Raw genomic sequence first — 109,343 nt, forward strand, 5'->3', positions numbered from 1 at the left:
TTTCTCTGGAGTCAATGACCTCGTGCAGGGCAGCGATGGCCGCCTCCTCCGTCGCACCGGTCGCTTCGGCGATCATGCCGCGCACCTTTGTTGGTGGTTTCGGAAAAGCGCGTGCGACAAATGTTCCCGCAAGCCAGCCCGACTTGATCTGGTACCGGCTGTGTTCTCCCAGCAGGATGGTCGGTGGCCTGGTTGGCTCCGGCTTCCTTTTCTTTGTCGTGCTCTTGAGCAGATTTTGACCCGCTTGCAAGCGGCCTGCCGAACTGGACTGTGCCATCGGAAATCCTCTTCTGATTTGTGACTTCATGTCTGTTGAAGCCCGGATTGAGGTGCGAGACGCCGAGCCGCGGCGAAGGAAACGAGCCTTCGGTTCCTTTCGTCCCAGAGTGCGAGGCGGGCACAACGTAGACTTTCCCGAAATGTCACGCGTGCCGCATCTGCCGCGCTTTTGTGATCGCGCAGGACCTCGGGCAAACGGTAGAACGGGATCCGGCTGGCCAGATGATGGATGTGATGCACGCCGATATTCGCCGTGATCCACCTCAGAACCGGTGGCAGGTCGTAATGCGAAGACCCGTGAAAAGCGGCGTCCTGCACAGACCACTCGGCGTTTCTGTTCCAGGACGTCTCCTCGAACTGATGCTGCACATAGAACAGCCACATGCCGGCCGAGGCAGCCAGCAGCATCATTGGAAGGTAGACGAAAAGCAGCACTGACACGCCGCCGAGCAGATAGAGCGATGTAAGCATGGCGGCGATTGCCGCATTGGTGCCAAGCGCGCTGACCCAGGGGCGCCAGCCGGATCGCATGAGGCCCACCGGAAGGCGATTCTGGAGGAAGAATATGTAGAACGGGATCATCCCGAACAGGATCGCCGGGTTCCGGAGCAGTCGATATAACCCGCGCTGGAGAGGCGGTTTCGCGCGGTATTCGGCGACCGTCAGGGTCGGGATGTCACCGGTGCCGCGGCGGTCGAGATTCCCGGTCGTGGCGTGATGAATAGCATGTGTCCGGCGCCACACAGCGTAGGGAGTCAGCGTCAGAACGCCGATGATGCGGCCAACCCTGTCGTTCCACTTCCGGCTGGGAAAGAAAGACCCGTGACCACAGTCATGCTGGATCATGAAAAGACGTACGACGAAGGCTGCATTTGCCAATGACAGCAGGACAGAGAGCCATGGACTGAGGGACAATGCCGCCCAGGAGAGCGCAAAGAGCGCCGCAAAGGGCCAGGCCGTAACGGCGAGTTCAAAGCAGCTGCGCGTCAGGATCGGTGTACGATAGGTGACGAGTCGACGCGTCCAGCCAGCCGCTGCATCCTGAGATGCAGACGGCGGAGGCTTGGGGACCTGTTTCATGTGCGAAGGAATGCGACGGGAATTGAAGGGTCCATCGCTATATCCAAATCAGGCAAGCGCGAGATTGGTTGCGCTTTCGCGACCGTCGCGGCCTGTCTCGACATCAAAGGTAACCTTCTGGGCATCGGCAAGGCCGGTAAGGCCGGCGCGCTCGACGGCAGAGATGTGGACAAAGACGTCCTTGCCGCCCGTTTCGGTTTCGATAAAGCCGAAGCCTTTGGAATTATTGAAAAACTTCACGGTGCCATTGGCCATTTCCGTGATCTCCTGTTCAAGATGCTGCCCGCAGAATGCGGCAGCCCGGCAAAGTCAGACTGAATCGATCAACTGAGAGCCGGATGAACGGAAGCAGTGGTTCGAAGAGAACAACCTAAGCTCAACACATATGGACTGCCCGAGCGTGATGTACAAGGGGATGAGCACGAGATGCGGTGAAAGCGCTTGCTGGTGCCCGCCGATACCTCGGGCCGGGGAAGATACTCGCAGTTGTGCATGACCTAACGTCATCCTGACCAGGGCCCGGAAAGGCATCGACATCCTCTTGGAATACGCCATGCACCACCCATATACCATCTATAAAGATGGAGTATGCCATGGCAGCCAACGTTACCCGAATACGCGACCGATTGCCCGTCAATGAAAAGATTACCCTGAACCTGGGCTTTGTCGATCTGGGGCGCATCGACCTTCTGGTGCAGGAGGGGTTCTATTCCAACCGTAGCGATTTCATCCGCACAGCAATCCGCAATCAACTGGGCGTCCATGATAAAGCAGTCGCAAAGACGATTGAGCATCACACCATGGATCTGGGACTGCGGGAATATTCGCGTGACGAGCTGGAGACTGCACGCGCGGCAGGGGAGCTGCTGCATATCAAGGTTGTCGGCCTGGTCCGCATTGCAAAAGATGTGACGCCTGCGCTGGCGCTGGAGACGATCGGCTCGATCACAATACTCGGCGCGCTTCAGGCCAGCGAGGCTGTCCGCACCGCTCTTGCAGCACGTATCAGATAACAACCCACTTCATACAAGGCACATGACATGAAAGTCTTCGATGCCGACGCCCTGCGCCGGAAAATAGGCGGCGCGGGCGCGGGCCCGTCATACTCCGCAAATTTGGTACGCGATACCTTGGCAAGGCATGGCCTGATGCCAGGGCATGCTGAAGCGGCGGGCCGCATGGCGCAGCCCGGCGCAGTGCCAGCGGGCCTGCTCGCCGGGCTGAACATTCCCTTTCCTGGCGCACCTCAGGTCAGCCCAGCTCCAGCCTGCCCGGAAGGCGCAAGCTTTGACAGCCGGACCTTCGTCTGCGCCGAGGGTCGCCGCACCTATCTCACTTATGTTCCAGCGTCGCTCGCCGATCAGCCCGCCGGGATCGTGGTCATGCTTCATGGCTGTACCCAGACCGCTGCTGATTTTGCCACCGGCACTGCGATGAACATCCTGGCTGAACGCGACGGATTTATCGTGGTCTATCCCGAGCAGGAGCGTGGCGCGAATGCACAGACCTGCTGGAACTGGTTTGCGCCCGCGGATCAGCAGCGGGATCATGGCGAGCCCGCAATCCTTGCAGGTATCACGCGCCATGTGATGAAGGAACATACCGTAGGACCAGAGCGCACCTTCATCGCCGGACTCTCTGCCGGCGCCGCTATGGCCCTTATCATGGTCCAGGCTTATCCTGACATTTTCGCAGCTGCAGGCCTGCATTCGGGGCTGCCCTATGGTGCGGGCCATAACGTGCCGTCGGCATTCGCCGCAATGAGCGGCCAAGCCAATGGAGCCCGGGCGCCGCTGCCGGCAGGCGAGACAGTGCGTCTGATCGTCTTTCACGGCAATGCGGACCACACTGTCCACCCCTCGAACGGGGCGCAAATCATGCAACAAGCTCTGGCCGCGGTGCCGAAGGGGACCGCAATCATCGACACGACCGGCACGCGAGCAGGGCGGGACTTCGACTGTCAGATCGCGACAACGCCAGAAGGTCTGATCCTGCTCGAAAGCTGGGTCGTCGATGGGCTTGGCCATGCGTGGTCAGGTGGAGATAGCCGGGGCTCATATACTGATGCACAAGGACCGGCAGCCAGCGATGAAATGGTGCGGTTCTTTTTCGCGACTGGCCCGGGCTGAGCAACATTGCGGCTGTCTGCCCGCGATGTGCTCATTTCGCTCATGACCGTACTATGAATGAGCATTTAAAATGTGACACAGTCTGGCGCTCCTGTGGATGAACGATGCGAGATTTTGGGTGATGCCGGCAAAGAGGACGTTTTTCGCCGTCAGCACGGTCGCCGCTCCCCCCTTTATGGATGGCCCACCCCTCCCGCCGACACCGGTGTAGGGTGTCGGTGTTCAAAGGAGGATGGAGCGAACCATGAGCATAGTGATCCTTGGCATCGACCTGGGCAAGAACAGCTGCAGCATAGTCGGCCTCGACGCAAACGGTGTGGTGATTGTGCGGCGGCGGATGTGACGCGACGGGGTGATCGCGTTTGCCGCAAAGCTGAGGCCATGCACGATGGCGATGGAAGCGTGCTGCGGCGCCCATCACATGGGCCGGTTGCTGGCGGAAGTGGGGCACGAGGTACGGTTGATGTCGCCGGAGTATGTGCGGCCCTACATCAAGGCGCAGAAGAACGATGACCGCGATGCCGGGGCGATCGCAGAGGTGACGACCCGACCCACCATGCGCTTCGTCGAGCTCAAGAGCGAGGAGCAACTCGACTTCCAGACGCTGTATCGGGTGCGCGACCGCTTGGTCGGCGATCGCACCTCCCTGACCAACCAGATTAGGAGCCTTCTGCCGGAGCGGGGTCACATCGTGGCGCAGGGCCATGCCCGGTTGCGCGTCGCACTCGGCGAACTGCTGGATTGCGGCGCCGGCTGGCTGAGTCCGCGCATGGCGTTCCTGAAGTGGTCCCACCTTATCGGACAGTTTTGCAGCTGCACTAAGGTGTATCGGGTTTAGGATTCATGCTGCTTTGTGCTTTTCCAGATCGGCCCAATATGCTTCGTCCGGCGTTTGCCGATCAAGCGCAGAATGGGGCCGCTCGGTGTTGTAGAATGCCATCCAGTTCTTGACGACCCTCCGGGCCTGGAAGCCGTCGGTAATCTCTTCGAGATAGATCGCCTCCTGCTTTAGGCTTCGCCACAGCCGCTCGATGAAGATGTTGTCGAGGTAACGGCCCCGTCCATCCATTGAGATGCGCACGCCTGCCTCGGTCAGCGTGGTGATCCAGGCCGATCCCGTGAACTGGCTGCCTTGATCCGTATTCATGATCTCGGGCGGGCCGTATTTGGCGATGGCCTCGGTCAGCGCATCGACGCAGAAGTCGGCGTGCATCGTGTTGCTGAGCCGCCAGCTCAGGACCTTGCGCGAGGCCCAATCCATGATCGCCACGAGGTAGAGGAACCCATTGCGCACCGGTACGAAGGTGATGTCAGCGCACCAGACCTGGTTGGGCCGGTCTATTTGCATCTTTCTCAACAAATACGGGAAGACCGGATGCTGCGGGTGCGGCTGACTGGTTCTGGGACGTTTGTAGATTGCCTCCAGCCCCATCCGCGTCATCAATCGCCTGACACGATGACGGCCTACGACAACGCCCTCCCGGCGCAGATAGGCCGCGATCTGGCGGCTGCCGAAGAACGGATACTTGGTGAACACTCGGTCGATCTCTTTCATCATCGCCAACGTGTCCGCGTCGATCCCGACCGGCGCGTAGTAGAACGCGGATCGGCTGAGCCGCACCAGCTTGCACTGCTGGCTGATACTGAGCTGCGGGTGGTCCCGTTTGATCATCGCGCGTTTCTTCTCCGGGCTCACCGCTTCAGCCCTTCGGACAAAAAATCGTTCTCGACGGCCAGCCTCCCGATCTTGGCGTGCAATTCCTTGATCTCGGCCTCGGTTGGCCCGTCTGGCTTGCCGCCACGGGCAAACACATCAGCCATCCCCTCGACCGCTTGGCGTTTCCATGTGCTGACCTGGTCCGGATGTACCTGGTGCTTCGCCGCGATCTCCTGGATCGTCTTGTCGCCACGCAGCGCTTCCAGCGCCACCTTCGCCTTAAACTGGTCTGTGAACTTCCGGCGTTTCGCCATTCTCGTATCCCTTCAAAGGTTTGGGATACACCTTAGCCGGCTGTCCAGTTTTCTGGGACCACTTCAGCCTGCTGGGAAATATGCGGACGCGTGGGGAGGAACTGGATCGTTGCGTCGCCGCCTTTGACGCTGAGTTCACAGCCATGGCCCGGCCCGACGACCGGGCGCGCCGACTGACAAGCATTCCCGGTATCGGCGCGCTGAACGCCACCGCACTGGTGGCCGCAGTCAGCGCCGCGACGACTTTCGACAAGGGGCGCGACCTCGCAGCCTGGTTGGGTCTCGTGCCCCGCTAGGCTACTACCGGGGGGGGGAGGCCGAAACTCCTGGGGATCACGAAGCGTGGAAGCCGGTATCTTCGCAAGATGCTGATCCAAGGTGCGCCATCGGCCATGCCGTCGCTGGCCAAGAGCGACACGGCAGTTGGAGCCTGGCTGCGTGGACTTCTCGCCCGCGCGCACCCCAATGCCGCCGTCGTCGCTTTATGCAGTCGCCGACCAAATCATGACGAAGGCGAACCTGCCGGCTTCTTACATGACACTGCCTACGGCCGGGAGTGGCGACCTCATCACGACACGCTTTCGATGCACATCCCGCACACTTCCATATCATGGACCTGCGCGGCGCAACGATCGACCACGCGCAGCGGTCCTGCATGAACCAGCATATCTTGCGTAATCTCGACGCCGCTGTGTATCGTCGCTGGCGCCAGTCGCTTAAAAGACATGCGACGATTAATGGAAATTGCGATGCTCGGAGAGGCGGAGAGGCCACCTTGCTTAATGTTCGGGTCCGGTGATGTCCCGCCAGACAATCGCCGCATTGTGGGCTGATTTGCGGGCTGATCAGGTGCCGTTTCGCTTAAGCTCCTGAAATCACGGGGTATCCTGGAGTATAATGGTGCCCGGGGGCGGAATCGAACCACCGACACGAGGATTTTCAATCCACTGCTCTACCCCTGAGCTACCCGGGCACGGGAAGGGCCGTTCGGCCGCTTGGGTGCCGGCGTTCTAGGCGAGGGCCGGAGCGGTGTCCAGTGCGTTTTTACCGCAGGTGGCCGTCACTTGCCCGGGGCGGCGCGGGGCCCTCGTCGTCTTCGTCCGGCCGGATTTCCGCCGCCGCCTCGGCGGGCTCTCCCGCGATCGCGTAGCCGCCGCGCAGCCAGCGGTGCAGATCCAGATCGGCACAGCGGCGCGAACAGAACGGGCGCCAGCGTTCTTCTGTCGGGGCGTGGCAGATCGGGCAGGACATGGGCGGCCTTCGGTCAGGTTGGAATGTCATGGAGCGGCTGGCGGCCGCGCTTGCGCTGGAGTTCATAATGTCCAAGCGGGGTCCAGCCGACAAGAGCGGTCTGTTCGCCATCATCGCGGAATGCGGCGCGCAGGGCGTTTTCGAAAGCGGCCCGGTCGCGGCGCGGCATCGGCGCCGGGTCGATCACGATCTGCCCGCCAAGGCCGCGCAGCCGCAACGCGCGGGGAAGGGCGCGGGCGCAGGCGATATTGGCCTTGAGCCCCGCCGCGGGCGAAAAATCGCCACCGGTGTTCACGTCCACGGCCACCAGCGCCCGCGTCGGTTCGATGAAGATCGCGCCGCCGCCGGCCAGCGCCTCGCGCGGCGAGCGCAGCGCCGCGAGCGCATCGTTCACGCCGTGACGCTCGAACGCGCCGGGGCGGTCGTCGGTCTCGGCACGATCCCATTCGCGGGCTGCGAGCGCGTGGGGGCCGGGGGCCGCGACAAGGCACGCGGGCTGTGCGGGACGCGCGGTCAGCACGGCTTCGGCCAGCGCGAGCAACTCGCCGATTTCGGCGGCAATCACCCCCTCCACCGCGCCGGCGGCCGCGGAGCGCAGGATCAGCCCATGGGCCACACCCGCCATCGCCGCCGTGGCGATGTCGCGCAGGCGGGCCCGTTTATCGGCATCCGTGATCCGGCGCGACAGGCTGATGCCCGGTGCGCCGGGAGTAAGGATCGCGTGGCGCCCCTTGAACCGCAGCCGCGTCGTGACCGGAAAGGCCTTGCCCGGTTCGGCATGGGCGCTCACCTGCACGGTCAGGGCCTGGCCTGCGGTCATGCCCTTCGCATCGCGCAGATAGGCCGCCCCGTCGCTGGTGGCGAGAAAGGCTCCGTGTCCGCCCGGCCCGACCCGTTCGACCCGCGCGTGATGGATCGCCTCGGGCGCGGGGCCATCGGTGGCGATGAGGATGTCGTCAAGCTGCCCGTTGCGGATCAGCGCCGCCGCCTCGCGCCCGTTGATCCTGTCCAGCGCGATCAGCCGCCCCGTCACGATCCGGGCGCCAGCAGCGGATGGCCCGCGGCCTGCAGCAGCGCCGCCGTCTCGGCCAGCGGCAGGCCGATCACGGCGCTGCAGGAACCGCTCATCCACGGAATGAAGGCCGCCGCCCGCCCCTGGATCGCATAGCCCCCGGCCTTGCCGGCCCATTCGCCGCTGGCGAGATAGGCGCCGATCTCGGGTTCGGAGAGGCGCTTCATCCGCACGGTGCTCATGACCGTGCGCTGCCAGTTCCGCGGCCCCCGCCGCAGGGCAAGCGCGGTGATCACGCTGTGCCGCCGCCCGGAGAGCATGCGCAGGAAGCGGGCGGCCTCGTCCTGATCCGCGGGTTTGCCAAGGATGCGCCGCCCCATGGCGACGGTGGTATCGGCGCAAAGGATGATGTCATCCGGCGCCGCGGTGATCGCGGCAAGCTTTTCCGCCGCCATCCGTTCGCAATAGGGACGTGGCAATTCGCGCGGATGCGGGGCCTCGTCGATTTCGGGAGGACGGATCGCATCGGGTGTGATGCCAAGCTGCGCCAGAAGGTCGAGCCGCCGCGCGCTCCCCGATCCGAGGATCAGCGCCATCTGTCCGCTCCCGCGCCCTGACAGGGGCCGCGATCAAAAGCCGCCTGGGGAACCGTCACCGGGCGGAATTACTTGAAGCGGTAGTTGATCCGACCCTTGGTCAGATCATAGGGGGTCATTTCGACCTGCACCCGGTCGCCGGCAAGAACGCGGATCCGGTTCTTGCGCATCTTTCCTGCCGTATGTGCGATGATTTCATGGCCGTTTTCAAGCTCGACCCGAAACGTCGCATTGGGCAGGAGTTCTTTCACGACGCCGGGGAATTCGAGCGTGTCTTCCTTGGCCATGTTGTCTCCATCTCCAGCAGGGCGCCGATACCGCGCCCGCGCTTAAATGGCCATAAATCACGCAATTTTCAAGAGCCAAATGCCGCGCCGCGGAATCCGGGCCATCGGTGCGGGAATCAGGGGGCATGATCAGTGCGGGGAAGAGCGACGGGCCCGGCCGGAACCGATCGGCTCGCCCCAGCGGGCCTTGAGATGGGCGATGATCTGGTCGCGCGCCTGACGATAGTGCACGAGCTTTTCCTCGCGCGTCTCGCCCAGCCCGGTCGGGTCGAGGATCGGCCAGTAAACCACGTCGAGGTGATAAAACCGCGTCAGTTCGAGCGCATGGCGCTGGCTCGCCGGGGAGAGCGCGACAATAAGGTCGAAAGAGCCGAGGTTGTCGCCCCACTGCTCCATCAGGTCGAAGGAGCGCACCCGGTGGCGCGACAGTTCGACCCCGATCTCGGCGCAGACGGCGATGGCAAAGCCGTCGATCTCCATCTCGCTGTTGACCCCGGCCGATTGCACATAGGCGTCGCTTCCGTAGAATTTCTTCATGATGCCTTCGGCCATGGGCGAGCGCACGGCGTTGTGATCGCAACAGAACAGCACCGACTGGGGAAGCGGCTCGGCCATTCAGCCCCCGAAATGCAATACGCAGACCAGCGTGAACAGGCGGCGTGCGGTGTCGTTGTCGATCTCGACCTTGCCGCTCAGGCGCTCCTGCAGCACGCGGCTGCCCTCGTCGTGAATGCCGCGGCGCGCCATGTCGATGGTTTCGACCTGGCTCGGCGGCAGGTTCTTGACGGCCTCGAAGTAGCTTTTGCAGATCTGGAAGTAATCCTTGACCACCTGCCGGAACGGGCCGAGCGAAAGGTGGAACTCGGCCGCTTCCTCGCCGGCTTCGGTGCAGACATCGAACACCAGCCGCTTGTCCCGGATCGAAAGCTTCAGCCGATAGGGCCCCTCGGGCACCGGGCGGGCGTCGCGCGGCGGCAGGACAAAGCTGTTCTCTTCCAGCAGGTCATAGATCGCGACCTTGCGTTCCTGCTCGATTTCGGGGGTCGGCGGGGGCAGCCCCGCATCATCAAGGGCAATATCGACGATATGCGACATGGGCAGTTACCTGTTCAGATGATCGAGACGGGCGCTCACCGAGAGCCCGTGTGCCTCGAGGCTTTCGGATCGCGCGAGCACCGCCGCCGCCGGGCCGATGCGGCGCAGGGCTTCGGGCGTCATGCGGGTGAGCGTGGTGCGCTTGAGGAAATCGAGAACCGACAGACCCGAGGAAAACCGGGCGGAACGCGCGGTCGGCAGCACGTGATTGGGGCCGGCGACGTAATCCCCGATCGCCTCGGGCGTCCACTGGCCGAGAAAGATCGCCCCCGCATGGTGGCACTGCGCGGCCAGCGGCTGCGGGTCGGAAACACATAGCATCAGGTGCTCGGGCGCGATGCGGTTCGACAGCATTGCCGCCTCGTCGAGGTCACGCACAAGGATCACGGCGCCGAAATCTCGCCAGCTCGCCGCGGCGATGGCGCGCCGCTCGAGCCGCTCAAGCCGGGCCTCGACCGCGCGCGTGACGGCGGCGGCGAAATCCGCGTCATCGGTGATCAGGATCGACTGCGCGCTTTCGTCATGTTCGGCCTGCGCCAGCAGGTCGAGCGCGATCCAGTCCGGGTCGTTGTCGCGGTCGGCAATCACCAGGATTTCGGACGGGCCGGCGATCATGTCGATCCCGACCTTGCCGAAAACGCGCCGTTTCGCGGCGGCGACATAGGCGTTTCCCGGGCCGGTGATCTTGGCCACGGGACGGATGGTTTCGGTGCCGTAGGCCAGCGCGGCGATCGCCTGCGCGCCGCCCACGCGATAGATTTCATCCACCCCGGCGATCCGCGCGGCCAGCAGCACCAGAGGGTTGATCGCGCCATCCGGCGTCGGCACCGTGACCACGAGCCGCCCGACCCCGGCGACCTTGGCCGGAATTGCGTTCATCAGCACCGAGGACGGGTAGGAGGCAAGCCCCCCCGGCACATAGAGCCCGGCCGCGGGAACCGCGCTCCAGCGCCAGCCGAGCGTCGCGCCCGAATCGTCCTGCCATTCGGCATCCTCGGGCCGCTGGCGCGCGTGATAGGCGCGGATCCGCTCCGCCGCGATGTCGAGCGCCTCGCGTTCGGCCGGTGGAACCTGCGCGGTGATCCGGTCGATGTCCGCATCGGAAAAGGCAAGGCCGTCCGGCTTCAGGGTCAGGCGGTCGAACCGTTCGGTGTATTCGATCAGCGCTGCATCGCCGCGCGCGCGCACCTCGGCGATGATCGCGGCGACGGTTTCGTCCACATCGGGGCTGTCCTCGCGCTTGGCGCCGAGCAGGGTGGCGAAGCGGGGCTCGAAATCGGCGGATTTGGTGTCAAGCAGGATGGCCATGGTTCCTCCAGTCACGAAGGAAATAGCCGCCGCCGCCGGCCGTCACAAGGCCGGGTTTCCCGCCACCCGCAGGCCCGCGGGCAGCCCGCTCCGGTGCGGCCGGGCCGCGAATCCCGCGGGGGCGCCGGCAATGTCAGCCTGCGGGCGGCGGCCAAAAGCATGGTTTAACGATATATGACAACGGCCTGCGGCACGATCCTGATGCCGAACCTTGCCGGTGCGGCGCGACCGGTGCCCATCCATGGACGGCAAGGATCACTCCGGGTGCTGCGGCCTGCGGCCCGAGGGCGCCAGATAGGGGCGGGTCACGTCCCTGAGCTGCAGCTCCAGCGCCTCCACATCGAGCCGGATCGCCCCGTCGCCCGCCAGCGTCAGCAGAACCTGCCCGCCGGTCTCGTCCCGCGGGTCAAAGCTCAGCGCAAGCAACGACAGGACCAGGTCACGGTCCCGCCTCTCGAAGCCCTGGCTTGCCACGTGGCGCACGTTTTCCACCACCAGAAGGCTGCGCACCCGTTCCGGCGGGTGGCCGGCAGGCGCGGGATCCTCCCAGCGGAAGCGGTTGAGCAGCACCACGAAGCGGCGCTGCGCCGGCTGCCAGGACATGTCGGCGGCGGAAAACACGCTGTCCTGCGCCAGCGCGGAGATGATCCGCAGATCCTCCTCCTCGAACGCGCCGAGGTTGAGGGGCGACTCGCGCCCCTCCTCGAATGTGGCGTCCCTGTCTGCCTGACCGTCGTGCACCCCTGGCTACCCCTTGATCCGCTCGATCCTTGCACCCACGCCGCGCAGCTTGCGCACGACCTGCTCATAGCCGCGATCCAGATGATAGACCCGGCTCACCAGCGTTTCGCCCTCGGCGGCGAGCCCGGCAAGGATCAGCGACACGCTCGCGCGCAGATCTGTCGCCATCACCGGGGCGCCCCGCAGGCGCTCGACCCCGGTAACGGTAGCGGTGCCGCCGTGAACGTCAATCTCGGCCCCCATCCGCGCCAGTTCGGGCGCATGCATGAAGCGGTTTTCAAAGATCGTCTCTTCCAGCACGCTGACCCCTTCGGCCAACGCCAACAGCGCCATCATCTGCGCCTGCAGATCGGTCGGAAAGCCGGGGTAGGGGGCGGTGGCGACATCGACCGCGCGCAGCCGCCCGTCGCCTCGCGAAACGCGCAGGCCCCCGGGCGTCTCGGCAATGCTCACCCCGGTTTCCTCCAGCTTGTCGCAGAAGGCCCCGAGCAGGTCGCGCCGCCCGCCCAGAAGCTCGACCTCGCCGCCGCAGATCGCGGGGGCGAGCATATAGGTGCCAAGCTCGATCCGGTCGGTCACCACGGGGTGGGTGGCGCCGCCCAGCCGCTCCACCCCCTCGATGGTGATGGTGCCGCTGCCGGCGCCTTCGATGCGCGCGCCCATGCGCACGAGACATTCGGCCAGATCGACGATTTCCGGCTCGCGCGCCGCGTTCTCGATCACCGTGGTGCCGCGCGCGAGCGTCGCCGCCATCAGCGCGTTTTCCGTCGCCCCGACCGAGACGATGGGAAAGACGATGCGCCCGCCCCGCAGGCCCTTTGGCGCGCGGGCGTGCACATAGCCGTCGCGCAGGTCCATCTCGGCCCCGAGCGTCTCGAGCGCGGTCAGGTGCAGGTCGACCGGGCGCGCTCCGATCGCGCAGCCCCCGGGCAGCGACACCACCGCGTGACCCGTCCGCGCCAGCAGCGGCCCGAGCACGAGGATCGAGGCCCGCATCTTGCGCACGATCTCGTAATCGGCCTTGTGGTTGTCGAGCCCGTGGCCCGACAGCGCCAGCACCTGACCGTCACGCAGGCTGCGCACCTCGGCCCCGAGCGAGGCCAGAAGGTCGCTCATGGTGCTGATGTCGCTGAGGCGCGGCGCATTGGTCAGGGTCAGGGGCTCGTCGCTCAGAAGCGTGGCCGGCATCAGGGTGAGGCAGGCGTTCTTTGCGCCCGCAATCGGAATCTGGCCGTGCAGCGGCCCGTTGCCGGTTACCAGGATCGAATCCATACGCGCGCTGGTCCTTCGTGCTTGATGCTTGATTTCGTGTTCAGTCGTGGTCGCCCGCCTGTCCGGTGCCGTCCCCGCGGCGGGGTTCCGCGTTGCCGTCCGTCTCGCCCCCGGTTGCGGATCCGCTTTCGGCCCGGGCGCGGGCCTGCGCCTTGCGCCGCGCCATGTTCGCCTTGAGCGCGGCCCGGAGCCGCTGATCGCGGCTTTGCCCGGCGGCTTTGCCGGGGTTTCCTGCATCGTTCTCTGCCATCGCGCCCCTCTTACAGCCGCGCGCCACCCCGGTCCAGATCATCCGCGCGGACCGCGCATGATCGCTCCCGCCGGCGCCCCGGTTCGGGCGGCGGGGAGAAAAGACGCTTGCACGACCAGCCGATTGCGTCTAGTCAGCCGCTGCGCTCGGGCTGCGGTAGCTCAGTGGTAGAGCACTCCCTTGGTAAGGGAGAGGTCGAGAGTTCAATCCTCTCCCGCAGCACCACGAAAACAATGACTTACACGACAGTCATGGATTGCTTTCAGGTTCGGTGAACCCGAGGCCCCAACGCCCCGGCTGCCGATCTCAGGTCATCGGGGCTGAATTGCGCGCGGGTTCCCTTGCGGGGCCCGATGTCCTGCGCCGCCATACGGATGATTCGCCGCTCGATATCAATGCGCGATCAATGCGCGGCGGGGCGGTTGCCTGCGATGATGAAGCACACGCCTGAACAGGACAGTATTATGCGGCGCGCGGCGTTGTGAAAACAGCGCCGCGCTTTTCATGGGCAGCGAGCGCTATTCGAGACTTGCGCCCTGCAGCTCGGCATCCGAACGCCAGATGCGGTATTTCACCGTCAGATCCTCTGGAGTGTAGATCACGACCGGCAGCTTGCTGTTGTAGGGTTGCATGGCCGCGGCGCCAAGGTTGACCGGGACAAAGCGCCGTTCCTTCTGGTCGTCGGGGCAGGCCATCAGCGTGGTCACGGGTTGCGAGACATCGTCGATCACATGGTAGTCATAGCCCCATCCCTCGACTGACTCGGTCACGATCCGGCCGGACATCGCGATGCGGTTGCAATCGGCCTCAAGAACTTTCCCGGCCACGATCTCAACCCGCAAATCGGCCTCGTTCTCCTGCTCGGGCAGCACGATCACCTGGCGGACCATCCCCTCCTCGGCAGGAGGGAAGGCGTCCAGCTCGGCTTCGGCCTGCGCGAAAGCAGGAACGGTGAGGAACAAAAGGGCAGTCGTCGCAGCCCCGAACAACAGTTTGGACATGCAGAGGTCTCCTGAATTACCGCCACGCACTCTGTCGCAGCAGCCGGACCCGCGCAACGGCGGACAGGCTGGAACACACAAGAGTTACCTGAACGTAAAGGATCACGACATGACAGCGCCCGGGCGGGAAGGGGCCGGGTGATCGACTTGACGCTCGCGGTCTACGGCGGGTGATGTCTTGAGCGATGTTGAGGCAAGGCGATAGACTGGCGTGCGGATACGCGCGGCCCGCTGAGCCCCGCCGATGTGATACCGCTGAAACATGCCGGAGAATTCTACGGGTTGCTGACGTGAAACTGATGTACTTCTCCTGCAAGGAAGGTAACTTCGGCGACGATCTTAATGCATGGATCTGGGATCGTCTGATCCCCGGCTGGCGGGAATGGGATGATGACGTTACCCTGTTCGGGGTGGGGACGCTTATCAATGACCAATCCGTCGCGCGGTATGAACGCAAACGGGTGCTGGTGCTTGGAACGGGGGTCGGCTACGGTCGCGCGCCGCCGAAGCGAATTCCTGCCGGCTGGGACATTCGGGCATTGCGCGGCCCCAACAGCGCCCGCCGGCTCGGGCTGGATGAAGGCATCGGGCTGATCGATCCCGCCGTGCTGTGCGCAGGGTTTGCGGAGTTCGACAATCCGGCAAGGTCGGACCGGCCCGTTTTTGTCCCGCATCACGGCTCGGTTGGCCTGCATGACTGGGGGCGAACATGCCGCAAGTTCAATATCGACTACGTTTCACCCCGCATGGACGCCATGCAGGTCATCACGTCCGTTGCGCAGGCACCGCTCGTCATCGCCGAATCCATGCATGCCGCCATCTTTGCCGAAGCGTTCCGTATCCCCTGGATCCCGATCAGCATCGGCCGGCAGTTCAATGCGGCCAAATGGGGCGACGTCTTTGAATCGACCTGTCTTGCGCCGCGGTTTCACGCGTTTTCGCCTGGTATCGACCGACTCGAGAGGGAATTGTTCATGCCGCGGCTCCGCCGGTACCAGCGAGGATTCTGGCACCTTGTGCGGCGCCTGCGGGTCGAAAATGACCTGGCCAGAATTATCGAAGCCCAGCCGCTGTTGGGAAACGGTGCCGAACTGGAAAGACGCAAACTGGCCTATCGCCGGATCCTGAATGACGCCCGGAGGTGTTATGCCTGATGCGCCGGGACGCCAGCGTCGTGTCAGGCGTACACCTCGCCGCCGGCCGCCGGCGCGGACCAGAGCGCTTTCACCGGGTTCTCCGGTTGCGAATGTCGCTTGGGAAATGCAACGGGCACCCGGGCGCATCCGCGGCGCGATCTGCCTGTGTCACCTGTGCCGGAAAGTGCAGGCTTCTGTTGCCAGGTGCCTGCGAACCCCGCCACGGGCGGCTAGGCCCGGGGACTTCAGTTTTCGGTCTTGTTACCGCTTACGCGGCAACTGCAACCGGAGCACGATTGTCATTTGCAATTGTACTTTTCTCGCCGATAACGGTGGCAGACCGCCGGGACAAAGCAAACCCCTTTACACGTTCGTCGATCCTGTTTCGGCCCCGTGACCGCCAAATGAACGGTTTCTGGTGGAGCCGCCGGGTACCGCCCCCGGGTCCGATCCGCTTATTACGAGCGCATTTATGTCCATAGTCCCGAAGGACAAGGTGAATATAGGGCAGGGGACGTCGTCTTTGAAGGGGGTTTCGTCGCCCGTGATTGATTTTCCCTGACGGGGATGCAGGATGATGGGAGCGGGGCGCGGGCGCGCCTCGCCCTGTGGCCGGTCTTGGGTCATCCGGCGCCGGCAGGGCGTGGCGCGTGCCGTTCCGGCATGTGAAACCGCAGACAATCAGGGGGATACGGGACAATGTTCAAGGCGTTGATGGTAGAGCGCGATGCGGACGGCAAGACCTCGGCATCGGTGCGGCGGATCGCGCTTTCCGATCTGCCCGAAGCGGCGGTCACGGTTGCCGTCGAATATTCCACGCTGAATTACAAGGACGGGCTCTGCATCGGGCCGGGCGGCGGGCTTGTGCGCAATTATCCGCATGTGCCGGGAATCGATTTCGCCGGCACGGTCGAGGCGTCGGACGACCCCCGTTACAGCCCCGGCGACAAGGTGGTGCTGACCGGCTGGCGCGTGGGCGAGGCCCATTGGGGCGGCTATGCCCAGAAGGCGCGGGTGCTGGCCGACTGGCTGGTGCCGCTGCCCGAGGGGCTGACCACGCGGCAGGCCATGGCGGTCGGGACGGCGGGGCTCACCGCGATGCTCGGGGTGATCGCGCTGGAAAGACAGGGGCTTGCGCCGGGGCAGGGGCCCGTGCTCGTGACCGGGGCATCGGGCGGGGTCGGGTCGGTCGCGACCGCCATCCTTGCGTGGCTGGGGCATGAGGTTGCGGCGGTGACCGGCAGCGCGGGTGCGGGCGATTATCTGCGCTCGCTCGGTGCGGCGCGCATCGTCGCGCGCGAGGAACTGGCCGAGGTGACGCGCAAGCCGCTCGAATCCGAACTCTGGGCCGGCTGTATCGACACCGTGGCGGGCGTGATGCTCGGGCGGGTGCTCAAGCAGATGAAATACGGCGCCTCGGTCGCGGCGATCGGGCTTGCGGGCGGAGCGGCGATCGAGGGCGCGCTGATCACGCCCTTCATCCTGCGCGGGGTCAATCTGCTGGGTATCGATTCGGTGATGCAGCCCTATGAGAACCGGCTCGAGGCGTGGCGGCGCATTGCCACGGATCTGCCACTCGATCTGCTTGACTCCATGGTGATGCCGGCGACGCTTGACGATCTGCCGCGCCTCGGCGCCGAAATCCTGAAAGGTCAGGTGCGGGGCCGGGTCGTGGTGGACGTGAATGCCTGATCGCCTGACCGGCTGAAGGCGTTGCCTGCGGATGACGACGGCGCCGCAAGGTCCGGTTTGTCCGCGCATTTTAGGCGATTTGCACGGGTTCCCCGTCTTGCCGGGAAGACTGCGCCTTTCTAGCATCCCGCCATCGGCTTGCGCAGGGGTCGCGGCCGGAGCGGGAATGGAGGAAGCGCCGTCATGCCCGATGCTGCACGCCTTGTTGCCGCCCTCTCATTGGCGCTGGTCGCCCTGCTGCTCGCGCCGCAGATCGCGCGCTTCCTGCCGGCGGGCCTGTCTCCGCTCCGGTTCATGGCCGCCTCGGCGATCATCGGATTCATCTGCGGCTGGTCGTTTCTCGGCTGCCGGGCCGGGCGCGGGATCCTCGCCGCGATCGCCGGCGGTGTGACCGGAGTGGCGCTGCTGGCGCTTGGTTCGGCGGCGCTGCTGGGGTGCTTCGACATGATCGGGCAGGCCGGGCACATGCGCCTGCGGGGGCCGCTCGACGCGGTGGAGGCGCTGGTGACGCTCGGGACCGGACGGCTGCTGGATTTCGGCGATCTTCCGCTGGTCGCGCAGATGTTCGCAGGCGCCCTGTTCGCCGGGCTGGCCACCGAATATGCAAAGCGCCGCTGGCGCTGAACCGGCCGAGCGTGAAGCAGGAGCACGGGCATCGACCGGCCCCGCGACCGGCAGCTATTGAAACGGCGCGGCAGGTTCGAAACAAGGCCCGGGCGGTCGAAGGGCGGGAATCGCATGTCATGAGCACCACAATCTTCCTTTACGGCACGCTGCGCCACGTTCCGCTGCTCGAGGCGGTTCTCGGCCGGGCGGTGGACGGTCTCGAGCTTGCCATGGCGAGGCTCGATGACCACCGCCCGCACCATGTTCGCGGGCGGCCCTTCCCGGTCCTGACCGCCGCGCCGGGGCAGGGCGCCGAGGGGCTGCTGGTGCGGGGGCTCGATGCCGGGGACGTGGCGCGGCTGCGGTTCTATGAGGGCGAGGAGGATTATGAACTGCGCGAGGTCGCGGTGCGGGATGGCGGGGGGCGCCAACACCGGGCCGAGGCGTTCTTTGCCCGCGCCGGACGCTGGCAGGCGGGAGGGCCGTGGTCCCTTGAGGACTGGCTGCGGGACTGGGCCGAAGTGTCGGTCATGGTGGCCGAAGAGGCGATGGCGCATTTCGGGCGGCTTGCCTCGGCCGAGGTGGCCTTGCTCGCCCCGGCGATGGAACGCCGCGCCGCTGCCGTGCTTGCGGCGCGGGCACGCACCAGTACGGCCCCGGCGCGCGATGTCGAGATGCTCGCGCGGCGGCGGCCCTACAGCCGGTTCTTCGCGCTGGACGAGACCGACCTGCGCTTTCGCCGTTTTGATGGCGCCATGAGCCCCGTGCAGACCCGGGCGGCGCTGATCGCGGGCGAGGCGGCGGCGGTGCTGCCCTATGATCCGCGCCAGGACCGGGTACTGCTGGTGCAGCAGTTCCGCGCGCCGCTCTTCATGGCCGGCGACCCCGATCCCTGGCTCTGGGAGCCGGTCGCGGGCTATGTCGATGCGGGCGAATCCCCCGACGCCACCGCCCGGCGCGAGGCAGAGGAAGAAGCGGGACTGACGCTGGATGTGCTGGACCCCGCGGGCGGCGCCTATTCCAGTGCCGGGAACTCCACCGAGTTCGTGCATCTTTTCATCGGCATCGCCGATTTCACGACCCGTGCCGGCGGTGGCGGGCTGGACACCGAGGGCGAGGACATCCGCAGCCGCAGCCTGCCCGCGGCCGAGCTTTTCGAAGCGCTCGACCGGGGCCGGCTGCGCGATATGCCGCTCGTTGCGCTGGCGCTCTGGCTCGGGCGGCATCACGAACGCTTGCGGGCTGCGGGCAGCGCCACGGGTTGAGCCATGGTCGAGATTGTGCTTGTTGGAACGGACAGGGCTTTCGCAACATGGTCCACCGGCCCGGCCACAGCCACCAGCAGCGGGGAAACATCATGCATATCGCGAACGATCTGGCGAGCGCCATCGGCAGGACACCTCTGATCCGGCTGCGCCATGTCAGCGAACTGACCGGCTGCGAGATTCACGGCAAGGCGGAGTTCATGAATCCCGGCCAGTCGGTCAAGGACCGCGCCGCGCTCTACATCATCCGCGACGCGATCGCGCGGGGCGAGTTGCACCCCGGTGGCACCATCGTCGAGGGCACGGCGGGGAACACGGGCATCGGCCTTGCGCTGGTCGGCGCCTCCATGGGGTTTCGCACCGTCATCGTCATCCCCGAGACGCAAAGCCAGGAAAAGAAGGACATGCTGCGCCTTGCGGGGGCAGAGCTCGTGCAGGTGCCGGCCGCACCCTATCGCAATCCGAACAACTATGTCCGCTATTCCGAACGGCTGGCGCAGGAGCTTGCCCGGAGCGAGCCGAACGGGGCGATCTGGGCCAACCAGTTCGACAACCTCGCGAACCGGCGCGCCCATGCCGAGACCACCGGCCCCGAGATCCACGAACAGACCGGGGGCCGGGTGGATGGATTCGTGGCTGCGGTCGGATCGGGCGGGACGCTGGCCGGGGTCGCGGATGCGCTGCAGCCGAAGGGGGTGAAGATCGCGCTGGCCGATCCCATGGGGGCCGCGCTCTTTTCCTATTACACCACCGGAGAGCTCAAGGCCGAGGGGAGCTCGATCACCGAAGGGATCGGGCAGGGGCGCATCACCCGCAACCTTGAGGGATTCACGCCCGATTTCTCCTATCAGATCGGCGATGAAGAGGCGCTGCCCTATATTTTCGACCTGCTGCGCGAAGAGGGGCTCGTTCTGGGGGGGTCGTCCGGCATCAATGTCGCCGGCGCCGTGCGGCTTGCCCGCGACCTCGGGCCCGGGCATACCATCGTCACCGTGCTTTGCGATTACGGAACGCGCTATCAGTCCAAGCTGTTCAACCGCGATTTCCTGAGCAGCAAGGGCCTGCCGGTTCCCGAGTGGATGAGCCGCGCGCCGGCCAGCATTCCCGGCGTGTTCCAGGACGGATGAGGCCGTCCATGACGCTTTCACGTCTGCCGGCCGCGCGCCTGCTTGTCGCGCTGCTGCTGTCGGTGCTGTCCTGCACGATGGCGCTGGCGCAATCCGGCACTGTCAACGGCGGCGACGCGGAGGCGCATCAGCGCTGGCTGACCACGGCCGAGCGGGCCGAGCAGATGATCGACAGCGAGGATATCTCGAACGCCTCGCTCGAAACCATGCGCAGCAATCTCGTGCGCTACCGCGAAACCTTCGTTTCGACCCGGGACCGAAATTCCTCGCGCATCAAGACGTTGCAGTCGCAACTCGAGGCGCTTGGCCCCGAACCCGAGGAGGGCAGCGAGGAACCGCAGGACATCGCCGAGATGCGCGCCCAGCTCAACACCCAGCTCGACAGGCTGCGCGTGCCGCGGGTGGTGGCGGAAGAAGCCTATACAAGGGCCGACGGCCTTATCGCCGAAATCGACCGGATCCTGCGCGACCGTCAGACCGCGCGCCTGCTGACCCGGGGGCCGTCGCCCCTGCTGCCCGAACACTGGGCTGCGGCCTTCAGCGATCTGCGCCGCTATGTCACCGCGGTCTCGAACGAACTGCACGGCTCCTGGCATTCCAGCATGGTGCGGCAGGAGTTCCAGAACCGTCTGCCGTTCATCGTCTTTCTCGTTCTCGTCGGCGCGGTGCTGCTGGCGCGGGGCCGGGTCTGGGCCAAGCGGTTCGGCAATTACATGCGCAGCTATGGCGGGCGCAACACCGGGGTCTGGAGCTTCGTGGTCTCGGTCGCGCGCATCCTGCTGCCGCTGCTTGGCGTCATCATCATCGTGCGGGCGCTGCTTTACGGCGGGCTGTTCGGGTTCCGGGGGCAGATGCTGCTCGAACAGATCCCGATCTGGGGCGGGATCTTCCTGCTGTTCCGCTGGCTCAGCGATAAGATTTTCACGCAACACAACGACAACATGCTGCTGCCGGTCAATCCCGAGCAGCATTCGCAGACGCGTTTCCTCGTCGACCTGCTGGCGGGCACGCTGATCCTTGCCGGGATGGTGCAGCTTCTCAGCCGGGCCGAGAACATCTCGGCGGCTTCCTTCGCGGTGCTGATCTTCCCGGTGGTCGTGCTGGCCTCGCTGATCCTGCTGCGTCTGCACCGCCTGTCCGCCTATGTTCCGTCCGCGCGCGACGAAAACGATGACGGCGCCCGCGAGCTTGGCAATCTCAGCCGGCTGATGCGCCGCGCGGTGTTCGTGCTGGCGCTGGTCGCGCCGGTCCTCGCCATGGCGGGCTATGTGCAGGCGGCGATCGCGCTCATCTTTCCGGTGATGCTGACATTGACGCTGATCGGCACCATGGTGGTCGTGCACGGCTTCCTGGTCGACGTCTATGCCTGGCTCAGCCGGCGCGGAGAGGCGGTGCGGGACGGGCTCGCCTCGATCCTGTTCGCGATCGCCCTGATCCTCGCGTCGATGCCGATCCTGGCGCTGATCTGGGGCGCGCGGCTGTCCGATCTGACCGAGCTCTGGACCAAGTTCATCACCGGCTTTCAGATCGGGGACGTCCATATCTCGCCAACGAGCTTTCTGGTCTTCGTGCTGATCTTCGTCGTCGGTTATGTTCTGACGCAACTGACGAAATCCGGGCTGCGCAGCGCGCTCCTGCCGCGCACGCGGCTCGATTCGGGTGCGCAGAACGCGGTGGTTGCGGGCACCGGCTATATCGGTGTGTTCCTCGCGGCGCTGGCGGCGATCACCATGGCCGGGCTCGACCTGTCCTCGCTCGCGATCGTGGCCGGGGCGCTGTCGGTCGGGGTCGGCTTCGGGCTCCAGACCATTGTTTCCAATTTCGTCAGCGGCATCATCCTGCTGATCGAGCGGCCGATCTCCAAGGGCGACTGGATCGAGGTCGGCGGGCTCATGGGATATGTGCGCGACATCTCGGTGCGCTCGACCCGGATCGAAAGCTTTGACCGGTTCGATGTCATCGTCCCGAACTCGGACCTGATCAGCGGCACGGTCACCAATTACACGCGCGGCAACACCATCGGGCGGGCCATCGTGACGGTCGAGGTCGCCTATGGCAGCGATACCCGCAAGGTCGAGGCGATCCTGAACGACATCGCCAACAATCACCCCATGGTGCTGGCCAACCCCGCCCCATATGCGCTGTTCAAGGGCATCGGCAGCAATGCCTATGAGTTCGAGATCCGGGCGATCCTGCGCGACGTGAACTGGATTTTGAACGTGAAATCAGACATGTATCACGAAATTGTCGAGCGCTTCGCCGAAGCCGGCATCGAAACGCCGCGCCCGCAGCGCGACCTTTGGCTGCGCAACGCGGGGGAATTCGACATGGCACATGCCGGCCCCCCAGAGGTGCAGGCCGAGGGCCCGCGCACAGCCGATACGCCGGAGCAGGGAGAGGGGCAGGGGGCCGATCGCCCCTGAACCACCCCGAAAACCACCCCGGACCGGGTGAACCGGGCCCGCGAGTGTTACCTTTGCGACGCGACTGCCGAACAATTGTCGCCGTTTGATTGTCCGCATCTAGAAACAATTAACATTGCCGGATAGACCGTCCGGCGGGGAAAAGGGCTGTTTCGTCCGCGATGATCGGCATCGCCGGCGGGACGGCCATATGTGGGGATAATACCATGAAAATACGGAATATAATTTCGCCTGTTTCATTTGCCGTGCTGGCTTTCACCGCCACGGCAGCCAGCGCCGGAAGCCTCGGGGGGCAATTGTCCGATCCGCCCGTGACCCGGCCGGCACCGCAATTCAGCTGGACCGGCCCCTATGCCGGCATCAGCGCCGGGGTCACGCGCAGCAAGCACCGGCGCAACATCACCGAGACGCGGCAGGAGACGCGCCCCTATACCAAGACCGATCTTTATAACGATATCCAGGCTGCCGGGGGCTGCGCGAGCTTCGAGCCGGTGTATCAGCTGACGCATCAGGACGGCACCGAAGAGCCTTATCAGTCGGCTTGCGAAACCATCGCCGAGGGCACACCGGACGACACCTGGAACGACTGGCTGATAGATGACGCCGAGCCGGTGATCATCGACGAACAGGAGGTCGCCGGCACCGAATCCTACCGCCGCTCACAGGCGACCTGGGGCCTGTTCGCGGGCTACCGGCACCAGTTTGCAAGCAACCTCGTCCTGGGCGGAGAGCTTGCCTACAACAAGGCGGGCAGCCTCGATTCCTTCGAGGCAAAGACCCAGGTCGGCTATGCGCTCGGACGTTTCCTGCCTTACGCGGCCGCCGGGATCGACCTGACGGAAAGCCAGGCCGTGTATGGTGTCGGTCTCGACTATGCGCTGACCAACCGCTGGCTGGCCGGTGCCGAATATACCCGCGCCGACAAGACCAAAGCCGACCGCATCAATCTGAAGCTCGGCCTGCGGTTCTGACGCTTCGCTCACGGGCCCGCCATCGGTGCGGCGTGGCAACCACGTCCTGATCCTCGCGGCAGGGTCAGGACGCATCATCCCGGCACGACAGCGCGGCGCAGCGAACCGGGGCAGATGCAGATGCGTTCATCCGCACGCCTGTCCATAAATCCCATAATCGGTATTATGTTAAATATCAGGTGCCGGGAACCGGTGACGGCGGAAAATCGGCTGCAAGCTCGCGCCCGGCCGCGTGGTATTCCCGCGCGATCCGCTCGACCAGTTCGGCGACCGGAGTGATCGCCTGCACCGAACCGATACCGTGGCCGGCGCTCCAGATGTCCCGCCAGGCGCGGCTTTCACCATCAAGACCGGTATCGGGCCGATCCGCGGCCGACCGCGCCACCTGTTCGGGATCGAGTCCGGCGGCGATGATTGAATCGCGCAGGAAATTCCCGGAAATCCCGGTCACGGCATCGGTGGCCACGATGTCCTCGGCCCCGCCGGCAAGAACCATCTGCTTGTAGGCATCATGAGCCCGCGCCTCGGGAGTGGCGATGAACGGCGTGCCCATATAACCCAGATCGGCCCCGAGCGCCCGCGCGGCAAGCAGCGCACGCCCGGTCGCGATCGCGCCCGACAGCAGAAGCGGCCCGTCGAACCAGGCGCGGATCTCGGCCATCAGCGCGAATGGCGACAGCGCGCCGGCATGGCCCCCCGCGCCGGCCGCAACGGCGATCAGCCCGTCCGCGCCGCGGGCGACGGCCTTGCGTGCAAAGCGGTCGTTGACCACGTCATGCAGGACGATGCCGCCGCAGGAATGCGCCGCCTCGTTCACCTCGGGGCGCGCGCCCAGCGATGTGATCCAGATCGGAACCCGGTGACGGCGGCAGATCTCCACGTCGCGTTCAAGCCGCGTGTTGGAGCGATGCACGATCTGGTTCACCGCGAACGGTGCCGCCGGGCGTTCGGGATGGTCGCGGTCGTGGCGCGCGAGTTCCTCGGTGATCCGGGTGAGCCAGCGTTCAAGCGCGACCGGCTCGCCCTCGGCCTCGCGCGCGTTGAGGGCGGGAAACGCGCCGATGATCCCGGCCTTGCACTGCGCGATGACAAGCTCCGGCCCCGAGACCAGGAACATCGGCGCACCGACGAGCGGCAGCCGAAGGCCGCGCAGCACGGCCGGAAGGCGGGACTGGTCGCGCATGGACCCTCTCTCGACCTGTATTGGACCCGTATCAGAACCGTGGCAAAGATCGCACCCGCGCCGGTGCTTGGCAATGGCGGGCCGGGCCGAACTGGACAGCGTGGGCCGGCAAAGCCTATTCAGACAGATGACATAACGGTGAATCCCCATGCGCTCGATCCTTGTCCTGAACGGCCCGAACCTCAATCTTCTCGGCACGCGCCAGCCTGACATCTATGGCGAGACGACCCTCGCGATGATCGAGGAGACCTGCGCCCGCCACGGGGCGGCGCTCGGCCTCGCCGTGACCTTCCGGCAGTCGAATCACGAGGGCGTGCTGATCGACGCGATCCACGACGCCCGCGACACCCATGACGGGATCGTCCTCAATGCCGGCGCCTATACGCACAGTTCGATCGCGCTGCGCGACGCGATCAGTTCGGTGGATGTGCCGGTGGTGGAGCTTCATCTTTCCAATATCCATGCGCGGGAAGATTTCCGGCACCTGTCGCATATCGCGCCGGTCGCGCTCGGCCAGATCTGCGGCTTCGGCGCGCATGGCTACGCGCTCGCGCTCGAGGCGCTCAAGGCCCATCTGGAAGGCGTGGACCGTTGATGGAGCTGCGGGACTATCTGCATGCCGTCACCACTGCCCCCTCGCTCGAAGCGCTCTGGTTCGGGCATTGCGCGCAGATGACGGCCTTCGGTTTTGACCGGCTGATCTATGGACGCACCCAGTTCCGTACCGAAACCTCGCTCGGCGATCCCGAGGATTTCCTGATCCTCACCAACCACGACTCCGCCTATATGCGCCCCTTCGTCGAAGACCGGCTCTATATGCAGGCGCCGATGGTCAGATGGGCGCTGGAGAACGAGGGCGCCTGCAGCTGGGGCCATGTCAGCGAGATGCTCAGGCGCGGCGCCCTGACCGAGGGCGAGATGAAGGTGCTGGAATTCAACCAGAAGATGGCCGTGACCGCCGGCTATACGATCAGCTTCCATTCCCCGAACCCGCGCCAGAAGGATGCGATCGCCCTCACCGCCCGCGCCGGCCTGACGCAGGAAGAGGCCGATGAGATCTGGGCCGAACACGGGCATGACATCCGGCTGATGAACGACGTGGTCCACCTGCGCATCATGGCCCTGCCCTACACCCATCCCCGGCGCAGCCTCACCCCGCGCCAGCGCGAGGCGCTGCAATGGGTCGGCGACGGCAAGACCACGCAGGATATTGCGCTCCTGATGGGGCTGACCGTTGCCACGGTGGAAAAGCACCTCCGCCTCGCGCGCGAGGCGCTGGTGGTGGAAACCACGGCCCAGGCGGTGCTGAAGGCGACGCTGACGAATCAGATGTATCGCAGCGAAGGCTGACCGCCGGGCGCGGCGCCGCCCCGTGACGTGTTGGCCCGCAACCGTGCGGTATTACCCTCGAGCGCGGCGGTTCGCACCTGACGCTACGCCTGCCTTTACGCCGAAGCCATGCGTTGGATGCGCGAGCGTTATTCACCTCGTACCTTCGAACGGTGGGTTCACGGCTTCAACGGCAAGAGCGGCATGTGGATGTACGACCCCAAAGACAAGGCGTTTTGGCTGGGACGTCTCGCAGGACATCAAACCTACGTCGAAGAAATGACCTGGTATTCAGAACGCGGCGAAGAAAACTACGGCGGCGGGTTCTGGAAGTATTCCAAACGCTTCAAGGAACTTACCTTGAAGGGGCCGTACCGGGCCGAAGACCTGTTGATAAAGGTGTCTTCACGTCGCGCGTTCAGCACGTCCGGTTACAACTGGCCCGCCGCGCGCATCGCCGATCTTGTGCCCGCCTGAACCCCGTTCGGCTTGGGGTGATGGTGGGTAGAGTTGCCGTTTCTGGAATTTATCAGAAAATCAATGGGATATGGTAGCGGAGGAGGGACTTGAACCCCCGACACGCGGATTATGATTCCGCTGCTCTAACCACCTGAGCTACTCCGCCACGAACGACCCCGCACTTATGGCAGGGCGCGGGGTGCGTCAAGGCCACAAATGGCCCGCACGGCCCTGCCCTCCCCGCCGCCCGGGATCATTCGCGAATCGTGTCGATCATCCGCTGCACATTGGCCGGGTCGGCGTCGGGCGTGATGCCGTGGCCCAGGTTGAACACATGCGGCCCCCCGCTGAAGGCGTCGCGGATGCGGCGGGTTTCCTCGACCAGCGCGCTGCCGCCGGTGACCAGATGCGAGGGCGCAAGGTTGCCCTGCACGCAGCCGTCCCGCTGCACATGTTCAGCCGCCCACTCGGGCGAGACCGAATTGTCGAGCGCAACGCAGTCGATCCCGGTCGCCCGGCCGAAACCGATGTAACGCTCGCCCGCCTCGCGCGGAAAGCCGATCACCGCAATCCCGGGGTGGCGTTCCTTCAGCGCGGCGGTGATGCGGCGGCAGGGTTCAAGCGCGAACTCGTCGAAATCCGCGCCCTTCAGCGATCCGGCCCAGCTGTCGAACAGCTTGATCACCTCGGCCCCGGCCTCGACCTGCGCCGACAGGTAAAGGATCGTGGCTTCGGTCAGCCGCTCGATCAGCGCGCGGAACAGGGCGCGGTTTTCGCGCATGAGCGCATGGGCCGGTGCCTGATCCGGCGTGCCGCGCCCGGCGATCATGTAGGTCGCGACCGTCCAGGGCGCGCCGGCAAAGCCGATCAGCGTCGTTTCCGCCGGAAGCTCCTGCGTGAGATTGCGCAGCGTCTGATAGATCGGGGCAAGCGTTTCGTGGATCACCTCGGCGGGTTTCAGCGCCTCGAAATCCCGCGCGGTGGTGATGGTGGACAGGCGCGGCCCCTCCCCCGTCACGAACCAGAGCTCGGCGCCGAGCGCCTGCGGGATCAGCAGGATGTCGGCAAACAGGATCGCGGCATCGAAACCGAAGCGGCGGATCGGCTGCAGCGTGACCTCGGTCGCCAGATCGCTGTTGTAGCAGAGCGACAGGAAATCCCCGGCCTGTTCGCGCGTCGCCCGGTATTCGGGCAGGTAGCGCCCGGCCTGCCGCATCATCCAGACCGGCGGCACGGCAAGCGTCTCGCCTGCGAGTGCGCGCAGCATCTTTTTCTTTGCCATTACATGCCCTTTCATTCCGCTTCCTGTGATCGGTGCAACGGCTCGGCGCTCGGCTGCGCTTTGTCAAGCGCATGGGCGGGTTTCGCGTGGTTGTAAGGGCATTGTGACGCGGTTAAAGACAGGGCATGACACATGACCTCCCCTCTCCCGCCGCGCCGCTCAGGATCGGCACCCGTGGCTCGCCGCTGGCGCTTGCGCAGGCACATGAGACCCGCGACCGCCTCGCGGCCGCCTTCGACCTTTCGGGCGACTGTTTCGAAATCGTCCCGATCCGCACCACGGGCGACCGCATCACCGACCGGCCGCTGAAGGAACTGGGCGGCAAGGGGCTGTTCACCCGCGAGATCGAATCCGCCCTGCTCGAGGGCGCGATCGACATCGCCGTGCATTCGATGAAGGACATGCCGGTGCTCCAGCCCGGGGGGCTCGTGCTCGACACCTATCTGCCGCGCGAGGATCCGCGCGATGCCTTCATCTCGCCCGCCAGGACCGCGATCGAGGATCTCGCCCCCGGTGCCGTGGTCGGCACGTCAAGCCTGCGCCGCCGCGCCCAGATCCTGAACCGCCGGCCCGATGTCCGGGTGGTCGAATTCCGCGGCAACGTGCAGACCCGGCTGCGCAAGCTGGCCGAGGGCGTGGCGGACTGCACCTTTCTGGCCATGGCCGGGCTGAACCGCCTGGGCCAGAGCGACGTGCCGGCGACCCCGATCGAGGTGACCGCGATGCTGCCGGCCGTTGCCCAGGGCGCGATCGGGATCGAGCGGCGCATGGATGATGCGCGCGTGGCGGCGATGCTCGCCGCGATCCATGACCGCGAAACGGGTGAACGCCTCGCGGCCGAACGCGCCTTCCTGGCCGAACTCGACGGCTCCTGCGAGACGCCGATCGCCGGGCTTGCGGTGATCGAGGGCGACCGATTGCGGCTGCGCGGCGAGGTGCTGCGCCCCGATGGTTCGCAGGCGCTGCGGGACGAGCGTGTCTGCGCGATCAGCGCCGGCGCCGAGACCGGGCGCGCTATGGCGCGTGACCTGCTGGCCGAAGCCGGCCCCGGGTTTTTCGACTGGCGCGGCTGACGGACCTGCCTGACATGACGCTTTCCAACCCGGCACAGGGCCGGCCCCCGCAGGGACGATTATGATGATGGATCAGGAAAAACACCGCGCCGCCGCCTGGTTCCGCGAATTGCGCGACCGGATCGTGGCGGCCTTCGAGGATCTCGAGGACAGCCACCACCGCGGCCCGCTCTCCGACGCGGCACCGGGGCGGTTCACCGTCACCGAAACCCGCCGCGCCGCGCCTGAAGGCGAGGATGCGGGCGGCGGGCTCATGAGCGTGATGCGCGGCGGGCGCGTGTTCGAAAAGGTCGGGGTCAATGTCTCGACCGTGTTCGGCACGCTTGGGTCCCGCGCGCAGGAAGCCATGGCCGCCCGCAAGGGCCTGCCGGGGATGCGCGAGGATCCCCGGTTCTGGGCCAGCGGAATTTCTCTCGTCGCGCATATGCAGAACCCGCATGTGCCGGCGGTGCACATGAACACCCGCATGTTCTGGACCCCGCACGGCTGGTGGTTCGGCGGCGGATCCGATCTCAACCCGGCGATCGAATATGCCGAGGACACGGAGTTCTTTCACCGCGAGCAGCAGCGCTGGCTCGATCCGCACGGGACCGGGCTCTATCCCCGGTTCAAGGCCTGGGCAAACGAGTATTTCTATATCCCGCACCGTCACCGCGCGCGGGGCGTGGGCGGAATTTTCATGGATGATTACTGCACGCGGGACTGGGCAGCCGATTTCGCCCTGACCCGCGACATCGGCTGCGCCTTTCTGCCGGCCTTTCTGCCCCTGGTGGAAAAACGTCGGCCGCAGGACTGGACCGCCGCGGAAAAAGAGGCGCAGCTCGTGCATCGCGGGCTCTATGCCGAATACAATCTGGTCTATGACCGGGGCACGAAATTCGGGCTCGAGACCGGCCATGATGCCGACGCGGTGCTGATGAGCCTGCCGCCGATGGCGAAATGGATCTGAAAATCCCCCTTGAATTTCAGGGTCTCCGCGCTTTCATCACCTTCAGGTGATGTTGTGCCGCGCCCCCTGCGGCAGCGGAGAATGTTTTTATGAACACCGATCCTTATGCAGCGCTGGGCGTCGCAAAGACCGCCAGCGATGACGAGATAAGAAAAGCCTACCGCAAGATCGCCCGCTCGAGCCACCCGGATCTGAACCCGGACGACGCGGATGCCGAGGCCCGTTTCAAGGCGGCCTCGGCCGCCTATGACCTGCTGCGCGACCCCGAGACCCGGGCCCGGTTCGACCGCGGCGAGATCGACGCGAGCGGTGCCGAGACCCATGCCCATCAGCAGCGCCGCTATTACCGCGATTTCGCCGATACGGGCGACAATCCCTACGGCGAAGCCTTCGGCGGCTGGCAGCGCCATGACGCATCCGGCTTTGATGATGTTGATCCGTCGGATATCTTTGCGCAGTTCTTCCACCAGCGCGGCCGGACCGGTGGCGGAGAGCTTCGCGGGATGGATGCGCGCTATGCGCTCGAGGTGCCTTTCCTTGATGCGGTGAAGGGCGCGCGCACCCGGATCACGCTGCCCGATGGTGCCGCGCTCGAGGTGCGCATTCCCGAGGGCAGCGCCGACGGCCAGACGATCCGCCTGCGTGGCAAGGGCCATCCCGCACCGGGCGGCGGGCGGCCGGGGGACGCGCTGGTGACGCTCGCCGTCACGCCGCACCCGCTGTTCCGGCGCGAGGGTGACGATATCGTCCTGACCCTTCCCGTCACCATCGACGAGGCGATCCTCGGCGGCCGGGTCGAGACACCGACCATCGAGGGGCCGGTGATGCTGACGATCCCGAAAGGAGCCAACAGCGGCCAGACCCTGCGGCTGCGCAACCGCGGCGTGAAGAAGCGCGGCTCTGACAGCCGCGGCGACCAGCGGGTCGAACTGGCGATCACGACACCACCGAAGATCGACCCGGACCTTGCCGAATTCATGGAGAAATGGCGCCGCGATCATGGCTATGATCCCCGCAAGAGGATGAAGACATGACGGTTCTTTATTCGGAAACCCAGATCATCCAGCGCCTCGACGGGCTGAGCACCACCCGCTTGCGCGCCTATGTCCGGGCCGAGATCGTGACCCCGGTCCAGACCGAGCGCGGCCCCGCCTTCCGTGAAATCGACCTCGCGCGGCTCGAACTGCTTTGCGAGCTGAGCGATGAATTCGGCCTGAACGAGGATGCGCTCGGCATGGTCATGTCGCTGCTCGACCAGTTGCACCGGACCCGGCGCGAGTTGCGCGAACTGGTCGCCGCCGTCGAGCGGAAGCCCGAGATCTGCCGCGAAGTCACCCGCACCCTGCTCGCGCGCAAGGGCCCGGGCGATCGCTGAAGCTGCGCCCGGGGCGCGCGCGTCCGGTCCTTGCAAGCCCGGCGGGCTTGAGAGCCCTTTTGACCGTTTCCGGCTGGCCGGCCGGGCCGGGCGCGCCGGCGAGCGCGGGGCGGTCATTGATGCCCCGCCGCAACCCGGGCATTCCGTCGCGATGCGCGATGCGAAATACATGCCCCGTCATGGCGGGGGCCGTTCCGTCACTCGGTCAGTTCGGCCGCGGTCGGGCGGCGGGCTTCGCGTTCGATCTGGGCGGGACGGGAGAGTTCGGTTCCGGCCGGCAGCACGCCCATCGATTCGAATTTGCGGGCGGTAGGCAGCACCCTGCCCTCCATCGAGCCGACCGCGCTGTTGTAGCTCGTCACCGCGCGGTCGAGCGAGGTGCCGAGCCGGGTGAGATGTTCGCCGAACTTCCCGAGGCGCTCGTAAAGATCCCGTGCGAGACGCTGCACCTCGACGGCATTTTCCGCCATCTTTTCCTGCTGCCAGCCATAGGCGATCGCCTTGACCAGCGCCATGAGCGTGGTCGGCGTCGCAATCAGGATCCGGTGCTCGAACGCGTATTCGATCAGTGCCGGATCGGCCTCGACCGCGGCAGCGACGAAGGTTTCTCCGGGGATGAACATGACCACGAAATCCGGCGTTTCGCGGATCGCCGCCTGATATTTCTTCGAGGACAGCAGCCGCACATGGCTGCGCACCTGTTCGGCATGGCGGGTGATCTGGTGCTGCTGTGCCTCGGGCGTGTCGCTTTCGAGCGCGTTCAGATAGGCGTCGAGCGGGGTTTTCGCGTCAATCACGATGCTCTTGCCGCCCGGAATGTGGACGATCGCATCGGGGCGCTGCACGGTTTCGTCGGTGGTCACCTGCTGTTCAAGGCGGTAATCGACGTTTTCGCTCATGCCGGCCATCTCGAACACCTGCCGCAGCTGCATCTCTCCCCAGCGGCCGCGGGTCTTGGGCGTGCGCAGCGCCTGCACGAGGCGGCGGGTCTCGGTGCCGAGCGCGGCCTGCCCCTCGGCCAGTTCCTTCACCTGCTGGCGGATGGCCCCGTATGCCTCGTTGCGGGCGGTCTCGATTTCCTTGATGCGGCGGTCGAACTGGCCGAGCTTCTCGTCCAGCGGCTTGACCAGGCTGGAAATCGCGAGATGACGCTTTTCCAGATCCTCGCTGGCCGACTGGCTGTGTTTCTGGAAGCGTTCGCTCACGAGGCCGAGGAACTGCTCCGCATTCTTGCGCAGCACCCCGCTTGCGAGGGTTTCGAACCGGTCCTCGAGCTCTGTCTTCATGCCGCGCAGTTCTTCGAGCCGCGCCTCATGTGCCTGTTTCAGCGTTGCAAGTTCGCTTTCGGCGCCGATCCGGGCGGATTTTTCCCGCTCGCCGAGCGCCCGCAACTCGACAAGCTGCTGCTCCAGCCCGGCAGCACGCTCGGCCTCGGCGCCCCGGCGCGCGAGGTCCTCGCGAAGCCGGGCGACCTCGGCCTCGGCGGCGGCACGCGCCGTCGCTTCACCGGATCGAGCGGCGCGCGTCGACAGCCAGAGCAGCGCGAAAAGCCCCGCAACGGCGAAAGCGAGCCAGAGATAAGAATCAGCCAACATGTCGTTCACGCTACGTTCTCGCGTCTGAGCGGTCAACTGCGTTCGAACAGCCGCTCGATATCGGATAGTTTCAATTCGACATAAGTCGGGCGCCCGTGGTTGCACTGGCCGGAATGGGGGGTTGCCTCCATCTCGCGCAGCAGGGCGTTCATCTCTTCGGCGCCCATCCGCCGCCCCGAGCGCACCGAGCCGTGGCAGGCCATGCGGCTGAGGATCGCATTCAGCCGGGTTTCGAGCGTGGTGCTCTCGCCCTGATCGACAAGTTCGTCCAGCATGTCGCGCAACATGGCGCCGGCGTTCACCTCGCCGAGGATCGCCGGGGTTTCGCGCACCGCGACCGCGCTGCCGCCGAAAGGCTCGATCACGAGGCCGAGCCGCGCGAAATCCGCCGCCATCTCCAGCAGCCGCGCGCAGTCCCCGGCGGAAAGCTCGACGATCTCGGGGATCAGCAGCGCCTGCGCGGCAACGCCGTTTTCCGCCATCTGCCGCTTCAGCCGTTCATAAACCAGCCGTTCATGGGCGGCGTGCTGATCGACGATCACGATGCCGGTTCCGGTCTGGGCGATGATATAGTTTTCATGCACCTGCCCCCGCGCCGCACCAAGGGGATGCGCGGTGGTGTCCTCCTCCGCTGCGGCAGGTTCGACGGGTTCGACGGTGCGGCCGCTCCAGGGCATCTGCATCTCGGCAAGGCCGGGCGCCCGGGTGTCGGGTGCCTGTGCGCGCCATGCGGCGGCGCGGGCCGGCACCGAGGCATGATCCATCTGATAGATGCGCGCGGGCGTCTCTTCGCCCGGCGCGCCGTCGAACGGTTCGGGTCGCAATGCACCGAGCGTCGCCGCCCCCACCGTGGTCGAGGCCCGGTGCCCGGCCCCGGCCAGCCCGTGACGCAGGGCCGTGACGATCAGCCCGCGCACAACGCCGGGTTCGCGGAACCGCACCTCGGCCTTGGCCGGGTGCACGTTCACATCGACCAGGTCCGTCGGGCAGTCGATGAACAGCGCCGCCGCCGGGTGGCGGTCGCGGCTCAGAACGTCCTGATAGGCGGCGCGCAAGGCCCCGGTCAGCGCCCGGTCCTTCACCGGGCGGCCGTTCACGAACAGGAACTGCGCGACCGCCGCCCCGCGCGAATAGGTCGGCAGCGCCGCATAGCCGTGCAGGCGGATCCCCTCGCGCGTGGCGTCGATCCCGAGCGCATTGTCGATGAAATCACGCCCCATGATCCGCGCAAGCCGCGCCCCGAGCGCATCGAACAGGTCGCCGCCTTCGGAATCGGCGCGCAGGATCAGGCGCCCCTCGCCCCCGCCCGATATGTCGCGCAGGATGAATCCGACCGCAGGTTCCGCCATGGCGAGCCGCTTCACCACGTCACTGATCGCCTGGGATTCCGCCCGCTCCGTGCGCAGGAACTTGAGCCGCGCGGGCGTGGCGTGGAAAAGATCGCGCAGCTCGACCACCGTGCCCTCGCGCAGGGCGGCGGGCTCGACCTCGCCGGCCCGGCCGCCGTTCACGCGGATGCGCGCGGCCTCATGTCCGGCGGCGCGGCTCGTGAGTTCAAGCCGCCCGACCGCGGCCAGCGAGGCGAGCGCCTCGCCGCGAAAGCCGAAGCTGTGGATGTTCAGCAGGTCGGAGCCGTCGAGCTTGGATGTCGCATGGCGGGCGAGCGCCACCGGCAGATCCGCGGGCGGGATGCCGCAGCCGTCGTCGGTGATACGGATCAGTGTCTTGCCACCGTCGGCGATGTCGATGCGGATGCGGCCTGCGCCGGCGTCAATGGCATTCTCGACCAGTTCCTTGACCGCCGAGGCCGGGCGCTCGACCACCTCGCCGGCGGCGATGCGGTTGATCAGCGCCTCGTCAAGCTGGCGGATCACACGGGGATTCTGCATCATATTGGGGGCGGCTGTATTCATGCCACTATCCTTAGCATGCCCGCGCACGATTCTGCTACCGTGGATCCGCCCGCCCGGATGCGGCCTCCCGCACGGTGAGCAGGCGTTGACAAGGCAGGCCGCGCTTCGCACAACCAACGCCGGAACAGCGGGAGGGCGTGCCATGGCCGGACAGTGGGAGTTCTGGATCGACCGGGGTGGCACCTTCATCGATGTGGTGGCGCGTCGCCCGGACGGGGCCCTTGTCACGCACAAGCTGCTCTCGGAAAACCCCGAACGCTACCCGGACGCGGCCGTGCAGGGGATCCGCGAGATCATGGGCCTTGGCGACGGCCCCCTGCCCGACCGCGCGATTTCGGCGGTCAAGATGGGCACGACCGTTGCCACCAATGCCCTGCTCGAACGCAAGGGCGAGCCGGTGCTGCTGATGATCACCCGGGGCTTTCGCGACCTTCCGGTGATCGGCTACCAGAACCGGCCGCGCCTGTTTGATCTGCATGTGGAACGCCCCCTGCCGCTGCATGTGCAGGTGGCGGAACTGGACGAACGCCTTGATGCGCAGGGTCGCGTGATCCGCCCGCTGGACGAGGCCGCCGCCCGCGCGGCGCTCGATGCCGCGCATGGCGAGGGGCTGCGCGCGGTCGCGATTGCCGGCTTGCATGCCTATCTGAACCCGGTGCACGAGGCCCGCATGGCCGAGATGGCGCGCGAGGCCGGCTTCACGCAGATTTCGGTCAGCCACGAGGTCAGCCGCCTGTCCAAGCTGGTCGGGCGCAGCGACACCACCGTGGTCGATGCCTATCTCTCGCCGATCCTGCGCCGCTATGTGGATCAGGTCGCCGAGGCGCTCGACCTCGGGCGGGCCTGCGAGCGGCTCCTGTTCATGCAGTCTTCGGGCGGGCTTACGGATGCGCACCGTTTTCAGGGGCGCGACGCAATCCTGTCGGGGCCGGCCGGGGGGATTGTCGGCATGGTGAAGACCGGCGAGGCGGCGGGCTGTGGCCGGCTCATCGGCTTCGACATGGGCGGCACCTCGACCGATGTGAGCCATTACGCCGGGGCCTATGAGCGCAGTTTCGAAACCGAAGTCGCCGGCGTGCGACTGCGCGCGCCGATGATGGCGATTCACACGGTGGCGGCCGGGGGCGGGTCGATCTGCCGTTTCGCGCAGGGGCGGTTTCAGGTCGGCCCGGACAGCGCGGGCGCCGATCCCGGCCCCGCCTGCTATCGCCGTGGCGGCCCGCTGACGGTCACCGACTGCAACGTGATGCTGGGCAAGCTCAACCCCGGGCATTTCCCCCATGTCTTCGGCCCCGAAGGAAACGAGCCGCTGGACGCCGACACGGTGCGCGAGAAGTTCGCCGCGCTTGCCGTTGAAATCGCGGGTGAAACCGGTGAAACGCAGCGCCACCCCGAGGACATTGCCGACGGCTTTCTGCGCATTGCGGTCGACAACATGGCGAATGCGATCCGCAAGATCAGCGTGCAGCGCGGCCATGACGTGAGCGATTACACGCTCCAGTGTTTCGGCGGCGCGGGCGGGCAGCACGCCTGCCTCGTGGCCGATGCGCTCGGGATGGAGCGCGTGCTGATCCACCCCCATGCCGGCGTGCTGTCCGCCTACGGGATGGGACTGGCCGAAATCCGGGCGCTGCGCGAGGCGCAGGTGGATCTGCCGCTCGAACACGCGGACAAGGCCGCTGCCGCGCTCGCCCGCCTGCGCGACGAGGCCGAATCCGAGGTGCGCGCCCAGGGGCCGCGGACGGTCAGCAGCCGCGCCGGCGCGCATCTGCGCTATGAGGGCTCGCACCAGTCGCTCGAAGTGCCGCTCGGCGATGCGGATGCGATGAAAGCCGCCTTCGATGCCGCCCACAAGGCGCGATTCGGCTTTACCGCCCCGGGGCGCGCGATCCTGATCGAGATGGTGACGGTCGAGGCGATGGGCGAAAGCGGCGCATCCCCCGCCCCCGCGCCCTTCGGCGATGATCCGGCGCCCTGCGCGCGCGTGCCCATGTTCGCGGGGGGTGAATGGCGCGATGTGCCGCTTCACCATCGCGGGGATCTGCCACGCGACGCCGCGATTGCCGGCCCCGCGATCATTACCGAAGCCACCGGCACCACCATAATCGAGGACGGCTGGGCCGGGCGGCTCGACGGGTTCGGAAATCTCGTCCTCGACCGCATCGCGAAGCGACAGCGCGCGCAGTCCGGGACCGGTGCCGATGCGGTGCTGCTCGAACTCATGGGCAACCTGTTCATGTCGGTGGCCGAGCAGATGGGCGCGACGCTCGCCAACACCGCATGGTCGGTCAACATCAAGGAACGGCTCGATTTTTCCTGCGCGATTTTCGATGCGGGCGGCAACCTCGTCGCCAATGCGCCGCATGTTCCGGTGCATCTCGGATCCATGTCGGACAGCGTGCGCACGGTGATCCGGGAAAACGCGGGCGACATCAACGAGGGCGACGTGTTCATGTTGAACTCTCCCTTCAATGGCGGCACGCATCTTCCTGATGTCACCGTGATTTCCCCGGTGTTCGTTGGTGGGCAACCGGCCTTCTGGCTGGGCAGCCGGGGCCATCATGCCGATATCGGCGGGCGCACTCCCGGAAGCGGGCCGCCCGACAGCCGCCATATCGACGAGGAAGGCGTTCTGATCGACAATTTCCGCCTCGTGTCGAAAGGTCGCCTGCGCCGCGCCGAGGCCGAGGCGCTGCTCGGGTCCGGGCGCTGGCCCTGCCGCAACATCGCGCAGAACATGGCCGATCTCGAGGCCCAGATCGCGGCGAACGAGACCGGGCGGCAGGCGCTGCTTTCCGTGGTCGATCACTACGGGGCCGAGGTGGTGCGCGCCTACATGGGCCATATCCAGGACAATGCCGAGGAAAGCGTGCGCCGCGTGCTCGACGACCTGCCGGGCGGCAGCTTCACATATCCGATGGACGGTGGCGCCGAAATCCGCGTGAGTGTCGGCATCGACCGTGTGCGCCGCGAAGCCGTGGTCGATTTCACCGGCACTTCCCCACAGCAGGCGGGCAATTACAACGCGCCGCTCGCCATCTGCCGGGCGGTGGTGCTTTATGCGTTCCGCTGTCTCGTCGGCAGCGACATCCCGCTGAACGAGGGCTGCCTGAAGCCGCTGCGCATCATCGCCCCCGAGGGCAGCATGGTGAACGCGCGCTATCCGGCGGCGGTGATCGCCGGCAACACCGAGGTGAGCCAGGCCATGTGCAACGCGCTTTTCGGCGCGCTCGGGGTCATTGCGGGATCGCAGGGGACCATGAACAATTTCATCTGGGGCAATGACCGCTTCCAGAATTACGAGACCATCGCCGGGGGCACCGGTGCGGGACCCGGATTCGACGGCTGCGACGCGGTGCAGAGCCACATGACCAACACCCGCATGACCGATCCCGAAATCCTCGAACAGCGCTTTCCGGTCCGGCTCGAGGAGTTTTCCATCGCGCCGGATACGGGCGGTGCCGGCCGGTGGCGCGGTGGCAACGGCGCGCTGCGGCGGCTGCGCTTTCTCGCGCCGGTGACCGTGACCACGCTGTCCTCGCACCGCCATGTGCCGCCCTTCGGGGCCCGTGGCGGCGCGCCGGGGCGGGTCGGCGCGAACTGGGCCGAAATGCCCGGGGGCGAGCGCATCGACCTTGACGGCAATGACGAGATCGACCTGCCGGCAGGCGCGGCCTTCGTCATGCGCACACCGGGCGGCGGCGGCTGGGGGCGGGCGTAACGGGACGGTTCAAGCGCTATTTCCGCGCCATCATGTCCTTGGGCGCGCCGCTCGCCATATCGGTGCCGATATAGCCGAGCCCGGCCTGTTTCCATGCGGCGAACCCGCCCTCCATATGGTCCGCCCCGCTCCAGCCGGCCCGGAGCGCAAGCTCCGCCATGCGCCGCGACCGCACGCCCGATCCGCAGTGAAACACCACATGGCGCCGCCCGCCCGGCTGCGGCAGATGTTTGGGGTCAAGCTCCTGCATGGGTGACAGCAGCGCGCCGCGGATACGTTCAAAGGCGAACTCGGCCGGGGTGCGCACGTCGATCAGCACGACCTCGCCGCGGTCGAGCCCCTCGTGCACGTCCTCGACGCTCCAGTGGCGCAGCACGCCCGCTTCGGTGTCCTCGCTTCGCATGGTGGCCTTCCTTTCCTGACGGCTGTTCAGAACCGGTTGAGCGGAATCCGCAGATAGCTGCGCCCGTCCGCCTCGGGCGCGGGGGCGCGTCCGGCGCGCAGGTTCATCTGCAGCACGTGCAGCATGCGGTCGGGCAGCGGCAGGCTGCGGTCCCGCGCCTCGCGCAGGGCGACATAATCGGCCCGCGACACGCCGCCGCGCAGGTGGATGTTATGCGCCCTCTGTTCGCCCACGGTCGATTCCCACGCCGGTTCCTCGCGCGTGTCGGTGCCGTAATCATGGCCGACGAACAGCCGGGTTTCATCCGGCAGCGCCAGGATCCGCTGGAGGCTGTCATAAAGCACGCCCGCATTGCCCCCCGGAAAATCGGCGCGCGAGGTGCCCGCATCGGGCTGCATGAAGGTGTCATGCACGAAGGCCGCGTCATCCCCGACCACATAGGTGACCGAACCGAGCGTATGGCCGGGCGAGAGCATCACCCGCACGTCAAGCCCGCCGATCGTGAAACGCTCCCCGTCCGCGAACAGGCGGTCGAATTCATCCTCGACATGAAAGGCACCCGGCAAGTTATATATATCGCGCCACAATCCGGCGATTTCGGCCACCTCGGCGCCGATCGCGTTCGGCACACCGAGCCGTTCCCTCAGCCAGGCCGAGGCCTGCAGGTGATCGGCATGGGGGTGGGTGTCGAGGATCCATTCGACCTCAAGCCCCTCGCGCTCCACATGGTCGAGGATCGCTTCCGCCGCATTCGTATCGGTGCGCGCATGCCGGTGGTCGAAACCCATCACCACGTCGATCAGCGCCGCACGGCGGCTGTCGGGATCGCTCGCCACATACTGGATGCTGCCGGTGTCCTCGTCGTAAAATCCCGTGACCCTCGGCGATCCGGGCCCGCGCGAGGGGCTGGTTCGACTCTGCATGGGGCAACTCCTTATCCGCTCCTTCGGGATCAATACATGCGCAGGATCGAAGTTCCATCCCGCACGCGGCAGTTCCGGTCACATCTTCGCCGGGCCATGCCGCTCTGCCCGCGGCTTCCATGCTGGACGCAACCGGCAGCGATCATGTAGCATGTTTTCGACAGATTGCCGGCGGCCCTCCGGGTGCGCACGCGGCAGCCGCCTTCCACCGGAAAGGACGGGCCATGGACGGAACCATCAATGAAAACGACCTGAGCCGGATCATCGCAGCGGACAAGGCCCATGTCTGGCACCACCTGACCCAGCACAAGCCGTTCGAGACCTCGGACCCGCGCATCTGGGTCGAGGGGCGCGGCATGCGGCTCTGGGATCAGGACGGCAAGGAATATCTCGATGCGGTGTCGGGCGCGGTCTGGACCGTGAATGTCGGCTACGGGCGCGAACGGATTGCCGATGCGATCCGCGACCAGCTGGTGCGGCTCAACTATTTCGCGGGCGCCGCCGGCTCGGTCCCCGGCGCGCGGTTTGCCGAGCGGATTATTGAAAAGATGCCGGGGCTTGCGCGGCTTTATTACTGCAATTCGGGCTCCGAGGCGAATGAAAAGGCGTTCAAGATCGTGCGCCAGATCGCCCACAAGCGCCATGGCGGGCGCAAGCACAAGATCCTCTATCGCGACCGCGACTATCACGGCACCACCATCACCGCGCTTTCCGCCGGCGGGCAGGACGAGCGCAACGCGCAATACGGCCCCTTCACCCCCGGTTTCCTGCGTGTGCCACACTGCCTGCAATACCGCGCCCATGAACAGGAGGGTGCGCCGCAGGAGAATTACGGCGAATGGGCCGCCGACCAGATCGAGGCCGTGATCCTGCGCGAGGGGCCGGATACTGTCGGCGCGCTCTGCCTCGAACCCGTCACCGCGGGGGGCGGGGTGATCCCGCCGCCCTCGGGCTATTGGGAGCGGGTGCAGGACATCTGCCGCCGCCACGACATTCTGCTTATCATCGACGAGGTGGTCTGCGGCGTCGGGCGCACCGGCACCTGGTTCGGCTATCAGCAATACGGCGTGCAGCCGGACATGGTGACCATGGCCAAGGGGGTCGCCTCGGGCTATGCGGCGATTGCCTGTCTGGCCACGACCGAGGCGGTATTCGACCAGTTCAAGGACGACGCCAGCGATCCGCTCAACTATTTCCGCGATGTCTCGACCTTCGGCGGCTGCACCGCCGGGCCGGTCGCGGCGCTCGAGAACCTTGCGATCATCGAGGACGAGGGGCTGCTTGCGAACACCACCGCCATGGGCGCGCGGCTGATGGACAATCTGCGCGACCTGATGGAACGCCACGCCGTCATCGGCGACGTGCGCGGCGCCGGGCTGTTCTGCGGCGCCGAACTGGTCACCGACCGCGAAAGCCGCGCCCCGGTGCAGGAAGCCCGCGTCGCCGCCGTGGTGTCCGATTGCGCGAAACAGGGCGTGCTGATCGGCATGACCAACCGTTCGATCCCGGGTTACAACAACACGCTCTGCTTCAGCCCGGCCCTGATCGCGACGGAAAGCGACATCGACGCGATCACCGATGCCGTGGATCAGGCGCTCGCCCGGGTGTTCGGCTGACAACGTGAACAGCGCGAACAGCGGGCGGGCGTGACACGTGTCAGCGGCGCTTGAGTTCGGCCCCCCAATACAGGAAATCGAGCCAGGTCCGGTGCAGTTGTGCCTCGGCCCCGGGGAGCTTGCGCGCCGCCGCATCGAGTTGAAACCCGGTCGGGCGGAACGGTTTGCGCAAAAGGCGCAGCCCTACCTCCGCCGGGGTGCGGTCCCCCTTGCGCAGATTGTCGCTCGCGCAGCAGGCCACGACATTGGTCCAGCTTGACGCCCCGCCCCGGCTGCGCGGCACCACGTGGTCAAAGGTCAGATCCTTTGCCGGCAGATGGCGGCCGCAATACTGGCAGCGGAATTCGTCGCGCAGGAACAGGTTGTAGCGGGTAAAGGCCACCGCCTTGCGCCGGCGGTATGTCTTGAGCGCGATGACGGCGGGCACTTCGTGTTCGCAACTGGCCGAACGAACGGTCACGTCGTCATAGGCCTTGACCTGAATGACCCGCCCCCGGAACACCGAGACGATGGCCTGCTGCCAGCTGCAGACGGAAAGCGGCGCATAGCTGAGCGGCTGCATGTCGGCGTTGAGCACCAGCGTGCGCAGATCAGGGGCCGGCGCGCTCATTGCCCTGCCCCGCGTTTCGACCGGATCCCCTGCGGGATCCTTTCTGTCGGACCTCTTTCTGTCGGACTATCAGCCACCCGTCTGTTTCTGTCCTTTCGCGTCTGCCTTTCCTGCGCGCGTGGCCTGACTATAACGCCCGCCCGCGCTCAGGCAAGCGCGACTGCGACAGGTTGCGGGACTGGCCGGAACCGGGCCGCGTGCTATAGTCCGGATCATGACACATCTGCCCGACGCTCCCGCCCCGAGCGCCGTTCTGGAAAGCGCGGTCTATGCCGAGGATCTCGAGGCCGCGCGCCGCTTTTACGGCGATCTGATCGGGCTCGAACCGTTCCAGACGGTCGAGGGGCGCCACATATTCTTTCGCGTCGGCGCCGCGGTGCTGCTGGTGTTCAACCCCGAGGCGACGAAGCTCCCCTCGCGCAATCCGCGCCTGCCGGTGCCGACCCATGGGGCGACCGGGCCGGGCCACGTCTGTTTCGTGCTCGACCGGGAGCAGATCGCCGCGATGCGTGCCCGGCTGGTCGCGGCCGGGATCGGGATCGACGCCGAGTTCGACTGGCCGCACGGAGCGCGCTCGCTCTATGTGCGCGACCCGGCGGGAAATTCGGTGGAATTTGCGGAAAGCTGGCTCTGGGAGCCGCAATAGCCCCCCGTCAGAGCCCGAGCTTGTCACGCATGAAGGCAAGCGCGACGCTCAGCCCGTCGGGCGCAATACCGTGGCCCGTGCCCTTCATCACATGGGCGTAAAGATCGCTCCACCCGGCGGCCTGCAGCGCCTCGGCGCTTTCCGCCATGGACTGCACCGGCACCACGTCGTCGGCATCCCCGTGCACGAGCAGCACCGGCGGGCGCTGCACCACCTCGCCGGGAAGCAGCTCCGGCTGCAGCAGACGGCCGGAAAAGGCGACGACCCCGGCCACCGCATCCTCGCGCCGCGGTGCCACATGCAGCGCCATCATGCTGCCCTGCGAAAAGCCGAACAGCACCACCTGCTCCGGCAGCAGATCCTCGTCCACCATCACGGCATCGAGAAACGCGTTCAGATCCGTGACCGCCGCGCCCATGCCGCGCATGGCGACCTCTTCGCTCGATCCGTCGATCCAGGGAATCGGAAACCACTGGAAGCCGAACGGCGCGCCGGCGCAGCTTTCGGGCGCGTCCGGCGCCAGAAACAGCGTATCGGGCAGATGCGCCCCCAGGGGGTCGGCAAGCCCCAGCAGGTCCGCCCCGTTCGCCCCATAGCCGTGAAGAAACACCACCGCCGAGCGCGTCTCGCCCGAAACCGGCTCCCTGCGCCCCGTGTTCAGAACCCGTGTCATCTGACCCCTTCCCTGCCCTTGAGCTCGCGGTAATAGGCCCAGAGAAGCTGCGCTGCAACCGCCCGCCACGGTGACCACTCTTGCGCCATCCCGCGCAGCGCCCGCTCGCGCGGCCGCTCGGGAAGCTCGAACAGCACCCGCGCCGCCTCCTGCAGGGCAAGGTCGCCGGGGGCAAAGACATCCGCATGGCCAAGGCTGAACATGGCATAGATCTCGGCCGTCCAGCGCCCGATCCCCGGCACCTCGATCAGCGTGGCGACGACCTCCCCGGTCGGCACCCCGCGCAACGCGGCATAGTCGATCCTGGCCCCCGCGAGCGCCCTGGCATAGCGGACTTTCTGCCGGCTCAGCCCGGCGGCGCGCAGGTCGGCCTCGTCCGCCCCGAGTATCCGCTGCGGATCGGTCAGTCCGGCGGCCTGCAGCCGCGCCCAGATCGTCGCCGCGGCGGCGGTGCTGAGCTGCTGGCTCACGATCGCATTCAGAAGCTCGGAAAACCCGTCGCCGCGGCGGCGCAGCGGCAGCGGCCCGCTGCGCTCGAGCGCCGCCGCAAAGCGGGGCTCCTGTATGGCAAGCCAGGCCGCACCCTCGGCAAGGCACTGTTCGGTCTCGATGATCCGGCCATGCGGCCATGGGGTGCTGATCGTGCTCATGGCGCCACTCTCGCCCCCGGCGGCGCGGGGTGCAACCGCCTTGTGGCGCCCGTCTTGTGCTGCCGCGGTTTCGCGGCTAGGGCCGGGGCATGAGCGAACTCACCATTGACCATCGCGCGCGGCGCAACGTGATCGTGCTGGCGGCGGCGCAGGCGTTCCTCGGCGCGCAGATGCCGATCATCTTCACGATCGGCGGGCTCGCCGGGCAGTCGCTGGCCGCCAATCCCTGCCTTGCGACCCTGCCCATTTCCCTGATCGTGCTCGGTTCGATGCTTTCCGCCTCGCCCAATGCGATGATCATGCAGCGGCTGGGGCGGCGCGCGGGCTTCATGATCGGCGCGGGCGCCGGCGCACTCGGCGGTCTCGTGGGGGCATGGGGGCTCTACCTCGGCTCGTTCCCGGTCTTCCTTGTCGGCAGCTTCATCACCGGCATCTACATGAGCGCCCAGGGCTTCTACCGCTTCGCCGCCGCCGATACCGCCTCCGAAACCTTCCGGGCGCGGGCGATCTCCTATGTGCTCGCGGGGGGGCTGGTCGCGGCCATGCTCGGGCCGCAACTGGTCAAGGTCACGGTCGATGCCTTCGTGATCCCCTTTCTCGGCAGCTACATGGTGGTGATCGCGCTCAATCTCGTCGGATCGCTCCTGTTCCTGTTCCTGCGCATCCCCCGGCCCGCGCGGCCGGCGGCCGATGCGCCCCGCGGGCGCAGCCGGCTGCAACTGCTGAAAACGCCCCGGATCGCGGTCGCGATCATCTGCGCGACCGTGTCCTACGGGCTGATGAACCTCATGATGACATCGGCGCCGCTCGCGGTGGTGGGCTGCGGCTTCGGCACCGGGCAGGCGGCCGATGTGGTCTCGGCCCATGTGCTGGCCATGTATGTGCCGGCCTTCTTCACCGGGCACCTCATCAACCGCTTCGGGGCCGAGCGCATCATCGCCGCCGGCCTCGTGATCCTGGCCGGCGCGGGCGCGGTCGCGCTGCAGGGCATCGAACTCGAAAACTTCATGCTCGCGCTGGTGCTGCTCGGGATCGGCTGGAACTTCGGCTTCATCGGCGCGACCTCCCTGCTCGCGGCGTCCCATGACGAATCGGAGCGCGGAAGGGTGCAGGGCATGAACGACCTGATCGTCTTCGGCGGCGTGACGCTCGCCTCGCTTGCCTCGGGCGGGCTCATGAACTGCAGCGGCGGCACCCCGGTCGAGGGCTGGACAGCCGTCAACCTCGCCATGCTGCCGGCGCTGGTGCTGGCCGCAAGCGCGCTGATCTGGCTCGCCTTCCAGCCCCGTGGCCGCGGTTTCTGATCCCGCCGCGCGCACATGCCCTCCTCTGGCCTTCTTCTGGCCGGAAATATCCCCGCCGGAGGCATGAAGATTCTGCCCTGCCCCTGCCGCCCTCACCAGCGCCCGCCAACCGCGCGCAGCATGAGCCGCAGCCGCGCCCGCGCCTCGCTCGATCCAAGCCGCCCGGCAGCGACGCGCCCGGGCTCGTCGCGTGCCTGGCGCAGGATCGCACCGGCCTGCCAGCCGGCCAGCAGCGCGGGTGCGGCCCGGCGCGACACCCGCGCCCGGGACCGGCGCGCCCGCGCAAGCCGCTCGAGCGCCGCCGCGGCCAGTTCTGCGATCGCGCTCCCGCTCCTGTCCGGCAGCGGGATGCGCCCGCGCGCCTCGAGCGCGGGAACCGCGCGCAGCCAGTTCGCCACCCCGACCCCATGGGCGAAATCGCGCACCACCGCCTCGTCCGCCGGCCCGAGGCTCTGCGCGGCGGCGACAAGCAGCGTGCCGGTCGTGTCGTCGATATAGCGCCCGAACTGCGCCGCATCCTCGAAAGGCTCGTGATGGATATCCCAGCGGCGCGCCGCGATCAGCCCGTCAAGCGAGGCAGCCGTATGAGGGGCCAGCACATCGGCAAGCGGCGTCAGCACCTCGTGCCGGCGCGGGCGTTCCCCGGCCGCGATCCGCTCGATCCCCTCGCGCCACCACTGCAGGCGCATTTCAGCGATCATCGGCTCTTCGCTGACCCAGGGGGCGCGGGCGATCTCGACATTGAAGGCGTGAATCGGGAACAGCACCCGCCGCGCCACGGGCGGGGCGGCCATGGTGGCGCGGAAGCGCTCGGGATCGGCCCGCTGCAGCAGCGCGGCGCAGGCGGCGATGTCGGCGTCATGCTCCATCATCGGCCGGCTCCTGCCGCAGCGCGCGGCGTCCTTCGGCCGGTGCCGGAGCGGATGGCCCCGGAGGGTCGCGCAAGAGCTTCCAGCGGATCGCGTCAAGCAGCGCCTCGAAGCTCGCATCGACGATATTCGCGCTGACCCCGACGGTGGCCCAGCGGCGCCCCTGCCCGTCCTCGCTGTCGATCACGACCCGCGTCACCGCATCGGTGCCGCCCTGCGTGATGCGCACCTTGAAATCCACGAGCCGCATATCGGCGAGCCGTTCGGAATACTGGCCGAGATCCTTCATCAGCGCCCGCGCAAGCGCGTTCACCGGGCCCCGGTCCTGCCCCTCGCCGTCAAGGGATTCGCTGACCGAAAGGCGCTTTTCCCCGTCGACCAGCACCACCACGACCGCTTCCGAGACCGACACCACCCGCCCCTCGCGACTGCGGCGGCGTTCGACCGTGACGCGGTAGCGTTCGACCTCGAAGAAGCGCGGCATCTGCCCGAGCTCCGCCCGCGCCAGCAGCTCGAAACTCGCCTGCGCGGTGTCGTAACTGTAACCCTGATCCTCGCGCAGCTTCACGGTCTCGAGTATCCGCGCAAGCGCGGGATCGCCCGGCGCCGGGGCCAGCCCCGCCTCGGCCAGGCGGCGGCGCAGGTTGCTCTGCCCGGCCTGGTTCGACATCGGGATGACACGGCTGTTGCCCACGGCTTCGGGCGGCACATGTTCGTAGGTTGCCGGATCCTTGAGGATCGCGCTGGCATGAAGCCCGGCCTTGTGGGCAAACGCGCTTGCCCCGACATAGGGCGCCTGCCGCAGCGGCACGCGGTTCAGGATGTCGTCGAGCATCCGGCTCGTGCGGGTGAGCCCGGCAAGCGCGGCCCGGTCCACCCCGGTTTCGAACCGCGACGCATAGGGTTCCTTCAGCAGCAGCGTCGGAATGAGCGTGGTGAGACTGGCATTGCCGCACCGCTCCCCAAGCCCGTTCAGCGTGCCCTGGATCTGACGCGCCCCGGCATCGACGGCGGCCAGCGCGTTGGCGACCGCATTGCCGGTGTCGTCATGGGGATGGATGCCAAGGCGAGCGCCCGGAATGCCGGCGGCGATCACCTCGCGCACCACAGGGGCGATCTCCGCCGGCAGGGTTCCGCCATTCGTGTCGCAAAGCACGATCCAGCGCGCCCCCGCTTCCAGCGCCGCATGGCAGCAGGCCAGCGCATGGCCCGGATCAAGGCGGAAGCCGTCAAAGAAATGTTCCGCATCGAACAGCGCCTCGCGCCCGTTCTTCACCACATGGGCGATCGAATCGCGGATCGCAGCCAGGTTTTCCTCTGCCGTGATGCCGAGCGCCTGCGCGACCTGCCCGGAATGGGCCTTGCCGACAAGGCAGACGGCGGGGGTGCCCGCGTTCAGAACCGCCGCCAGCAGATCGTCGTTCCCGACCGAGCGCCCGGCCCGCCTCGTCATGCCGAAGGCCGCGAGCCTCGCCCGGGTCTCGGGTCGTGCGTCGAAAAAGGCGCTGTCGGTCGGATTGGCACCGGGCCAGCCGCCCTCGATGTAATCGACCCCGAGCGAATCGAGCGCCGCCGCAAGCGTCAGCTTTTCCCGGGTCGAAAACTGCACACCATGGGTCTGCTGCCCGTCGCGGAGCGTGGTGTCGTAAAGATAGAGGCGCTCTTTCGCGCCGCCCCGGGCCCGGTCGTCATGGTCCCGGCGCGTGCTCATTCGCGCGCCCCGGCCCGGCCCGTGCCGTCAAGCCGGCGCGCGTCGAAATGCGGCAGGCGGATCGCCCGCACCCCCTCGCGCGTCACCTTGACCTCGGCCCCCGCCGCGGCCAGCGCGTCGCGCAGCCGGTCGGCCTCGGTGAAATCCTTCGCCGCGCGGGCCGCGTCGATCCGTGCGAGGATCGGCTGCAATTCCGCTGCGGGCGCGGCGCCGTCGGTGTCGCCGGCCGTGTCGATGGCGGTCGGGCAGTCCTTCAGGTCAAGGCCCAGCATGAGCTGCGTCGCGTAAATGTCGGAAATCGCGCGGAAGTTTTTTTTGCCTTCCCCGGAAAACTCCGCCCCCGCCGCGCGGATCGCGTTGAGCGCCCCGACCGTGTCCAGATCATCGCAGAGCGCGGCCAGCGCCCCCGGAAGCGGGGTGCCGGGCGCAAGCGATGCACGGATGTCCTCGCCGCCGCTGCCAAGCATGCGGGCGAAATCCGCCAGCGTCGAGGCGGCCTCGTGACGCCGGCGCGGGCTCAGATCCATCAGCGTGCGATAATGCGAGAGCAGAAAGGCCATGCGGATTTCGCCGCCCGTCATCGCCCGGTCAAGCCCCGCCGCGGTGCCGTCCAGAACCTCGCGCACGGTAAAGAAATTCCCGAGCGATTTCGACATCTTGCGCCCGTCTACCTGGAGCATCTCGTTGTGCATCCAGATCCGGGCAAAGCCGCTTCCCGGGTTGGCGCAGCGGCTCTGGGCGATCTCGTTCTCGTGGTGGGGAAACATCAGGTCGTTGCCGCCGCCATGGATGTCGAAGGTGTCGCCCAGCAGTTCCTGGCTCATGGCCGAACATTCGATATGCCAGCCCGGGCGCCCGCGCCCCCAGGGGCTGTCCCAGCCGGGCAGATCGGGGCCCGAGGGCTTCCAGAGCACGAAATCCATCGGGTTGCGCTTGTAGGGGGCGACCTCGACCCGGGCGCCGGCAAGCATTTCCTCGACCGAACGGCCCGAAAGCTTGCCGTAATCGGCATAGCTCTCGACGGCGAACAGCACATGGCCCTCGGCCTCGTAGGCATGGCCGCGGGCGATCAGGGTCTCGATCATGGCGATCATCTGCGCCACATGCTGCGTTGCGCGCGGCATGGCGTCGGGTTCGAGCGCGCCAAGCGCCGCCATGTCCTCGAGAAACCAGCGCGTGGTCTCGGCGGTGATGTCACCGATCGGGCGCCCGGTGTCCTGCGCGCGGCGGTTTATCTTGTCGTCCACATCGGTGAAATTGCGCACATAGGTGACATGGTCCGGCCCGTAGACATGGCGCAGCAGGCGATAAAGCAGGTCGAACACCACCACCGGGCGCGCGTTGCCAAGGTGGGCGCGGTCATAGACCGTCGGCCCGCAGACATAGAGGCGCACGTTCTCCGGCTCGATGGGGGTGAGAACCTCCTTGCGGCGGGAGGCGGTGTTGTAAAGCGTGATCTCGGCCATGGCCCGGTCCTCGCCCGTTCTGCGATACGGTATTGTCAGCGCGGGCTTAGCAACTTGCCGGATGGTTGGACAGGGCCGAATGGCCACGCGGCCGCAACCCCCCACCGGAGGGCGGGCGGAAGCCGCATGGCCCGGCCCCGGTCGCCGCAGACCCGGAACCCGGGTTCAGAACCGGAACGAGGCCCGGAACATCAGCGAATCCACGTCGTAGCGGTCGTTCGATCCGGCGAAATTGGTAAAGCGGCTGCGCGTCATTTCGCCGCCCAGGCTCACGTTCGGAGTGAGCGAATAGGCGACGCCGATCCCGAACACATTGCCGTTGCCGCTGCCTGCGTCGGATTTCATCCGCGCCCGGCCCAGCAGCGCATAACCCATGAAATCGCCGAAATCATAGCCGCCCTTGAGCTTGAGGCGGTCGATGTCGCTGACCTTCCCCGCGCCGCCGACCAGGCCGATATTGGCAATCTCGTGTTCGAATTCGCCGCCGACGACCCATTCGCCGAAATCGAAATCGTAGCCGCCGTGAAGGCCATAGACCGCGTCGCTGCGCCCGCCCGGCCCGTCGACATCGCTCCAGCCGATGCCGAGGCCGAAATAACCGCCGGTCCATTCATTCGCCAGGGTCGGCGTCACGGCAACCGGTCCAAGCAGCAGCGCGAGCGCGGCCGCATGGGCAAACTTTTTCATACCTGCTCTCCTCTGGTATCGGACCCGTCTTTGCGCGGGCCTCACCCGTGCCCACTATGGGCGCAGATTCCACCAAGATCAAGCGCAGGCGAATCACCCGGTCATGCGGACCCGCAGGGCAGCACATGAAAAAGGCGCCCGGCCTCTTGTCGAGACCGGGCGCCCTGTTGCCCCGCGATCAGGCCCTTGCGGACCCTTTCACGGATATGCCGGCAGGACGATTACTCGATCGGGAGCTCGTCGCCTGCACCTTCGTCGCCGAAGCCGTCGTCGGCTGCGCCGTCGTCGGCAGCACCTGCGTCACCGCCCAGCAGGCCGGCTTCTTCGGCTGCGCTCACTTCTTCCGGGCTCAGCACGCCATCGGAATCGGTGTCCATCTCCGAAAAGTCCTCGGCGGTCACATCGGGATTGACTGCCTGAACCTCGTCGAGGGTCACGACACCGTCGCCATTGGCGTCCAGATCGGCCTGTGCCCATGCGGGCGCAGTCAGGGCGAGGGTTGCAACGGCGGTCATCAGAATCTTTTTCATCAAGATACTCCATTCATTGGTTTGCGGAAGGCTCTTGATTGCCTTCGTGGAGAGATAACGACAGAATTGTGCTTTGGGTCCAGCGGGATCCGCAGACCGGCACAAGACAGCCGTTCCCCGCCGATTCCGGCTTTTCGACTGTGCGGCCTCTTGCCGAACCCGCCGCTTCCGGGCGCGTTTTCACCCCGAGGGACGAATGAAGGCGCAGGGCCTTCTGGACATCTGGAAATTCCTTCCTAGCTCGTCGGGTCGGTCGCGCGCCGGAATGGCGGAATCGGGCGAATCGAGCGCCCGCACCGGCCGCCAGCACCGGACAGTCCATGAAATGAATGCCGGACCTGAAGCGCTCCGCCCCTCAGCGCGGGCTGGCCGCCCTGCCCCGCGCCCCGAGCGCCGAGCCCGCGAACAGGACCGCGGCAAGGCAGACGATCGTCGGGCCGGTCGGCGTGTCGAGGTGCCAGGAAACGACAAGCCCCCCGAGCGCCGCGATGCTCCCGAAAAGCGCCGCGACCAGCGCCATTCCCTCGGGCGTGCGCGAGAACGGGCGCGCCGCGGCGGCGGGCAGGATCAGCATCGCCGCGATCAGCAGCGCTCCCACCACCTTGATCGCGACCGCCACGACCAGCGCGAGCGCGAGCGTCAGCACAAGCTGCTCGCGGCGCGGGTCGATGTCGCTGGCATGGGCCAGGTCGGGGTTGAGCGTGGCCGTCAGCAGCGCCGACCAGCGCCACAGGATCAACGTGCAGACCATGAGCGCGCCGCCCCAGATCACGACGAGGTCGCCCCGCGACACGGCCAGGATGTCGCCGAAGAGATAGGCCATGAGGTCAAGGCGCACCCCGGGCAGGAACGACACCGCCACCAGCCCGAAGGCGAGCGTCGAATGGGCAAAGACGCCAAGCAGCGTATCCATCGCATGGCCGCGGCGCGAGAGGGCGGCGATCGACAGCGCCATGACCAGCGACACGGCCAGCACGCCCGGCGCCAGGGGGAGGTCCAAGGCCAGCGCCAGCGCCACCCCGAGCACCGCCGCATGTGCCGTCGCCTCGCCGAAATAGGCCATGCGGCGCCAGACCACGAAACAGCCGAGCGGCGCCGCCGCCAGCGCCACCCCGAGCCCGGCAAGCGCCGCGCGGACCATGAAATCGCCCAGAAGCTCCTGCAGTGCCATCATTCGGCCGTCTCGTGGCATTCATGGTCATGGTCGTGGGCATGGTTGTGATGGTGCCGGTAAAGCGCCAGTGCCCCGTGGGTGCCGCCCCCGAACAGGGCGCGGTATTCGGGCGCCGAGGCCACATGATCCGGCGCGCCCTCGCAGCAGATATGCCCGTTCAGACAGATCACCCGGTCGCTCGCGCTCATCACCACATGCAGGTCGTGACTGACCATCAGCACCGCGCAGCCGAGCCGCTGGCGCACCTCTTCGATGCGCAGGTAGAACGCCGCCGCCCCCGGCTGGTCGAGCCCCTGCGTCGCCTCGTCGAGGATCAGCAGTTCGGGCCGCTCGAGCAGCGCCCGCGCCAGAAGCACGCGCTGGAACTGCCCGCCGGACAGCGCGCTCATCTGCCGCTCGGCCAGCGCCGCGACGCCGGCCTGTTCCAGCGCCTCGCGCGCCGCCTCGGCGCCGACCCGGCGCGGCAGGCCCAGGAAGCGGCGCACCGTAAGCGGCAGCGTCGCATCCACATGGAGGCGCTGCGGCACGTAGCCGACCCGGAGCCCCGGCCGGCGCCGGATCCGTCCCGTGTCGGGGGCGATCGCGCCAATGATCACGCGCAGCAGGGTGGTCTTGCCCGATCCGTTCGGGCCGACGACGGTGACGATTTCACCCGGCGCGATGCCAAAGCTGATGTCCTGCAGAACCTCGGCCCCGCCAAGGCGGACCCCGAGCCCGGTCAGGTCCACAAGATTGCCGCCGCCATCATTGTCGCCGCTGTCGGTATCGGCCGGTGTCATGCGTGCGCCTCGTTTCCGGCGGTTCCCGCCCGGCAGGCCGGGCAGAGTCCGGTTGCTTCTATCACCGTCTCCTCGACGGCAAAGCCGATTTCTCGCGCCGCATCGCCAAGCGTGCCGCGCATCGGGGCCGAGGGCGCCTCGGCCACCATGTCGCAGCTGCGGCAGATCAGGAAGGCCGGCACATGGGGCACGCCCGGAAAGGCGCAGGCCACATAGGCGCTGCGCTGCTCGATCCGGTGCACGAGCCCGTGCTGCTGCAGGAAATCCAGCGCCCGATAGACCACCGGCGGCTGCGAGCCGAGCCCCTCGCGCGACAGGCGTTCCAGAATGTCATACGCGCCGAACACCTGATGTTCCTCGGCCAGGATCTCGAGCACCCGGCGCCGGCCCGGTGTGAAACGCAGGTTGTTTTCGCGGCAGAGCGTCTCGGCGTGGGCGATCAGTTCGCCGACGCAATTCGCATGATCCTGACAGTGAAAGCCGATGGTGCCCATGATCCGATCCTCGCAGACGATTTCGTTTGATATGTAATAATGTTGCAGATAAAGCAAGGCGGCTTCAGTCCCGATTCGAGGAAATCGCCATGCGACATCTCTTTTCTGCCCTCGCGGCGACCGCCCTGACCGCGCTTTCCGCCCATGCCGTCCGTGCCGAACCGCCAAGCGTCGCGACCGACATCGCGCCGGTTCATTCGCTGGTCGCGGCGGTGATGGGCGACCTCGGCACACCGGCGCTGCTGGTCGAGCCGGGCGCCTCGCCACATGGCTATTCGCTGCGCCCCTCGCAGGCGCGCGCGCTCGGTCAGGCCGACGTGCTGTTCATGGTGAGCGACGCGCTCACCCCCTGGCTTGTCGAGGCGGCCGAAAGCCTTGCCCCCGGGACCGCGCGGCACCGGCTGGCCGAGGTCGAGGGCACGCACTTGCTGCCGACGCGCGAAGGCGCGGATTTCGAATCCGACCATGACCATGGGCACGATCATGATCATGGGCACGATCATGATCACGAGCACGACCATCACGATCACGACCACGACCACGGCGGCACCGATCCCCATGCCTGGCTCGACCCGGAGAATGCGGACCTCTGGCTCGATGCGATCGCCGCGGAACTGGGGCGGCTCGACCCGGACAACGCCGGGCGCTACAGCGCCAATGCCGCCGCGGCGCAGCAGGAACTCGATTCGCTCTCGGCCGGGATCGCCGACCGCCTCGCCCCGCTGCATCACCTGCGTTTTGTCGTCTTTCACGATGCCTTCCAGTATTTCGAGACCCGTTTCGGCCTGCAGGCCTCGGGCGCGATCGCGCTCAGCGACGCGGCCCCGTCCGGCCCGGCCGCGCTGGCGCGGCTGCGCGACCGGATCCGCGACTTCGGCGCCGCCTGCGTCTTTTCCGAGCCGCAGCAGAACCCGGCCCTGATCGATTCGATCAGCGGCGCGGACGGGCTCCCCGTGGTGGAACTCGACCCGCTCGGGGCACGGATCGAACCGGGGGCCGGGCTTTATCCGACACTCCTGCGCAACATGGGAACGGCCTTCCAGGACTGTGCGGCAGGGGGCGCGGCGGCGGGCGCGCAATGAGCGCCGGGGCCGGGGATTGCCCCTTGCACCACAGGGCGTGCGCCAATAGAAGGCCCGGGATTTCAGCGTAATCCGCACCGCCGGGGCGATCACGCGCGCACAGCCGATGGGAACAGCAAGATGCAGGTCACCGAGACATTGAAAGACGGTCTGAAGCGCGGCTACGCGATCACCGTCACCGCCGCGGAACTCGACCGGAAGGTCACCGAGAAGCTGACCGAGGCCCAGCCCGAAGTCGAGATGAAGGGATTCCGCAAGGGCAAGGTGCCGATGGCCCTGCTGCGGCGCCAGTTCGGCGAGCGGCTTATGGGCGAGGCCATGCAGGAAGCCATCGACGGCGCCATGAACCGCCATTTCGAGGAAAGCGGCGAACGCCCCGCCCTTCAGCCCGAGGTCAAGATGACCAACGAGGACTGGAAGGAAGGCGACGACGTGGAGGTTGCGCTGACCTATGAGGCGCTGCCCGAGATTCCCGATGTCGATCTTGGCTCGATCACGCTCGAACGGCTGGTGGTCAAGGCCGACGATGCCGCCGTGGACGAGGCGCTGGCCGGGCTGGCCGAGAACGCGCAGAATTTCGAGCCGCGCGAGGATGGTGCCGCCGCCGAGGACGGCGACCAGGTGGTGATGGATTTCGTCGGCCGCATCGACGGCGAGGCGTTCGAGGGCGGCGCGGCCGAGGATTACCCGCTGGTGCTCGGCTCCGACTCCTTCATCCCCGGTTTCGAGCCGCAGCTTGTCGGCGTCAAGGCCGGCGAGGAAAAGGACGTGACGGTGAATTTCCCCGAGGAATACGGGGCCGAGAACCTTGCCGGCAAGGAAGCGGTGTTCTCCTGCACGATCAAGGAAGTGAAACGTCCGGTCCCGGCCGGGATCGACGACGATCTGGCCAAGAAATTCGGTGTCGAAGACCTCGAGACCCTCAAGGGGCAGATCCGCGAGCGGCTGGAATCCGAATACGGCAACGCCACGCGCGCGCTGATGAAACGCGCCCTGCTGGATGCGCTGGACGAGAAGGTCTCGTTCGAACTCCCGCCGAGCCTTGTCGAGGCCGAAGCCAACCAGATCGCGCATCAGCGATGGCACGACGAAAACCCCGAAGTCCACGATCACGATCACGACAAGATCGAACCGGGCGCCGAACACCGCGAGCTTGCCGAGCGCCGCGTGCGCCTTGGCCTGCTGCTGGCGGAACTCGGCACCAAGGCCGAGATCGAGGTCACCGACGCCGAAATGGGCCAGGCCGTCATGGCGCAGGCGCGGCAGTATCCGGGACAGGAGCGCCAATTCTTCGAATTCGTGCAGAAGAACCCGCAGATGCAGCAGCAGATCCGCGCCCCTCTCTTCGAGGACAAGGTCGTCGATTACGTCTTTGAACTGACCGAGGTCAGCGACAGGGAAATCAGCAAGGACGACCTTCAGAAGAAAATCGAGGAAATGGACGGCGACGACGAAAGCTGAGCCCAAGGCTCGCACGACCGGAAAACGCCGCCCGCGGCAACATCCGGGACGGCGCTCCGGTCCCCTCAGGCGATGCCCGTTCCCGCTCTGCGAATCGCTCTCCACGGTCGCCCGGGACCGCGCGCATCCGCTTCCCGTGCCCCGGGGGCTTCTTCTGGCCGGAAATATCCCGGGGAGCGCGAGGGGCAGCGCCCCTCGCCCCCGCCGTGCCTGCGGCGCATATGAGCGCAGCACCGGGCGCCCCGGGGTGACCGGCGCCCGCCCTGTCGCCCCCGCGGCCCATCCGGCAAGACCACTTGCGCCTCAACGAATCCGTGAACAATAATGAACGGCAAGGAGGAGCTGTCATGCCAGATACCGCACATACCGAGCCGAAGACCTATTCCCCATCCGCCGACATCGCCGCCCGCGCCCATATCAACGCCGAGAGCTACCAGAAGCTCTATGACGCCTCGATCCGCGATCCCGACGCGTTCTGGCGCGAACAGGCGAAGCGTCTCGACTGGATCACGCCCTTCACCAGGGTGGTGGATGCGAGCTTCGATCCGGGGAACGTGCATATCAGATGGTTCGAGGACGGCGAGATGAACGTCGCCGCGAACTGCATCGACCGCCATGTCGCGACCCGGGGCGATCAGGCCGCGATCATCTTTGAACCCGACGATCCCGCCGACGGGGCGCAGACCATCACCTATCGGCAGTTGCTCGACAAGGTCAGCCGCATGGCGAACGTCCTGCTCGACCTCGGCGTGAAACCGGGCGACCGGGTGGTGATCTATCTGCCCATGATCCCCGAGGCCGCCTATGCGATGCTGGCCTGCGCGCGGATCGGCGCGGTGCATTCGGTCGTATTCGCGGGCTTTTCCCCGGATGCGCTTGCCAACCGGATCAACAATTCCGAAGCGAAGGTGCTGATCACCGCCGACACGGCGCCGCGCGGCGGGCGGCGCACCGCGCTCAAGTCGAACGCCGATGCGGCGCTGCTGCATTGCGCCGATGACGTGCGCTGCCTCGTGGTGAAACATACGGGCGACCAGACCACCTGGGTCGAGGGGCGCGACCTGGATCTCAGGACGCTGATGGAGGCGGCCTCGCCCGATTGTCCGCCCCGCGCCATGAACGCCGAGGATCCGCTGTTCATCCTCTACACCTCGGGCTCCACCGGCCAGCCCAAGGGGGTCGTGCACACGAGCGCGGGCTATCTGCTTTTTGCCGCCATGACCCATCAGAACACATTCGATTATCACGACGGCGATGTCTTCTGGTGCACCGCCGATGTGGGCTGGGTGACCGGGCACAGCTATATCGTCTACGGGCCGCTCGCGAACGGCGCCACCACGGTGATGTTCGAGGGCGTGCCGACATGGCCCGGGGCGGACCGCTTCTGGGAGGTCTGCGAGCGCCTGAAGGTCAACCAGTTCTACACCGCACCGACCGCGATCCGCGCGCTCATGGGACAGGGAAACGAACCGGTCGAAAAGCATGATCTGTCGTCGCTGCGGGTGCTCGGCACCGTGGGAGAGCCGATCAACCCCGAGGCCTGGGAATGGTATCACAAGGTGGTCGGCAAGGGAAAACTGCCGATCGTCGACACCTGGTGGCAGACCGAGACCGGCGGCCACATGCTGACCCCCCTGCCCGGCGCCCATGTGCTGAAACCGGGCGCGGCGCTCAAGCCGACCTTCGGCGTGCAGCCGGTGGTGCTCGATCCGCAGACGGGGCAGGAACTGGCCGGCAACGACATCGAGGGCGTGCTGGCCTTCAAGGGAAGCTGGCCCGGCCAGATGCGCACCATCTGGGGCGATCACGAACGGTTCGAAAAGACCTATTTCGCGGACTTCCCGGGTTACTACTTTTCCGGCGACGGCTGCCGGCGCGACAAGGACGGCGATTACTGGGTCACCGGCCGCGTCGATGACGTGATCAACGTCTCCGGGCACCGCATGGGCACCGCCGAGGTGGAAAGCGCGCTCGTCGCCCATGTCGCCGTGGCCGAGGCCGCCGTGGTCGGCTATCCGCACGAGATCAAGGGCCAGGGCATCTATTGCTACATCACGCTGATGAACGGCGCCGACCCGAGCGACGATCTCGTCAAGGAGCTGCGCCAGTGGGTGCGCAACGAGATCGGCCCGATCGCGACGCCGGACATCATTCAATGGGCCCCCGGCCTGCCCAAGACCCGGTCGGGCAAGATCATGCGCCGGATCCTGCGCAAGATCGCCGAGAACCAGACCGACAGTCTTGGCGACATCTCGACCCTTGCCGACCCCTCGGTGGTCGAGGATCTGATCCAGAACCGCAAAGGATGACATGATGGATGCTGCGACCACGACCACACCGGCCGTTCTGATCCTGCTGGGCCCCCCGGGCGCCGGCAAGGGCACCCAGGCGCGCAAGCTCGAACAGGAATTCGGGCTGGTGCAGCTTTCCACGGGCGACATGCTGCGCGCCGCCGTCGCGGCCGGGACCGAAGCCGGGAAGCAGGCCAAAAGCGTCATGGAGGCCGGGCAGCTTGTCAGCGACGAGATCGTGATCGCGATCCTGCGCGAGCGGATGGACGGGCCGGATTGCCGGCGCGGGGTGATCCTCGACGGCTTTCCGCGCACCACGGTGCAGGCCGAGGCGCTTGACGCGATGCTCGCCGAGAGCGGGCAGTCGGTCAGCGCGGCGATCAGCCTCGAGGTCGAGGACGAGGCCATGATCGAGCGGATCTCGGGGCGCTTCACCTGCGCGACCTGCGGCGAGGGCTATCACGACAGTTTCAAGCCGACCCGCGTGCCCGGCGTCTGCGACAAATGCGGCGGCACCGAGATGATCCGCCGCGCCGACGACAATGCCGAAACCGTGGCGAGCCGCCTTGCCGCCTATCACGAACAGACCGAGCCACTGATCCGCTATTATGGCGACCGCGGGCTGCTGAAATCGGTGGATGCGATGCAGGGGATCGAGGCGGTGACCCGCGATCTGGACGCGATCGTGCGCGATCTGGCGCGCTGAACCTGAACGGGCTGCCGCCCGGCCGGGCGGCGGCTGCACCGCCATTGGTCCCGGTGGGGGAAAACGTCGGGCCGGTCCCATCACAGGACCGGCCCGATTGCGTTTCGAAACCGGCGCGCAAAGGCACAATGAGGGGAGTATCAGCCCTTGCGCAGCCCGGTTTCGACCAGCATACCGCGCCGCTTGGCTTCGTAGTAATAGCCCCTGGCATACCAGCCGATGGCGCGATCCTGGCTGCCGTCGGACAGCAGCCACGCGCCACGAAGATATCTTCCGGCGTATTTCAGGTTGGTTTCCGCATCCAGAAGGTCCGAGGGCTGCCCCCGGAATCCCATGGAGCGCGCCGTTGCGGGCAGAATCTGGAGCAGCCCGTAATAGGGGCCGTTGCGCGCACCCGGCCGATGCGTGCTCTCGCGAATCGCGAGCTTGTGAATCAGCGTCGGGGGCAGATCGTATTCGGCGGCGTATTTGTTGATAAGCTGGCGCAGTTCGGGCGTCTCGTTGGGGTGCAGCGGCATTTCGGCGGTCCGCGGAGGGCGGCGTTCACGGCGGTTTCCCGGGTTTCCACAGGCTGACAGCAGGACCGGTGCGGTGACGAGCGCCAGGAAACGGCGACGCGAATGAAGCTGCATGAGATGTTCTGCCCGCTTATTGATTTGCGGGCACACTAGGGAACTCGTCCCTCCTGACAACCCGTAGCGGATTCTTGCGCAGAACCCCGCCGATCCGGCGTCAGGACAACAGCAGAGCTCCGCCCATCCAAACGGCCATTAACATCATCATAACGTTTTCGGTCAGCGAGACGAAGCCGAGCGGCACGTTGCTGTTCCCCCCGACACAGGCGCATTTCAGTTCCCGTCGGTCGATATAAACCGCCTTGATCACGCTCGCCGCGCCGATCGTGCCGATGAACAGCGCCAGCGGCGCGGCGATCCAGATCAGCGCCCCGGCGATCATGAGGATGCCGGCCAGCGCCTCGGCGAAGGGATAGACATAGGCATATCCCACATGGCGCCGCGCCAGCAGGTCGTAATTCAGGAACATGGTCGAGAAGCTCTCGACATCCTGCAGCTTCTGCAACGCAAGGAGCACCATCGCCGTGGCGATGAACCACTCCACCGTCCGGGGCGCAAACAGCCGGCCCGTCGCCGCCCATGTCACGGCAAGCGCCACCAGGAAGGCCACCGCAAAGATCGCGATCACCGGGCGATAGCTCGTGTCATCCGCTCCCGGAAGCGGCCGGCCGAACCAGGCGCGCAACTCGTCATATCCACCGATCCGCCTGCCCTCGATATAGGTCTGCGGCGTCGTCGACACGCCCTCGCGCGCCATGAAGGCATCGGTCTCTTCACGGGTTGTCAGGTGATGGTCCTCGACGCGATAGCCCTTCCGTTCAAGCAGCGCCTTTGCCTTGAGCCCGAAGGGGCACAGGTGATCGGGCATCACCATCCGGTAAAGCACTGCTGTCTTTTCTGCCATGATCCGCCTTTCCGCACCGCTGGTGCACTCATCCGCCGCGCCCCGCGCCTGTCCGGCCAACGCCGGGCCCGGGGGCGATGTTCCAGCCGCGCCGCCGGCCTCGCCGGGTCCGGGACGGGAATGGAATGGAAAACGGAATGGAAAGGGCGCGGGAATTCCTCCCCGCGCCCGTCAATCCACCGGCGGTTGCCGGACTATGCGATTTGCCTGTGCGGGCCCTATTCGGCCTCGTTCGCCGGCTTGGCGTTCAACTGGCCGTAATGCGCATGGCCCAGATCCTCGTAAAGGTCGATCTGGGTCTCGAGGAAGTCGATATGCCCCTCCTCATCCGCGGTCAGTTCGTCAAACAGCGCCTTGCTGACGTGGTCGCCCACCTTGTCGCAATGCTCGCGCGCCTCGATGTAAAGCGTGCGCGCCTCGTGCTCGGCGGCCAGGTCGGCCTCGAGCGTTTCCTTCAGGTTCTGGCCGATCCGCAGCGGATCGAGCTTCTGGAGGTTGGGATGGCCGCCAAGAAAGATGATCCGCTGGATCAGCTTGTCGGCATGGTGCATCTCCTCGATGCTCTCTTCGCGGGACTTGTCGGCAAGGCGGCCGAACCCCCAGTCTTCCTGCAGGCGGTAATGCAGCCAGTACTGGCTGACAGCGGTCAGCTCGCTGCGCAAAGCCTTGTTCAGATACTCGATGACCTTGTCATCCCCCTTCATGGGCCGACTCCTTCTTTTCGGGCGGTGCCGCGCAGGTTGCGCAGCTGCATGGGAACCCCAAAAGTGTCACAGGAGCGCATGCTGTCAAGGAACAACGGCATGCAGCCCCCGCAGTCGGCCCTTTTGCCGAGCGCGCGATAGACCTTTCCGGGGGTGACGATGGTGCCCGGGTCGGCGGCGCGCATCCAGTCCACCGCGGCGCGGATGTCCTGATCGGTAATTCCGTGACAGTGACAGATGATCATGAAGAAAGCAGCCTCAATGCAGGGATCGATTCGGTGGAAGGGCGCCGGTCGTGCCGGCCTGCAGATCGCTGCGGGCGAACCGCAGGAACATCCGCCCGAGCCCCTCGGCGAGCAGCGTCACCTCCCAGGCGACGCTGCTGTCCACAAGCCGCCCGGCAAGTTCGACCGCGCCGTCGCGGTTCCAGGCCGCCGCCGCCCCGATCATCTGCGCAAAGGCATGTTCGTCGGCGCCGACACAGGGACAGGCGAGCCCGTGCCGCAGCAGCGGGCGGCGCGCGTTCAGGATGCAAAGCCGCATGAGACGGGCGAAATTGCTGTAATCGCGTGCGCCCGTGTCGGTGCCGAGCCGCGCCAGACAGTCGCGCTCGAGCATGGCGCGATGGGCCTCGCCCTCGCACCAGTTGCGCAGGAAGACGACGACCGATCTTTCGAGCGCCGGCAGTTCCTGCAGCAGCCCGACATGCTCGGCGCCCCGGGTGCGGGGCGATATGGGGCGGAAGATGCTCATTTCGTCAGGATCAGTTTGCCCGCGCGGGTGATGCGGAGCATGTAGGGCTTGCCGTCCAGCACGAGTTCGGCGGTGTCGCCGCCCCTGGTCAGTTCCCGCGCGTCATGGGATGGCGCACGCCGGGGCCTGTCCCGTGCAGGCGCGGGTGCGGCTTCTTCGCTGTTCTTCTTTTCGGTGCTCGCCATCATTCTGGTCCGGTCTCTTCAGATTCGCGTTTGCGGATCCGTCGCGCCTGCCGCCGCTGTCACCGCCGCCGGCACGCTGTGCGTCGACGGTCGGGTTCGGGCGTATGCGGCAAAGTTCAGCATGGGATCCCTGTTCATGTGGAGACTTCCGGGCTGCCAAGGTTTGGTGGCTGGGACAGCGGCTAACCTGACCAAAACGATCACCAATGTCAAACCCGATTCATATGGTCAGGATATAATCGCTCCGCAACCGTCGAAAGCCCGGGCCGGCCCTTGCAGCTTGTGCCGTAAAGAAAGGAATGCTAATGGCCCGGCCATTGCCCCTATAGCTCAGCTGGTAGAGCAACTGATTTGTAATCAGTAGGTCCGCGGTTCGAGTCCGTGTGGGGGCACCATACTTTCCCGAGAATATCGCATGTTCTGCCATTGTTTTCCCTTTGGTCTCGTTTTGGTCCAGCTTTGGAAGGTCGCGGGAGGATCGTGACCCATTCTTTGCCAACCCAGATACGATGCGATTACTATCCTGGGCATGGCGACGATTCTTAAGACGGCCCATGGTTGGCAGGCGCAGGTTGCGCGGCGCGTAGACGGCAAGACCATCCGCAAGGCGAAGACCTTCCGGACCAAGCGCGACGCTCAGGTATGGGCGCGTGAATTTGAGGTTGGCCTTGCCGCCGGAACCGCCAGCAGCGACACAATGCGTCAGGTCTTTGATCGTTACGCCCTCGAGCGATCCAAGGGCAAGAAAGGCGAACGCTGGGAAGTGATCCGGCTCAATCGGTTCGCTGCCGATCTGGTCAATGGTAAGCCTCTGGGAGAATACGTCATTGGCGACGTGACCACCGCCGATCTGGTTGCATGGCGCGACATGCGCCTGGGCCACGTCCTGCCCGCCAGCGTCTCGCGGGAAATGAACCTGCTCAAGCATGTCTTTGTCACCGCGACGAAGGAATGGGGCTTGCTGAAGATCAACCCGATGGAAGAGGTAAAACGCCCCCCGCGCGCCAAGCGCCGCAAGCGCCGCGTCTTTCAGAATGAAATCGACAAGCTGACCGAGGTGCTGGGCCTTGCCGCTCACCCGTGGGTCAGTGAGAAACAGATAACCGGCGCGATGTTCATTTTCGCCATCGAAACCGCCATGCGCTCCGGTGAAATTCGCGCCATCCAGAACCGGCACGTCACCGATAACGTGATCCACCTGCCCGAGACAAAGAACGATCACGCCCGCGATGTTCCCTTGACCACACGGGCGCTGGAAATTCTCGAAAGCGTCCGGGGCAACAGGACCGAACCCGCTCAGCACCCATTCGAGATTGACGCGGAAAGCCGGGACAGCGTGTTTCGCGCCGCCGTGAAGCGGGCCAAAATCGAAAACCTGCATTTCCATGACACGCGGCATGAGGCCATCACCCGCTTGGCGAAGCGGTTGGAAATTCTCGATCTGGCGCGCATGACTGGGCATAAGAACCTGAATGAGCTGCTGACCTACTATGAAGCGTCAGGTGTCGAACTGGCAGAGCGGCTCAACTCATCGACCTCCAAGGATGAAATCAAGTAAGGCGAACCATCACCGCCAGAAACGCGGGTGAACCTGCCGTCCTTAATCCAATTGCGAATTGTCTTTTCAGACTTGCCCAGGCGACCCGCGACAATTGCCACGGGCAACCACGCCTCGGGCCGCTTAGACGCGCCTAGGGCCTTGCTCACGGCGCGCTCAATGATCGTCTCAAGGTCGCCGGGGGATATGACGACAACTTGGCTCATTCGCCCACACCATCCATCAGCGCCGTGAAGTATGCCGCCAGTGTTCTGATGCTAAATTCAGTGATTGACTTGCGATCAGCATTCATCGCGTCCTTGTATTCATCTATACGATCATCATTGACGATATATTGCGCCTCCCAAAGCGGGCGTTGCGCCTGCATGATGGCGATACTTGCAAAAGTCGGATAGAGACGAACCTTTACATCCGCCGGCCCCATGCCCTGCGAAATTCGCTCGCGCCAAGAACATTCATCTTCATCCGAAAGTTGGCAATTGGGATCCATAATCCTCACAATCGACGTAAGAATTTCGGGAACACCAAGTATCAATTCCTCAAGGGCTTCCCCAAAGGTTTCTTTCTCCATGATGTCGCGCAGGACTTCGCAGCCCTCATGAAAATTGCCCTCGAACACGAAGGCTTGCAGTGTCCGCAGGTTCGCGACCGCTTTCGGCCCATCCTTGGGGGAAGCCGCGCCATAGGTTCCAAGCAGCAGATTGGCTGCATGTTCCAGACCTAAATCGGGCGCGCCCCTGCCCCGCTTTCCAGCGGGAATGTATCCAGCCTCACGCAAGACGCGCCCGAATTGCAGCAACGTGCCATCGTCGCGACCGTCGAACGGTTGAATAAGTTCAAGCATCTTGGGGAGCGTTGCCATGTCGGACACCTCATTTATCAATTGTGTGTAGCGCCCGCAAAGCCCTGCGTCAAGCCATTGCGGGCATCACGCACAATTATTCAGTGAGGCAGTAAGCATGGCGGCTAGGAAACCAACGCCCGCGCCTCTTCCCAAATGATCGGGATATATGGGCTGTCATGCTCCAAGTCCCCCTCGCCGAACCCTGTCCAAGCCGTGATCTTGAGAAGCACATCGAGCGCGCTGCGGCTGGGTTCGCGGATCATGCGTTTTTCATTTTCCCAGCGAAGGTCGTGAAGCCGTTCATACTCATCACCCTCGGCAGCATGAGCGGCAGATTCCAGACGCTGCCACTCCCGGAACAGCTTCATGACGGGTGTTTCTGGCTCGGCGCTGGCTGGCAGCACCCCGCCGGCAGCAGCAGCTGGCGCGGCGGCGAGGAAGGTGCGGCGGTTCATGCTTCACCCCCGATCATCTTGCCCACATTGCGCAGTGCCGATCGAACGTAGCTGCGGGCTTCGCGCTCGGATTGGGAATAGCCGGCCGGGTGCTCGGTCGCGTCCAGGGCGAGGGTCAGGCAGTCGTGGATTTCGAAGAGGCGAGCAATAGGCAAGCCGGTAATGGCTGCTGGAACAGGCTTCCGCATGACAGACTCCGTTGTCAAGTATGTCGGTTCTGATTACACTGAGAACATACACTAGATATTGATACCATGTCAACAGGCTTGCATACAGTGATAACACCAGAGCAATGTCGCATGGCCCGAGCGGCCCTAAGACTTGGCGTTCGTGACCTTGCTACAAGGTCTGGCGTGTCAAGTATGACTATCAGTAGATTCGAGAACGGCCATTCGGGAGGGCAAGCGGTGACTTTGCGCAAGATACAAGCTGCTCTCGAGGCCGCCGGCGTCGAATTCATCGCTGAGAACGGGAGCGGAGCTGGTGTAAGGTTGATAAAGTGAGTTTTGCCACTGACTGGAGCGCGCAAGACATCGCGTTAATTCTCACAACTCTCACGACTTCGGCGGCGGCTATCGCTGGGATAATATTACCGCTGTTAGGTGCAAGATCAAATCGACGGCATGAGAGAAACGTAAGAATTCATCAAGAGTTTCGCAGCGCGTTTAATGAAATGTTAGCGGAAGCGGACAAATACGCCCTAAGCTACCGGAACGGGTTGCTCAACACAAAGGTGTTAGAGGCCGCCACCAAACATGGAAGAGCGCCTCAACTAGCTGATACTTCAAGCAGATACGAAGTCGCAAGGTTAACATTTGTTGCCCTCGGAAGTAGCTATGGCATCAATTCGACAAAGCTATCAACTCTGGTTCATGCTAGGTTTAGTGCTGACTTTGAGTTCTGGCGGAATAAAATTATTGCGCATGATAATGTTGCGGCCGATACCGCATTAAGGCTAGCGATTGATAATCAGGGAGAGCTTGACAAATCTATAGGTGAAGCCTGCGAAGTTATGTGGAGTTCTCTACAACGGAAATTTCCATGTTGATTAACAATTGCGGCCGGGGGCCGGCGCATCATCCCGGTGCCCCCGGCTCTCATCCCCGCGCCAACCTGCGCCGCGCCTGCCATAAGGAGTGAACAGGCCGCGCCATGACGGGGTTTTCGGCATGACGGTCGCCGGGCACTCGCCGTCTAATCCCAGATGCTTTTGCGGGGGGCCGCGGGGCGCATCCTTGCCCTATTCGGTCAATCCTCCTGCCAGTCCACGAACGCGAGCGCGTCTTCCAGGGTCGCGCCGTCAAGCCCGGCTTCCTTGGCGGTGGCATAGGCTTGCAGCATCGCGCCGAAGGCCCGTGCCTTGCCGCCGTGGTCGAAGGCTTGCATCGGCCGCACCACATCGAGGCTGACAGCCGCGCCCAGCTTGTCGGTCGCTTCCTCGGCGATCAGGCCGGCGATGGGTTGCAGAGTCAGCTGCGCAAGATGCCGCTGCGCCTCGCGCACCATCGGCCCCGTGGTCGCGGCGTTCATGAGCCCCGGCAGGATGCCGAACGCCGCCCAGACCGATCCGCGCGCGTCCGCAAGCAGCTTGTCGGCAAGGCTTTTGTCCAGGTGCGGCGACAGCTGGTCCGGGTGCTGCCCGATGTTCGGGTTCATGCCCGCCGCCGTCGCCTGCGCCACGCCCTCGATGACAAGGGTCGAACCGCGCCGGCCCCGGAAGGCATGGCGCATGTTTTCCATGTCATCGGCCGAGCCCTCGGGCAGCGGCACGATCAGGCTGCCGAGCGGTGCATCGCGGAACACGTCGCGCAATGCGGTTTCGATCTCGTGCAGGAACTGCGCCGACACCTGGTCGAGATCGGGCTTCAGTTCCAGCGTCTCACCCGCGAACCGGCCAAGCCATACCGACAGCGCCGCCGCCACCCGCGTCGCCAGCGGCACCACGGTCAGGCGGTAAAAGGCCCGGTTCGCTTCCTGGTAATTGGCATAGGTCGCATCGCCCTGGATGCCGATCAGCATCGGCGGCACCCCGAAGGCGAGCGCGATCTCGCGCGCCGCCGCCTCCTTGGTCTTGTGAAACTCCATGTCGCTGGGCGAAAATCCCATCGGCTTCCAGTCGAGCCCGCCCTCCAGCACCATCGGCCGCCCCGCATTGCGCGCGCCTTGGTAATTCGCCGAAATCTCGTCCGACAACCGCTGGAACTGCTCCTCGCTCATGGCGTCGCCGCTCTCGCCGCCGCGGAACACCAGCGCACCGCTCGGCCGCGCGGCATTGTCGAGCAGCGCCTTCGACCAGCGGCTTGCGCTGTTGTGAACATCAAGCGCCATGGCCGCCGCCTGCAGCGGCGAAAGCCCGTAGTGATCGTCCTGCGGATGAAATGCCTTGATGTGACAGATCGGTGAAACCGGACCGCCCGCATCGAAACGCACCTTGCGCGCGCCCACGGCATATTCATAGGCCGCAGGCCAGCCGTTGCTGCCGGGCACCACGCTCATGCGGTCCGAGCGCAGCACATGAAGCTCCGCGGGCACCACGTGATCGTCCCCGAAGACCGCCTCGACATAGGCATTGCCGGACAGCAGCAACTGCGCGAACAGCGCCTCCAGAAGCTCGGCCCGCCCCTGCCCCGGATTGGGCTGGCGCAGCAGCCCGAGCAGCGGATGCCGCTCATAACGGCGCTCGCAATCCTGCAGCACCAGCGGCAGCGCCGCCGCCGCCTCGGCGATCAGCTTGACGGACCGGAACCCGACCGGATTGCCGGAAAATCCGCTCCGCGTCAGCGAAACCGTGTCGCGCGGGCTCCAGGCCACCCGGCCCGCGCCGGTATAGGCGATCACCGGCCCGGTCGCGCTTGCCTTGGCATCGGGCGCGCTCTCATCGGCCCCGCGGCGCAGGAAATCGAATATCATCCCAATTGCTCCCATCTGTTCTGAGCGCGACCTTGCGAACGCGCCAACCGGCCCTTCGCGAACCGTTCTGACAGGTCTTTGCTAAGGCCGCGGAAAGCGACCGCACGCTGCCTGCGCAACGGGGCTCAAAGCATACGCAGACGCGGCCGCAGAATCCGGCGCGAGGGCGCGATGACGAGCTCATGCAGCGCCCAGACCAGCGCATCCACCCGGTCGGGAGAGCCCGGCCCCTCGTATCCGCGCGCGGTCATGAGGCACATCTGCTCTTCCAGCAGGTCAAGCCCCGCCACATGGCGCACCCGTCCCTGTTCATAAAGCGCCGCTACGGGTTCCGCCCGCGCGGCCTTGCCCCGGCTGGCCCTGACCGCCCGGAACGGCAGCAGCGGATCCACCTGCCGCAGCACCTCCTCGACCAGTTGCCCGCCCTGGTTCACCTCGGCCACGAGCCTTGCCGCACCGAAACGCTCCATCGCCGCGATCGCGGCCCGCGCCCAGCCGAGCGGCCCGACCCCCTGCACCGTGCAATCGGCCAGCACATAGGCGCACCAGTCCTGCGGCGGCCCCTGCGTGCAGGCGCCGGCGACGATGATGCCGCACTCATCCGCCGCCGCCCCCGCGCTCACCGCCGGGTCAAGCGCAACGACGACACGGTCCAGATCCGGCACCGTCTCGACCCGCGCCTGCTCCAGCATCGCAGTGGTCCAGAGCGCCCCTTCCGCATCCGCAAGCAGCACCCCGTCAAGCTCCTGCCGCCCGAGCCGCGTGCCGGCATAACGCGCCCGCACCTCGGTCAGGAAGGATTGCGCCAGATTCGCCCGGTTCGCCTCGGTCGGCGCATGGGTCAGCACCGTCGAGGGCGCGGCCAGCAGCCGTTTCAACACGCCCACATTGCGCGGCGTGGTGGTCACACAGGCCCGCGGTCGCTCGCCCCGGCGCAGCGCGAACTGCAGCATGTCCCAGGTCGCCTCGCCCCGGCCCCATTTGGCCAGCTCGTCCGCCCAGGCGGCATCGAACTGCGGCCCCCGAAGGCCCTCGGGGTCATGTGCCGAATAGGCCTGCGCCTCGGCCCCGTTCGGCCAGACCAGCTTGCGCTCGCTCGCCTTCCAGATCGGGCGGCGATCGGGGGGCGAACAGGCGATGATGCCGCTCTCGCCCATCACCATCACGTCGCGCACCTGATCATAGGTCTCCCCGACCAGCGCCACCCGCCGCGCCCGGCCAGAATCGAGCGGCCGGGGCCCTTCCACCTCGGCCCGCACCCACTCCGCCCCGGCGCGGGTCTTGCCGGCACCGCGCCCGCCCATGACCACCCAGGCCCGCCAGTCGCCTTCGGGGGCGATCTGGTGCGGCAGCGCCCAGAACTCGAAAAGAAAAGGGAGGGCGCAATGCCCTCCCTCCCCGATCTCATCCAGAAACCTCTCCCGGATCGCAACAGGCGCGCAGGCGAGCCAGCCTGCACCCGATTTCAAACCGAGCCCGCTCAAGGTCGAGCGCATAGCCCCCCTGCGCGATTCCCGCCTGCCTGTGCTGTTGCTCGACAAGGCTTGCCTCCACTTTCAGACAGGTGCGGATCAACGCTTCGAGCGCCGCCACCTGCCGGGTTCCATTGACGATATCCGCGTCTCCCCCCGCCCTGATCCGCCTGCTCAGATCTTCCGCCTGCCAGCGCAGATTGCGAACCGAATCCTCCAGCGACGCCAGCAGTTCCGCCGTGCGCCGGATTCGCTCCTCCGGGGTCAGTAAAGTCATGTCTGCTCATGCCCTCATGCGAAAATTGCCCCCGCACGAGAAAAATGAAAAACGGCCGGCGAACCTTGTCCGCGGCCGTTTGCCACCTCTCCTAGCATGTCATGATCCTTACGCGGCAGCGCGCGAAAAGTCAAGCGAAAACGCAACCTTAAGCAGAGCGATGCGCAACGCGGGCATCATTCACCCGCGGATTCGGCCTCGATGCGGCGCCAGTTCGCGACGTTGCGGTTGTGCTCGTCAAGCGTCGCGGCAAAGCTGTGCCCGCCGGTCCCGTCGGCCACGAAGAACAGGTAATCGGTCTTTTCCGGCGCCACCGCGGCCTCGAGGCTGGCCACGCCGGGATTGGCGATCGGCGTCTCCGGCAGCCCCTCGATCACATAGGTGTTCCAGGGCGTCGCCTTGCGCAATTCGCTCTGGCGCAGCCCGCGCCCCAGCACGCCCTTGCCGTTCGTGATGCCATAGATCACCGTCGGGTCGGTCTGCAGCCGCATGCCGCGTTCCAGCCGGTTGACAAAGACGCTGGCCACCTGCCCGCGCTCCTGCGGCACCCCGGTCTCCTTTTCGATGATCGAGGCCATGATCAGCATCTGGTCCGCCGAGTCATAGGGCAACCCCTCTTCCCGTCCCTCCCAGGCGGCGGCGATGCGCAACTCCTGCCGCTGCTGCATCCGGTCCAGCAGCGCCGCGCGCTCCATGCCGGGGGCCGCATCATAGCTGTCGGGCGCGAGATGCCCTTCGGGCGGGAGTTCCCCGACCTCCCCCTCAAGGATGTCGATGGCCTTCAGCGCCTCGACCACCTGCCAGTTGGTCACCCCTTCGGCCAGCGCGATACGATAGCGCGTGTCGGGCTGTTTCAGCTGCTCGGCATATTCCTCGGGCGCCTCGTCGCTGATGGTGTCGAACTCGACCAGTTCCACGAACCGGCCCTCGGCCGGATCAAGCTGGCGCACCCGGGTCTGGGTGTGGTTCACGCCGACGCGATAGATGATCTCGGTTCCGCAGGTGCTGGCGCCGCCGCGGGTGATCTCGTCCATGATCTCGTCCATGGAGGCCCCGGGGCGGATCAGGAAGCTGCCCGCCTTCAGCTTGTCGGCCTTCTCGGTATAGCCCGCGCCGATGCGAAAGATGCTCGGATGGCGCACCGCGCCCTGCTCGGCCAGATCGCGGCTCACCCGCGCGATATTCGCGCCGCGCTCCACCCGCAGGCAGATCGCCTCGGCCAGCGGTCCCTCGGTCGTATATTGCCGCTTGCCCCAGAGGATCACGCCCCCGATCGCCAGCAAAACGATGATGAGAAAGCTGACCATGTTCGAGGCGATGCTGCGCCACATTATGCGGGCTTTCCGAACACGAGGCTCGCATTGGTGCCGCCAAAGCCGAACGAGTTGGACAGCGCGACATCAATCTTCCGCTCGCGCTTCGCATTCGCCGCCAGGTCGACCACGGTTTCCGCCGCCGGATTATCCAGGTTGATCGTCGGCGGCGCCACCTGGTCGCGCAGCGCAAGCACCGTAAAGATTGCCTCGATCGCGCCCGCCGCGCCAAGCAGATGCCCGGTCATCGACTTGGTCGAGGACATGGTGACATCCTTCGCCGCATCGCCCATCATCCGCTCCACCGCGCGAAGCTCGATCGTGTCGGCCATGGTGCTGGTGCCGTGGGCATTGATATAGTCGATGGCCCCGGGTTCCAGCCCCGCATGCCCGAGCGCCGCGCGCATCGCCCGCTCGGCCCCGTCGCCGTCCTCGCTCGGTGCGGTGACGTGATAGGCATCGCCCGACAGGCCATAACCCAGAATTTCAGCATAGATCGTCGCGCCGCGCGCCTTGGCGTGTTCATATTCCTCCAGCACCACGACACCCGCACCCTCGCCCATCACGAATCCGTCGCGGTCCACATCGTAGGGGCGGCTCGCCGCCTGCGGATTGTCACCGAATTTCGTGCTGAGCGCCTTGCAGGCGTTGAACCCGGCGATGCCGATTTCCGAAATCGCCGCCTCTGCGCCACCCGCGACCATCACGTCGGCATCGCCATAGCGGATCAGCCGGCTTGCATCGCCGATGGCATGGGCGCCGGTCGAACAGGCCGTGACCACCGCATGGTTCGGCCCCTTGAAGCCATAGCGGATGCTGACCTGGCCCGAAATCAGGTTGATCAGCGCCCCGGGGATGAAGAACGGCGAAACCCGGCGCGGACCCCGCTCCTTGAGCAGGATCGCCGTGTCGGCGATGGAGCCAAGCCCCCCGATCCCCGATCCGAGCATGACGCCGGTGCGCAGCCGGTCCTCTTCGGCCTCCGGGGTCCAGCGGGCATCCCGCACCGCCATGTCCGCAGCGGCGATCCCGTAAAGGATGAAATCCGCGATCTTGCGCTGGTCTTTGGGTTCGACCCAGTCATCGGCGTTGAAGCTGCCGTCGCTGCCGTCCCCGCGCGGAACCTCGCAGGCATAGGTCGTGGCCAGCCGGCTCGGATCGAACTGCCGGATGGTCCCGGCCCCGGAACGCCCTGCAAGAATTCCCTCCCAGCTGTGCTCGACCCCGGTGCCCAGGGGCGTCACCAGCCCCAGTCCCGTAACCACAACTCTTCGCATCCGCCGCCCTCTCGATTGTTCTTCCTGGCATGCCCGCTCATCAGACGCTCTTAGCCTGCGGGGGGGCAAAGGGGCAAGAGCGAGCATGGCACGGATGCGTCACCGGTCGTTCCGGCAGGGCTCCTGGCGGGAGCTACTGAAGCGCCGCGGTCGGCTCTGCCGAGGGCTGGGCCACCGAAAGCGCAAGCGGCAGATCGACCGTCCGCTGCAGCAGCGCGCGGCCGATGATCGCGCCGGCGATATTCGGATCGTGGGCAAGCCGCGCCACATCGTCGATATGCCGCACCACGCCGCTTGCAATCACCGGCGCGCGCGCCCCGGCCGCGAGCCCCGAAATCAGCCCGAGCGTCGCGTCGATCTCGCCCACATCGCTGTCGATGTCGGTCACGAGGATCCCGGCAAGCGGCAGGTCGTCGAAACTGCTGATGAACTGATCGGGCGGAAAGGCGCTTTGCTGGCGCCAGCCGTTGATCATGACCTGGCCCTCGCGCACATCCACGGCCAGCACGACCTGATCGGGAAGGAACTTCACCAGGTCGCGCACCATTTGCGGCTCCCAGACCGGCCAGCTGCCCAGCACGACCCGCCCGACGCCGCGCTCCAGCCAGTAATCGACGCTTTCGCGGCTGCGGATCCCGCCGCCAAGCTGCACCGGGATGCCGGCGACGCGGATGATCTCCTCGATCAACTCGGCATTGTTGCCCTCGCCCGCCGCGCCGTCGAGATCGGTCACATGCATCCATTCGGCCCCGGCGCGCGCAAAGCTCGCGGCAAGCTCCAGCGGATCGTCGTCATGAATGACCGGATCCCTCAGATCCCCCTTTGGCAGCAGCGCGCAGCGGCCCTTGTGCAGCTGGAGGGTTGGATAGAGTCTCATCGGTCTGCTCCTGATCATTGCCGGTCGGCCGAAGTCTAGCATGCGCCGCAGCAATATCCCACCGGCTTCCGGTTTCAGCACCGGAAGCGTCGGTTTCAGAACAGAAATATTGGCCCGTTACGGCAGCCCTCTGATTCGGACACGGATCATATCCGCCGCCCGGCAGGGGTGCCGTGAAATGAAAAACGGCGCCTGCCCGGTTCTGCGGGAAAGCGCCGTCTGCAATCCGCCTCCGGCGGGAAGGATCAGGATGCTTCGCTGATGAACTTCACCGCGTCGCCGACCGTCTGGATCGTCTCGGCCGCGTCGTCGGGAATCTCGATCCCGAACTCTTCTTCGAAGGCCATGACGAGTTCCACCGTGTCGAGGCTGTCCGCCCCCAGATCGTCGATGAACGAGGCGCTTTCGGTCACCTTGTCCTCTTCAACGCCCAGATGCTCAACAACGATCTTCTTTACGCGGTCTGCGACATCGCTCATTTCAGTTCCTCGTTCCTTTGCGGGCCTCTGGCCCAAGTCTTCGCCCGAACCGGGCCGGTGATCCCGGGTGTCCGGGCGTGGAATGGCGGCACCTGCGGCCCGCTCGCGTATACCGGCTGCCTAATAGCACAGTCCTTCCCGATGGCAAACGCTTTCACCGCAGTCTGTTGCGCCCCGGTTCCGCCGTCTCGGGCGGCGCGGGGCAGAGGCGCCGTCAATGGCAATGACGGGTGCCATGGCATCAGATTCGCCCGCCTGCCGCAAGCCTGTTCCTGCTGCCGGCACCGGTTCAGAGCATCGCCATGCCGCCGTTCACATGCAGCGTGGCGCCGGTCACATAGGCCGCTTCGGGGCTCGAAAGATAAAGCACGGCGGCGGCGATTTCCTGCGGCGTGCCCATGCGCCCGGCGGGCACCTTGGCCAGAATCGTCGCCCGCTGCTCGTCGTTCAGCTTTTCGGTCATGGCGGTCGAAACGAAACCCGGCGCAACCATGTTGACGGTGATGCCGCGGGTCGCGACCTCGTGCGCGAGCGATTTTCCCATCCCGCCGAGCGCGGCCTTGGCGGCGGCATAGTTGCTCTGGCCCGGGTTGCCGATCGCGCCGACCACGCTCGACACGTTCACGATCCGCCCCCAGCGGGCCTTCATCATCCCGCGCAGCACACCCCGGCACAGCCGGAACGCCGCCGTCAGATTGACGTCGATCACGTTCTGCCATTCCTCGTCCGCCATGCGCATGAACAGGTTGTCACGGGTGATGCCGGCGTTGTTCACCAGGATGTCGACGCCGCCCATGGCCTCGACCGCCTGGCGGGGAAGCGCCTCGACCGCGTCCGGGTCGGACAGGTTGCAGGGCAGCACATGCGCCCGCTCGCCCAGCTCCGCCGCGAGGCTCTCGAGCGGCTCCCGCCGCGTTCCCGAAAGCCCGACATTCGCGCCCGCGCCATGCAGCGCGCGGGCGATCTCGCCGCCGATCCCGCCGGACGCACCGGTAACGAGCGCCGACTTTCCCGTCAGATCAAACATCTCTCGTCTCCTGACTTGCAACCTGTCAGCCGCGGCTTGCGGCTGCCTCTATAATCTCTGCCGGCGTGCCCATGTTCCGGGTCGCGATGCTGCGGTCGATGCGGCGGATCATGCCCGAAAGCGCCTTGCCGGCACCGATCTCCCAGATTTCATCGACACCGGCCGCCTTCATCGCCAGCACGCTTTCGCGCCAGCGCACCGCGCCCGTGACCTGCTCCACCAGCAGCGCGCGGATTTCCTCGGGGTCGCTGACCGGCGCGGCGCGCACATTGGCCACCAAAGGCACTGCCGGCGCCTGGATCGTGATACCGGCCAGCGCCTCCTGCATCGCCCGTGCCGCGGGCTCCATCAATGCACAATGGAACGGGGCGCTGACCGGCAGCATGACCGCCCGTTTCGCACCTTTTTCCCTGGCGAGATCCGCGGCACGCTCGACCGCCGCGCGATCGCCCGAAACCACGACCTGCGCCGGGTCGTTGTCGTTCGCGGCGGCACAGACACCATCGCCCGCCGCCTCTTGCGCGATCTCGCGCACCGCCCCGAGATCAAGCCCCAGGATCGCCGCCATCGCCCCGTCGCCGACCGGCACCGCCTCCTGCATGGCCTGCCCGCGCAGCCGCAGCAGACGCGCGGTATCGGCCAGGCTGATCGCGCCGGCGGCCGCGAGCGCCGAATATTCACCGAGTGAATGACCGGCGACAAAGGCCGCATCCGCGATCGTGACACCCTCGGCTTCGAGCGCCCGCATGGCGGCGAGCGATGTCGCCATCAGCGCCGGCTGCGCGTTGCGCGTAAGCGTCAGTTCGTCAATATCGCCCTGCCAGATCAGCGCGCTGAGCCGTTCGCCAAGGGCTTCGTCCACTTCCTCGAACACGGCACGCGCGGCGGCATAGCTCTCCGCCAGCGCCTCGCCCATGCCGATGGTCTGCGCACCCTGCCCGGGAAAAACGAATGCCCTGCTCATGATGTCTCCGCCAGTTCCGCCAGTTTCCGCTGATGACCGCTCCGCCGTCCGGTCGGCGCCCGCCTTAGCTTGCGCATCGCGAAAGCACAATGTCCGACGCAGGCCGGTGCGGGGAACCGGCGGGAAAACCGCACAACCCCGCGGTCCACGGCCATCCGCCCTTGCCTCGCGCCCCCGAGCGTGTATGAGGGGCCATCCCGGCGCGGAGGACCGTATCGCGCAGACTCTCGTGGCAGGGCCGCGCCCGGGGAAACCGCCCTGCCTATGAAATGCGCCTCGACACAAGAACAGGAGTCTACATGCCACTCTATGAGCATGTCATGATCGCCCGTCAGGATCTTTCCGGCACCCAGGCCGAAGGGCTGATCGAACATTTCGGCGGCGTGCTGACCGACAACGGCGGCAAGCTGGTCGACCAGGAATACTGGGGCGTCAAGACCATGGCCTACCGGATCAACAAGAACCGCAAGGGGCATTACCTTTTCATGCGCACCGACGCGCCCGCCCCGGCGGTGCAGGAGATGGAGCGCCTGATGCGCCTTCATGACGACGTGATGCGCGTGCTCACCATCAAGGTGGACGAGCACAAGGAAGGCCCCTCGGTGCAGATGCAGAAGCGCGACGATCGCGACAGCCGCCGCGACAACCGCTGATCCATCGCTTCAGGAAAGGATAACAAGCCATGGCAATGAGACCATTTTTCCGCCGCCGCAAGGTCTGCCCCTTCTCCGGGGAGAACGCGCCCGTCATCGACTACAAGGACACCCGGCTTCTGCAGCGCTACATCAGCGAACGCGGCAAGATCGTGCCCTCGCGCATCACCGCCGTGTCCGCCGGCAAGCAGCGCGAACTGGCCCGCGCGATCAAGCGCGCCCGCTTCCTCGCGCTGCTGCCCTATGTCGTGAAATAAGGAGCAGACGACCATGCAAGTCATTCTTCTCGAACGCGTGGCCAAGCTGGGCCAGATGGGCGACATCGTCGACGTCAAGCCCGGCTTTGCACGCAATTACCTGCTGCTGCAGAAAAAGGCGCTGACCGCCAGCAAGGAAAACATCGAAGCCTTCGAAGACCAGAAGGCACAGCTCGAGGCGCGCAACCTCGAAAGCCGGAAGGAAGCCGAATCCCTGGCCGAGCGTCTCGACGGGGAAACCTTCGTCGTGATTCGCCAGGCATCGGACGGCGGCCACCTCTACGGGTCGGTCACGACCCGCGACGCCGCCGTGACGGCGACCGAGGCCGGCTATTCGATCGACCGCAAGCAGGTTCTGATCCGCCAGCCGATCAAGGATCTCGGCCTCCACGAGGTCGAAATCCACCTGCACCCCGAAGTGTCGGTCGCGATCACGCTGAACGTTGCGCGCTCGCCCGAAGAGGCCGAGCTTCAGGCTGCGGGCGGCACGATCCAGGAACGCGCAGCCGAGGAAGAAGCCGCCGCCGAATTCGAGATCGCAGAGCTTTTCGATGACATCGGCGGCTCGCTTTCGGATGACGACGCGGCCCCGGCCCGGGACGACTCCGAAACCCCGGACGAGAGCGCAGAGCAGAACTGATCGGGACACGGGGCGCGCGCACACGCACGCGCGCGCCTGCCCCGACAGCGCCAGACATAACCGGCCGCGAGCAGCCCGCGCTGTTCGCGGCCGTTTCACACGGGCTGCCGGATGTTCGGCCCGGACTCACCCCACGGTCAGCAGGCGGATCGCCCGGTCCTGCCGCATCAGCCAGAGCAGATGCCGCGCCGCCCGCCCGCGCCCGCTTTCAAGCGCCGGATCCGCGGCCAGCAACGCACGCGCATCGCTCTGTGCGATGCTCATCAGCCCCGCCTGCCGCTCAAGGTCGGCAATGCGGAACCGCGGCAGCCCCGACTGCGCGACCCCGATCACATCGCCCGCGCCCCGCATGGCAAGGTCGGCCTCGGCGATGGCGAACCCGTCCTCGGTCTCGCGCAGCACCTCGAGCCGGCGCCGCCCCCCCTCCGACAGCGGCGGGCGGTAAAGCAGCAGGCAGGTCGATTGCACCTCGCCCCGGCCGACGCGCCCCCGGAGCTGATGGAGTTGCGCAAGGCCAAAGGTCTCGGCCCGCTCGATCACCATGATCGAGGCATTGGGCACATCGACCCCGACCTCGATCACCGTGGTTGCAACCAGAACCCGCGTGCGGCCGGTCTGAAAATCCTCCATGGCCGCATCCTTTTCGGCCGGGGCAAGCTGCCCGTGGACCAGCCCCACGACCCCCTCGCCCAGCACGGCGCGCAACTGCCGGAACCGGTCCTGCGCGGCGGTCAGGTCGACGATTTCGGATTCCTCGACCAGCGGACAGACCCAGTAGCATTGCCGCCCCTCACTGATCGCGCGCCGCAGATGCGCCACCACCTCGTCCATGCGCTCGCTGGTGACCACGGCGGTGCGGATCGGCTTGCGACCCGGCGGCTTTTCATCCAGCAGCGACACATCCATGTCGCCATATTGCGCCAGCGCCAGACTGCGCGGGATCGGCGTCGCGGTCATCACCAGCATGTCCGCCCCTGCCCCCTTGCTTGCCAGATCAAGCCGCTGGCGCACGCCGAAACGGTGCTGTTCGTCGATGATGGCCAGACGCAGGTCGGCAAATTCCACATCCGCCTGAAACAGCGCATGGGTGCCGACGATGATGTGTGTCTCGCCCCGTTTCAGCGCCGCGAGCCTGTCGCGCCGCACCGCGGCCTTGTCGCGCCCGGTCAGGATGTCGAGCGTCACCCCGGCGGCCATGGCAAGCGGGCGCAGCCCCTCGAAATGCTGGCGCGCCAGAATCTCGGTCGGCGCCATCATCGCCCCCTGCCCGCCGGCCTCGACCGCATTCAGCAGCGCCATGAGCGCAACCACCGTCTTGCCCGCGCCCACGTCCCCCTGCAGCAACCGGGCCATACGCTCGGGCGCCGCCATGTCCGCCGCGATCTCGGCAATCGCGCGCTGCTGCGCCCCGGTGAGCGCGTAGGGCAGCGCCGCCAGAACCCGCGCCCGCAGGCGGCCGTCCCCCCGGCTCGAAATGCCGCGGGCCTTGCGCTCGCGTCCGCGCGCCAGGGCAAGCGTCAACTGATGCGCAAAAAGTTCGTCATAGGCGAGCCGCGCCCGCGCTGGCGTTGTGGGCGAAAGGTCATCCATACCGCGCGGCGCATGCGCCACCCGCAGCGCCGTCGCCCATCCGGGCCAGCCCTCGCGCGCCAGAAGCCCGGGGTCGATCCACTCGTCCAGTTCGGGCAGACGCGCAAGCGCCCCCTGCAGCGCCTTCAGCATGAGCTTCTGGCTGACCCCCTGCGTCAGGTGATAGACCGGCTCGAATTCCGGGATCGCGGCGGCCTCATCAACCGGCAGGACGTGATCCGGGTGCACCATCTGCGCCGCACCGTCGAACAGTTCGATCCGCCCCGAAACCACCCGCCGCGAACCGACCGGCAGCAGGCCTTCCAGATAGCCGCCGCGCGCGTGGAAAAAGACAAGCTGGAAATCCGCACCCTCGTCCTCGACCAGCACCCGCCAGGCCCCGCCCCGGCTTGCCGGCTTGCGATGGGCGCGCACGGTCACCTCGACCGTCGCCGTCACCGGCAGGTCGAGCCCGCGGACAGTGGCGCGCCGGCGCCGGTCGACCACCGCGTAGGGCAGCAAAAACAACAGATCGCCCGGCGTTTCCACGTCGATCTGTTCAAGCGCCCGCGCGGTCTTGGGCCCGATGCCGGGAAGCGTCTCGAGCCCGGCGAAAAGCGGGAACAGAACCTCCGGCCGGCCGCTCATGCCGAACCGATCAGGGAAAGCCAGCCATCCTCGTCAAGCGTCCTGACCCCGAGCGCCTCGGCCTTCGCCAGTTTCGATCCCGCCCCGGGCCCTGCCACGACAAGATCCGTGCGCGCCGAGACCGACCCCGCCACCTTCGCGCCCAGCGCCTCGGCCCGGGCCTTGGCCTCGGCGCGGGTCATCTTTTCGAGCGTGCCGGTAAACACGACCGTGAGCCCCTGCACCGGACTGTCGCTTTTCGGCAGCTCCGGCGAGGTTATCTCCAGCATCCCGGCCAGCCGGTCGATCGACTGGCGCTCGCGTTCCTGCGAAAACGCGGTAACGAGCGATGTCGCCAGCACATCGCCGATCCCCTCGATCCCCGTGATCTCGGCCCAGGCGGGGCTTTCAGCCAGCGCGGCGCGGCGCTCCCGCGCATTTCCGGCCCGGAAGGCAGGCTCCGCCGCCGCCCGGTCGACGGTGTCGGTCAGCGCCTCCCAGGTCATGAAATGGCGCGCAAGCACCGCCGAGGCGACCTCGCCCACATGGCGGATGCCAAGCGCGAACAGCAGCCGCGCCAGCGGAATGGTGCGGCGCGCCCGGATCGCGGCAAAAAGGTTGGCCGCCGATTTCTCGCCCCAGCCCTCGCGGTTGCGCAACTGCTGCAACCCGCTGCCGTAACGGTCCTCGAGCGTGAAAATATCGGCGGGCTCCCTGATCCAGCCATCGGCATGGAACTGTTCGACCTGCTTTTCACCAAGCCCCTCGATGTCGAAAGCGGCGCGGCTGACGAAATGCCGAAGCACCTCGACCTGCTGCGCCGGGCAGATCAGCCCTCCCGTGCAGCGGCGCACCGAATCGCCCTCCTCGCGGATCGCGGCGCTGCCACAGTCGGGGCAGCGGGTGGGAAATTCGTACGGAACGGCGCCTTCGGGGCGGCGGGCCAGATCGACATCATTGATCTTCGGGATCACGTCGCCGGCGCGATAGACCTGCACCCAGTCGCCGACGCGGATGTCCTTGCCTTCGCGGATCTCTCCGCCGCTCGCGTTGCGCCCGGCGATGTAATCCTCGTTGTGCAGCGTCGCGTTCGACACCACGACGCCCCCGACCGTGACCGGCGTAAGCCGCGCCACCGGTGACAGCGCGCCGGTGCGGCCGACGCGGATGCCGATGCTTTCCAGCCGCGTCCAGGCCAGTTCGGCCGGAAACTTGTGCGCGATGGCCCAGCGCGGCGTGGTCGAGCGATACCCGAGCCGCCCCTGCAGCACGAGGTCATTCACCTTGTAGACCACACCGTCGATATCGTAATCGAGCGTGGCGCGCTGTTCCTCGATCGCGTGATAACGCGCAATCAGGCACTCCGGCCCGTCGCAGAGCGAGGTGAGCGGATTGGTCTGGAACCCGAAACGCGCCAGCCGCTCGATCGCCCCGGCCTGCGTCGGCGCCAGCGGCTCGCTCACCTCTCCCCAGGCATAGGCGAAGAACCGCAGCGGCCGCGCCGCGGTCACACCGGGATCAAGCTGGCGCAGCGACCCGGCGGCGGCATTGCGCGGGTTGGCAAAGGCGCGCGCCCCTGCCCGTTCCTGCCGCGCGTTCAGTGCCGCGAAATCGGGCTTGGTCATATAGACCTCGCCCCGGATTTCGAGCACCGCGGGCGCATCCTTGATCCGGGCCGGAATATCGGCAATGGTGCGGGCGTTCGCGGTCACGTCCTCGCCGACGCTGCCGTCGCCCCGGGTCGCGGCCTCGACCAGATGGCCCGATTCATAGCGCAGCGCGAGCGAAAGCCCGTCGATCTTCGGCTCGACCGTATAGGCCAGCGCGTCCCCGGCCCCAAGGCCCAGGTAGCGGCGCACGCCCGCATCGAACCCGGCAACGTCCTCGGCGCTGAAGGCATTGCCGAGCGACATCATCCGCTGCCGGTGCCGGACCTTGGCAAAACCCTCGGCCGGGCGCGCACCGATATGGGCGCTCGGGCTGTCGCGGCGCACAAGGTCGGGAAACCGCGCCTCGATTGCGGCATTGCGCCGCTTGAGCCGGTCGTATTCGGCATCGGAAATCTCGGGCGCGTCCTCGCGATGATAGGCGATGTCGGCCCGGCCGATCAGATCGGCCAGCCGCGCAAGCTCGGTCTCGGCTGTTTCGCGTGTCAGATGCTCGACGCTGATTTCCATGTCCAAGGCACATACCACCTGCATTTCCCTGCTGACGTGATAGGGCGCGAAGGCCGGCAGATCCAGCCGGATGACCCCGCGGTCGCGGCCATGCGGGCGCCTGTCACCCGGCCGGGGCCGGCGCGGCCGGGGATGGGGGGTCAGGGCTGATAGCTGCGCACCAATGCCCCGGCGACCAGACTCCAGCCGTCGGCGACCACGAAGAAGGCAAGCTTGAACGGAAGCGCGACGATCGCCGGCGGCACCATCATCATCCCCATGGACATGAGCACCGCCGCGACCACCAGGTCGATGATCAGGAATGGCAGGAAGATCAGGAATCCGATCTGGAAGGCACGGGCGATCTCGGACAGCAGGAAGCTCGGCACCAGCACCGACATCGGTGCATCGGGGGCGGGTTCCAGCACCTCGAGCCCGGGGCGCAGTTCGGCCATCGAGCGGAAGGTGCCGGCATCGACCCGCGCCGCCATGAATTCGCGGAACGGGATCAGCACGCGTTCGATCGCGGTCTCGGTGTCGATGGTTTCGGCCAGCAGCGGCGATATGCCGGTGTCCCAGGCCTGCGTGAACACCGGCTCCATCACGAAATAGGTCAGGAACAGCGCAAGGCTCACGATCAGCATGTTGGGCGGGCTCTGCTGAAGGCCGATCGCCTGCCGCAGGATGCCGAGCACCGTGACCAGAAACGGAAAGCAGGTCACCATGATCGCAAGGCCGGGCGCGAGGCTCAGCAGGGTGATCAGGACGATGAGCTGGATCGAGCGCGCGGAAACCGAGCCGCCCTCGCCGAGCGAAAGCGTGATCTCCTGCGCCTGCGCCACCTGCGGAACAAGCAGAAGCGCACCGATCGCAAGGGCCGCCGGTACCGCGGCGGGGATCCTCATCCGAGCCCGCTCTGAAGGTCGGCGATCTCGCTCAGGCGCACCGCCAGCTGGCTGCCGTGCTCGCCCTCGATCTGTTCGAGCTGGCCGCGCGCGACAAGACGGTCGCCGACGTAAAGCTCGACCGGATCCTCGATCCGACGGTCGAGCGTCAGAACCGCGTTGCGGCCCATGGTCATCAGGTCGCGGATCAGCGGCCGCGCCTTGCCGACCGAGACGATGATCTCGATCGGAACCGAATCGAACGGGCGCGGCGTCGCGACTCCGGTCTCTGCTCCTGCCCCGGCGTCGGGGTTGGCCTCGTTTGTCCTGTCGTCATCCATTGCCTGCGTCCTTGCCCACATCCTCGAAAAACGATCCGATCGATTCACTCAGGGCAGCGATCAGGCCCGGCGCGTCGATCTCGTGCTCGCGCTCTCCGATCCGGATGATCGCGGCCCCCTCGTCGAGCGCAGGATCTTCCGCCACCGTGACCCGCAGCGCGACGTCCGGCGCCAGCAATTCGCGCAGCCCCTGCCCCTCGCCCGTCGCGACCGTGATCCGCACCGGCCCGGCCATCCGCTCGCGGCTGAGATCGCCAAGCTTTTCCACGACATGATGACCGAAGCCGCGCATCATGACCTCGGGAAGGACCGCGGCGGTGAGGCTGCGGAACACGGGCTCGATGGCCTCGAGAAGCTGCCCGCGCACCTCGTGATAGGTAAAGGACAGATCCTCGAGCGTGCGGGCAAGCGCGGCCGAGACCCGGGCGCGCTCCTGATCGCGGGCCGCCATCGCGTCGTCCCAGCCGGCCGAATATCCCTGCTCGAAGGCCGCAAGCCGGTGATCCTCGAGCGCCTCTTCGGACAGGATCCGCAGGCCGCTGCCAGCGGGATCGTCATTGCCGAAGTCCTCGAACAGATGCGAGACGGGCATCAGGCGCTCTCTCCCTGTTCGTCAAGCCAGCTGCGCAGGATCTCGACGGTCTGCTCCTGGCGCTCTCCGATCATCGCGCGCAGCCGCTCCGACGGGCTGGCCGCGCCGGCACCGGCGAGGGCGACCTCGTTCTCGCGGCGCCGCACCGGCGCAGTTTCAAAGCGGGGATCCGGCCCGTCGTCGATCTCTCCGGTCAGCGCCTCGGGCGCATCGACCGGTTCGCTGCGCGCGGGTTTCGGCAGGGCGCCGGTCTCCGGTCGGGGCAGCGCCGGGTGCGGCCGGGCGAGAATCGGGCGCACGACGAACAGGCCGAGAACGATCGCGACGATCGCCAGCGCCAGGATCTGGATGAGCGACATGAGATCGAGCCCGAGCCCCTTGAGGAACGTCGTGCTGGCCATGGTGCCCTCCTCCGCGACCGCCGGCAGTTCCATCGAGCGCAGCGTGATGACGTCGCCGCGCTCCGCGTCGAATCCGACCGCCGAGGCAACCAGTTCGCGCAGCGCCTCGAGTTCGGCCTCCGCACGCGGCTGCACCGTGACCGCGCCGGTCGCATCCGCGCCGCTCACCCCGTTCACGAGCACCGCGACCGTGAGCCGGCGTACCGCCCCCGGCCCGCGCAGGATTTCATGTTCGGTCTGCGAGACCTCGTAGTTCACGCGCTCGCGCGTCTCGCTGCTCTGGGCCTGCGAGCCGTCGGAGCGTGCGCCGTCGCCCTCCGGCAGATGCGAGGCGATCGTGACCTCGCCCTGCCCCTGGTTGCGCGAGGAATCGCGCCGCTCCTCGGTGTCGGTGCTGATCGCGACGCGTTCCTCCGGGTCGATCTGGCGGCGGCGGATCGATTCGGTGTCGGTCACGGTCTCCACGCTCACCTCGACCACGGCATTGCCGGCCCCGACCCGGGCCTCGAGCAGGCGCAGAACCCGGCTGCGCAACTGCTGGGAGCGCTCGTCGGCGGAATTCGCGACCGTTTCGCTCTCCGCCGGGCCGACGAGCCCGCGGCGCGAATCGATCACCGCAACATTCTCGACCTCCATCCCGGTGATGGCCGAAGCCACCAGATAGCGGATGGCATTGGCCTGTTCGGGAGAGATCGGGCCGCCCCGCGCGGTCAGCAGAACCGATGCGGTCGGCGCGGCGGCGCGCTGGAACGGGCCCGCGGCGGCATGGGCGATATGCACCCGCGCCTGCGAGACATGGGGGCTTGCGACGATGGTGCGGGCCAGTTCGCCCTCCTTCGCGCGCCAGTATGTTGCATCGAACATCTGCGCCGTGGTGCCGAATCCGCTCAGCGAATCAAGCAGCTCATAGCCCCGCCCGCCGGTCGCGGGCAGCCCGTCACCGGCCAGGATCATGCGCAGTTCATCCCGCCGGGCCGCGGGCACGTGGATCGCGTTGCCGCTGATCCGGTAGGCGACCCCATGCTGTTCAAGCGCCTGCACGACCTCGCCGGCCGCATCCGGCTCGAGCCCCGCGTAAAGCAGCTGCATCGAGGGGCGCGCGGCCAGCGCCGACATGACCATGACGATCAGCACCGTTGCCGCGCCCGCCGCGGCGACGATGATCTGCCGGCGTCTTCCAAGTCCGCTCCATGTCCTGACGAGCTGCTGCACCTGTTCCTCCGTTCCGCCGTGTTTCGTCCGGCAGGGAGATGTTTCGCCGATCGGTCTTAACAGTCGGTTAGTTCCTCAGCGCTTATGCAGAAATCCCGGAACCAGAGAGGGACGAAGATGACCGACGCAACGACCGAGCCCGCCGCGAACCGGCGGCGCGGTGGCAGGGGGACGCTGATCGCGGCGCTGATTGTCGCGCTCCTCGGCGCGGGCGGGAGCTACTACGCCGTTGCCTCCGGCCTGATTCCGCTCGGCAAACCCGCTCTTCCGGCGCTGTCCCGGGGGGCCGCGCCGGAGACCGCGTTCATCGCGCTCGAGCCGCTGATGATCACGCTCGAAAGCGGCGACTCCCGCCACCAACTGCGTTTTACCGCGCAGATCGAGGTGGCGGCAGACGCGCGGCGCGAGGTCGAGGACCAGATCCCCCGCATCATTGACGTGCTGAACGTTTATCTGCGCGCGCTCGGGCTGCAGGATCTGCAGGACCCGCTCGCCCTGACCCGGATCCGCGGCCAGATGCTGCGGCGCATCCAGGTGATCGTCGGAGACGACCGTATCCGCGATCTTCTGGTCATGGAATTCATGCTGAACTAGGAGGCGGAATTGGAACTCATTGCCGATATTCTTCTGGTTGCCGGGGCCGTCGGGGCCGGTTTCTACTGCTTCGTCCTGTCCCGGCGCCTGAGCCGTTTCAACGACCTGGAAACCGGCATGGGGGGCGCGGTCGCGGTGCTGTCCTCCCAGGTCGACGACCTCAACCGCTCGCTGGTTTCGGCGCGCGCGGCCTCGGACGGCTCGAACGCCGCGCTCGACGACCTGACGCGGCGGGCCGAATCGGTGGCCGGGCGGCTCGAACTCCTGATGGCCTCGCTCCACGACATCCCCGAGGCCGGGGCGGAGCCGCCGTCGCCAACCACCGAAGCGGAGCCCGCGCGCGCCACCGAAGCCACCGAAATCACCGGGGCCGCGGATGACGACGCGCCGTCGCCACCCATGGCGGCAGCACCCTTCATCCGGCACGCGCGCGGCGGGGCGGCATCATGAGCCGGCCCCTCCCGGCCGCCGGGAAACGGGCAAGGCTCGGCACCCTGTCGCTGGTCGCAACCTTCCTGATCGGCTCGGCGCTGATCCGTGCCGGTCTGGGCATCGGGCCCGCGATTTCGGCCGAACCCGAACCGCGCGACGCCGGCGCCGAAGCGGCGGAAACCGTGCCCCGGGCGGGTGCGGATCCGGGCTCCCTTCTGGCGCGCCTGCAGGAGCGCGAGCGCAAGCTTGCGGAGCGCGAGCGGCGCATCGAGGATCGCAGCCGCGCGCTCGAACAGGCCGATGCAGCCCTGCGGCAGAAGCTCGTCGCGCTCGAAAGCGCCGAAGAGCGCCTGCGCGCCACCATCGCCATGGCGGAGGGGGCCTCGGAAGACGACATCAGCGGGCTCACAGCGGTTTACGAGCGGATGAAGCCGCGCGAATCAGCCGCATTGTTCGAGACCATGACGCCCGAATTCGCGGCCGGTTTCCTGTCCCGGATGCGGCCCGAGGCGGCGGCGGCGATCCTGTCGGGCCTCAGCCCCGAGGCCGCCTATGCGGTCAGCGTCGTCCTCGCGGGCCGCAATGCCAATGTGCCGACGCAATGAAGACGCAAGGGACCGGCGGCGGGCCGGCCCGCAAGGCAGCGCGAGATCCGGCCGGCGCCCGTTTCGACTTTTTAAAAGAATCGCCGCCATGCTCGGATCGCGCGGAAGATGGAGAATGACATGCTCGGGATGATCGGCGTCGTCTTGGTGTTCGTGATGGTGTTCGGCGGCTATCTGGCCGCCGGGGGAAAGCTGGCGGTCGTGCTGGCGTCCCTGCCCTATGAACTGGCCATCATCGGCGGCGCGGCGGTCGGCGCTTTCCTGATCGGCAACGATCTCGGCGGTATCAAGCGGACGCTGAAGGACATCGGCAAGGTGTTCCGCGGGCCCAGATGGAAGCCCGACGATTACCGCGACCTTCTCTGCCTGCTGTTTGCCCTGATCCGGATCGCGCGGCAGAATCCTGTCGCGCTCGAGCCGCATATCGAGGATCCCGGCACCTCCCCGATCTTCGGCGCCTATCCCAGGATCCTGCAGGACCGCGAGGCGGTCGAACTCATCTGCGACACCCTGCGCTCGGCCTCTATGAACTACGACGATCCCAACCAGGTCGAGGAAATCCTGGAAAAGCGCACCGCCGCCAATCTGCACCATGCCCTGCATTCGAGCCGCGCACTCCAGACCACGGCCGATGCGCTGCCGGCGCTCGGCATCGTCGCGGCGGTGCTCGGGGTCATCAAGACGATGGGCGCGATCGACCAGCCGCCCGAGATCCTCGGCAAGCTCATCGCCGGCGCGCTGGTCGGAACCTTTCTCGGGGTGTTCCTGGCCTATGGTCTGGTCGGGCCCTTCGCCGCGCGGGTGCAGGGCACGGTGGAGGAAGACCGGCATTTCTACCAGCTTATCCGCGAGGTTCTGGTCGCGAACCTGCACAGCCACGCGGTTTCGCTCTGCATCGAGGTCGGGCGCCAGAACACGCCGGCCCATGTCCGCCCCCGCTTCGACGAACTCGAGGATGCGCTGCGGGCGGTCAAGCAGGAAGCCGCCTGATGCGCCGGCTGCTCCTGACTCTGGCGCTGGTCCTGCTCTGCGGCCCGGCGGCGGCGCTCACCCTCACCGTCCGTTCGGGCGAGCACGACGGATTCTCGCGGCTGGTGATCCCGCTGCCGCCCGGGGTGGACTGGACCCTGTCGCAACAGGGGCGCGGCGCGGAAATCCGGCTCACCGGCGATGATATCCTGCTCGGGCTCGGCCAGATATTCGAACGCATCCCGCGCCACCGTATCGGGGCCCTGTCGCAGGCCGGCCCGGGGGCCCCGCTCAGGATCGCGCTTGGCTGCAACTGCCGGGTCGAGGCGGTTATGCTCGAGGATCGCCGTCTGGTTATCGACGTGAAGGATGGCACCAGCCCCCTGCCCGATCCGCCCGCCCGCGCCGTGCGCGCCCATCCCGGCGGCACGCCGGCGCTGCGCTTCGGGGTTGCCACGGCGCAGACGCAGGACGTTCCCGGTTTTCCTTCGCTCTTTCGCGCGAACACTCCGCGGCCCGCGCCGTCCATGCAACCGCCCCTGCCCGAGGCCGGCACCTACCCCTGGGCCGGCGCCGGGGGGCAACTGCCGGTGCTGCTCGACCGGGGGGGAAACCGGTTCTCCTCCGAGCCCGCGCGCCGGCTGCGCGAGAACATCGACGTCGCCGTCCATCGCGGTCTGCTTGAGGAATCGGGCACGCATTCGCGCCACGAGGACCATCACGCACCGCCCGCGCAACATGCCGGCGCCCGGGCGGACGTGGCACCGGATGCCGCCCCGGGCCTCGCCCGCCCCGGGCTCAATGTCGAGAACACCATCGACCTCCAGCTTGCGGAAATCCGCAAGACGCTCCGGCAGCAGGACAGCGGGACGCTCTGCATCGCCGATGACAGGCTCGCGGTGCAGACCTGGGGCCGCGACGATATTGACTTCGGGGCCCAGATCGGCGCCTGGCAGCGGCGGCTTTTCGGCGAATTCGACCTGGTGGATCCGCAGGCCCAGCTTGGGCTTGCGCGCGGATATATCCATTTCGGCTACGGGGCCGAGGCCGCTTCCGTTCTGCGCCTGTCGCCGGACCTGCCCGGAAATTCGGAGCTCCTGCCCGCCATGGCGCAGATCGTCGACGGCCGCCCCCTTGCGGCGGCGAACCCCTTCGCCGGGCAGCATGTCTGCGGCGGGAATGCCGCTCTCTGGGCGCTGCTCGCGGCCGGGCGGCGCGAACCGGAAACCAATGACGATGCGGTGCTGCGCACCCTCGGCACCCTGCCCCGGCACCTGCGGCACCTGTTCGGTCCGCGCATCGCGCGGCTCTATGCCGATGCGGGGGCTGCGGAACAGGCCGAACTCAGCCTGCGCCTGACCGGGCCGGATGATGGCCGTCCGGTTCCCGGGGCCGCACTTGCGCGCGCCGAACTGCACCGGCAACAGGGCAAGGCGCCGGGGCGCGAACTGGCAGAGCTTGCCCGTTCCGGCCGGGACCAGGCGCCCGAGGCGCTGATCGGCGTGATCGGCGACGCATGGGCAAAGGGAACCGCCCCGCCGCCGCAGACGGCCGAACTCGCCGCCGGCTATGCGCTGCAGCATCGCGGCTCCGGCCTCGGTCCCGCGCTGCAAGTGGCCCATATCCGCGCGCTCGCGCTCGAGGGTGCCTTTGCCGCCGCCTTCGCGGAGCTTGCCCGTTACCTCCCCCCGGCCAGCGGCGGCGAGACGGCACCCGCGATCCGTGCCGGTCTGCTCGACCGTCTTGCCGAGCGTGCGGGCGATGTGGAGTTTATCGAACTCCTGCTCGCGAACACCGGCCCCGAATCCGGCCCGCTCCCCCTGCCGACGGTCGAAACCCTCGCGCGGCGCCTGCTCGACCTCGGGTTCACGGCCGAGGCTCAGGATCTGCTGCGCGGGAACGTGACCGGCACCCCGCCCGACGGCATTGCGCTGATCGAGGCCGAGATCGCGCTTGCGCTTATCCGCCCGCACCGTGCGCTCGCGATTCTGGACAGGCGCGGGGGCGCGCAGGCCGAGGCGTTGCGGGCGCAGGCACTGCGGCTGATCGGCGATCATGCCGGGGCGGCGGCGCATTTTGCCGGGGCCGGCCAACCGGCCGAAGCCGCGCGCAGCCGCTGGCTCGCGGGCGGCGGAGCGGGAGCGGACCCCGCGCAGGACGACGAAAGCGCCGGCGCCTATGCCGCGGTGGCGCGGATTGCGCATGACCTTGGAACGGCGCCGGACATTCAACGCCCGGCGACGCCGATTGCGGGTGCGGAGATGCTCCTTGAACAGTCGAAGAATGCGCGCGAGGGGATTGCCGAGCTTTTCGAGGCCCTTTCGGTGCAGGATTGACCGTGGACCCGGCCGGTCCCGACCAGTCCCGGCCGGCTGCGGCAAGACCCGGGAGGATCGGAAACCGCCGCGCCTTGCCCGGGCGGCGCCGCTTCCCGCGCCCGGTCCCGCGCGCGCCGCGGCTCAGCCCCGGTCGCGCGACAAAAGGACGATGAAGAACAATCCGCCGATCAGCCCCGTCACCACCCCGACCGGCATGTCGTTCGGTGCCGTGATCCGGCGCGCGGCAATATCCGCCAGCACCAGGAAAATTGCCCCGAGCAGGGCGCTGACCGGCAGCACGCGACGGTTGTCGCCGCCGACGAGAAGCCGCGTGATATGGGGCATCATCAGCCCGACAAAGCCGATCATGCCGGAAAACGCCACCAGCACCCCGGTCAGGAAGGCGCTGACGGTCAGGGTCAGGATGCGCAGGCCGCGGGGGTTGACGCCAAGCGTCGCGGCGGTTTCCTCGCCCATGGCGAGCGCGTTCAGCTGCTCGGCCAGATAGCGGAACACGACACCTGAAAACAGCAGCGCCACCGCCGGAAAGACCAGGTTGTTCCACTGTGCGAAACCGAACCCCCCGAGCGACCAGAACACGACCGAACTGATCGCGTGGGGATCGGCCAGCATGATCATGACATTGCTGCCCGCGGCAATGACGAAGGACACCGCAAGCCCCGCGAGGATCAGCCGCGTCGGCCCTCCGGCACGCGAAATCCCCCCGACCATGACCACGGCCGCTGTCGCGCCGAGCGCCCCCATGAAGGCAAAAAGCGGCAGGGTATAGACCCCGAGCAGGCTGCCCAGAAACAGGATCGCGAGATTGGCCCCGAACCCGGCCCCGGCCGACACGCCGAGCAGATGCGGATCGGCCAGAGGGTTGCGCGTCACCGCCTGCATCACCGTCCCCGCCAGCCCGAGCCCGGCCCCCACCATCGCCGCCAGCAGGGCGCGTGGCAGACGCAGTTCCCAGACGATGTTTTCGCGCCCCATGTCCCAGTGCGGCGCGATCGAGGCGAGCGAAGCCTTGTTGAGGATGATCGACCAGACCGTCAGGAACGGAATCCGCGCCGATCCGATGCTGACCGAAAGCGTGATCGAAAACAGGCACAGCACGGCAAGGACGGCGCAGACCGCCGGATAATGCGGGCGCAGGAACCCCATCAGCCGGGCCCGCCGTGCAGGAACGCCGCAAGCTTTTCCACCGCGTCGACATTGCGCGGTCCCGGCGTCAGTTCGTCATAGCTCAGCACCAGAAGGCGGTCGTTGCGCACCGCGCCGACATGGGAAAGCGCCGGGTGGGACCTGAAAAAGGCGATCTTGTCGCGGGCCGAAATCTCTCCGTAATCGACGATCACGACCGCTTCGGGGTCCAGGTCGGCAACGGTCTCCCAGTCGATGCGCACCCAGCTGTTGTCGAGCATCGCGGCGATGTTCTCGCCCCCGGCGGCCTCGATGATGGCCTGCGGCATGGCGTAGCCGCCGGCAGTCAGCGGCACCTTGTCGCCCGAATCATAGACAAAGACCCGCGGCTGCGCCTTCTGCGCACCGGTGCCGGCGGCAATTCCGGTCGCGACGCGGGCGAGCCGCTCGCGATAGCCGGCGATCAGCGCCGCCGCCCGTTCGGGCACGCCGAAGATCCGCGCGAGGTTCTCCAGATCGCGGAACAGGACATCGAAATCCGGCCGCTGATGCTGCCCGAGCCGGACGCAGGATTCGGAGAGTTCGTAAACCGCGATCCCGTAGCGGCCAAGGCTTTCGGGCGTGACCTCGCCGCCGACCCGCATGCCGTAGCTCCAGCCCGCGAAATAGAAGTCGATCCCCTCGTCGAGAAAGGTCTCGAGCGTCGGATAGCTGCGCTGGATCGCGCGCAGCCCGGCGGCGGCGGGAAAGGCCGCGAGCGTCGCCGCCCCCCCGGTCCGGCCGCTGTAGCCGAGAAGGCTGTCCTCGAGCCCGAGCGCGAGCATGATCTCGATCAGGTTCGAGCCGTTGACCAGCGCCCGCCGGGGCGGTTCGGCAATCGTGACCTCGCGCCCGCAACTGCTGACGGTGACGGGAAACGGATCGCGCGCTGCCCCCGCCATGGCCGGGACGGCATTCGCGATCAGGGCCGAGAGGACAATCGGGGCAAGACCCCGCAGGGGCTGTTTCATGGGCATTCTCGTCACGAAATCAGGTCGAAGGAAAAGCGCGGGCGCCCGGTTGCGGCCTCGGTGATGGTCGCGGCCACGTCGAAGGCGGTGCGGATCGTGGCCGGCGTCAGCGTCTCGCCCGGCGGGCCGAGCGCGCAGACGCGACCGCCCCGCATCACCAGCACCTGGTCGGCCACCGCCGCCGCAAGTTCGAGATCATGCAGCGTGATCAGCACCGTTGCCCTGATGCGCCCGAGCAGCGCCATGATTTCCAGCTGATGGCGGATGTCCAGATGGTTGGTCGGTTCGTCCAGAACGATCAGCTGCGGTTCCTGCACCATGGCACGGGCCAGCAGAACGCGCTGTTTCTCGCCCCCCGAAAGGCTGCCGAAGGTGCGGTCGGCCATGTCGGTCAGCCCGAACTCCGCAAGCACCCGGTCGATCACCGCCTCGTCCGCCCCGGCACGGGGCTGGCCGTTGCGATGCGGGATGCGCCCCATGGCGACGACCTCGCGCAGGGTAAAGGAAAAATCGGGCGCGCCCTCCTGCAGCACCGCCGCGACGAGCCGCGAAACCTCGCGCGCGGAAAGCCGCCAGATATCGCGCCCCCCGACCTGCACCTGTCCTGACAGGGGCCGGTTGTGGCGGTAGATGCTGCGCAACAGCGTCGATTTCCCGGCCCCGTTCGCACCGACGATGGCCGTGGTCGTGCCGGCCGGAACATCGAAGCTGATGTCCTCGATGATCCGCCGGTCCGGGCGCGGCCCCCAGGAGAGGCCGCGCACTGTGAGATCGAGCGCCACGTCAGAACCGGATGTTGACGTCGAGCGTCGCCATCCGCGGCGGCCCGAGCAGCCACTGGGTGTCCCGGCCCGATGTCGCATAGAGCCGGTTCGCGACGTTCTCGATATTGAGGTCCACGCTGATGTTGTCCTGCGGGCGCCATTGCAGCCCGGCATTCACCACCGTGTAGGAGGGGCGCCGGCTGGTGTTCGCATCACTGGTGAATGCCTCGGAGACGTAATGCGCGCCCGCGCGGGCGGTCCAGTTCGCGGCGAAATCCCAGGAGCCCCAGATATTGGCGACCCGGTGCGGCACATTCGCCGCGCGGTTGCCGGAATAATCGCCGCCCGGCTGCACGTAATCGTCAAAGCGGGAGGAAACGAACGCCGCATTCGCATTGACGCGGAAGGTTGGCGACACCTCAAGGCCGATGGCGGCCTCGATCCCTTTCGCGCTTTGCCTGCCGATCTGGTGGGTCACGTCCGGGTCATCGGGGTCGCGCGCCAGAAGGTCGGTCTTGACGATGCGATAGGCCGCAAGCGTCGCATCGCCGCGCCCCTCGAGAAAGCCGAATTTCACCCCGATTTCCTGCTGGCGCGCCCGGGTCAGTTTCAGGTCGGCCTGAGACTCGGATAATGAAAGAGCGCTGCCGATCGGCTCAGTTGCTCGGGAATACTGCGCATAAACAGCCACATCCGGCACCGGGTTCCAGACCGCGCCGATGCGCCAGCTGGTTGAGCTGAATTTTTTTGTATAGGCGGGCTCGCGCGATTTAATGTCCACGTTATCATAACGCAGACCGCCGACCAGCGCCCATTGGTCATTGAACTTTATCCGATCATCCATGAACAATGAGTATTGATTCATCTTTGAATCATTGATGATATTCATCGTATAGGGGCCGAATACCCCAGGGCGCGGATTGAGAAAATCAACTGTGGTCTCATCTGTGGCAGGAGTGTGCCTCAATCTCACATATTTCATCCGATTGACGTCAAAGCCAAACGTCGCAGTATTCTCAATATTTCCGAATGTGCTCTCGATAGTTATGTCGGTGCGATTTCCTGTCTCTTCCACATCGTGAGCCAGAGCGAGCCGGGGCTGGCGTGTAACCACTCCGGTGCCGGGGCCATAAGTGTAGCTCTCCACGTTGCGCCAGTCGCGGTTGCTGGTCAGGTGATAGGTGCTGCTGGTCAGCGTCACGCTGTCGTTGGGCGTCCATTCCGCCTTGAGCTGCGTGAACCTGTCCTTGTAGCGCACGAGGCTGTCCTCGACGTTGTAGTTGCGATAGCGCACGCGCCGGTCCACCTGACCATCCACCAGCGGCGTGCCGAAATAGCGGCTCGGGCGGTTGTCGCCGAAATCATGCGAAAGCGTCAGCGCAAGGGTCTCGGTCGCCTGCCAGCGCAGCGCCGCCGAAAGCGAACGCGACGACATGTTGTCCCGATCCATCCAGCCGTCGGAGCCGGTGATATTGGCATCGAAACTGTAGGCCAGCCGGTCGCCCAGCGGCCCGGCGCTGCCATAGGCCAGCCCGCGCTGGCCATGGGTGCCGATGGTGGCCCGCAACTCGTCGCGCCGCCCCTCGGTCAGCGGCTTTTTCGGGATCACGTTGATCGCGCCGCCGACACCCCCTTCGCCGTAAAGCACACCGGCCGGGCCGTTCAGCACCTCGATGCGGTCCACGCTCCAGGTGTCGAAGGGGAAGGTGATCGTGCCCGAGGCCGGGTAAAGCCGCGTGCCGTCATACAGCCGCGTGACCGACCCGTGTCCGTTGAATCCGCGCATGCTGACCGAGGTGCCGCCGTTGCCCGGCGAGCCGCCAAAGCTCACGCCGATCCCGGTGTTCACGATCGCCCGCGTCACATCGCGCTCGCCCCGGCTGCGGATCGCACCCCCGTCGATCACCTGCACGCTGGCCGGCGTCTCGAAGGAGCTGAGGCCAAGCCGGCTGCCGGCGGTGGAACCTTGATGCAGGTCGAGATCCGCCGCCCCCTGCCCCTCGATGGTGATGGTATCGAGCAGCAGCGTCTCGCCGTTGTCCTCGCTGCTGCGGGTGGCGTCCTGCGCAGAAAGCGGCGCGGCCGTGCCGGCCAGAAGCGCGGCGACGACAAGAGCCCGCCGGCGCCTTGGCCGGGCAGGAAGGCGCGGAATTGACGGCACGAGGCCGGACACGCCCGAAAGGGCGGTTGACTGAGATATGAGTTCGGGCACGGATTTCGGCTCCAGCGATCATTTCACCGTCACCGCAAACGCTGCATCCTGTTGCCCGGACTGTCCCTGCGGGCGGATGCGAATTTCACCAGGACACCCCGCCCGATGTGTTCACGCGTGACAACGGCTGACGGCAGGTCTCCTGGCTCGCGAAGCACCGCCCCCTGTCGCCTTCCCGGGGATCGCTCCCAGTGGCATGTGACAGAAGGCTCTCCGCCTACAGTTGCGGGGGCAGCTGCAGCATGAGGCCATCCGGCCCGCACTGCATTCCCTTTTCATTCCGAAATCGGAAAACCGTCGGGACAATCCTTAAGGCGCCCGATGCGGTGCGTCAACGCCCCTGAAGCACGGCCCTGAAACACCGCCCGGTTTCACCCCCGGACATCGGGCCACCGCCGGTTCCACGGCCCGCCGCCCGGTCGCGGGGCGTGGTCCGCGCTCGCGCTTGACAAGCGGGGCGGAAACGGGCTTGGCTCTGCGCATCGCTGGTTCCTGCAGTTTTGCAGGCGAAGAGGGAATGCGACGCCCCGGGCCACCCGGGACAAAACGCAGCCGCCCCCGCGACCGTGACCGGAGAGGATGCCCACTGCCACTGACATCGCGTCGGGAAGGCCGGGCAGCCGCCAGGGGTATCGCCCCTGACATCCGCAAGCCGGGAGACCTGCCAGCACCGGCCCCGCCGTTTCCGGGGCCGTTTCGGAATCATGCGGCCGGGGCATGCCGCAGACCGGACGTGCGGGCGCATGTGCCCCGCACCCCCGTCTGTTCCTCCGGTTGCGAAACTCTGGTCGGAGGGGCCGATGTGTGACGCGATCGAAATCGAACTGGTGGTCTGTACCACCTGCCGCATGTCCGCGGACGGAACCGGGGCGCAACAGCCCCTGCGCGACGGCGCGCGGCTGTCCGCGGCGCTGTCCGCCCGCGGCATTCCCCATGTCAGGCAGGAATGCCTGTCTGCCTGCCGGCGCGGCTGCGTCGTCGTGCTGCGGGGCCCCGGGCGCTGGACCTACCTGCAGGGCGAACTCGATCCCGACCGCGACCTTGACGCGCTCGAGACCATGACCGCCGCCTATCGCGCCGCGCCCGAAGGTTTCCTGCCCTGGCGCGAGCGCCCCGAAAGCCTGCGCCGCAACATCATCGCCCGCATACCGCCAATGGAGCCCGTGAAATGAGCCTTGAGAAAACCCCCGTCACCATCGTTACCGGCTTTCTGGGGGCCGGAAAGACCACGCTGATCCGCCACCTGCTGCAGAACCCGGGCGGGCGGCGGCTTGCCGTTCTGGTCAACGAATTCGGCGATGCCGGGGTGGACGGCGACCTGATCCGGGGCTGCGCGGATGAAAACTGCCCCGAGGCCAATATCCTTGAACTGACCAACGGCTGCATCTGCTGCACCGTCGCCGATGATTTCATCCCCACCATCGAGCGCCTTCTGGCGATGGAGCCGCGCCCCGATCACATCCTGATCGAGACCTCGGGCCTTGCCCTGCCCAAGCCGCTGCTCAAGGCCTTCGACTGGCCCGACCTGCGCTCGAAGATCACGATCGACGGCGTGATCGCGCTCGCCGATGCCGAGGCGGTGGCGAACGGCACCTTCGCCCCCGATCCCGAACACCCCGGCAACACCGGCAGCGATTCGGGCGCCGATCACGAGACCCCGCTGTCCGAAGTGTTCGGAGACCAGATCGCCTGCGCCGACCTCGTGCTGCTGTCCAAGGCCGACCTCGCCGGCGAAGAGGGGCTCGCCACGGCGCGCGCGGCGGTTCTGGCCGAGGCGCCGCGGGACCTGCCGGTCCTGCCCCTGACCGACGGGGTGATCGACGCCCGTGTGGTGCTCGGGATCCATGCGGCGGCCGAAGACAGCATCAATGCCCGCCCCTCGCATCACGACGGTGCCGACGACCACCACGACCACGACGATTTCGACACCATCGTGATCGACCTGCCGGAAGTCGATGACCCGGACAGGCTTGCCGCCAGGGTCGAGGCCCTGACCGCATCGCGGAAAATCCTGCGCATCAAGGGGCACGTGGCGATCGCGGATCGCCCGCTCAGGCTGCTGGTGCAGGCGGTGGGGCCACGGGTGCGCCATCAGTTCGACCGCCCCTGGGGGGCCGCGCCGCGCGAGGGGCGGCTCGTCGTCATCGCCGAAAAGGGTGATCTCGACCCGGATGCGATCCGCGCGGCGCTGATCTGATGCACGTCCTCTTCCGCGAAAGCCACGGGCTGGAGGAAACGGCCACGCCGCGCGATCTCGGGCAGGCGCCCGCGGATCTGGTGGTGCTGTCCTTTTCCGACAGCGATCTCGGCGCTTTCGCGGCGGGCTGGCGGCGCGGGCGCGAGGGGCTGCCCTCGCTGCGGCTCGCCAATCTTTCGGCGCTGCTGCACCCGCTTTCGGTCGATACCTATGTCGAGGCAACGCTTTCCGGGGCGCGGGGCATCCTGATCCGCCTGCTGGGCGGCACCGCCTTCTGGCGCTACGGGGTCGAGCAGGTCGCGGCCCTTGCCCGCGAAAAGGGCATCGCGCTCGCGATCCTGCCGGCGGACGGGCAGCCGGACCCGGCGCTTGACGCGGCCTCGACCCTGCCGGTCGCGACCCTGCGCCGGCTGGCGGAACTCTGCGATGCGGGGGGCGCGATCGCGGCGCAGGGGGCGCTGGCGCAGCTTGCGCTTGCCTCTGGTCTTTATGCCGGGCCGGTGCCGGGGCCGAAGACCCTGCCGCCGTTCGGGCTCTGGCACCCCGATCACGGCCCCCTGCCCGACCCGGAACCGGACGCGCCATTGCCGGGCGCGCCGGATGCGCGCCCGCTGATCGCGGTGCCCTTCTACCGTGCCTGGGCCGCTGCCGCCGATACCGAAGGCGTCGCCGCCCTGATGCGCGGCCTTGAGGCGGGCGGCTTCCGCACGCTCGGCCTTTTCGTGCCGAGCCTCAAGGACAGCGCCGCCGCCGGCTGGTTGCGCGCCGTCCTGCCCCGCCTTTCCCCGGTCGCGGTGGTCAACACCACGGCCTTTTCCGCGCGCGGCAGGGCCGGTTCCCCCCTTGATGCTGCCGGGGTGCGGGTGTTCCAGGCGATTCACGCCACCAATGACCGCGCCGCCTGGTCCGGGGCCGAACGCGGCCTGTCGCCTGCGGACCTTGCCATGCATGTCGCGCTCCCCGAGGTGGACGGGCGGATCAACGCCGGGGTGATCTCGTTCAAGGAAACCACGGCGCGCGACCCGGAACTCGAATTCAGCCATGCCGCCCACTGTCCCGATCCCGAGCGCATCCGGGCCACCGTCGCCCGCGTTGCCGCCCATATCGCGCTGGCCGCGCAGCCTGCGCCCGCGCGGCGGGTCGCGCTCGTGCTTTCGACCTATCCGGGGCGCAGCTATCGCATGGCCCATGCGGTCGGGCTCGACGCGCTGGCTTCGGCCCGTGCGATGCTCGAGGATCTGGCGGAGGCCGGTCACGACACCACAGCGGGCGCGCCGCTTGAACAGGCGCTGGGCGACTCCATCCGCTGGCCGCTTGCGGATTACCTGCGCGCGCTCGATACCCTTCCCGAAGCGCTGCGCGACGACCTTTGCCGGGTGCACGGCGCGCCGCAGGACGACCCCGCCCTGAAGGGCGGGCATTTCCATTTCGCCGCGACCCGACGGGGCAAGGCCATTGTCGCGCTGCAACCGGAGCGCAGCCGCAGCGCGGACCGCGAGGGCGAATATCACGACACCACGCGCGTGCCCTGTCACGCCTATGCGGCCTTTTATCTCTGGCTGCGCGAACAGGCGGACGCCATGGTCCATATCGGCGCGCACGGCACGCTCGAATGGCTGCCCGGCAAGGCGGTGGCGCTGTCTGCCGCCTGCTGGCCCGAAGCGCTGACCGGCGCGCTTCCGGTGGTCTATCCCTTCATCGTGAACGACCCGGGCGAAGCCGCACAGGCGCGCCGCCGCATCGGGGCGCTGACGCTCGGCCACCTGCCGCCGCCGCTTGCGGAAACCGGATCCTTGCCGGAACTCACCCGGATCGAGGCGCTGCTTGACGAATATTCCACCGCCGACGGGCTCGATCCGGCGCGGCGCAATCGCCTGATCGCGGCGATCCGCGAGGCCGCGCAACAGGCCGGGATCGAGGACGATCTCGGCATTCCCGGCGATGCAGGCCCCGCCGAGGCGATCCCGATGATCGACGCCTTCGTCTGCGACCTGAAGGAAAGCCGCTTCGGCGAGGGGCTGCATGTCTGGGGGCGCGGCACCCCGCAGGAGGACGGCCGGCTTGCCGGCGACCCGGCCTCGATCAGGGGTGAGCGCGCGGCGCTGATCGCCGCGCTTGCCGGGCAACCCCTTGAACCGGGGCCTTCGGGCTCGCCCTTCCGGGGGCGTGCCGATGTGCTGCCCACGGGGCGGGCGCTGTTTTCCACCGATCCGCGCGCGGTGCCTTCGCGCAATGCCCATGCGCAGGGGGTCCGGCTGGCCGGGGAACTGATCCGCAGCCACCTGCAGGAACGCGGCGACTATCCGCAGGGGCTCGTGGTCAATCTCTGGGGTTCGGCGACCATGCGCACGGCGGGCGAGGAATTTGCCATGGCCCTGCACCTGGCCGGCATCGCGCCGCGCTGGGACGCGGATTCCGAGCGCGTGAGCGGTTTCGAGATCATCCCGCTCACCCTGCTCGACCGGCCCCGGATCGAGGTCACGCTGCGCGTCTCGGGCCTGTTCCGCGACGTGTTTCCCGAACTCGCCGCGCTTTTCGAGGCCGCCACGACGGCCCTGGCCGAGCGCGACGAGGCCCCCGACATGAACCCCTATGTCAGCGCCGCGCCGGGGCCGCGCGTCTTTGCGCCGGCGCCGGGGAGTTACGGGCTCGGCATCTCGACCGGACATCTGGGCGAATCCGCCCGCCGCGCCGCCGGCGAGGCCTGGCTTGCGGCCTCGGCCCATTCCGCCGCGGGAGAGCCGGCGCGCGACACGCTCGAAACCCGGCTGCGCGGCGCCGACAGCTTTGTCCATGCGCAGGACATGCCCGAAACCGACCTGCTTCTGGCCGAGGATTACGCCGCGCATGAGGCCGGATTCGCCGCCGCCATGGCCCGGATCGGGGCGCCCGAACCCGCGCTTTACCACCTTGACGCGACCCGCCCCGAAGCGCCCCGCGCCCGTCCGCTGGCCACGGAAATCGCCCGCGTGACCCGCGCCCGCGCCGCCAATCCGCGCTGGATCGCCGGCATGATGCGGCACGGCTTCCGCGGTGCGGGCGAAATCGCGGCGACGCTCGACCACATGGCCGCGTTCGCGCATCTCGCGGGGGTCGTGCCCGCGCATCTGTTCGACCTTTACCACGACGCGACGCTCGGCCGGCCCGAGGTGCGCGCCTTTCTGGAAACCGAAAGCCCCGAGGCGCTCCGGGCGATGGAGGCGCGCTTTGCCGCCCTGGCCGAGGCCGGCCTGTGGCAAAGCCGCTCGAACAGCCGGGCGATGGGGATGTCATGAACGCCGATGTGATCAAAGACCGCTGCCCCGGCGCCCTGCAGCCGATGGAGGCCGCCGACGGGCTGATCCTGCGCATCCGTCCCCCTGCCTCGCGGCTCGTGCCGGCGCAGGCGCGCGCCATTGCGGATCTCGCGCAGATGCACGGCAGCGGCATGGTCGAACTCGGCAGCCGCGCGCATCTGCAGATCCGGGGCCTTCGGGCGCAGGCGCTGCCGAAGGTGCAGGCAATGCTTGCCGATCATGGCCTGCTTGACCCGGATCCCGGCACAGAGGCGCGGCGCAACATCCTGACCACGCCGCTCTGGCAGGGCGACGTGGTGCCCGATCTCGTCGCGGCGCTCGAAGGTATTCTGGCACAAGCGCCCGTTTTGCCGCCGAAATTCGGCCTTGCGGTGGATGCGGGACCGGTTGCGGTGCTTGGGTCCGCCTCGGCCGACCTGCGGGTCGAGCGGGGTGAAAGCGGCGGGCTGATCCTGCGGGCGGATGGTATGATGCGGGGCGAAACCGTCGCCGCCGGGGAACTGCCCGCGCGCGTGCTTGCCCTGTTGCGCTGGTTCGCGGCGCGTCGCGGCGAGTACCGGCGCATGGCGGCGCTGGTCGCGGCCGGCATCTTTCCCCCGATCCGCGCCGATGAAGGCCCCGCAACCGCAACCGGCCCCGCGCTGGCGCCCGGCCCCGTTCCGGGCGGGTTCTGCGTCGCCCTGCCTTTCGGGCAGATCGCGGCGGCGGGGCTCCATGCCATCGCGACCGCGCCGCTGCGGCTCACCCCCTGGCGTTCGATCCTGGTCGAGGGCGCGAAAGCCGCCCCCGCCCTGCCCGATCTGATCACGGATGCGGAGGATCCGCTCCTGCGGGTCGCGGCCTGCACCGGCGCGCCGGGCTGTTCCCATGCCAGCGTCGAGACCCGCGCCCTCGCCCGCCGCCTTGCGCCGCATGTGCCGCCGGGGCGATTCCTGCATGTCTCGGGCTGCGCCAAGGGCTGCGCCCATCCCCGTGCGGCGGATCTGACCCTGACCGGGCGCGACGGGCGGTTCGACCTGATCCCGGGCGGTGCGCCCATGGATCCGCCCGCGCGCCGGGCTGTCGCCCCCGCCGATGCCGCCGATCCTGTTTCCACCTTCTTCACAGAGGCCACCTTGCCCCACAGCTATGAAACCGACGGCGCGGCGATCTACCGCGCCAGCTTTGCCACCATCCGCGCCGAATCCGACCTGGCCCGTTTCACCCCGGAAGAAGAGGTCGTCGCGGTGCGCATGATCCACGCCGCCGGCATGGTGGAGCTTGCGCCCCATATCCGCTTTGCCCCGGGCTTCGCCCAGGCCGCGCGCGGGGCGCTCGCTGCTGGCGCGCCGATCCTCTGCGATGCGCATATGGTGAGCGAGGGCATCACCCGCGCCCGCCTGCCCGCCGGAAACCCGGTGATCTGCACCCTGCGCGCCCCCGAGGTGCCAATGCTTGCCGCCGAAATCGGCACGACCCGCAGCGCCGCCGCGGTCGAGCTGTGGCGCCCGCATCTTGCCGGGGCGCTGGTTGCGATCGGCAATGCGCCGACCGCGCTTTTCCATCTTCTGAACCGGTTGCAGGATCCCGGTTTTCCGCGCCCCGCCGCGATCATCGGCTGCCCGGTCGGATTCATCGGCGCGGCCGAATCCAAGGCCGCGCTTGCCGACGACAACCCGGTGCCCTGGATGATCGTCGAGGGCCGGCTCGGCGGCTCGGCCATGGCGGTGGCGGCGGTCAACGCGCTCGCGGGGCCGCGCGAATGAGCGCGCAGGCGGCCGAACGCCCGGCACCCGGCAAGGTGGTCTGCATCGGGCTTGGCCCCGGTGATCCCGAACTGATGAGCCTGCGCGCCCATCGTCACCTGATGGCGGCGGAAAGGATCGCCTATTTCCGCAAGGCCGGCCATCCCGGCAAGGCGCGGCTGATCGTCGAGGGGATGATCCCGGACCAGGCCGAGGAATGGGCGATGGAATATCCGGTCACGACCGAAATCCCTTTCGATTCACCCCGCTACAGGGCATTGCTCGCGGAATTCTACGACGGCTGGGCGGCCCGGCTTGCGGCGGGCGCATTGCGGGGCGGTGTCGTGGTGCTCTGCGAGGGCGACCCGTTCTTCTACGGCAGTTTCATGCATCTGCACGCCCGCCTCCCCGCCGGTCTGGTCGAGGTGGTTCCCGGCATCCCCGGCATGGCCGGCTGCTGGACCGCCACCAATCTGCCGATCACCTGGGGCGACGATGTGCTGACGGTGCTGCCCGCGACCCTGCCCGAGGACGACCTCGGCCGGCGCATCGCCGACAGCGACGCGCTCGTGGTGATGAAGGTCGGGCGCAATCTGGAAAAACTGCGCCGGGCGCTGTCGCGGCACGGGCGGCTTGCCGATGCCTGGCTGGTCGAACACGGCACCATGCGGGACGAGCGCGTGCGCCGGCTGACCGAGGTCGAGGGCAAGGTGCCCTATTTCTCGATCGTGCTGGTGCACGGGCGGGGGCGGCGGCCATGACCGGGATGGCAGCGGCAGCGCCCGGTTGGCTCGCGGTGGCGGGGCTCGGCCCGGGTGGCGCCGGGCTGGTCACGCCCGAGGTCTCGGCGGCCCTTGCCGGGGCAACCGATATCGTCGGCTACGCGCCCTATGTCGCGCGGGTGCCTGCGCGCGCGGGGCTCGTGCTGCATGCCTCCGACAACCGGGTGGAACTGGAGCGCGCCCGCCACGCCCTTTCCCTTGCGGCGGCCGGGCGGCGGGTGGTGGTGGTCTCCTCGGGCGATCCGGGGGTGTTCGCCATGGCCTCGGCCCTGTTCGAGGCGCTGGAGGCCGGCCCGCCGGACTGGGCCGGGCTCGACATCCGGATCCTGCCCGGCATCACCGCCATGCTTGCCGCGGCGGCGGCGGCGGGGGCGCCGCTCGGCCATGATTTCTGCGCGATCAACCTTTCCGACAACCTCAAGCCTTTCGACCTTGTGCTGAAGCGCATCCGCCTTGCGGTCGAGGGCGATTTCGCCATGGCCTTCTACAATCCGCGCTCGCGCGCCCGTGCCGCTCAGTTCGCGCAGGTGCTCGACCTTCTGCGCGAATCCTGCGCGCCCGGGCGGCTCGTGATCTTTGCCCGTGCGGTCTCGACCCCGGACGAAGACATCCGCATCACCACCCTCGCTGATGCCCGCCCGGACATGGCCGACATGCGCACCGTCGTGCTGGTGGGATCATCCCGCACAAGGCGCGCCGGGCGCTTTGCCTACACCCCGAGGTCGGCATGAAGCCAGCCGAGCACATCCGCAAGCGTGCCGGCGACCCGCCGCGCCGGCAGCGCGGGGCGCGCGACCATGATGACCGGCAGGCCGAGCGCACGCGCCGCCGCGAGCTTGGCGCGTGCCCCCTCGCCACCGGCATTCTTCGCGACCACCAGATTGATACGGTGGCGCATCAGCAACGCCCGGTCTGCGGCCGTATCGAACGGGCCGCGCGCGACCTCGACCGTGCAATCGGGAAGCGGCAGCGCCCCTTCGGGCGGATCGACGAGGCGCAGCAGGTAATGGTGCTGCGCCCGGCCCCGGAACGCGTCGAGATGCTGGCGCCCGATAGCAAGGAACACCCGCGTCGGCTGCGGCGGCAGGGCGGCGGCAGCAGCGGCAAGGTCGGGCACCTCGCGCCAGTCGTCGCCCGCCCCTGCGCGCCAGGGCGGGCGCTCGAACGCCAGCAGCGGCGTGTCGGTCATGGTGCAGGCCGCGACCGCGTTGCGGCTGATTTCCGCCGCGAAGGGGTGCGTCGCGTCGATCACGCGGGCAATGCCCGCCTCGCGCAGATAGCGCGCAAGGCCCCCGATGCCGCCAAAGCCGCCCGTGCGCACCGGCACCGGCTGGCCGCGCGGCGAGCGGGTGCACCCGGCATAGGACAGGACCGCCGGCAGCCCGGCATCGGCCATGGCGGCGGCCAGCCGGCTCGCCTCGGTGGTGCCGCCCAGGATCAGGGTCTTTCGCATGGATGAATGGCTTTCGATCATCGGTATCGGCGAAGATGGCCTTGCCGGGCTGTCGGGCGCAAGCCGCGATGCGCTTGGACGCGCCGAAACCGTGTTCGGCGGGCCGCGTCACCTTGCCATGATCGACCATCCCGACCGCCGCCCCTGGCCGGTGCCCTTTTCGGTCGCGCCGGTGCTGGAACTGCGCGGGCGCCCCGTCGCGGTGCTCGCCTCGGGTGATCCGTTCTGGCATGGCGCGGGCGGCAGTCTTGCGGCGGCGCTTGCGCCCCGTGAATGGCGCACCTTCCCCGCGCCTTCGGTGGTTTCGCTCGCGGCGGCGCGCCTTGGCTGGCGGCTGGAGGATGTGCTGTTGCTCGGCCTTCACGCGGCCCCGCTGGCGCGGCTGCGCCCGCATCTTTCGCCCGGGCGCCGGATCATCCTGACCCTGCGCGATGGCGGATCCGTGGCGGGCCTTGCGGCATTTCTGGTGGCAGAAGGGTTCGGGCAAAGCCGCCTGCGGGTGATGGAGGCACTGGGCGGCCCGCAGGAGCGCATCCGCGAGATCCGCGCCGAAGACCCCCTTGAGGGCGGCGTGCCCGGCCCCCTTGTCGCCATCGCCCTCGAGGTCGAAGGACCGGGCCGGGTGGTTCCCCGCGCCAGCGGCATCAGCGACGATTTCTTCGACCATGACGGGCAGATCACCAAGCGCGAGACCCGCGCGCTCGCGCTCTCCGCGCTTGCCCCCCGGGGCGGAGAACTGCTCTGGGACATCGGCGCGGGGTCGGGTTCGGTCGGGATCGAATGGCTGCTTGCGGATCCGCGAAACCGCGCCATCGGGATCGAGCGCGACCCGGCCCGCGCCGCGCGCGCAAAGGGCAATGCCGCGCGTTTCGGTCTCGGCTCCCGCTACCGGCTTTGCGAGGGTGCGGCGCTTGATGTGATCGCCGGTCTGCCCGCACCGCAGGCCGTGTTCATCGGCGGCGGCGCCTGCGAGGCGCTTCTGCGCGTGCTCTGGGAGGTTCTGCCCGCCGGCTGTCGCCTTGTCGCGCATGCCGTGACGCTGGAAACCGAATCGCTGCTGGCCGCCTGGCACGGCACATGCGGCGGCAGCCTCCTGCGGATCGAACTGTCCCGAGCAGCACCACTTGGCCGCCGGCACGGCTGGCGCGCGAGCTATCCGGTCGTGCAATGGAGCGTCACGCGATGAGCGATGGTGAAACAGCCATGCGGACGATCGCCGGGCTCGGCTTCCGCGAGGCGGCCCACACCGATTCTCTGCGCGACGCGCTGGCCCGCGCGCGGGCGCAAGGGGTGCGCACCCTCGCCGTTCCGGCCGACAAGATTGGACATCGCGCGCTCCGCCCGCTGGCGGCGGCGGGGTATCGCGTGATCGGCATCGTGCCCGCCGTGATGCAAGCAGTCCCGACCCTCACCGAAAGCCCGGCCGCGCGGCGCGCCTACCAGACCGGCAGCGTCGCCGAAGCCTGCGCGCTTGCCGCCGCGCGCGCGGCCTTCGGCCCCCGTGCCCGCCTTGCCGGCCCCCGTGCAATTTCCGGCGATCGGCTTGCGACCGCCGCCCTGGCCCTTGCCCCTGAAGGAGACCCCGAATGACCGTTCATTTCATCGGCGCAGGCCCCGGCGCGCCCGATCTGCTGACCCTGCGCGGGCGCGACCTGATCGCCGCCTGCCCGGTCTGTCTTTACGCCGGCTCGCTGGTCCCCGAAGCGGTGCTGGCCCATTGCCCCGAAGGCGCGCGTATCGTCAACACCGCCCCCATGGACCTTGATGCGATCATGGCTGAAATCAGCGCGGCCCATGCGGCGGGTCAGGATGTGGCGCGGCTCCATTCGGGCGATCTGTCGGTCTGGTCGGCCATGGGCGAACAGCTTCGCCGCCTGCGCGCGCTCGGGATTCCCTTTACCGTCACGCCGGGGGTGCCCGCCTTTGCCGCCGCCGCCGCGACGCTTGGCAGCGAACTCACCCTGCCCGGGGTCGCGCAGAGCGTGGTGCTGACCCGCACGCCGGGGCGCGCCTCGGCCATGCCCGAGGGCGAAACGCTCGCCGCCTTCGCCGCAACCAAAGCCACGCTTGCCATTCACCTGTCAATCCATCGCCTTGCCCGCGTCGCCGAAGAACTGGCACCGTTCTATGGCCCGGACTGCCCCGTTGCCGTGGTCTGGCGGGCCAGCTGGCCGGATCAGCGGATCATCCGCGGCACACTCGCTGATATTGCGGATCTGGTCGGGGCCATGGAGCGCACGGCGCTGATCCTCGTCGGCCCGGCGCTCGCGGCCGAGGGGTTCAGCGAAAGCCGCCTTTATGCCGCCGATTACGACCGCCGCTTTCGGGCCGGCCGGACCGACGCGGTGAAATCATGACGCGCCCGGCACCGGGGCTGATCATCTCGGCCCCCGCCTCGGGGGCGGGCAAGACCACGGTCATGCTCGGATTGCTGCGCTGCCTGGCCGAGGACGGCGTGACCGTGCAGCCCTACAAATGCGGGCCCGATTATATCGACCCTGCCTTTCACCGGGCCGCCTGCGGGCGCGAGAGCTTCAACCTCGACAGCTGGGCCATGCGCGCGGGCGTCCTTGGCACGCAGCTTGCGCGCGGCGGTGACATGGCGCTGGCCGAGGGATCCATGGGGCTGTTCGACGGCGTGCTGCGGGCGGGCGAATCCGGCACCGGGGCAAGCGCCGACATATCGGCGCTGACCGGCTGGCCGGTGGTGGTGGTGCTCGACGTTTCGGGTCAGGCGCAGACGGCGGCGGCGCTGGCGCATGGCATGGCGACGTTCCGCGCTGATGTGCCGGTGGCCGGGGTGATCCTGAACCGCGTGGCCAGCCCGCGGCACGAACGCTACCTGCGTCAGGGGATGGAACTGGCCGGCCTGCGGGTTTTCGGGTGCCTGCCGAGACGCGGCGACCTCACCATTCCCGAGCGCCACCTCGGGCTTGTGCAGGCGGTCGAACATCCCGACCTTGAAACCGCCATTTCGCTTTATGCGGCGTTCCTGCGTGACCACCTCGACCTTGCGGCGCTCAGACAGGCAGCGGCGGGGGGTGGCGGTGCGCCGCAGGGCAGCGCCGTGCCGCCCCCGCCCGGCCAGCGCATCGCGCTTGCGCAGGATGCGGCGTTTTCCTTCACCTACGCCCATCTTGTCGACGGCTGGCGCGAACAGGGCGCCGAGATCCTGCCGTTTTCCCCGCTTGCCGACATGCCCCCGCCGATGAGCGCCGATGTCTGCTGGCTGCCGAGCGGCTATCCCGAGCTTCACGCCGGGCGCATCGCCGCCGCGGGCCGGTTCCTTTCGGGGCTGCGCCGCTTTGCGGACCACCACCCGGTGCACGGCGAATGCGGCGGTCACGCGGTGCTGGGCGAGGCGCTGATCGACCGGAGCGGCGCCAGCCACCGCATGGCCGGGCTGCTTGGCCTCGTCACCAGCCACGAGCGGCGGCGGATGTCGCTCGGTTACCGGCTTGCCACCCTTGATGCGCCGATTCCGGGCCACCCGGCCGGGGCGCGGCTGCGCGGGCACGAGTTTCACTATTCGACCACGCTTGCGCAGCCGGATGCGCCGCTGGCCCGGGTCGTCGATGCCGACGGCACGGCGCTCGAGGGCACGGGTTCCTTCCGGGGCCGGGTCAGCGGCACGCCATTCCACCTGATCGCCGGTGCATCATGAGCGGATTCGTGAGCTTCGTCTCCTCCGGGCCGGGTGATCCCGACCTGCTGACCGTCCGGGCCGTCACGCGGCTGGAGAGCGCCGATGTCGTGCTTTACGACGACCTTTCGGGCGGGCCGATCCTCGACCTTGCCCGCGCGGGGGCCGAACTTGTCTCGGTCGGCAAGCGCGCGGGGCGGCGCTCGCCAAGGCAGGACCACGTGAGCCGGCTGCTGATCGACCACGCCCGGACCGGAGCGCATGTCGTGCGGCTGAAATCGGGCGATGCCGGGCTGTTCGGCCGGCTGGAAGAAGAGATCGACGCGCTGAACCTGGCCGGCATCGCCCATGAAATCATCCCCGGCGTGACGGCGGCGAACGCGGCCGCCGCCGCCGCGGGCATCCCGCTGACCCGGCGCATCAGCGCCCGCCGGGTGCAGTTCGTGACCGGCCATGACGTGACCGGGGCGCTGCCCGAGGGGCTGAACTGGGCCGCGCTCGCGGATCCGGGGGCGGTGACGGCGGTGTTCATGGCGCGGGCGACGTTCCCGGCGCTGGCCGCAAGGCTGATCGGGGCGGGCCTGCCCCCCGACACCCCGGCGCTGCTGGCGCAGGGGGTCGCGACCCCGGCCGAGCGGCTGCATCGCGACACGGTCGGCGGGCTCGCGGCAAGGCTTGCGGACGCGCCCCGCGATCCGGCGCCGACGCTGATCCTTTACGGCGCGCTTGCGGAACCCGCACCGCCCGGCGCCGTCACCGCGACCGGCGCAGAAGATAGATGTCCATGATCCAGCCATGGGCCGCGCGCGCCGCCTCGCGCCGCTCCCGGATGCGCGGGCCGGCCTCGGCCAGCGGCCCGTGGTCGAGGATCTGGTTCTCCATCCCGACATAGGCGCCCCACCAGATCGTCACCCCTTCGGGATCGAGCGCCGCGAAGGAACAGTCGCCATCCAGCATGACGACGAGCGTATCGACACCTCCGGGCCAGCCTTCATTGCGCAGGCGCCGCCCGGTGGTGACGAGAAAGGGCGCGCCGATGTCGTTGAGCGCAATGCCATGGGCGGCGGTCAGCACCTGCGGCGACATGAGCCCCGGCACGACGCTCACCGTCACCTCGCCCGCGAGCCGCGCGGCGATGCGCAGGCTGCTGTCGTAAAGCGCGGGATCGCCCCAGACCAGAAGCGCCACCACCTCTGCCTGCGGGCGGGTCGCGATCGCGTCGGCCCAGCGGGCGGCGATCGCATCGTGCCAGTCGCTGACCCGCGACAGATAGGACGGGTTCGCGGGGTCGCGGACCGGCATGTCGAACTCGGCAATTCGGGAATCATCCCCGAGCACCTCGAGGCAGATCGCGCGGCGCAGCGCGGAGAGATCCGCCTTGTCATCGCCCTTGCGCGGGATCAGCACGAGATCGGCGCGCTTCATCGCCCGGATCGCCTGCAGCGTCAGATGTTCGGGGTTTCCGGTCCCGATGCCGATCAGGAGAATGTCCATGGCGCGCCTCGATGCCTGATTTCACCGGCCCTGAAATCATTCATCCGCCGCAAGGGAAAGCCCCATCCGCCATGGTGGGTCCGGGCGGGCGCGGGTTTCGGTGTCACGTGGCGGTCATCACCGCCGCAAGCAGCCGCCCGGTCGCGGCATTCGCGACATTTCCATGCGCATCCGGGCCGCCGGGGACGGCAACGATGTCGCGGTCGGCAAGATAGTTGTTCACCCGCCCCGACACAGGCCCGCCGCCCCCGGCGCCGGGAAAGCCGGCGTGGCGTTGTGCCGCCACATGCTGCGCACCGTTCGCACCCATGGCGCCGTATGGATCGCCCGCATCGCCGACCGCAAGCGTGCG

At 67.2% G+C, this 109,343-nt stretch carries 107 protein-coding genes, 4 tRNA genes, 1 other RNA gene, 4 pseudogenes and 2 riboswitches (2 of these 118 only partly in view); of the genes and pseudogenes, 50 read left to right on the forward strand and 66 right to left on the reverse strand.

Annotation, left to right across the window (positions count from 1 at the left end):
- The 3 genes in view from B0B01_RS01130 to B0B01_RS01140 are tightly spaced (at most 48 nt apart) and all read right to left on the reverse strand, a layout consistent with a single transcriptional unit that may run on beyond the window.
- Positions 1–277: the 5' portion of a hypothetical protein gene (locus tag B0B01_RS01130; RefSeq protein WP_143732995.1), read on the reverse strand. The gene continues 395 nt to the left of window position 1, outside the view; 277 of the gene's 672 nt are visible here — the first part of the coding sequence; the start codon lies at positions 275–277; its stop codon lies beyond the left edge, outside the window.
- A 26-nt stretch (positions 278–303) separates the two neighbouring features.
- Entirely contained in the window at positions 304–1,359 is a 1,056-nt protein-coding gene (locus B0B01_RS01135; protein ID WP_076646524.1) for a fatty acid desaturase, read from the reverse strand.
- A 48-nt stretch (positions 1,360–1,407) separates the two neighbouring features.
- Positions 1,408–1,614, reverse strand: a complete 207-nt coding sequence (locus B0B01_RS01140; protein ID WP_076646526.1) for a cold-shock protein — start codon at positions 1,612–1,614, stop codon at positions 1,408–1,410.
- A gap of 338 nt (positions 1,615–1,952) precedes the next feature.
- Here B0B01_RS01140 and B0B01_RS01145 point away from each other — a divergent pair, with 338 nt between their 5' ends.
- The 3 genes and pseudogenes from B0B01_RS01145 to B0B01_RS01155 all read left to right on the forward strand — a co-directional run.
- Positions 1,953–2,372: a CopG family transcriptional regulator gene (locus B0B01_RS01145; protein WP_076649977.1), complete on the forward strand. Its 420-nt coding sequence runs from the start codon at positions 1,953–1,955 to the stop codon at positions 2,370–2,372.
- A 27-nt stretch (positions 2,373–2,399) separates the two neighbouring features.
- Positions 2,400–3,488, forward strand: coding sequence for an extracellular catalytic domain type 1 short-chain-length polyhydroxyalkanoate depolymerase (locus tag B0B01_RS01150; RefSeq protein WP_076646528.1), 1,089 nt, complete (start codon positions 2,400–2,402; stop codon positions 3,486–3,488).
- 244 nt (positions 3,489–3,732) lie between these two features.
- Positions 3,733–4,242: pseudogene (locus B0B01_RS01155) on the forward strand (IS110 family RNA-guided transposase); the annotation flags it as partial.
- A gap of 87 nt (positions 4,243–4,329) precedes the next feature.
- Here B0B01_RS01155 and B0B01_RS01160 read toward each other — a convergent pair.
- Positions 4,330–5,459 (reverse strand): IS3 family transposase gene (locus B0B01_RS01160; RefSeq protein WP_200805395.1). Its coding sequence is split into 2 segments (ribosomal slippage): positions 4,330–5,186 and positions 5,186–5,459, totalling 1,131 coding nucleotides; the frame shifts between segments, so codons are not numbered across the junction.
- 89 nt (positions 5,460–5,548) lie between these two features.
- On the opposite strand from B0B01_RS01160, the pseudogene B0B01_RS13365 reads away from it, so the two are divergent.
- Positions 5,549–5,953: pseudogene (locus B0B01_RS13365) on the forward strand (transposase); the annotation flags it as partial.
- Between the two features lie 404 nt (positions 5,954–6,357).
- On the opposite strand, the gene B0B01_RS01175 reads toward B0B01_RS13365, so the two are convergent.
- From B0B01_RS01175 to B0B01_RS01225, 11 genes are all read right to left on the reverse strand, one after another.
- Positions 6,358–6,432: transfer RNA gene (locus B0B01_RS01175), tRNA-Phe, on the reverse strand.
- 71 nt (positions 6,433–6,503) lie between these two features.
- Positions 6,504–6,710, reverse strand: a complete 207-nt coding sequence (locus B0B01_RS01180) for a DNA gyrase inhibitor YacG (RefSeq protein ID WP_076646534.1) — start codon at positions 6,708–6,710, stop codon at positions 6,504–6,506.
- A gap of 13 nt (positions 6,711–6,723) precedes the next feature.
- Positions 6,724–7,743, reverse strand: coding sequence for a ribonuclease E/G (locus B0B01_RS01185; protein ID WP_076646536.1), 1,020 nt, complete (start codon positions 7,741–7,743; stop codon positions 6,724–6,726).
- On the reverse strand, positions 7,740–8,318 hold the full coding sequence (locus tag B0B01_RS01190) for a Maf family protein (protein ID WP_076646538.1): 579 nt from the start codon (positions 8,316–8,318) through the stop codon (positions 7,740–7,742). The genes B0B01_RS01185 and B0B01_RS01190 overlap by 4 nt, the downstream gene beginning before the upstream one ends.
- A gap of 68 nt (positions 8,319–8,386) precedes the next feature.
- Positions 8,387–8,605 (reverse strand): translation initiation factor IF-1, encoded by a 219-nt coding sequence (infA, locus tag B0B01_RS01195; RefSeq protein WP_005620785.1) that lies wholly within the window; start codon positions 8,603–8,605, stop codon positions 8,387–8,389.
- Positions 8,606–8,734: 129 nt separating this feature from the next.
- Positions 8,735–9,220 carry an arsenate-mycothiol transferase ArsC gene (locus B0B01_RS01200; RefSeq protein ID WP_076646540.1) on the reverse strand — a complete coding sequence of 162 codons (486 nt, stop codon included), beginning with the start codon at positions 9,218–9,220 and terminating at the stop codon, positions 8,735–8,737.
- Positions 9,221–9,700, reverse strand: a complete 480-nt coding sequence (locus tag B0B01_RS01205) for a UPF0262 family protein (protein WP_076646542.1) — start codon at positions 9,698–9,700, stop codon at positions 9,221–9,223.
- Between the two features lie 6 nt (positions 9,701–9,706).
- Entirely contained in the window at positions 9,707–11,008 is a 1,302-nt protein-coding gene (hisD, locus tag B0B01_RS01210) for a histidinol dehydrogenase (RefSeq protein ID WP_076646544.1), read from the reverse strand.
- 255 nt (positions 11,009–11,263) lie between these two features.
- Positions 11,264–11,749: a DUF2948 family protein gene (locus tag B0B01_RS01215; protein ID WP_076646546.1), complete on the reverse strand. Its 486-nt coding sequence runs from the start codon at positions 11,747–11,749 to the stop codon at positions 11,264–11,266.
- Between the two features lie 6 nt (positions 11,750–11,755).
- On the reverse strand, positions 11,756–13,021 hold the full coding sequence (gene murA, locus B0B01_RS01220) for a UDP-N-acetylglucosamine 1-carboxyvinyltransferase (protein ID WP_076646548.1): 1,266 nt from the start codon (positions 13,019–13,021) through the stop codon (positions 11,756–11,758).
- Between the two features lie 40 nt (positions 13,022–13,061).
- Positions 13,062–13,271 (reverse strand): hypothetical protein, encoded by a 210-nt coding sequence (locus tag B0B01_RS01225; RefSeq protein WP_143732997.1) that lies wholly within the window; start codon positions 13,269–13,271, stop codon positions 13,062–13,064.
- A gap of 150 nt (positions 13,272–13,421) precedes the next feature.
- Here B0B01_RS01225 and B0B01_RS01230 point away from each other — a divergent pair.
- Positions 13,422–13,496, forward strand: a tRNA-Thr gene (locus tag B0B01_RS01230).
- 293 nt (positions 13,497–13,789) lie between these two features.
- On the opposite strand, the gene eco is transcribed toward B0B01_RS01230, so the two are convergent.
- Complete coding sequence (gene eco, locus B0B01_RS01235; protein ID WP_076646552.1) at positions 13,790–14,272, reverse strand: serine protease inhibitor ecotin; 483 nt, start codon at positions 14,270–14,272, stop codon at positions 13,790–13,792.
- A 299-nt stretch (positions 14,273–14,571) separates the two neighbouring features.
- Between eco and B0B01_RS01240 the strand changes: the two genes are divergently transcribed.
- A complete protein-coding gene (locus B0B01_RS01240; protein ID WP_076646554.1) occupies positions 14,572–15,426 on the forward strand; it encodes a polysaccharide pyruvyl transferase family protein in 855 nt (284 codons plus the stop codon).
- 165 nt (positions 15,427–15,591) lie between these two features.
- Here the strand turns inward: B0B01_RS01240 and ssrA are convergent.
- Positions 15,592–15,940: a transfer-messenger RNA gene (gene ssrA / locus B0B01_RS01245) on the reverse strand.
- Positions 15,941–16,107: 167 nt separating this feature from the next.
- Between ssrA and B0B01_RS01250 the strand changes: the two genes are divergently transcribed.
- From B0B01_RS01250 to B0B01_RS01275, 6 genes are all read left to right on the forward strand, one after another.
- Positions 16,108–17,100, forward strand: coding sequence for an MDR family oxidoreductase (locus B0B01_RS01250; RefSeq protein WP_076646555.1), 993 nt, complete (start codon positions 16,108–16,110; stop codon positions 17,098–17,100).
- Between the two features lie 183 nt (positions 17,101–17,283).
- The gene (locus tag B0B01_RS01255; protein WP_076646557.1) at positions 17,284–17,724 is read left to right on the forward strand and encodes a TrgA family protein; all 441 of its coding nucleotides are present in this window, start codon (positions 17,284–17,286) and stop codon (positions 17,722–17,724) included.
- Between the two features lie 119 nt (positions 17,725–17,843).
- Positions 17,844–18,971, forward strand: coding sequence for an NUDIX domain-containing protein (locus tag B0B01_RS01260; RefSeq protein ID WP_076646559.1), 1,128 nt, complete (start codon positions 17,844–17,846; stop codon positions 18,969–18,971).
- Positions 18,972–19,063: 92 nt separating this feature from the next.
- Positions 19,064–20,098: a cysteine synthase A gene (locus B0B01_RS01265; protein WP_076646561.1), complete on the forward strand. Its 1,035-nt coding sequence runs from the start codon at positions 19,064–19,066 to the stop codon at positions 20,096–20,098.
- An 8-nt stretch (positions 20,099–20,106) separates the two neighbouring features.
- Positions 20,107–22,521 carry a DUF3772 domain-containing protein gene (locus B0B01_RS01270; protein WP_076646563.1) on the forward strand — a complete coding sequence of 805 codons (2,415 nt, stop codon included), beginning with the start codon at positions 20,107–20,109 and terminating at the stop codon, positions 22,519–22,521.
- Between the two features lie 206 nt (positions 22,522–22,727).
- Entirely contained in the window at positions 22,728–23,492 is a 765-nt protein-coding gene (locus B0B01_RS01275; RefSeq protein WP_143732998.1) for an outer membrane protein, read from the forward strand.
- Positions 23,493–23,667: 175 nt separating this feature from the next.
- On the opposite strand, the gene B0B01_RS01280 is transcribed toward B0B01_RS01275, so the two are convergent.
- Positions 23,668–24,675, reverse strand: coding sequence for an NAD(P)H-dependent flavin oxidoreductase (locus tag B0B01_RS01280; protein ID WP_076646567.1), 1,008 nt, complete (start codon positions 24,673–24,675; stop codon positions 23,668–23,670).
- A 148-nt stretch (positions 24,676–24,823) separates the two neighbouring features.
- On the opposite strand from B0B01_RS01280, the gene aroQ reads away from it, so the two are divergent.
- From aroQ to B0B01_RS01295, 3 genes are all read left to right on the forward strand, one after another.
- Positions 24,824–25,270, forward strand: a complete 447-nt coding sequence (gene aroQ, locus B0B01_RS01285; protein ID WP_076646569.1) for a type II 3-dehydroquinate dehydratase — start codon at positions 24,824–24,826, stop codon at positions 25,268–25,270.
- Positions 25,270–26,025 carry a LuxR family transcriptional regulator gene (locus tag B0B01_RS01290; RefSeq protein ID WP_076646571.1) on the forward strand — a complete coding sequence of 252 codons (756 nt, stop codon included), beginning with the start codon at positions 25,270–25,272 and terminating at the stop codon, positions 26,023–26,025. Before aroQ ends, B0B01_RS01290 begins: the two co-directional genes overlap by 1 nt.
- Before the next feature lie 117 nt (positions 26,026–26,142).
- Positions 26,143–26,481, forward strand: a complete 339-nt coding sequence (locus tag B0B01_RS01295; RefSeq protein ID WP_143732999.1) for a hypothetical protein — start codon at positions 26,143–26,145, stop codon at positions 26,479–26,481.
- Positions 26,482–26,552: 71 nt separating this feature from the next.
- Here the strand turns inward: B0B01_RS01295 and B0B01_RS01300 are convergent.
- Both B0B01_RS01300 and hemE read right to left on the reverse strand, forming a co-directional pair.
- A tRNA-Met gene (locus B0B01_RS01300) sits at positions 26,553–26,629 on the reverse strand.
- A gap of 87 nt (positions 26,630–26,716) precedes the next feature.
- Positions 26,717–27,745: a uroporphyrinogen decarboxylase gene (gene hemE, locus B0B01_RS01305; RefSeq protein WP_076646575.1), complete on the reverse strand. Its 1,029-nt coding sequence runs from the start codon at positions 27,743–27,745 to the stop codon at positions 26,717–26,719.
- 125 nt (positions 27,746–27,870) lie between these two features.
- Between hemE and hemC the strand changes: the two genes are divergently transcribed.
- The 4 genes from hemC to B0B01_RS01325 all read left to right on the forward strand — a co-directional run bounded on the left by hemC (position 27,871) and on the right by B0B01_RS01325 (position 31,142).
- Positions 27,871–28,818 carry a hydroxymethylbilane synthase gene (gene hemC, locus B0B01_RS01310; RefSeq protein ID WP_076646577.1) on the forward strand — a complete coding sequence of 316 codons (948 nt, stop codon included), beginning with the start codon at positions 27,871–27,873 and terminating at the stop codon, positions 28,816–28,818.
- 64 nt (positions 28,819–28,882) lie between these two features.
- A complete protein-coding gene (gene hemF / locus B0B01_RS01315) occupies positions 28,883–29,767 on the forward strand; it encodes an oxygen-dependent coproporphyrinogen oxidase (protein ID WP_407675189.1) in 885 nt (294 codons plus the stop codon).
- Between the two features lie 89 nt (positions 29,768–29,856).
- The gene (locus B0B01_RS01320; protein WP_076646581.1) at positions 29,857–30,801 is read left to right on the forward strand and encodes a DnaJ C-terminal domain-containing protein; all 945 of its coding nucleotides are present in this window, start codon (positions 29,857–29,859) and stop codon (positions 30,799–30,801) included.
- Positions 30,798–31,142 carry a chaperone modulator CbpM gene (locus B0B01_RS01325; protein WP_076646583.1) on the forward strand — a complete coding sequence of 115 codons (345 nt, stop codon included), beginning with the start codon at positions 30,798–30,800 and terminating at the stop codon, positions 31,140–31,142. Before B0B01_RS01320 ends, B0B01_RS01325 begins: the two co-directional genes overlap by 4 nt.
- Positions 31,143–31,339: 197 nt before the next feature.
- Here B0B01_RS01325 and rmuC read toward each other — a convergent pair whose 3' ends face one another.
- Positions 31,340–32,737, reverse strand: a complete 1,398-nt coding sequence (gene rmuC, locus B0B01_RS01330) for a DNA recombination protein RmuC (protein ID WP_076646585.1) — start codon at positions 32,735–32,737, stop codon at positions 31,340–31,342.
- A gap of 32 nt (positions 32,738–32,769) precedes the next feature.
- Positions 32,770–34,650, reverse strand: coding sequence for a DNA mismatch repair endonuclease MutL (gene mutL, locus B0B01_RS01335; RefSeq protein WP_076646587.1), 1,881 nt, complete (start codon positions 34,648–34,650; stop codon positions 32,770–32,772).
- A 142-nt stretch (positions 34,651–34,792) separates the two neighbouring features.
- Between mutL and B0B01_RS01340 the strand changes: the two genes are divergently transcribed.
- Complete coding sequence (locus B0B01_RS01340) at positions 34,793–38,371, forward strand: hydantoinase B/oxoprolinase family protein (RefSeq protein WP_076646589.1); 3,579 nt, start codon at positions 34,793–34,795, stop codon at positions 38,369–38,371.
- 16 nt (positions 38,372–38,387) lie between these two features.
- Here B0B01_RS01340 and B0B01_RS01345 read toward each other — a convergent pair whose 3' ends face one another.
- Complete coding sequence (locus B0B01_RS01345; protein ID WP_076646591.1) at positions 38,388–38,774, reverse strand: rhodanese-like domain-containing protein; 387 nt, start codon at positions 38,772–38,774, stop codon at positions 38,388–38,390.
- Between the two features lie 26 nt (positions 38,775–38,800).
- Entirely contained in the window at positions 38,801–39,697 is an 897-nt protein-coding gene (locus B0B01_RS01350; RefSeq protein ID WP_076646593.1) for an MBL fold metallo-hydrolase, read from the reverse strand.
- Between the two features lie 224 nt (positions 39,698–39,921).
- Between B0B01_RS01350 and B0B01_RS01355 the strand changes: the two genes are divergently transcribed.
- Positions 39,922–41,313 (forward strand): aminotransferase family protein, encoded by a 1,392-nt coding sequence (locus tag B0B01_RS01355; protein ID WP_076646596.1) that lies wholly within the window; start codon positions 39,922–39,924, stop codon positions 41,311–41,313.
- Between the two features lie 40 nt (positions 41,314–41,353).
- Here the strand turns inward: B0B01_RS01355 and B0B01_RS01360 are convergent, their stop codons facing one another.
- Positions 41,354–41,923, reverse strand: a complete 570-nt coding sequence (locus B0B01_RS01360) for an HNH endonuclease (RefSeq protein WP_076646598.1) — start codon at positions 41,921–41,923, stop codon at positions 41,354–41,356.
- A 214-nt stretch (positions 41,924–42,137) separates the two neighbouring features.
- Here B0B01_RS01360 and B0B01_RS01365 point away from each other — a divergent pair, with 214 nt between their 5' ends.
- A complete protein-coding gene (locus B0B01_RS01365; RefSeq protein ID WP_076646600.1) occupies positions 42,138–42,569 on the forward strand; it encodes a VOC family protein in 432 nt (143 codons plus the stop codon).
- Positions 42,570–42,576: 7 nt separating this feature from the next.
- On the opposite strand, the gene B0B01_RS01370 is transcribed toward B0B01_RS01365, so the two are convergent.
- A complete protein-coding gene (locus tag B0B01_RS01370; protein WP_076646602.1) occupies positions 42,577–43,242 on the reverse strand; it encodes an alpha/beta hydrolase in 666 nt (221 codons plus the stop codon).
- Positions 43,239–43,892, reverse strand: a complete 654-nt coding sequence (locus B0B01_RS01375) for a DNA-3-methyladenine glycosylase family protein (protein ID WP_076646604.1) — start codon at positions 43,890–43,892, stop codon at positions 43,239–43,241. Before B0B01_RS01375 ends, B0B01_RS01370 begins: the two co-directional genes overlap by 4 nt.
- 89 nt (positions 43,893–43,981) lie before the next feature.
- Here B0B01_RS01375 and B0B01_RS01380 point away from each other — a divergent pair, with 89 nt between their 5' ends.
- A complete protein-coding gene (locus B0B01_RS01380; protein ID WP_076646606.1) occupies positions 43,982–45,196 on the forward strand; it encodes an MFS transporter in 1,215 nt (404 codons plus the stop codon).
- Between the two features lie 92 nt (positions 45,197–45,288).
- On the opposite strand, the gene B0B01_RS01385 is transcribed toward B0B01_RS01380, so the two are convergent.
- The 8 genes from B0B01_RS01385 to B0B01_RS01420 all read right to left on the reverse strand — a co-directional run bounded on the left by B0B01_RS01385 (position 45,289) and on the right by B0B01_RS01420 (position 52,906).
- The gene (locus B0B01_RS01385) at positions 45,289–46,068 is read right to left on the reverse strand and encodes a squalene/phytoene synthase family protein (protein WP_327082978.1); all 780 of its coding nucleotides are present in this window, start codon (positions 46,066–46,068) and stop codon (positions 45,289–45,291) included.
- On the reverse strand, positions 46,055–47,776 hold the full coding sequence (gene cimA / locus B0B01_RS01390; RefSeq protein WP_083945980.1) for a citramalate synthase: 1,722 nt from the start codon (positions 47,774–47,776) through the stop codon (positions 46,055–46,057). Before cimA ends, B0B01_RS01385 begins: the two co-directional genes overlap by 14 nt.
- Positions 47,773–49,242, reverse strand: a complete 1,470-nt coding sequence (gene cysS / locus B0B01_RS01395; protein WP_076646608.1) for a cysteine--tRNA ligase — start codon at positions 49,240–49,242, stop codon at positions 47,773–47,775. Before cysS ends, cimA begins: the two co-directional genes overlap by 4 nt.
- Before the next feature lie 165 nt (positions 49,243–49,407).
- Complete coding sequence (locus B0B01_RS01400; RefSeq protein ID WP_076646610.1) at positions 49,408–49,929, reverse strand: outer membrane protein; 522 nt, start codon at positions 49,927–49,929, stop codon at positions 49,408–49,410.
- Between the two features lie 221 nt (positions 49,930–50,150).
- Entirely contained in the window at positions 50,151–50,459 is a 309-nt protein-coding gene (locus B0B01_RS01405) for a hypothetical protein (protein WP_076646612.1), read from the reverse strand.
- Between the two features lie 355 nt (positions 50,460–50,814).
- Positions 50,815–51,633, reverse strand: a complete 819-nt coding sequence (locus tag B0B01_RS01410; protein ID WP_234967677.1) for a metal ABC transporter permease — start codon at positions 51,631–51,633, stop codon at positions 50,815–50,817.
- Positions 51,630–52,412 carry an ATP-binding cassette domain-containing protein gene (locus tag B0B01_RS01415; RefSeq protein WP_076646614.1) on the reverse strand — a complete coding sequence of 261 codons (783 nt, stop codon included), beginning with the start codon at positions 52,410–52,412 and terminating at the stop codon, positions 51,630–51,632. The genes B0B01_RS01410 and B0B01_RS01415 overlap by 4 nt, the downstream gene beginning before the upstream one ends.
- On the reverse strand, positions 52,409–52,906 hold the full coding sequence (locus B0B01_RS01420) for a Fur family transcriptional regulator (RefSeq protein WP_076649980.1): 498 nt from the start codon (positions 52,904–52,906) through the stop codon (positions 52,409–52,411). Before B0B01_RS01420 ends, B0B01_RS01415 begins: the two co-directional genes overlap by 4 nt.
- 89 nt (positions 52,907–52,995) lie before the next feature.
- On the opposite strand from B0B01_RS01420, the gene B0B01_RS01425 reads away from it, so the two are divergent.
- The 4 genes from B0B01_RS01425 to B0B01_RS01440 all read left to right on the forward strand — a co-directional run bounded on the left by B0B01_RS01425 (position 52,996) and on the right by B0B01_RS01440 (position 58,446).
- Complete coding sequence (locus tag B0B01_RS01425) at positions 52,996–53,988, forward strand: zinc ABC transporter substrate-binding protein (RefSeq protein WP_076646616.1); 993 nt, start codon at positions 52,996–52,998, stop codon at positions 53,986–53,988.
- Between the two features lie 120 nt (positions 53,989–54,108).
- A complete protein-coding gene (gene tig, locus B0B01_RS01430; RefSeq protein ID WP_076646617.1) occupies positions 54,109–55,449 on the forward strand; it encodes a trigger factor in 1,341 nt (446 codons plus the stop codon).
- Between the two features lie 347 nt (positions 55,450–55,796).
- On the forward strand, positions 55,797–57,758 hold the full coding sequence (gene acs, locus B0B01_RS01435; RefSeq protein ID WP_076646619.1) for an acetate--CoA ligase: 1,962 nt from the start codon (positions 55,797–55,799) through the stop codon (positions 57,756–57,758).
- A gap of 4 nt (positions 57,759–57,762) precedes the next feature.
- Complete coding sequence (locus B0B01_RS01440) at positions 57,763–58,446, forward strand: adenylate kinase (protein ID WP_076649981.1); 684 nt, start codon at positions 57,763–57,765, stop codon at positions 58,444–58,446.
- Between the two features lie 140 nt (positions 58,447–58,586).
- Here B0B01_RS01440 and B0B01_RS01445 read toward each other — a convergent pair whose 3' ends face one another.
- From B0B01_RS01445 to hemP, 6 genes are all read right to left on the reverse strand, one after another.
- Positions 58,587–59,078 carry a lytic transglycosylase domain-containing protein gene (locus tag B0B01_RS01445; RefSeq protein WP_076646621.1) on the reverse strand — a complete coding sequence of 164 codons (492 nt, stop codon included), beginning with the start codon at positions 59,076–59,078 and terminating at the stop codon, positions 58,587–58,589.
- A 100-nt stretch (positions 59,079–59,178) separates the two neighbouring features.
- Entirely contained in the window at positions 59,179–59,925 is a 747-nt protein-coding gene (locus tag B0B01_RS01450; RefSeq protein WP_076646623.1) for a MauE/DoxX family redox-associated membrane protein, read from the reverse strand.
- A gap of 218 nt (positions 59,926–60,143) precedes the next feature.
- Entirely contained in the window at positions 60,144–60,629 is a 486-nt protein-coding gene (gene bfr / locus B0B01_RS01455) for a bacterioferritin (RefSeq protein WP_076646625.1), read from the reverse strand.
- Entirely contained in the window at positions 60,626–60,874 is a 249-nt protein-coding gene (locus B0B01_RS01460) for a (2Fe-2S)-binding protein (RefSeq protein ID WP_076646627.1), read from the reverse strand. The genes bfr and B0B01_RS01460 overlap by 4 nt, the downstream gene beginning before the upstream one ends.
- 13 nt (positions 60,875–60,887) lie before the next feature.
- Positions 60,888–61,382 (reverse strand): hypothetical protein, encoded by a 495-nt coding sequence (locus B0B01_RS01465; RefSeq protein ID WP_076646629.1) that lies wholly within the window; start codon positions 61,380–61,382, stop codon positions 60,888–60,890.
- Positions 61,379–61,570 (reverse strand): hemin uptake protein HemP, encoded by a 192-nt coding sequence (gene hemP, locus B0B01_RS01470; RefSeq protein WP_407675190.1) that lies wholly within the window; start codon positions 61,568–61,570, stop codon positions 61,379–61,381. The genes B0B01_RS01465 and hemP overlap by 4 nt, the downstream gene beginning before the upstream one ends.
- A gap of 316 nt (positions 61,571–61,886) precedes the next feature.
- Between hemP and B0B01_RS01475 the strand changes: the two genes are divergently transcribed.
- A tRNA-Thr gene (locus B0B01_RS01475) sits at positions 61,887–61,962 on the forward strand.
- Between the two features lie 134 nt (positions 61,963–62,096).
- Positions 62,097–63,125 carry a site-specific integrase gene (locus tag B0B01_RS01480; protein WP_076646631.1) on the forward strand — a complete coding sequence of 343 codons (1,029 nt, stop codon included), beginning with the start codon at positions 62,097–62,099 and terminating at the stop codon, positions 63,123–63,125.
- A 202-nt stretch (positions 63,126–63,327) separates the two neighbouring features.
- Here the strand turns inward: B0B01_RS01480 and B0B01_RS01485 are convergent, their stop codons facing one another.
- From B0B01_RS01485 to B0B01_RS01495, 3 genes are all read right to left on the reverse strand, one after another.
- Complete coding sequence (locus B0B01_RS01485) at positions 63,328–63,987, reverse strand: hypothetical protein (RefSeq protein WP_076646633.1); 660 nt, start codon at positions 63,985–63,987, stop codon at positions 63,328–63,330.
- A 104-nt stretch (positions 63,988–64,091) separates the two neighbouring features.
- Positions 64,092–64,424 (reverse strand): hypothetical protein, encoded by a 333-nt coding sequence (locus tag B0B01_RS01490; protein WP_076646635.1) that lies wholly within the window; start codon positions 64,422–64,424, stop codon positions 64,092–64,094.
- Positions 64,421–64,612: a hypothetical protein gene (locus B0B01_RS01495; RefSeq protein WP_076646637.1), complete on the reverse strand. Its 192-nt coding sequence runs from the start codon at positions 64,610–64,612 to the stop codon at positions 64,421–64,423. Before B0B01_RS01495 ends, B0B01_RS01490 begins: the two co-directional genes overlap by 4 nt.
- 311 nt (positions 64,613–64,923) lie before the next feature.
- Between B0B01_RS01495 and B0B01_RS12990 the strand changes: the two genes are divergently transcribed.
- Positions 64,924–65,472, forward strand: a complete 549-nt coding sequence (locus tag B0B01_RS12990) for a hypothetical protein (protein WP_143733000.1) — start codon at positions 64,924–64,926, stop codon at positions 65,470–65,472.
- Between the two features lie 791 nt (positions 65,473–66,263).
- Here the strand turns inward: B0B01_RS12990 and B0B01_RS13375 are convergent.
- The 9 genes and pseudogenes from B0B01_RS13375 to fabD all read right to left on the reverse strand — a co-directional run.
- A pseudogene (locus tag B0B01_RS13375) lies at positions 66,264–67,334 on the reverse strand (phage portal protein); the annotation flags it as partial.
- Between the two features lie 125 nt (positions 67,335–67,459).
- On the reverse strand, positions 67,460–68,830 hold the full coding sequence (locus B0B01_RS01510; protein ID WP_143733001.1) for a DNA-packaging protein: 1,371 nt from the start codon (positions 68,828–68,830) through the stop codon (positions 67,460–67,462).
- Positions 68,739–69,083, reverse strand: a complete 345-nt coding sequence (locus B0B01_RS01515; protein ID WP_076646641.1) for a hypothetical protein — start codon at positions 69,081–69,083, stop codon at positions 68,739–68,741. The genes B0B01_RS01510 and B0B01_RS01515 overlap by 92 nt, the downstream gene beginning before the upstream one ends.
- 176 nt (positions 69,084–69,259) lie before the next feature.
- On the reverse strand, positions 69,260–70,414 hold the full coding sequence (gene mltG / locus B0B01_RS01520; RefSeq protein WP_076646643.1) for an endolytic transglycosylase MltG: 1,155 nt from the start codon (positions 70,412–70,414) through the stop codon (positions 69,260–69,262).
- Positions 70,414–71,673: a beta-ketoacyl-ACP synthase II gene (gene fabF, locus B0B01_RS01525; RefSeq protein WP_076646645.1), complete on the reverse strand. Its 1,260-nt coding sequence runs from the start codon at positions 71,671–71,673 to the stop codon at positions 70,414–70,416. Before fabF ends, mltG begins: the two co-directional genes overlap by 1 nt.
- A 133-nt stretch (positions 71,674–71,806) precedes the next feature.
- Positions 71,807–72,550 (reverse strand): 1-(5-phosphoribosyl)-5-[(5-phosphoribosylamino)methylideneamino]imidazole-4-carboxamide isomerase, encoded by a 744-nt coding sequence (locus tag B0B01_RS01530; RefSeq protein ID WP_076646647.1) that lies wholly within the window; start codon positions 72,548–72,550, stop codon positions 71,807–71,809.
- Positions 72,551–72,795: 245 nt separating this feature from the next.
- Positions 72,796–73,029: an acyl carrier protein gene (locus B0B01_RS01535; protein ID WP_076646649.1), complete on the reverse strand. Its 234-nt coding sequence runs from the start codon at positions 73,027–73,029 to the stop codon at positions 72,796–72,798.
- Positions 73,030–73,318: 289 nt separating this feature from the next.
- Positions 73,319–74,056, reverse strand: a complete 738-nt coding sequence (gene fabG / locus B0B01_RS01540; RefSeq protein WP_076646651.1) for a 3-oxoacyl-[acyl-carrier-protein] reductase — start codon at positions 74,054–74,056, stop codon at positions 73,319–73,321.
- Between the two features lie 25 nt (positions 74,057–74,081).
- Positions 74,082–75,020, reverse strand: coding sequence for an ACP S-malonyltransferase (fabD, locus tag B0B01_RS01545; RefSeq protein ID WP_076646654.1), 939 nt, complete (start codon positions 75,018–75,020; stop codon positions 74,082–74,084).
- 299 nt (positions 75,021–75,319) lie between these two features.
- Between fabD and rpsF the strand changes: the two genes are divergently transcribed.
- From rpsF to rplI, 3 genes are read left to right on the forward strand one after another with little or no spacing between them, the layout of a single operon-like run.
- Positions 75,320–75,673 carry a 30S ribosomal protein S6 gene (gene rpsF, locus B0B01_RS01550; RefSeq protein WP_076646656.1) on the forward strand — a complete coding sequence of 118 codons (354 nt, stop codon included), beginning with the start codon at positions 75,320–75,322 and terminating at the stop codon, positions 75,671–75,673.
- Between the two features lie 29 nt (positions 75,674–75,702).
- Positions 75,703–75,930, forward strand: a complete 228-nt coding sequence (gene rpsR, locus B0B01_RS01555) for a 30S ribosomal protein S18 (RefSeq protein WP_076646658.1) — start codon at positions 75,703–75,705, stop codon at positions 75,928–75,930.
- A 13-nt stretch (positions 75,931–75,943) separates the two neighbouring features.
- Positions 75,944–76,570 carry a 50S ribosomal protein L9 gene (gene rplI, locus B0B01_RS01560; RefSeq protein ID WP_076646660.1) on the forward strand — a complete coding sequence of 209 codons (627 nt, stop codon included), beginning with the start codon at positions 75,944–75,946 and terminating at the stop codon, positions 76,568–76,570.
- A 126-nt stretch (positions 76,571–76,696) separates the two neighbouring features.
- Here rplI and recG read toward each other — a convergent pair whose 3' ends face one another.
- The 6 genes from recG to fliF form a co-directional block, all read right to left on the reverse strand.
- Positions 76,697–78,787: an ATP-dependent DNA helicase RecG gene (gene recG, locus B0B01_RS01565; RefSeq protein ID WP_076646662.1), complete on the reverse strand. Its 2,091-nt coding sequence runs from the start codon at positions 78,785–78,787 to the stop codon at positions 76,697–76,699.
- A complete protein-coding gene (ligA, locus tag B0B01_RS01570) occupies positions 78,784–80,967 on the reverse strand; it encodes an NAD-dependent DNA ligase LigA (protein WP_200805398.1) in 2,184 nt (727 codons plus the stop codon). The genes recG and ligA overlap by 4 nt, the downstream gene beginning before the upstream one ends.
- A 116-nt stretch (positions 80,968–81,083) precedes the next feature.
- Positions 81,084–81,827, reverse strand: coding sequence for a flagellar type III secretion system pore protein FliP (gene fliP / locus B0B01_RS01575; protein ID WP_076646666.1), 744 nt, complete (start codon positions 81,825–81,827; stop codon positions 81,084–81,086).
- Positions 81,824–82,147: a FliM/FliN family flagellar motor switch protein gene (locus tag B0B01_RS01580; protein ID WP_076646668.1), complete on the reverse strand. Its 324-nt coding sequence runs from the start codon at positions 82,145–82,147 to the stop codon at positions 81,824–81,826. Before B0B01_RS01580 ends, fliP begins: the two co-directional genes overlap by 4 nt.
- Complete coding sequence (locus B0B01_RS01585) at positions 82,140–82,739, reverse strand: FliH/SctL family protein (protein ID WP_076646670.1); 600 nt, start codon at positions 82,737–82,739, stop codon at positions 82,140–82,142. The genes B0B01_RS01580 and B0B01_RS01585 overlap by 8 nt, the downstream gene beginning before the upstream one ends.
- Complete coding sequence (gene fliF, locus B0B01_RS01590; protein WP_076646672.1) at positions 82,739–84,352, reverse strand: flagellar basal-body MS-ring/collar protein FliF; 1,614 nt, start codon at positions 84,350–84,352, stop codon at positions 82,739–82,741. The genes B0B01_RS01585 and fliF overlap by 1 nt, the downstream gene beginning before the upstream one ends.
- Positions 84,353–84,469: 117 nt before the next feature.
- On the opposite strand from fliF, the gene B0B01_RS01595 reads away from it, so the two are divergent.
- The 5 genes from B0B01_RS01595 (at position 84,470) to B0B01_RS01615 (ending at position 89,288) form a co-directional block, all read left to right on the forward strand.
- Positions 84,470–84,946, forward strand: a complete 477-nt coding sequence (locus B0B01_RS01595; RefSeq protein WP_076646674.1) for a flagellar basal body-associated FliL family protein — start codon at positions 84,470–84,472, stop codon at positions 84,944–84,946.
- 9 nt (positions 84,947–84,955) lie between these two features.
- A complete protein-coding gene (locus tag B0B01_RS01600; RefSeq protein WP_234967679.1) occupies positions 84,956–85,396 on the forward strand; it encodes a hypothetical protein in 441 nt (146 codons plus the stop codon).
- The gene (locus tag B0B01_RS01605; RefSeq protein WP_076646676.1) at positions 85,393–85,983 is read left to right on the forward strand and encodes a MotE family protein; all 591 of its coding nucleotides are present in this window, start codon (positions 85,393–85,395) and stop codon (positions 85,981–85,983) included. Before B0B01_RS01600 ends, B0B01_RS01605 begins: the two co-directional genes overlap by 4 nt.
- Positions 85,984–86,103: 120 nt before the next feature.
- Positions 86,104–86,973, forward strand: a complete 870-nt coding sequence (motA, locus tag B0B01_RS01610; protein ID WP_076649984.1) for a flagellar motor stator protein MotA — start codon at positions 86,104–86,106, stop codon at positions 86,971–86,973.
- The gene (locus B0B01_RS01615) at positions 86,973–89,288 is read left to right on the forward strand and encodes a hypothetical protein (protein WP_076646677.1); all 2,316 of its coding nucleotides are present in this window, start codon (positions 86,973–86,975) and stop codon (positions 89,286–89,288) included. Before motA ends, B0B01_RS01615 begins: the two co-directional genes overlap by 1 nt.
- Positions 89,289–89,411: 123 nt before the next feature.
- Here the strand turns inward: B0B01_RS01615 and B0B01_RS01620 are convergent, their stop codons facing one another.
- The 4 genes from B0B01_RS01620 to B0B01_RS01635 are packed head-to-tail and all read right to left on the reverse strand — an operon-like array spanning position 89,412 to position 94,402.
- Positions 89,412–90,437 (reverse strand): FecCD family ABC transporter permease, encoded by a 1,026-nt coding sequence (locus tag B0B01_RS01620; RefSeq protein WP_076646679.1) that lies wholly within the window; start codon positions 90,435–90,437, stop codon positions 89,412–89,414.
- A complete protein-coding gene (locus B0B01_RS01625) occupies positions 90,437–91,426 on the reverse strand; it encodes an ABC transporter substrate-binding protein (RefSeq protein WP_076646682.1) in 990 nt (329 codons plus the stop codon). The genes B0B01_RS01620 and B0B01_RS01625 overlap by 1 nt, the downstream gene beginning before the upstream one ends.
- A gap of 11 nt (positions 91,427–91,437) precedes the next feature.
- Positions 91,438–92,208 (reverse strand): ABC transporter ATP-binding protein, encoded by a 771-nt coding sequence (locus tag B0B01_RS01630; protein ID WP_076646684.1) that lies wholly within the window; start codon positions 92,206–92,208, stop codon positions 91,438–91,440.
- 1 nt (position 92,209) lies between these two features.
- The gene (locus B0B01_RS01635; protein ID WP_234967680.1) at positions 92,210–94,402 is read right to left on the reverse strand and encodes a TonB-dependent receptor; all 2,193 of its coding nucleotides are present in this window, start codon (positions 94,400–94,402) and stop codon (positions 92,210–92,212) included.
- 115 nt (positions 94,403–94,517) lie between these two features.
- Positions 94,518–94,716: riboswitch (cobalamin riboswitch) on the reverse strand.
- A 155-nt stretch (positions 94,717–94,871) separates the two neighbouring features.
- A riboswitch (cobalamin riboswitch) is annotated at positions 94,872–95,085 on the forward strand.
- A gap of 117 nt (positions 95,086–95,202) precedes the next feature.
- Here B0B01_RS01635 and B0B01_RS01640 point away from each other — a divergent pair.
- The 7 genes and pseudogenes from B0B01_RS01640 (at position 95,203) to cobJ (ending at position 103,132) form a co-directional block, all read left to right on the forward strand.
- Positions 95,203–95,574 carry a DUF1636 domain-containing protein gene (locus B0B01_RS01640; RefSeq protein ID WP_076646686.1) on the forward strand — a complete coding sequence of 124 codons (372 nt, stop codon included), beginning with the start codon at positions 95,203–95,205 and terminating at the stop codon, positions 95,572–95,574.
- Entirely contained in the window at positions 95,571–96,599 is a 1,029-nt protein-coding gene (gene cobW / locus B0B01_RS01645) for a cobalamin biosynthesis protein CobW (RefSeq protein WP_076646688.1), read from the forward strand. The genes B0B01_RS01640 and cobW overlap by 4 nt, the downstream gene beginning before the upstream one ends.
- A complete protein-coding gene (gene cobN / locus B0B01_RS01650) occupies positions 96,599–99,874 on the forward strand; it encodes a cobaltochelatase subunit CobN (protein ID WP_076646690.1) in 3,276 nt (1,091 codons plus the stop codon). The genes cobW and cobN overlap by 1 nt, the downstream gene beginning before the upstream one ends.
- 44 nt (positions 99,875–99,918) lie before the next feature.
- Positions 99,919–100,101 (forward strand): annotated as a pseudogene (locus tag B0B01_RS13380) (precorrin-3B synthase); the annotation flags it as partial.
- A 909-nt stretch (positions 100,102–101,010) separates the two neighbouring features.
- A complete protein-coding gene (locus tag B0B01_RS13385; RefSeq protein ID WP_083946203.1) occupies positions 101,011–101,640 on the forward strand; it encodes a precorrin-8X methylmutase in 630 nt (209 codons plus the stop codon).
- Complete coding sequence (cobI, locus tag B0B01_RS01660) at positions 101,637–102,380, forward strand: precorrin-2 C(20)-methyltransferase (protein ID WP_076646692.1); 744 nt, start codon at positions 101,637–101,639, stop codon at positions 102,378–102,380. Before B0B01_RS13385 ends, cobI begins: the two co-directional genes overlap by 4 nt.
- Positions 102,381–102,385: 5 nt before the next feature.
- Positions 102,386–103,132 carry a precorrin-3B C(17)-methyltransferase gene (gene cobJ / locus B0B01_RS01665; protein WP_076649987.1) on the forward strand — a complete coding sequence of 249 codons (747 nt, stop codon included), beginning with the start codon at positions 102,386–102,388 and terminating at the stop codon, positions 103,130–103,132.
- Here cobJ and B0B01_RS01670 read toward each other — a convergent pair.
- On the reverse strand, positions 103,111–103,854 hold the full coding sequence (locus B0B01_RS01670; protein WP_076646694.1) for a cobalt-precorrin-6A reductase: 744 nt from the start codon (positions 103,852–103,854) through the stop codon (positions 103,111–103,113). The two genes, cobJ and B0B01_RS01670, sit on opposite strands and share 22 nt — an antisense overlap.
- Between B0B01_RS01670 and cbiE the strand changes: the two genes are divergently transcribed.
- Genes cbiE through cobA form a run of 5 tightly spaced genes read left to right on the forward strand, consistent with a single transcriptional unit; the run spans position 103,853 to position 108,285 of the window.
- The gene (gene cbiE / locus B0B01_RS01675) at positions 103,853–105,040 is read left to right on the forward strand and encodes a precorrin-6y C5,15-methyltransferase (decarboxylating) subunit CbiE (protein ID WP_076646696.1); all 1,188 of its coding nucleotides are present in this window, start codon (positions 103,853–103,855) and stop codon (positions 105,038–105,040) included. The genes B0B01_RS01670 and cbiE overlap by 2 nt on opposite strands.
- A complete protein-coding gene (locus B0B01_RS01680) occupies positions 105,037–105,444 on the forward strand; it encodes a cobalamin biosynthesis protein (RefSeq protein WP_234967681.1) in 408 nt (135 codons plus the stop codon). The genes cbiE and B0B01_RS01680 overlap by 4 nt, the downstream gene beginning before the upstream one ends.
- Positions 105,441–106,211, forward strand: coding sequence for a precorrin-4 C(11)-methyltransferase (gene cobM, locus B0B01_RS01685; RefSeq protein WP_076646700.1), 771 nt, complete (start codon positions 105,441–105,443; stop codon positions 106,209–106,211). The genes B0B01_RS01680 and cobM overlap by 4 nt, the downstream gene beginning before the upstream one ends.
- Positions 106,208–107,518 (forward strand): cobyrinate a,c-diamide synthase, encoded by a 1,311-nt coding sequence (locus B0B01_RS01690; RefSeq protein ID WP_076646702.1) that lies wholly within the window; start codon positions 106,208–106,210, stop codon positions 107,516–107,518. The genes cobM and B0B01_RS01690 overlap by 4 nt, the downstream gene beginning before the upstream one ends.
- Positions 107,515–108,285 carry a uroporphyrinogen-III C-methyltransferase gene (gene cobA / locus B0B01_RS01695; protein ID WP_076646704.1) on the forward strand — a complete coding sequence of 257 codons (771 nt, stop codon included), beginning with the start codon at positions 107,515–107,517 and terminating at the stop codon, positions 108,283–108,285. Before B0B01_RS01690 ends, cobA begins: the two co-directional genes overlap by 4 nt.
- On the opposite strand, the gene cobF is transcribed toward cobA, so the two are convergent.
- Positions 108,251–108,991 (reverse strand): precorrin-6A synthase (deacetylating), encoded by a 741-nt coding sequence (gene cobF / locus B0B01_RS01700; RefSeq protein WP_076646706.1) that lies wholly within the window; start codon positions 108,989–108,991, stop codon positions 108,251–108,253. The genes cobA and cobF overlap by 35 nt on opposite strands.
- Before the next feature lie 103 nt (positions 108,992–109,094).
- A protein-coding gene (locus B0B01_RS01705; RefSeq protein ID WP_076646708.1) for a hypothetical protein crosses the window boundary here: on the reverse strand, positions 109,095–109,343 show its 3' portion. The gene runs 1,089 nt beyond the window's last position; only the last 249 of its 1,338 coding nucleotides appear in the window; its start codon lies off the right edge, out of view — the gene reads right to left on this strand; the stop codon is at positions 109,095–109,097.

The sequence above is a fragment of the Pontibaca methylaminivorans genome (assembly GCF_900156525.1).
Taxonomy (GTDB): domain Bacteria; phylum Pseudomonadota; class Alphaproteobacteria; order Rhodobacterales; family Rhodobacteraceae; genus Pontibaca; species Pontibaca methylaminivorans.

What these genes read in the sequence shown, in the direction of transcription:
- B0B01_RS01385 (WP_327082978.1), bottom strand. Translation starts at nt 46,068, where the DNA reads ATGATGGAGCATGACGCCGACATCGCCGCCTGCGCCGCGCTGCTGCAG.
- B0B01_RS01225 (WP_143732997.1), bottom strand. Translation starts at nt 13,271, where the DNA reads ATGGCAGAGAACGATGCAGGAAACCCCGGCAAAGCCGCCGGGCAAAGC.
- B0B01_RS01200 (WP_076646540.1), bottom strand. Translation starts at nt 9,220, where the DNA reads ATGGCCGAGCCGCTTCCCCAGTCGGTGCTGTTCTGTTGCGATCACAAC.
- B0B01_RS01680 (WP_234967681.1), top strand. Translation starts at nt 105,037, where the DNA reads ATGAGCGATGGTGAAACAGCCATGCGGACGATCGCCGGGCTCGGCTTC.
- B0B01_RS01580 (WP_076646668.1), bottom strand. Translation starts at nt 82,147, where the DNA reads ATGGATGACGACAGGACAAACGAGGCCAACCCCGACGCCGGGGCAGGA.
- B0B01_RS01360 (WP_076646598.1), bottom strand. Translation starts at nt 41,923, where the DNA reads ATGAGCGCGCCGGCCCCTGATCTGCGCACGCTGGTGCTCAACGCCGAC.
- B0B01_RS01400 (WP_076646610.1), bottom strand. Translation starts at nt 49,929, where the DNA reads ATGAAAAAGTTTGCCCATGCGGCCGCGCTCGCGCTGCTGCTTGGACCG.
- B0B01_RS01150 (WP_076646528.1), top strand. Translation starts at nt 2,400, where the DNA reads ATGAAAGTCTTCGATGCCGACGCCCTGCGCCGGAAAATAGGCGGCGCG.
- mltG (WP_076646643.1), bottom strand. Translation starts at nt 70,414, where the DNA reads ATGTGGCGCAGCATCGCCTCGAACATGGTCAGCTTTCTCATCATCGTT.
- B0B01_RS01375 (WP_076646604.1), bottom strand. Translation starts at nt 43,892, where the DNA reads ATGAGCACGATCAGCACCCCATGGCCGCATGGCCGGATCATCGAGACC.
- B0B01_RS01350 (WP_076646593.1), bottom strand. Translation starts at nt 39,697, where the DNA reads ATGCAGAGTCGAACCAGCCCCTCGCGCGGGCCCGGATCGCCGAGGGTC.
- B0B01_RS01295 (WP_143732999.1), top strand. Translation starts at nt 26,143, where the DNA reads ATGCGCGAGCGTTATTCACCTCGTACCTTCGAACGGTGGGTTCACGGC.
- B0B01_RS01415 (WP_076646614.1), bottom strand. Translation starts at nt 52,412, where the DNA reads ATGACACCGGCCGATACCGACAGCGGCGACAATGATGGCGGCGGCAAT.
- fliP (WP_076646666.1), bottom strand. Translation starts at nt 81,827, where the DNA reads ATGAGGATCCCCGCCGCGGTACCGGCGGCCCTTGCGATCGGTGCGCTT.
- B0B01_RS01670 (WP_076646694.1), bottom strand. Translation starts at nt 103,854, where the DNA reads ATGCGAAAGACCCTGATCCTGGGCGGCACCACCGAGGCGAGCCGGCTG.
- aroQ (WP_076646569.1), top strand. Translation starts at nt 24,824, where the DNA reads ATGCGCTCGATCCTTGTCCTGAACGGCCCGAACCTCAATCTTCTCGGC.
- B0B01_RS01145 (WP_076649977.1), top strand. Translation starts at nt 1,953, where the DNA reads ATGGCAGCCAACGTTACCCGAATACGCGACCGATTGCCCGTCAATGAA.
- B0B01_RS01465 (WP_076646629.1), bottom strand. Translation starts at nt 61,382, where the DNA reads ATGAGCATCTTCCGCCCCATATCGCCCCGCACCCGGGGCGCCGAGCAT.
- B0B01_RS01515 (WP_076646641.1), bottom strand. Translation starts at nt 69,083, where the DNA reads ATGACTTTACTGACCCCGGAGGAGCGAATCCGGCGCACGGCGGAACTG.
- hemC (WP_076646577.1), top strand. Translation starts at nt 27,871, where the DNA reads ATGACACATGACCTCCCCTCTCCCGCCGCGCCGCTCAGGATCGGCACC.
- fabG (WP_076646651.1), bottom strand. Translation starts at nt 74,056, where the DNA reads ATGTTTGATCTGACGGGAAAGTCGGCGCTCGTTACCGGTGCGTCCGGC.
- B0B01_RS01490 (WP_076646635.1), bottom strand. Translation starts at nt 64,424, where the DNA reads ATGAACCGCCGCACCTTCCTCGCCGCCGCGCCAGCTGCTGCTGCCGGC.
- B0B01_RS01485 (WP_076646633.1), bottom strand. Translation starts at nt 63,987, where the DNA reads ATGGCAACGCTCCCCAAGATGCTTGAACTTATTCAACCGTTCGACGGT.
- B0B01_RS01320 (WP_076646581.1), top strand. Translation starts at nt 29,857, where the DNA reads ATGAACACCGATCCTTATGCAGCGCTGGGCGTCGCAAAGACCGCCAGC.
- hemF (WP_407675189.1), top strand. Translation starts at nt 28,883, where the DNA reads ATGATGGATCAGGAAAAACACCGCGCCGCCGCCTGGTTCCGCGAATTG.
- cobA (WP_076646704.1), top strand. Translation starts at nt 107,515, where the DNA reads ATGAGCGGATTCGTGAGCTTCGTCTCCTCCGGGCCGGGTGATCCCGAC.
- B0B01_RS01240 (WP_076646554.1), top strand. Translation starts at nt 14,572, where the DNA reads ATGTACTTCTCCTGCAAGGAAGGTAACTTCGGCGACGATCTTAATGCA.
- hisD (WP_076646544.1), bottom strand. Translation starts at nt 11,008, where the DNA reads ATGGCCATCCTGCTTGACACCAAATCCGCCGATTTCGAGCCCCGCTTC.
- murA (WP_076646548.1), bottom strand. Translation starts at nt 13,021, where the DNA reads ATGGATTCGATCCTGGTAACCGGCAACGGGCCGCTGCACGGCCAGATT.
- B0B01_RS01510 (WP_143733001.1), bottom strand. Translation starts at nt 68,830, where the DNA reads ATGCGCTCGACCTTGAGCGGGCTCGGTTTGAAATCGGGTGCAGGCTGG.
- cbiE (WP_076646696.1), top strand. Translation starts at nt 103,853, where the DNA reads ATGGATGAATGGCTTTCGATCATCGGTATCGGCGAAGATGGCCTTGCC.
- recG (WP_076646662.1), bottom strand. Translation starts at nt 78,787, where the DNA reads ATGAGCGGCCGGCCGGAGGTTCTGTTCCCGCTTTTCGCCGGGCTCGAG.
- B0B01_RS01355 (WP_076646596.1), top strand. Translation starts at nt 39,922, where the DNA reads ATGGACGGAACCATCAATGAAAACGACCTGAGCCGGATCATCGCAGCG.
- cobI (WP_076646692.1), top strand. Translation starts at nt 101,637, where the DNA reads ATGAGCGCGCAGGCGGCCGAACGCCCGGCACCCGGCAAGGTGGTCTGC.
- B0B01_RS01255 (WP_076646557.1), top strand. Translation starts at nt 17,284, where the DNA reads ATGCCCGATGCTGCACGCCTTGTTGCCGCCCTCTCATTGGCGCTGGTC.
- B0B01_RS01425 (WP_076646616.1), top strand. Translation starts at nt 52,996, where the DNA reads ATGCGACATCTCTTTTCTGCCCTCGCGGCGACCGCCCTGACCGCGCTT.
- B0B01_RS01325 (WP_076646583.1), top strand. Translation starts at nt 30,798, where the DNA reads ATGACGGTTCTTTATTCGGAAACCCAGATCATCCAGCGCCTCGACGGG.
- B0B01_RS01265 (WP_076646561.1), top strand. Translation starts at nt 19,064, where the DNA reads ATGCATATCGCGAACGATCTGGCGAGCGCCATCGGCAGGACACCTCTG.
- B0B01_RS01380 (WP_076646606.1), top strand. Translation starts at nt 43,982, where the DNA reads ATGAGCGAACTCACCATTGACCATCGCGCGCGGCGCAACGTGATCGTG.
- cysS (WP_076646608.1), bottom strand. Translation starts at nt 49,242, where the DNA reads ATGGCCGAGATCACGCTTTACAACACCGCCTCCCGCCGCAAGGAGGTT.
- B0B01_RS01365 (WP_076646600.1), top strand. Translation starts at nt 42,138, where the DNA reads ATGACACATCTGCCCGACGCTCCCGCCCCGAGCGCCGTTCTGGAAAGC.
- B0B01_RS01260 (WP_076646559.1), top strand. Translation starts at nt 17,844, where the DNA reads ATGAGCACCACAATCTTCCTTTACGGCACGCTGCGCCACGTTCCGCTG.
- B0B01_RS01620 (WP_076646679.1), bottom strand. Translation starts at nt 90,437, where the DNA reads ATGGGGTTCCTGCGCCCGCATTATCCGGCGGTCTGCGCCGTCCTTGCC.
- mutL (WP_076646587.1), bottom strand. Translation starts at nt 34,650, where the DNA reads ATGAATACAGCCGCCCCCAATATGATGCAGAATCCCCGTGTGATCCGC.
- cobM (WP_076646700.1), top strand. Translation starts at nt 105,441, where the DNA reads ATGACCGTTCATTTCATCGGCGCAGGCCCCGGCGCGCCCGATCTGCTG.
- rpsR (WP_076646658.1), top strand. Translation starts at nt 75,703, where the DNA reads ATGGCAATGAGACCATTTTTCCGCCGCCGCAAGGTCTGCCCCTTCTCC.
- motA (WP_076649984.1), top strand. Translation starts at nt 86,104, where the DNA reads ATGCTCGGGATGATCGGCGTCGTCTTGGTGTTCGTGATGGTGTTCGGC.
- B0B01_RS01605 (WP_076646676.1), top strand. Translation starts at nt 85,393, where the DNA reads ATGAGCCGGCCCCTCCCGGCCGCCGGGAAACGGGCAAGGCTCGGCACC.
- B0B01_RS01440 (WP_076649981.1), top strand. Translation starts at nt 57,763, where the DNA reads ATGGATGCTGCGACCACGACCACACCGGCCGTTCTGATCCTGCTGGGC.
- bfr (WP_076646625.1), bottom strand. Translation starts at nt 60,629, where the DNA reads ATGAAGGGGGATGACAAGGTCATCGAGTATCTGAACAAGGCTTTGCGC.
- B0B01_RS01140 (WP_076646526.1), bottom strand. Translation starts at nt 1,614, where the DNA reads ATGGCCAATGGCACCGTGAAGTTTTTCAATAATTCCAAAGGCTTCGGC.
- B0B01_RS01690 (WP_076646702.1), top strand. Translation starts at nt 106,208, where the DNA reads ATGACGCGCCCGGCACCGGGGCTGATCATCTCGGCCCCCGCCTCGGGG.
- B0B01_RS01495 (WP_076646637.1), bottom strand. Translation starts at nt 64,612, where the DNA reads ATGCGGAAGCCTGTTCCAGCAGCCATTACCGGCTTGCCTATTGCTCGC.
- B0B01_RS01405 (WP_076646612.1), bottom strand. Translation starts at nt 50,459, where the DNA reads ATGAAAAAGATTCTGATGACCGCCGTTGCAACCCTCGCCCTGACTGCG.
- B0B01_RS01410 (WP_234967677.1), bottom strand. Translation starts at nt 51,633, where the DNA reads ATGATGGCACTGCAGGAGCTTCTGGGCGATTTCATGGTCCGCGCGGCG.
- fabF (WP_076646645.1), bottom strand. Translation starts at nt 71,673, where the DNA reads ATGCGAAGAGTTGTGGTTACGGGACTGGGGCTGGTGACGCCCCTGGGC.
- acs (WP_076646619.1), top strand. Translation starts at nt 55,797, where the DNA reads ATGCCAGATACCGCACATACCGAGCCGAAGACCTATTCCCCATCCGCC.
- B0B01_RS01270 (WP_076646563.1), top strand. Translation starts at nt 20,107, where the DNA reads ATGACGCTTTCACGTCTGCCGGCCGCGCGCCTGCTTGTCGCGCTGCTG.
- B0B01_RS01625 (WP_076646682.1), bottom strand. Translation starts at nt 91,426, where the DNA reads ATGAAACAGCCCCTGCGGGGTCTTGCCCCGATTGTCCTCTCGGCCCTG.
- B0B01_RS01640 (WP_076646686.1), top strand. Translation starts at nt 95,203, where the DNA reads ATGTGTGACGCGATCGAAATCGAACTGGTGGTCTGTACCACCTGCCGC.
- cimA (WP_083945980.1), bottom strand. Translation starts at nt 47,776, where the DNA reads ATGAGCACGCGCCGGGACCATGACGACCGGGCCCGGGGCGGCGCGAAA.
- hemP (WP_407675190.1), bottom strand. Translation starts at nt 61,570, where the DNA reads ATGATGGCGAGCACCGAAAAGAAGAACAGCGAAGAAGCCGCACCCGCG.
- cobF (WP_076646706.1), bottom strand. Translation starts at nt 108,991, where the DNA reads ATGGACATTCTCCTGATCGGCATCGGGACCGGAAACCCCGAACATCTG.
- B0B01_RS01180 (WP_076646534.1), bottom strand. Translation starts at nt 6,710, where the DNA reads ATGTCCTGCCCGATCTGCCACGCCCCGACAGAAGAACGCTGGCGCCCG.
- B0B01_RS01480 (WP_076646631.1), top strand. Translation starts at nt 62,097, where the DNA reads ATGGCGACGATTCTTAAGACGGCCCATGGTTGGCAGGCGCAGGTTGCG.
- B0B01_RS01250 (WP_076646555.1), top strand. Translation starts at nt 16,108, where the DNA reads ATGTTCAAGGCGTTGATGGTAGAGCGCGATGCGGACGGCAAGACCTCG.
- hemE (WP_076646575.1), bottom strand. Translation starts at nt 27,745, where the DNA reads ATGGCAAAGAAAAAGATGCTGCGCGCACTCGCAGGCGAGACGCTTGCC.
- infA (WP_005620785.1), bottom strand. Translation starts at nt 8,605, where the DNA reads ATGGCCAAGGAAGACACGCTCGAATTCCCCGGCGTCGTGAAAGAACTC.
- B0B01_RS01445 (WP_076646621.1), bottom strand. Translation starts at nt 59,078, where the DNA reads ATGCAGCTTCATTCGCGTCGCCGTTTCCTGGCGCTCGTCACCGCACCG.
- cobW (WP_076646688.1), top strand. Translation starts at nt 95,571, where the DNA reads ATGAGCCTTGAGAAAACCCCCGTCACCATCGTTACCGGCTTTCTGGGG.
- B0B01_RS01615 (WP_076646677.1), top strand. Translation starts at nt 86,973, where the DNA reads ATGCGCCGGCTGCTCCTGACTCTGGCGCTGGTCCTGCTCTGCGGCCCG.
- B0B01_RS01205 (WP_076646542.1), bottom strand. Translation starts at nt 9,700, where the DNA reads ATGTCGCATATCGTCGATATTGCCCTTGATGATGCGGGGCTGCCCCCG.
- fabD (WP_076646654.1), bottom strand. Translation starts at nt 75,020, where the DNA reads ATGAGCAGGGCATTCGTTTTTCCCGGGCAGGGTGCGCAGACCATCGGC.
- B0B01_RS01585 (WP_076646670.1), bottom strand. Translation starts at nt 82,739, where the DNA reads ATGCCCGTCTCGCATCTGTTCGAGGACTTCGGCAATGACGATCCCGCT.
- B0B01_RS01450 (WP_076646623.1), bottom strand. Translation starts at nt 59,925, where the DNA reads ATGGCAGAAAAGACAGCAGTGCTTTACCGGATGGTGATGCCCGATCAC.
- B0B01_RS01340 (WP_076646589.1), top strand. Translation starts at nt 34,793, where the DNA reads ATGGCCGGACAGTGGGAGTTCTGGATCGACCGGGGTGGCACCTTCATC.
- tig (WP_076646617.1), top strand. Translation starts at nt 54,109, where the DNA reads ATGCAGGTCACCGAGACATTGAAAGACGGTCTGAAGCGCGGCTACGCG.
- B0B01_RS01370 (WP_076646602.1), bottom strand. Translation starts at nt 43,242, where the DNA reads ATGACACGGGTTCTGAACACGGGGCGCAGGGAGCCGGTTTCGGGCGAG.
- B0B01_RS01420 (WP_076649980.1), bottom strand. Translation starts at nt 52,906, where the DNA reads ATGGGCACCATCGGCTTTCACTGTCAGGATCATGCGAATTGCGTCGGC.
- B0B01_RS01135 (WP_076646524.1), bottom strand. Translation starts at nt 1,359, where the DNA reads ATGAAACAGGTCCCCAAGCCTCCGCCGTCTGCATCTCAGGATGCAGCG.
- cobN (WP_076646690.1), top strand. Translation starts at nt 96,599, where the DNA reads ATGCACGTCCTCTTCCGCGAAAGCCACGGGCTGGAGGAAACGGCCACG.
- eco (WP_076646552.1), bottom strand. Translation starts at nt 14,272, where the DNA reads ATGTCCAAACTGTTGTTCGGGGCTGCGACGACTGCCCTTTTGTTCCTC.
- B0B01_RS01280 (WP_076646567.1), bottom strand. Translation starts at nt 24,675, where the DNA reads ATGCGCGACCAGTCCCGCCTTCCGGCCGTGCTGCGCGGCCTTCGGCTG.
- B0B01_RS01275 (WP_143732998.1), top strand. Translation starts at nt 22,728, where the DNA reads ATGAAAATACGGAATATAATTTCGCCTGTTTCATTTGCCGTGCTGGCT.
- ligA (WP_200805398.1), bottom strand. Translation starts at nt 80,967, where the DNA reads ATGCAGGTGGTATGTGCCTTGGACATGGAAATCAGCGTCGAGCATCTG.
- B0B01_RS01290 (WP_076646571.1), top strand. Translation starts at nt 25,270, where the DNA reads ATGGAGCTGCGGGACTATCTGCATGCCGTCACCACTGCCCCCTCGCTC.
- B0B01_RS01535 (WP_076646649.1), bottom strand. Translation starts at nt 73,029, where the DNA reads ATGAGCGATGTCGCAGACCGCGTAAAGAAGATCGTTGTTGAGCATCTG.
- rmuC (WP_076646585.1), bottom strand. Translation starts at nt 32,737, where the DNA reads ATGTTGGCTGATTCTTATCTCTGGCTCGCTTTCGCCGTTGCGGGGCTT.
- rpsF (WP_076646656.1), top strand. Translation starts at nt 75,320, where the DNA reads ATGCCACTCTATGAGCATGTCATGATCGCCCGTCAGGATCTTTCCGGC.
- rplI (WP_076646660.1), top strand. Translation starts at nt 75,944, where the DNA reads ATGCAAGTCATTCTTCTCGAACGCGTGGCCAAGCTGGGCCAGATGGGC.
- B0B01_RS01595 (WP_076646674.1), top strand. Translation starts at nt 84,470, where the DNA reads ATGACCGACGCAACGACCGAGCCCGCCGCGAACCGGCGGCGCGGTGGC.
- B0B01_RS01190 (WP_076646538.1), bottom strand. Translation starts at nt 8,318, where the DNA reads ATGGCGCTGATCCTCGGATCGGGGAGCGCGCGGCGGCTCGACCTTCTG.
- B0B01_RS01460 (WP_076646627.1), bottom strand. Translation starts at nt 60,874, where the DNA reads ATGATCATCTGTCACTGTCACGGAATTACCGATCAGGACATCCGCGCC.
- cobJ (WP_076649987.1), top strand. Translation starts at nt 102,386, where the DNA reads ATGGCAGCGGCAGCGCCCGGTTGGCTCGCGGTGGCGGGGCTCGGCCCG.
- B0B01_RS01345 (WP_076646591.1), bottom strand. Translation starts at nt 38,774, where the DNA reads ATGCGAAGCGAGGACACCGAAGCGGGCGTGCTGCGCCACTGGAGCGTC.
- B0B01_RS01530 (WP_076646647.1), bottom strand. Translation starts at nt 72,550, where the DNA reads ATGAGACTCTATCCAACCCTCCAGCTGCACAAGGGCCGCTGCGCGCTG.